Source organism: Kitasatospora sp. NPDC036993, assembly GCF_055607525.1.
The window spans coordinates 57,518-159,735 of the sequence record NZ_JBVJRP010000009.1 but is presented as its reverse complement, the minus strand read 5'-3'; the positions used below and the strand labels follow the sequence as shown (position 1 = coordinate 159,735).

Here is a 102,218-nt window from a genome sequence, read left to right as displayed (position 1 = left end):
AGGTCTCGCCGGCCTGCACGGACGTCAGCGCGTCCAGGCCGCCCTCGGTCTCCTCGAGGGACTCGATGACCTCGATGATCTCCACAACGTTCTCCATGGTGACTGCTCCCTTCAGAGCCATAGGAACCAACCGATTTCGAACGAACCCCGTGCGGGTTCCCCCCCAGGTGCTCCGCCCTCTCGGCCTTGCTGATTTCAGCTTGCTCTCAGCTTGCATCCGATCGTCATCCACCTTTCATCCGCTGCCTCTGACCTGGGCGGATGCCTTTGACGAGGAAGTGCGCGAGCCGATCAGGTTCCAACGGTGCGGGTTCACTCAGGCCGGTGAGCGCCCACCAGTCCTTCGACCAGACGCTCCATGTCGGCCTCACCGGTTGAGTCGTCGTTCTGGCGGTAGACCTCCTGGGCCTTCCGGAACCACTCGGCTGCGAGGGCCCGGTCTCCGGAGCCGAGCACGGCGTGCCCGATCCGGGCGAGGGTGTCCGCCTCCGCGGTGCGGAACCCGGACCGTCGCATCAGCACTAGTCCTTCGTGCAGGTGAGTCAAGGCCTCCGCATGGTCCCGCTTACGGATGAAGACCGCTCCGATGCTGCTGAGGATCGCGGCTTCGTGGTGCCGCAGGCCATGCTCCCGAGCCAGCTCTCGTCCGGCCCGCAGCCGTTCCAGGCCGGCATCGACGTCGTCGAGGGCCAGCAGAGCGTCCGCCGTGTTATTGAGGGCGTGCACGACGAGCGTGGTGTTCTTCGCCGCCTCGGCGAACGCAAGCGCCTGCTCGTGCTCGGCCAGAGCCTCGTGATAGCGCCCCTGCAACTCGAATACGAAGCCGAGGCCAAGGCGTGAGCCAGCCGCCCCGTTCAGGTGCCCTTCCCCCTCGTAGAGTTCGGTGGCGAGTCGGAGGCGTTCGACGGCGCCGTCGTGGTCGTGGGTGACGGCGAGAGCGCCGCCTAGGGCGTGGAAGAGGTGGGCCCGGTGCAGTGGCAACTGAATCCTGTGCACCTCTTTCTCGCACTGCTTCCACGCGTCCACGTCGGCGGACGAGAAGCCGGACCGTACGAAGTAGCTGTGCAGGTGGTAGATCAACTCCACCGCTCGGTCGGTGTCATGAAGAACCGCGGCCGTGGTGACGGGTGCCAGATTCTCCTTCTCCTGATCGATGAACTTGATGGCGTCGAGATCCTTGGCGAAATTCTCGACGAAGGTCTCGATCGGCGGCTCACAGTCGGCGAAGGCGTCGCGGTCCGGCCGCAGTACGCCGCCAGCCATGGCTGCCACTCCCAGGTACCACTCCAGGAGGCGATAGACCGCCTCGGCTGGCCTGTCGTCCCGGGCATGGGCGTCGAGACGCTCCGCGGCGAACGACCTGACCAGGTCGTGCATGGTCAGGTAGTGGTCGCCCGACCGGCTGATGAGGTGCAACGCGATCAGCCGGTCGAGGCCGCGCCGTACGGCCGGTGGTGAGGTCGCAGCGATCGTCGCCACGGACTCGATACGCAGCCGCCTTCCGGGGTGGACCGCCAGCAGTCGGAAGAGCCGCGCGTCATCCGCCGACAGCGCCGCATAGGCGTTCGTCAGTACGGATCGCACGCTGCGCCCGCCACCGTCGATGGTGAACCCGTCGAGCAGTGCGCTGTCACGGGAGAGGTCGGCGGCCAGGTCCTCCGGTGTCAGGGCCGGATCCGCCATCATCCGCGCGGCGAGGATACGCAGGGCCAACGGCATCCCGTCACACAGGTCGAGCAGGAACTCCAATGAAGGGCCGGAGTTCTCCAGTAGTCCCGCCCTGGCTCTCACGAGGATGGAGCGGCTCTCAGTCCGGCTGAGTCCGCCCATGGCCAGCCCGGCTGCCGCGACATGGGTGTAAACGGCCGCGAGGTTGCTGCGGCTGGTCACGACCAGTTGTGATCCTCCGCTAGTCGGTACGGCCGGCAGAATCTGATCGATCGAGCCGGCATTGTCCAGAACGATCAGCATCTTCTTGTCGGCAATGGTCGAGCGATACAGCCCGAGCCGCTTCTCCGGATGCCCGGGGATCTTCTGCGGCGGAAGGCCCAGGCTCTCCAGAATGTGTTCAAGCACGCCGTCCACCGAGACCCTGCTTGTCGCGCTGTGCCCGCGTAGGTCGAGAAAGACGTGTCCGTCTGGGAAGGAATCCCGGACCTGGTGCGCCCACTGCACGGCGAGTGACGTCTTGCCCATGCCCGCCGCACCGGTGACCACGAGCACCTGTGTCTGTCCGCTGTGCTGCGAGAGCAGCGCCAGGTCCTCCCACCGTCCGACGAAGGAACCGTCCTGCGGCGGGAGCTGGCTCGGTACTGAGAGCGAGGGCGTGGAGACGACGGGCCGCCGGGTAGCTGGGACTGTCACCGTCCCGGTCTCGGGCGCTGTCCGAACCAGCAGAGCCGGATCGTTCCGCAGGATCTTCTCGTGGAGCTCCTGCAGGACGGGACCAGGGTCGATGCCCAGTTCGTCGCCCAGACGGTCTCGCAGTTGCTGGTAGGTCTGAAGTGCGGCCGTCTGCTGGCCCGTACGGTACAGCGCCGTCATGTAGTGGCCAGTGAGCCGCTCGTGGAAAGGGAACTCCGCGATGAGTGCGGACAGTTCGGTGACTACACGACCGTGCTGACCGACCTCCAGCTCCAACCGCATGCACTCTTCCCAGGCTGCGGGCCGCTCCTCATTGATGAGCACGGAGTTTCTCTGGATCACCTGACTCTCGACCCCAGCGAAGGCCGGGCCGCGCCACAGTTCCAGAGCTTGCCGGATTGTTCTGATCGCGCGATGCAGATCACCTGTCCGGGCGAGGCCTCCGGATTGGGTGACCAGTTTCCGGAAGACATGGAGGTCTATGCTTCCCACTTCGACGTTGAGGGAGTATCCGGCTCTGCCCGTTCGAATAATCTCGTTCGCCTCGGACACGCCGGCGGTCAGCCAGGCCTGGCGCAGCTGCGACGCCACGTTCTGAACCTGTCGCTCCGCGGACGCGGGTGGGTCACCGTCCCACAGGGCCTCGGCGAGCGCACTGATGGAAACAAGCGTGTTAGGACTCAATACCAGACGGGCGAGAAATCGTTCGTGGCGAGGGCGGATCGGGGGAAGGAGGCGTTCATGATCCCGCATCTCCACATTCCCGAGCACCTGAAATTCCATTGGTCCTGCCTTCGATGAATGAACCCGACAACGTTGTTACGTAGGAATTCACTGATCGGGTCCTGCAGTCTCCCAGCGATGGTCCCGATTCCCCACGCGCATCGAAGTCGGCGAAACGCCTACCAGCCGCGTGCCCGCCACTCGGAAAGTGACGGACGCTCGGCACCGAGCGTCGTGTCCCGGCCGTGTCCGGGGTAAATCCACGTGTCATCCGGCAGTGCATCGAAGATTTTGGTCTCGACGTCTTCGAACAGCGTGGCGAAGGCTTCGAGGTCGCCGAAGGTGTTCCCCACCCCGCCGGGGAACAGCGAGTCGCCGGTGAACAGGTGCGGATGGCCGCCGGGGTCCTTGTACAGCAGAGCCACACTCCCCGGAGTGTGGCCGGTCAGCCGGATCACCCTCAGTTCGAACGCGCCGCACGTGATGACATCGCCGTCGTGCAGCGGCACGTCGGTGGGCACGGTGATCCCCGCCACGTCGGGCGCTCCTGCATGGGTTGTGGCGCCAGTGGCGGCGACCACTGCGGGAAGTCCGTGTTCCCAGTGGTCCCAGTGCTGGTGCGTGGTGACGACGGCGGCCAGGCGGCGGTTGCAGAAATCGAGCAGAACCTCCGGTTCATTCGCCGCGTCGATCATCAATTGCTGCCCGGTCGAGCGGCACTTCAATAGATAACAGTTATTGTCTCCAGGGCCAACCGAGATCTTGCTGATGATCAGCTCGGAAAGCTCACGAACTCCAGGGGCGGTACCCGAGTATGGCGTCATCCTTTGATCATAGACGATCAAAGAGGAAAAGCCAGCTCTGCTTTTCGGTCGGGTGCGCCGCCCGGAAAGAGGAATGAATTGTCTCAAAATTTACAAAAGGTATAAATCGGCGCGTTCACATTTGCCTTTCGTGGCCATCGTCGACCGACTCACCCTCGGCGGCACCATCATCGCGACGGGCGCCGGCCACTACCGCCTGGCCAGACTGCGAGCGCGAACCGACGTGTTCAGTCTCCGCTGCCCGGCAGCGCGGTGCCGGGCGGGTTGGTCCGGGTGGCGTCAGGGAAGGTCGTTGGGACAGTCTCAGCGACGCGGGTCCACGTGCCGAAGCTCGTAGTACGCCCGCCCGACGCAGCCATTCCGGCCGAGCTCGGTCATCGGTGCCGCGCCGTCGGTCAGCTGCCCAGCATCCCAGCTGGTGACGTCCAGTAGCAGCCCGTTGAGCGGGCTACCGACCAGCTCTCAGTAGACATGGCCGAGCAGCGGGCCGGAGTCCGGGGCCTAGTGATCCGTCCCCTGCATCCGGCTCCGCAGCAGCACCTCGTCGTCTGTGTCGAGCAGCCTTTCGGCGGGCACCGATATCACGAACGCTGGCCGGAGTGCCCGAGGGCCTGCTTGGTTGCGCCGCCACGCGAGTGGGATGCCGGAATGAGCCTGCTGACAGCCAGTAGGTCGACGCTTGGTGCGGTCGGGATGGACGGGTGTGCGAGTAGCCGTCTGCCCAGATCGGTGTGGCTCGCTACTCGCGAACGGGTCTGGCCGAACGTTCGCGTCGCATGGGGTGCGAACGTTCAGCAGGTCTAAGTGCGGGGCAGAAAGTGTTGGGTAATTGATCAACTTCGTGGCGTGATGCACTGGTGGTGATCGTCGCGGGCGAGGCATCCGCGACGATCACCGCCATGTGTGTCTGTTTGTGCAAGCCGTCCTATGAATCGTCGTTGACGGATGCTCAGTGGCTGGTCATCGAGCCGTTGCTGCCGGAGCGGGATCCGCGTCGGGGTGGCCGTCCGCTGAAGTTCCCGCGCAGGCTGGTCGTGGACACCGTGTTGTACGTGCTGGTCAGCGGGTGTTCGTGGCGGCTGGTGCCGCACGATCTGGCGCCGTGGGACGTGGCCTACCGGTGGCTTCGCGCCTGGACGGCCGACGGCACGTGGAACCGGGTCCACGACGTGCTGCGTGAGCGGGTCCGGGTGGCGGACGGCCGGGATCCGCAGCCCTCGGCGGCGGTGCTGGACTCGCAGTCGGCCCGCAGCCATCAGGGCGGCGAGGCGATCGGCTACGACGCGGGCAAGCGTGTGCGGGGCCGCAAGCGCCACCTGCTCGTGGACACCTGCGGGCTGGTCTTGCGGGCGGTGGTGCACTCGGCCTCGGTGCAGGACCGGGCGGGCGCGAAGCTCGTCCTGTCCGGCATCCGTGAGCTGTTCCCGCAGGTCGGGCTCGTCTGGGTCGACGGCGGCTACGTCAACATCGTCGATGCGGGCCTGGTCGGCTGGGCGGCGGAGCACGAGAATCTGGAGATCGTCGCGGTGCCGCGCAACGCTGATGTGAAAGGCTTCCAGGTGCTGCCCCGCAGGTGGGTGGTCGAGCGGACATTCTCCTGGCTGGGACGGTGCAGACGGTTGGCACGGGACTACGAGCGCAAGACCGCGCATGCCGAAGCGATGATCAAGGTTGCCATGATCCGGCTCATGGCCGCCCGCCTCGCCGGCGAGGAGGTCGAACCGCGCGGCCCCATCGAGACCGAAGCCGCCCGCCGCCTCGCCGACGACCTCAAGAACGAGTGATCACCCGATTACCCAACACTTTCTCAGCCGCGTCGGTGCAGCATCGCCTTGGCAAGTGCCGTGCGACGGGCCAGGACAAGTGGGCTGTCCGCGGGCTCGGAGCGGCGCAGCGCGGTACGGCTGATGATGGTGAACGCGCACACCACCGTGAGGAGCACGAGGGCCCCGGCGATGCAGGTGGTGAGGACGAGGGAGTTGCTGGCCATGATCGTGGTAGCGGTGCGGGCAGGCCGCTACACCGCGTCCCTTTAGTAGACGTAACTGTGTGATGGAATTCTCTGGAACATTCCCTGATATTTCGGGGTGAAATGTCTACATTCAATCGAATCGCATTAATTTAGCGAAATATGCGGCTTTTGGTGTTCTGTAGTTTTTGAAGTCTCAGAATTTGTTCAGGCAATTTATGCAAGGTGTTGTTGTGGCGCAGCTCGGTGCGATGATGAGGACCGCGATCCTCCGCGTGGGCAGTGTCCGGGCGGTGATCACCCTGAAGTGGCCCGAAACCATCACCATCACCATCGCCAGCACCGGCGGCCGTCCCGTCTGCCCGTAGCCGAGTGGGACGTCCACCGCCGGGAACCACAGATCGCACTGCGCGAGCTCGCCCGGCTGATAGACCGTCCGCGACACCGGGCCGGCCGTAACTCCCGCACCCGTTCCCGCAGGACGGTCAGCCCGCGCTTCCAACCGATCCGCTCGGCGATCACCGTGACCGGCATCGTCGGCGTTTGCTTCAACAGCTCCCGGACCACAGGCTCGACCGCGTCTACCGCCGAGCCCTTCCCCGGGAAACTCCAAGCTCACGGGCCGCCGCCCGCGCCGACAACCCCTCGCTCCGATATAACCGTCGAATCTCGGCCCAGTCCTCCACGCGGATCACCCTCGCTTCCTCCCGGCTCCAGCACCGCTGAACCCAGGACGATCACGAGACCGCCCACCGGCCCTCTTTTGATCCGCTGTCCGTGGCCCTCATTTCACCCGTTGCCGACAGGGCGTCCATGATTAGCTGACTAGTAGTCTGCGGTCATGCCTGATCCCGTCCCCTTCGCCATGCCCATCCGTTTCGACGGAGCCCGAGATCGTGTCGCAGTTGTCGTTCCAGGTGTCGGATACTCGCCTGCCAGGCCCCTGCTGCACTTCGCCCGGGGTGTCCTGCTCCAGCATGGCTGGACGGTCCAGGAACTGTGGTGGCAGATCCCCAGTGACTTCGCGCAGTTCACGCTGGACGACCGGATCGCATGGGTGGAGCGTCAGGTCACCGAGGCCATCGAAGCCGAGGCGGGGGCTTGTCGGCTCGTCGTCGGCAAGTCCCTGGGTTCCCTCGCCTGCGGCATCACAGCTGACAGGAACATCCCGGCAGCCTGGCTCACCCCGGTCTTGACCATCGACCACGTTGCCGCGGCTCTCCGGCGAGCCATGGAGCCGACCCTCCTCATTGGCGGAAGTGCCGACAGGGTCTGGGATTCACGAGTTGCTGCGTCCCTGTGGCACGATGTCCTGGAGGTGCCCTCGGCGGACCATGGCCTGGAGCTTGCGGACGATGCCGCAGGATCGGTTGAGGTCCTGCGGCAAGTCGTCTCTCGCCTGGACCGCTTCATCGGCTCACTCTGCCACTGAGGGCTAACAAAGTCGGCTGGCCTTCTCTGGGTGGCTCTTCGTTCATCCAAGCTCAGGGCCGGTGGTGACCAACTCTGGGAATGGCTGCTCATCGGGTTGTCGGTCCAGCGCCTGCTGGCTGTGGTAGCCACCCACCGTGCCGCTGGGAAAGGATGCCATGAAGGGTTCATCTGGACTGGTGCCGACGTGCGGTCAGAGGCTGCAGAGCACGGCGACGACGCGTCCCAGGGTGGTCGCCTGATCGGCTGGCCAGGGTTCGCAGGCCGAATTGGCGGACCTCCGTGAGTAGCAGCCACAAGGCGCGGTGAGTGACAGGAATGGTCGCGTCCGAGAGCAGTTTGTCGAACCGCCCGAGGGTGATGGTGTCGATGTGCAAGGTCAGCTTCTTGGTCACGTTCCGTGGAAGTTGGGGTGGGCGAGGAGGCGCTTCCGCCCGCAGGTTCGCAGTGATCTCCAGCCCGTTCGGTGCCCGCGAGGGAGCGGTGGGCCTGCGATACTTGGAGGGCCGTTGAGCGGCCGAGCAGCGAGGCAGTCGGCGGCGGTGGGAAGACCGGCGGACCACTTCAAGGCACGGAATCGGCACACATGAGGCCGAGAAACGCGGAGAGGTCGCGAGAGCCCCAGAGAGGCATCTTCGCAGGTCAGCGGCCAGGTGGCCGACGTTTCAGCAGGTCAGAGGCTTGCCTGGGGAAAACTTACAAAGCAGATGTCGGCGGTTCGAAACCGTCCGCGCCCACCAGCACCGAGGGCCCCTAGTCGATCTTGGCTGGGGGCCCTCGGCATGCCTGGCTGACATCAGTGGCGCCGCTTGAGCAGCCGGTCCATGTTGCCGATGGCCTCCCGCTGGGTGTCCTGGGTGACGTGGGTGTAGACGTTCATCGTCAGCCCGATCTGGCTGTGGCCGAGGATCTCCATCACCACCCGCGGCGGCACCCCGCACGCGACGAGCAGCGTCGCGCACCCGGATGGCCGGGACCTCGGCGGCCTTGGACACCCGGACGAACGAGCGGTAGAGGTTGGTCGGCTCGATCGGCCGGCCGGACCGGGTGGTGAAGATGTACCCGGTCTCCTCCCACTTCTCCCCGGCCGCGCGCCGGGCCTCGTCCTGCCGCATACGGTGCCAGCGCAGCGCCGCCACGCAGATCCGAGGGAGCGGCATCGGCCGGCGCTTCCCGCTCTTCGTGGTGTCCGCGTACAGCTCGCCCCGGACGCGCTGCACCTGCTCGCGGACGACCAGGACCCGGTGGTCGAGGTCGACCTCAGAGCAGCGGAGCCCGACGATCTCACCGCGCCGCATGCCGAGCGTCCACGGCTTGATCTCACGGCTCGTCACCCGGGGCGGCGGGACCAGCATCGCGACGTTCCGCACGATCAGCTCGTCCCGGCACGCGGCGCTCAGCGCCGAGTGGAGCACCCGGTGCGACTCCTTCGCGGTCGCGGCGCTGGACTGCTTGGTGACCTTCGCCAGGAACGTCCGCACGTCGCGCGGGCTCAGCGACTCCAGCCCCTTGGAACCGAGCAGCGGGACCGGGTAGCGGCGCACGTGCGTCTCGTACTTGGCTGTGTGGTCTTCTTCCGGTCGGCGGCGATGAATTGCTCCAGCCAGTACGGCAGTCACTCAGCGAGCTTCGCCGACCGGGTCGGGGTTGCGATGCCCGGCTTGGCACGCTCCACCAACTCCTTGCGCTGGCCGTTGCACTCGTCCCACGTCTTCCCATAGACGAACTTGCAGGCTGACGTGCCGTCCGGCTGCGGGACGTAGACGGCGGCCTGGCAGCGGCCGTCCATCGGTGACGCTGCCCGCGACCGTCGAGGCCGAGGAAGCTGCCGGCACCCCGACGATTGGCTACGCAAACAAGCCCGGAAAGGGCGCCAGACTGGCCGCCGTTGGCGCTGTGCTGATCGTGGAGTCGATGGAGCTCATTGCAAACGCCATGACCTAGCGCGTGCCTGATACTCCTTGGAGTACCAGGTGTAGACCGATTGATTCCCTGTGGCCTAAGTCACTTTTAGCATGAGTATCGAATGACCCTCGGCAGTTGTGCAGCCGAGGGCCATTCGGCGGGGTCGACTAGTTTTGGGCTCAGTGGGCCTGAATGAGGCCTGTTTCGCAGAGTCGTTGCCATGCAACGTCGATGTGGTCACCTGTGAATAGGTTCTTTTTTCGCGTATTCCATGCCTGAATGCAGGATGTTACGCTCTCTAGATTTGCAGGCGGATTGACGAGGTCCTCGGCGGCGTACAGCACGGTTGCAAGTAGCTCCATGCCAAATGGGTCTTCGAAGCCGGATGCCAGGCTTTCGAATCTTTGAATCGCCCTCTGGTAGTCAGGGGCGTTCTGGAGTCTTTCCTCGGCTTCGTGGGCAGCATCCTTGTTAATCTCAAGGATGGCCTGCGCGCCACTGGTGCCGTCTCCGTAGCCCAAGATGAAGTGGCCCTCCATGGCGGAGACCGCTCGATCCAGTGGCTGCGAGTATGGCCCATATAGACCCTTCTCAAATCTAAGCCCAAGGTCTAGGTCAAGCTTTTGCAGGAAATACATCACCTTATGGGCTTCAAGGAGAGAAACGCGCGGTTCGAATGCAAGGCCTCGTGCGATGCTTCCTTGGATGTATCGATTCAGCGCGGCAAGAAAAATGCCGCGCTCCCGAGTGATCGGCGGCGGTGGCGTACTCACCGGCATTGACGATGGGGCGGGTGCGCCCGTGGGGGACCAGACTCTCACTTCAACGCCCGGAATTGTCCCGAGAGCTTGGTTGATCATGGGTTCGACGTCTCTCCAGGAGAGTCCGCCATTGCCACAGCCGAGCGGTGGAATTGCAACGGACTTAATTCCTCGATGAACGATCTCATCCCGAAGCGCAACGAGGCCGGATGCGATGTCCTCGATGCGCGAAGGTGAGCGCCAGTGGCGCTTCGTTGGAAAGTTGATGATGAAGCGCGCGCCCCCGACCTGAGAGACCTCATGAACATGCATCTGGCCGACGCGGACTTCTCCGCGCTCGCATGCTTCCCTGTAATCCTCGTAATTATCGGGATAGGCGCGCTTGAACTGGAGGGCGATGCCTTTGCCCATGATGCCCACGGTGTTCACCGTGTTAACAAGGGCATCGACATCTGCAACGAGCAGGTTGCCGGTGCCGCGCGTGATCATGTCAGTCCTTCCGTTGCTCTCTAGCCAGTGTGCACCCGTCAGAAGTACCAGTCACGTCTGACAGTTACGCTGAGGTCGATGCCGCTCGCCTGTAGTAGTTGCTCAACCGCGCGCTTTCGAGCTTGATCGTAGGTGCCGATCTCCTGGATGGTTCCGATGGGTAGGAACTCGTGTACCAGGAACTCGGCCATCCGCCGACGCATGCGGTCGCCATCTGCCGCGGTGTTGGCCCAGGTGCGGGCCTCGATCACCGACCAGTCGACTCGTCTGTCCAGGTCGTCAAGATCACTAAAGTGCTTGGTGATCGCGCTCGCGCAGTTGCCGTCACTGAAGACGAACGGCCGGCCCGAGTGGCGAACGCTGTCGATCGAGGTGATCAGGTAGACGAGGGGCTGTTGGCCATCCTGGTACGTGGGCACGCCGCCTTTGTTGATCTTGTAGAGCATGGGCGATCGCGGGGCGAAATAGAAGGGGACGTAGTCCGCCGGGACACCTTTTGGCGCAGTAGTGATCGGTCTCGTGCGCCGCTCCGACTTGATGGCAGTGTCACCGCACTCGACGAGTACGCCCCCACGGCCCTGCATCGTGGTGTCGGAGACGAGCCGCCCCTCGTTGAAGATGCTGGGCAGGTTCCTCATGTGCGTGAAGTGGAACAGCTGCCGTCCCCCTGCGATTGTCACACGTAGTGAGTATCACACGACCCAATGGTGTCGCCAGGTTCGGCCAGGCAGCGCAGGCGGTTGAGCCGCAAGGCTGTTGGCGACGGGGGTCTGCCCTCGTATGTCGTTCCATCCTTGGACGTTGGCTTCACATTGGACCTACGCAGGATGGTCTGCTCGGCTGAGTGCTTCAGGGCTGGGGCGGGTGTTGTCATCAGCGGGTGACATCAACACAGGCGGACGCCCGGAGAGGGGTGACGCATGCTCGTGGACGACGCTGTGCCGGCGCTAGTGTGTTGCTGGAGCTCGGGTGGTCAAAAGAACTTACAAAGCAGATGTCGGCGGTTCGAAACCGTCCGCGCCCACCCTTCGAATGGCAAGAACCGAGGCTGCGGCCCAGGTCGGGAGCATGATCCCGACCTGGGCCGCGGTCGTTCCGGCAGGCCTGCCGCAGCCTCGGACGGCCTCGCCGCGGCCTTGGTGCGTGGCAGGGCCGCCTGAATTTCGCCCAAATGATCATGTGATTGAGCCGGGCATCGGTGCCGGCTGTGCCCCGTCCGTCGGGTGCCGTGGGCCCGGTGGTAGGCAAGGGGGGTGGTGACCGGGGCGTTCGATGCGGTGCTGTGCGATGTGGACGGGGTGATCCGGTTCTTCGACGAGGGCCGGGTGGCGGAGCTGGAGCGGGCGGCGGGGGTGGCGGAGGGGAGTACGGCGGCGGTCGGGTTCGCGCCGGAGAACGATCTGCCGCTGCTGCTCGGGCGGATCGGGAGGGCGCAGTGGGCGGACTCGATCGCGCGGAGGCTGGCCGGGCTGGTGCCGGAGGCCGAGGCGCGGGCGCTGGCGGAGGCGTTCGCGAACGCGCCGTTCCGGGCGGACGGGGACGTGGTGGGGCTGCTGCGGCGGGTGCGGGAGCGCTGCCGGGTGGTGTTGGTGACCAATGCGCCGGCTGCTGGGGCTGACGGACCTGGCGGACGAGGTGGTGAACAGCTCCCTGGTGGGCAGCGCCAAGCCGGACCGGCGGATCTACGAGATCGCCGCCGAGCGGGCCGGGGCGGCGCCCGAGCGGTGCCTGTTCGTGGACGACCGGCAGGAGAACGTGGAAGCGGCGGTGGCGCTGGGCATGACCGGGGTGCGCTACCGGGGGCCGGAGGATCTGCGGCGGGCGCTGGCCGCCGTGCTGGGATAGCCGGTCAGCGGGTGCCGTGGGGGCCGCCGTTGAGCCGAGGCGCCGGGTGCGGGGGGACGTGGGTGGCGGGGCCGCGGGTGGCGGGCGAGGATCGGGGGGACCGGTCGGACCCCTGAGGGCGGTGGGCGGATGACTGAGCAGGTCGGGGAGACGCGGGCGGAGCTCTCCTCGCGCCTGAACTGGCTGCGCGCCGCCGTGCTGGGGGCCAACGACGGCGTGGTGTCGACGGCCGGCCTGGTGACCGGGGTGGCGGGCGCGGAGGGCTCCCGGACGGCGCTGCTCGCGGCCGGGGTGGCCGGGCTGCTGGCCGGGGCGATGTCGATGGCGGCCGGGGAGTACGTCTCGGTCAGCACCCAACGGGACACCGAGCAGGCCGCGTTGGCGCAGGAGCGGCGGGAGCTCGCGGAGGACCCGGAGGGTGAGCTCGACGAGCTGACCGACTACTACCGGGGCAGCGGGCTGGAGGACGGCCTGGCGAGGGAGGTGGCGGTGGCGCTCACCGAGCAGGACGCGCTGGCCGCCCACGCGCAGACCGAACTCGGCATCGACCCCGACGTGTTGACCAATCCGTGGGAGGCGGCGCTGGCCAGCGCCGCGGCGTTCACGCTGGGCGCGCTGGTGCCGCTGCTGGCGGTGCTGCTGCCGCCGGAGTCGTGGCGGCTGCTGGTGACGGTGGGGTCGGTGGTGCTCGCGCTCACCCTGTCGGGCTGGACGAGCGCCCGGCTGGGGGGTGCCGGCCCCGGCCGGGCGGTGATGCGCAACGTCGCGGGCGGGCTGCTGGCGATGGCGGTGACGTACAGCGGCGGTGTGCTGCTGGATCAGGTCACCGGGTGACCGGGTGACCGGGTGACCGCGGGGCCTCGGGCCGCGGACGGCTCCGGCCACGCCGGGTGACGGCCCCGGCCGGCTCGACAGGCGCGGCGGTGCGGCCTGTGTTTGTGTGGCTGCAAACCGCTTGGGAGAGGTGAACTGCCGTGACCATGCCCCCGTTCGGATCGAACGATCCGTTCTCCGACCTGCTCAGCCGGTTCTTCGGGATGAGCCCGCTGGCCTCCCCGCCCGCCGTGCAGCGGGTGCCGATCGGGCGGCTGCTCAGCGAGTCCTCGCAGGAACTGCTCGCGCTGGCCGCGCAGCGGGCGGCCGAGGACGGCTCCAGCGACCTCGACACCGCGCACCTGGCCTGGGCGGCCACCCGGGTGGACCCCTCGCGCCGGATGCTGGAGCGGGCGGGCATCGACCCGGACCGGCTCTCCGGTGACCTGGAGCACGCCCTGCCGTCCGGCAACCCCGACGCGGTGGACGGGCAGCCCGCGCTCACCCCCTCGGCCAAGCGCGCGCTGCTCGCCGCGCACGCCCGCTCGCAGGCGGTCGGCGCCTCGTACATCGGCCCGGAGCACATCCTCGGCGCGCTGCTGGACCAGGAGCGCTCGGGCGCCGGCGTGGCGCTGCGCAACGCGGCGCCCTCGCAGGAGGCGCTGAAGTCCGTGATGGAGGGCCGCGGTACGGGCGGCGAGCGCAGCAGCACGGGCACGCACCCGAGCGAGACGCCGACGCTGGACGAGTACGGGCGCGACCTCACCGAGGCGGCGCGCTCGGGCCGGCTGGACCCGGTGGTCGGGCGGGCCGAGGAGATCGAGCAGACCGTCGAGATCCTCTCCCGGCGGACCAAGAACAACCCGGTGCTGATCGGCGAGCCCGGTGTCGGCAAGACCGCGATCGTCGAGGGGCTGGCCCAGCGGATCGTCTCCGGGGACGTGCCGCAGAGCCTCAGGGGGAAGCGGGTGGTCACCCTCGACCTGACCGCGCTGGTGGCCGGCTCCAAGTACCGGGGCGAGTTCGAGGAGCGGCTCAAGAACGTGATCGACGAGGTCACCGCGGCCGAGAAGAGCGTGATCCTCTTCCTGGACGAGCTGCACACCGTGGTCGGCGCGGGTGGCGGCGAGGGCTCGATGGACGCCGGCAACATCCTCAAACCGGCGCTCGCCCGCGGCGAGTTGAGCGTGGTCGGCGCGACCACGCTGGACGAGTACCGCAAGCACGTGGAGAAGGACGCCGCGTTGGAGCGCCGCTTCCAGCCGGTACTGGTGCCCGAGCCGAGCGTCGAGGAGACGATCGGGATCCTCCAGGGGCTGCGCGACGCCTACGAGGCGCACCACCAGGTGCGGTTCACCGACGAGGCGCTGGACGCGGCGGCCACGCTCTCCGACCGGTACGTCAGCGACCGCTTCCTCCCCGACAAGGCGATCGACCTGCTGGACCAGGCCGGAGCGCGGGTCCGGCTGCGCAGCCTGAGCGGGTCCACCGAGGCGACCGGGGTGCAGGACCGGATCACCAAGCTGAAGCGGGAGCTGGACGAGGCCGTCGCGGACGAGGAGTTCGTCCGGGCCGCCAACCTGAAGACCGAGCTGCGGCAGACCGAGGACGAGCTGGCGGCGATCGCCGAGTCGCGCGAGGAGGTCGTCGACGTGACGGCCGACGACATCGCGCAGGTGCTCTCCTCCCGCACCGGCATCCCGGTCGCGGAGCTGAACGCGACCGAGCGGGAGCGGCTGCTCAAGCTGGAGGAGCACCTGCACGAGCGGGTGATCGGCCAGGACGAGGCGGTCACCGCGGTCGCCCAGGCGGTGCGCCGCGGCCGGGCCGGGATGGGCGACCCGGAGCGGCCGACCGGCTCCTTCCTCTTCCTCGGGCCGACCGGCGTCGGCAAGACCGAGCTGGCGAAGGCGCTGGCGGCGCTGCTGTTCGGCGACCCGGACCGGATGATCCGCTTCGACATGAGCGAGTTCCAGGAGAAGCACACCGTCTCCCGGCTGGTCGGCTCCCCGCCCGGGTACGTCGGCTACGAGGAGGCCGGCCAGCTGACCGAGGCGGTGCGCCGCAAGCCGTACAGCGTGCTGCTCTTCGACGAGGTGGAGAAGGCCCACCCGGACGTCTTCAACCTGCTGCTCCAGGTGCTGGACGACGGCCGGCTGACCGACTCCCAGGGGCGTACGGTCGACTTCCGCAACACCGTGCTGATCATGACCAGCAACATCGGCTCGCAGCGGATCCTCGACCACGCGGGGAACGTGGACGAGATCCGCGACGACCTGTTGCGGGACCTGCGCGGGCAGTTCCGGCCGGAGTTCCTCAACCGGATCGACGAGGTGATCGTCTTCCACGCGCTCACCCGGAAGGACCTGCTGTCGGTGGTGGACCTGCTGCTGGAGCGCAGCCGGCGCCGGCTGCGGGCCCAGGACGTCGGGCTGGACGTCACCGAGGCGGCCAAGGAATACCTGGTCAACCGGGGGTACCAGCCGGAGTTCGGGGCCCGGCCGCTGCGCCGGACGATCCAGTCGGAGCTGGACAACCGGGTCTCCAACCTGCTGCTGGACGGGACGGTGCGGGAGGGGGACACGCTGATCGCGGACGTGAGCGACGGGGAACTGGTGGTCACGCTGGCGCGGCCGGAGGCGTCGGCGACCTTCGAGGAGGCGGAGGCAGCCGCCGCTGCCGCGGAGGGCTGACGGCGACCGGGTCCTGCCGGCGGCAACCGCGATCCGCTGAAGGCGACCGCGTTCGGGCGTACTCCAGCGGGAGTACGCCCGAACGCCACTGGCGGAGGACGCGGGAGGGCGGGCCGCGGGTCTAGCTTGTGGGCATGATGCCGCCCATGTCCCCGCCGACCGAGCCGCCAGCGCCGTGGCATCCGCCGTGGGTGCGCGCGGCCAAGGCGGGGTACCCGCTGGGGCTGGCCGCGGCGGCCGCGGTGGTCCAGGTGGTCGGTTCGACCTTCGCCGCGCACAACCAGCACGGGCGGGCCCCGCTGGACGCCGTCGGCTACCTCCTGCTGCTGCTCGGACCGGCCCTGCTGGTGCTGCGGGTCCGCCGGCCGGTCGCGGTGGTGGCCGGCACCTCGGCGGTCACCGCCGGGTACCTGGCCGCCGGGTACCCGTACGGGCCGGCCTTCCTGAGCTGGCTGATCGCCTGCTGCGTGGCGATCGGCACCGGGCACCGCCGGGCGGCCTGGGCCGGGGTGGCCGGGGTCTACCTGGTGCACCTGCTGGTCACCTTCGTGCTGCCGGCGGGCTGGCAGCGCGCGGCGCCGCCGTCCGGCAGCATCTGGCCGGGGGAACTCGTGCTGTCGGCCTGGCTGCTGCTGGTGATGGCGGGGGGCGAGCTGGTCCGGTTCAGACACGAGCGGATCGCCGCCCACCGGGCCTACCGGCAGCAGCTGGAGGAACGCCGGGCCAACGAGGAACGGCTCAAGATGGCCCGGGAGTTGCACGACATCCTGGCGCACAGCCTGTCGCTGATCAACGTCCAGGCGGGGGCCGCGCTCGCGCTGTTCGACCGGCGGCCCGAGGAGGCCCGCAGCGCGCTGGTCACCATCAAGTCGACCAGCAAGGAGGCGCTCGGCGAGGTCCGCCAGGTGCTCGCGACGCTGCGCGGGCCCGGAGAGGCGCCGCGCGGGCCGGCCCCCGGGCTGGACCGGCTGGACGAACTCACCGAGCAGGCGGACCGGGTGGGCCTGGACACCGAGGTGTACGAGCGCGGCGAGCGGCGCGCCCTGTCCGCCACCGTCGACCTCACCGCCTTCCGGATCGTCCAGGAGGCGCTCACCAACGTCGTCCGGCACTCGGCGGCCCGGGAGGCGGTCGTGGTGCTGGACTGGACGGACCCGGCCGTGCTGGTGGTCCGGGTGGAGGACCCGGGGCCCGCGGTGCCCGGTGACGCGGGCGGTTCCGGCAGCGGGCTGGTCGGGATGCGGGAACGCGCGGCGGCCTCCGGTGGCACCATCACCGCGGGGCCGCTGCCGGACGGCAGCTTCCGGGTCCGGGCGGAGCTGCCGACACCGAAGGTGGAGAGCGATTGATTCGGGTACTGCTGGCGGATGACCAACTGCTGGTCCGGGCGGGCTTCCGGGCCCTGCTGGACCTCCAGGACGACCTCACGGTGGTCGGCGAGGCGGACGACGGCGAGGCCGCGCTGCGGCTCGCCCGTGAACTCGTGCCGGACGTCGTGCTGATGGACATCCGGATGCCGCGGATGGACGGGCTGGAGGCGACCAGGAGGATCGCCGAGGACCCGGCGCTGTCCTCCGTGCGGGTGGTCGTGCTGACCACCTTCGAACTGGACGAGTACGTCTTCGAGGCGCTGCGCTCGGGAGCGGCGGGCTTCCTGGTCAAGGACACCGAGCCGGCCGACCTGCTGCGGGCGATCCGGGTCGCCGTCGCGGGTGACGCGCTGCTCTCGCCGGGGGTCACCAGACGGCTGATCGGCGAGTTCGCCGCCCGGTCCAAGGGGCCGGAGGCCGTGCCGGAGGGGCTCTCGGACATCTCGATGCTGACCGAGCGGGAGCGCGAGGTGCTGGCGCTGGTCGGGATGGGGCTGTCCAACGAGGAGATCGCCCGGCGTCTGGTGGTCAGCCCGCTGACGGCGAAGACGCACGTCAGCCGGGCGATGCTGAAGCTCGGGGCCCGGGACCGGGCGCAACTGGTGGTGCTGGCCTACGAGTCGGGGCTGGTGCGGCCGGGCTGGCTGGGCTGAGCCGCCCCTCCGCGGTGGGGCCGGTTCTGTGCGGCGGGTCCGGCGTGCGGCCGGTTCGGAGGCGTGCGGCCGGGCACGAGTGGTGGCCGGCCCGGATCGGCGCCGAGCTACTCCAGGACCGGCGTGTCGCCGGAGGTCCGTACTCTCCCGGGAGTACCCCGACTGCCGCTGCTGGTAGGACGCGCGATGAGGCCCCTCGGCGGGAGGCTCTGGACATCTCGGGAACCCCCCGAGGTCCTGGAATCCCTCCACCGAGGAGTTGAACCACCATGTACACGCAGTTGGCCGACTGGCACGGCCCCGGCCCGTGGATCCTGCTGGTCCCACTGGTCTGGATCGCCGTGGTGGTCCTGGTGATCACGGTGCTGCGCCGCACGGTCTGGCGGCGGCACGGCTGCGGGTTCGGCGCCGGTTACGGAGCCGGTGCCGGAGCCGTGACGGAGCACCCGTTGGCCGTCCTGGGCCGCCGCTACGCCGAGGGCGACATCGACGCCGAGGAGTACCGCGCCAAGCGGGCCGTGCTCAGTGAGTCGCCGAGGGGCGACGCCAAGGGCGGTGGCGCCAGGTGACCACCCTGGACGTCGTACGGGACGCGGCCGCCCGGGTCGCCGACGCCGTGAAGATCCACGGCGTCGGCGGCACCGAGGTCCGGGCGCTGGACCACGTGACGGTGGAGTTCCCGGCCGGGCGGTTCACCGCGATCATGGGCCCGTCCGGATCGGGCAAGTCCACCCTGATGCACTGCGCGGCCGGGCTGGACACGCTCACCGCGGGCAGTGCCTGGATCGGTGACACCGAGCTGGGCCGGCTCGACGACCGGCGGCTCACGCTGCTGCGCCGGAAGCGGATCGGCTTCGTGTTCCAGGCCTTCAACCTGGTGCCCACGCTCACCGTCCTGGAGAACATCACCCTTCCGCTCGACCTGGCCGGGGCGGCCCCCGACGAAGCCTGGCTGGCGGCGCTGATCGAGGTCGTCGGCCTCGGTGACCGGCTCCGGCACCGTCCGAGCGAGCTCTCCGGAGGTCAGCAGCAGCGGGTCGCGGTGGCCCGGGCACTGGCCGGGCGGCCCCAGGTGGTCTTCGCCGACGAGCCGACCGGCAACCTCGACTCCCGCAGCGGCGGCGAGGTGCTCGGCCTGCTGCGCCGGGCGGTGGACGAGACGGGCCAGGCCGTGGTCATGGTCACCCATGACCCGACGGCGGCCGGCTGGGCCGACGAGGTGCTCTTCCTCGCCGACGGACGGCTGGTGGACCGGATGCGACAGCCCACCTCCGCCCAGGTGCTGGACCGGATGAAGGCCTTCGAACGGGGGCGGTCGTGAGTGCGGGGAGGGCCGGGCGCGGCACGAGGGCCATGCGCGTGAACACGGTTCCCCTCCGGCTCAGCCTGCGCTCGCTGAGCGCCCACCGGCGACGGCTGGCCGGCACCCTGCTGTCCGTCCTGCTCGGGGTGAGTTTCCTGACCGGCACGATGGTGCTCGGCGACACCCTGCGGGCCAACTTCGACACCCTCTTCGCCGACGCCAACGCCGGCACCGACGCCGTGGTCCGCAGCGCCGACGTGCTGGACTCGGCCGGCACGGTCGGCGGGGTGCGGGCACCGGTGGCGGCGGCGCTCGCCGACCGCCTGCGCACGGTGCCGGGGGTGGCGGCCGCCGAGCCTTCCGTCCAGGGCGCGGGCCAGCTCATCGGCGCCGACGGCAAGCCGATCGGCGGTCAGGGCCCGCCCACCCTGGCGGGCAACTGGCTGACCGACGGCCGGCTCAACCCGTACCGGCTGGCCGAGGGCCGGGCGCCGGCCGCCCCGGGCGAGGTCGTGGTGAACCGGGGCGCGGCCGAGGCGGGCGGGCTGCACCTCGGTTCGACCACCGTGCTGCGCACGCCCGATCCGGTGCCGGTCACCGTCGTCGGCATCGCCACCTTCGGGGCGAGCGCGGACGGCATGGGGCCGAGCACCTTCACCGCGATGACCTTCGCGGACGCCGAGCGGTACCTCACGCCCAAGGGGGAGGGGCAGGCCGGTTCGATCCAGGTCCGCGCGGTGGACGGGGTCTCCCAGCGCGAGCTGGTCGACCGGATCACCCCGCAGCTGCCCGCCGGCGTCCAGGCGATCACCGGCGCGGCGGCCACCCAGGAGTCCACCCAGCTGGTGTCCGGGCGGTTCCTGACCATGTTCACCACGCTGCTGCTGGTCTTCGCCGGGATCGCGCTGCTGGTGGCGACGTTCACCATCCACAACACCTTCGCCATCGTGGTCGCCCAGCGGACCAGGGAGAACGCGCTGCTGCGGGCGCTCGGCGCGGGGCGCGGCCAGGTGCTCGGGGCGACGCTGGCGGAGGCGCTGGCGGTCGGCCTGCTGGCTTCGCTGGGCGGGCTGCTGGGCGGCATCGGGGTGGCCGCCGGGCTCAAGTCGCTGTTCTCGGCGCTCGGTTTCGCCCTGCCGACCGGCGGCATGGTGATCAGCACGGCCGCCGTCCTGCTGCCGCTGCTGGTCGGCACGCTGGTCGCGGTCGGCTCCGCGTTGCTTCCGGCCGTCCGGGCCGGGCGGACTGCCCCGCTGGCGGCCCTGCGGGAGACCGGTGTCGACCGGGCGGCGCAGGGGCGCTCGGGCACCGTCCGGGTGGTGCTCGGCGGGCTGCTGTCGGCCGGGGGCGTGTCGGTGGCGGTGCTCGGCGCCACCGACGGCCCGTCCGTGCTGCTGACGGCGGGCGGGGCGCTGGCGGTGTCGGCCGGCACGGTGGTGCTCGGCCCGGTCGCCGCGGCCCTCGCGGTGCGCGCCCTGGGCGCGCCGCTGCCCAGGCTGCGCGGGGTCTCCGGGGTGCTGGCCCGGCGCAACGCGGCCCGCAACCCGCGCCGGACGGCGGCCACCGCGAGCGCGCTGATGATCGGGGTCGCGGTGGTCACGCTGTTCACCGTCTTCGGCGCCTCGATCAAGGCCACCCTGGACGACACGGTGGACAAGTCCTTCGCGGGCGATCTCGCCGTCACCACGGCCTCGTTCGGGGCCGGTGGCAGCGGGATCAGCCCCGCGGTGGCGGACACCCTGGCCGTCCTGCCCGAGGTGCGGCAGACGGTCGGGCTCGGCCGGGGCGTGGCCCGGATCGACGGGCACGGCAGGACGCTGGACGTCACCGACCCGGCCCGGCTGGCCGGGATCGTCGACCTCGGCCGGGTCGACGGCTCGCTGGCCGCCCTCGGTACGGACGGGCTGGCGGTCTCCCGCAGCGAGGCGGGGCAGCGCGGCTGGCGGCTCGGGCAGTCCGTCACGGTGGCCTTCACCGACGGCGCGAGCGGCCCGTTCACCGTCCGCGCGCTGTACGAGGGCGGCGGACTGGCCGGTGACTACCTGATGACCCGGCAGGCCTGGGCCCCGCACCGGGGGCAGGACGCCGACACCATGGTCGCGGTCGGGCTGCGCGACGGCGTCCCGGTGGCGACGGGCAGGGCGGCGGTGGAACGGGCGCTGGTCCGGTACGGCAGTCCGCAGGTGCAGGACCGCGCCGAGTACGCGAAGAGCGCGGCCTCCGGCGTCGACACGATGCTGTCGGTGGTCTACGCGCTGCTGGCACTGGCGGTGCTGATCGCGCTGCTGGGGATAGCCAACACCCTGACGCTGGCGGTGCACGAGCGGACCAGGGAGCTGGGGCTGCTGCGGGCGGTCGGCCAGACGAGGGCTCAGTTGCGCGGCATGGTGCGCTGGGAGTCGGTGCTGGTGGCGGCCTTCGGGACGGTCGGCGGGCTGGGGCTCGGCGCCTTCCTCGGCTGGGCGCTGGTACGGGCCTCGGACAGTGCGGGGACGGGATCGTTCGCGATGCCGCCGGGGCAGTTGGCCGTGGTCCTGGCGGCCGGGCTGCTGGCGGGCGCGGTGGCCGGACTCCGCCCGGCGGGCCGGGCGGCGCGGCTGGACGTCCTGCGGGCGATCGCGGCGGAGTAGTGGAGTAAGTGGAGTAGCGGACTGGCAAAGCGGCGGAGTGGTGGATTGACGGAGCGGGCGACCGGAACGAGCGGTCGGGCCTTCGCGGAGTTGCTCCTGGGAGAAGGAGAGAGGAGAGAAGCACGCATGGGACAGCCGAAGGGGGCAGCCGTCCGGTGGCGGCGGGTCCTACCGGGCTTCGACGGGGGCCGCGGGCTGACGGAGCCCCGTGCGCGCACGGCGAGCAGGGCGATCAGCAGGGTCGGTGCGAGCAGCAGTCCGAAGGCGGCGCCGTAGCCGACGAGTTCGGACGCGCCGAGCCCCAGGACGGTGTTGAGCACGGCGGAGAACAGCGCCATGACGGTGATCTGGCCGAGGTTCTGGTTGGTCTGCATCGCGCTGCTCGCGTAGCCCTGGCGTCCGGCCGGGCTGTGCGAGAGCGACAGCACGGTGAGGCACGGGTCCAACAGGCCCATGCCGACGGCCGCGAGGGGCATGGCCGCCGCGGCGGCGAGCGCCGGCACCCCGCGCAGGGCCCCGGCCGCGGCGAGCACGACCGACGCCGCCATGATCCCCGCGCCGACGGAGACCAGCCGGTGCCGGGGCACGTCCTGGAGCAGTCGCCCCTGGACCCAGGAAGCGCCCGCCCACACCACGGCGGAGAGCGTGAACGCCACGCCGACCACCACGGCGGCGGTGTGCCGCTCGGTGATCAGCATCAGCGGCAGGAAGGCCTCGACGGTGAAGTACGTGCCGGAGGCCAGACCGCGCAGCAGCACCGTGGCCGGCAGGCCACGGGCGGCCCGCCAGGTGCCCACGGGCAGCAGCCGCGGCGCGAGGAGCACCAGCAGGACCAACCCGGCGGCCACGAACAGCAGATGGCGGATGTCCCAGCCCGAGACGCCGTACTGCCCGAGCGCCGCGCCGAGGCTGAGCGCCGCCGCGACCAGCAGCGGCGGGCGCGACGGGTGGTCGCCCGACGGCGCGGGCGCCTCCGCCGGGGAGCGGCCGCGCAGCACGACCACCAGCGCGAGCGCCGGCAGCAGGGACAGCGCGGCCAGGCCGTAGAACACCACCCGCCAGGACCACCACTCGGACACCAGTCCGGCCAGCGGGGGGCCCACCAGGGACGGGATGATCCAGCTCGTGCTCATCAGGGCCAGCATCCGGGGGCGCAGGTGCTCCGGATACGCCTGGCCGATGGCGGTGTTGACGGACACCGCGACCATGCCGGCCGCGAGCCCGTCCACGAACCGGCCCGCGGCGAGCTGCCCTATGGAGGTGCTGGTGGCGGAGACCAGCAGGGTGACCACCGACAGCACCATGCCGGCCGCCAGTGGCCGGCGGGCCCCGGAGCGGTCGGCCCAGTGGCCGCCCAGCACTCCGCCCAGCAGGCTGGCCGCCACGAAGCAGCCGGCCACCACCGGGAACAGGGAGACCCCGTCCAGGGCCCGGGCCGCCGTCGGCAGGGTGGGGACCACCGCCAGGGCGGCGAACCCGGTCAGGAACATCACCGCGGTGAAGGTGGTCGTGGCGGCCGCGTACTTCCGGGAGAACATCCCGTCCTCGGAGTCCGCGGGCCGTTCCAGGGTCTGCTCGGGCATCGCTTCCCAACTGTGGAAGACCGGTGCTGCGGAAGACCGGTGATCGCGTCATGGGTGTCACAGCCGAGCCGAGCCGAGCCGGACCGAGCCGAGCCGGACCGAGCCTGCCTGGGCCACGGTGCGAGGGCGTGCGGGCACTCGGCCGCCCTTCGGTTCGGCGTCCGTCCGGCGTTCGTCCGGCGTCCGTCCGGCGTTCGTCCGGCGCCGGTTCCGGCGGGCGGTGCGCCCGGAGGTCAGCCCGTCGCCTGCGGGAAGACCTCCCGCAGCAGCGGGTCCGGCAGCCCGCGCTTGCGCCACTCGCGCGGGTAGCCGAGCGAGACCTCGGTGAACGGGACGCCGTCGTAGGCGGTCCGGCGCGGGATGTGGAGGTGGCCGTAGATCATCGCCGCGGTGTTGAACCGGGTGTGCCAGTCGGCGGTCAGCTCGGTCCCGCACCACTGGGCGAACTCGGGGTACCAGAGGATCTCGGTGGGCTGCCGGACCAGGGGGTAGTGGTTGACCAGGACGAGCGGGACGTCCGGCTCGCAGGACGCCAGCCGCTTCTCGGTCAGCCGGACGCGCTCGCGGCACCAGGAGTCGCGGTCGGGGAACGGGTCCGGGTGCAGCATCCGCTCGTCCGCGCAGACGATGCCGCTCTCGTAGGCGGCCGCCAGGGAGGCCTCCTTGGTGGTCGTGCCCGGCGCGCGGAAGGAGTAGTCGTAGAGGAGGAAGAGCGGGGCGATGCGGACCGGTCCGCCGGCGCCCTCCCAGAGCGGGTACGGGTCCTCCGGGGTCACCACGCCGAGCCGGCGGCAGCGCTCCACCAGGTGCTCGTAGCGGGCCACCCCGCGCAGCTGCACCGGGTCCTCGGGGTGGGTCCACAGCTCGTGGTTGCCGGGCACCCACACCACGCGGGCGAAGCGCTCGGCGAGCAGGCCGAGGGCCCACTCGATGCTGGTGGTGAGCTCGGCGACGTCGCCGGCGACGAGCAGCCAGTCACCGGGGTGGGAGGGCTGGAGCTTCTCCACCAGGTCGCGGTTCTCCTGGTAGGAGATGTGCAGATCGCTCACGGCGAGCAGCCGTCCGCCCGTCGGGGCGGTCCGTTCCGGCTGTGCGTCGCTGCGGTTCTCCGTCGTCACTCCTGCCCCCTGAGGTCGCCCGGCCGATGGGGCCCACCCTACGTGGCGGGGCCAGGGTGTGGGGAGGGTTGGCGGGATCAGTCGTTCGAGCCGTCGGCGCGGCGGCCAGGGGCTCCGGGCGGAAGCGGGTGCGACGTCAGGAACCGGGCTCGGCGGGAGAGTTGGACCAGGCTCAGGAACGGAGGTCGATGAGCACCCCGTGCGAGGTGGCGGTGGTGACGGCGAGGATCGCCAGTGAGGCGATGCCGAGGGCCAGGCCGAGGACGGCGCGGCCGCGTCGGCTGGTGCCGCGGAGCAGGGCCAGGGTGGCCAGGGTGATGGCGATCGGTCCGAGGACGATGTTGAACAGCAGCAGGCCGGGGAGGCCGAGGAGGAAGGAGGCGACGGCGAGGCCGTCGGCCTCGGCGATGTCCTGACGGTCGGCGCCCCGGCGGTCGGTGCTCTGACGGTCGGCGCCCCGGCGGTCGGTGCTCCGGTGGCTGATGGCCTGACGGGCGGTGACGGTGCTCATGGTGGTGCGGGTCCTCTCTGTGGAGTGGCCGCGGGTGCGGTCCGGGCAGTGGCAAGTCAGTGGTGCCGGAGGTGGGCGATGCCTTCGCGGGCGCCGAAGGCGAGCAGCCAGGCGGTGATGCCGGCGGAGGCGGCGAGGAAGACCGGGAACGAGGTGTGGGCGGCGGTGCCGATCAGGACGCCCATGGCGACCAGGGCGGAGAACAGGATCACGGCTTGCTCCTTCGGCTGTGGGCTGGAACCGCGGGCTGGAACCGCGACTGAGGCTGAGGCTGCGCCGATTTCGGTTGACAAGTGTTCACTGACTTCGACTCACCTTACGCCCGGCTGGCCAAGTTCGGCAAACAACTGTTTACTGAATGGCGTGAGTCACACCGTTGGGGTCAGACAGGCCCAGAAGCAGCAGAGCCGGCGGGCGCTGCTGGACGCCGGGCTGCACCTGTTGGCCGATCAGAACCTGGCGAGCCTGGGTGTCCGCGAGGTCACCCGCGAGGCCGGGCTCTCCCCGGCCGCCTTCTACCGGCACTTCCCGGACCTCGCCGCCCTCGGTGTGGCACTGGTCGAGGAGTCGCTGGCCAGCCTGCACGTCATGATCAGCTCGGTGCTCGCCGAGGCCGGCGACGCCGAGGAGCTGATCGACCGCGCGGTGGAGGTGATCGAGCGGCACGTCCGTGAACACCGTGCGCACGTCCGCTTCCTGGCCCGCGAACGGCACGGCGGGGTCCGGCAGGTGCGTGAGGCGATCGCCGCCGAACTCGGGCGCTTCGCCGCCGAGGTGGGAACGGCGCTGGAGCCGCAGCCGGGATCGCGGGGGTGGAGCGAGCAGGACCTGCGGATGCTCGCCGAGCTGTACGTCGACCACATGGTCTCCACGGCCGCCGCCTTCCTGGAGGCACTGGAGACCGACCCGGGCCGCGAGCGGCGGATCGCCGCCACCGCGCGCCTCCAGCTGCGGCTGATCAGCCTGGGCCGGGCGCACTGGCAGGGGAGCTGACGCGTCGGGGGCCTGACCGCATCGGCGCCTGGCTGCACAGGCGGGCTGACCGCATCGGAGGGCTGACCGCATCGGAGGGGGTCCGGCGCCCCCGGTGCGAGGGGCGGTCGGTCCTCGGTGCCGCCGGCGGCGGTAACCGGCCAATGCGTCCTGGACGGTTTCTTGGTGATGCTTTGACTCTTGACAGTGGGTCATGTCCGCGACAGCTTTGGTGGACCCCCACCCGTGGACCCCCACACCGAGAGGTCTCTCATGAAGAAGCCGCTCATAGGCACGGCCGCAACGCTCCTGGTCACCGGGGCTACCGCCCTGGTCGGAGCCATTCCGGCCCAGGCCGCAGCCCCCGCCGCCGAGTCCGCTGCCAAGCCCGTCGCCGCCGTCACCTTCGCCGGGACGGTAGCGCTCAGCAACTGTTCCGGCTCGCTGGTGCGGATGCCCGGTTCGGCCGCGAGCGACCCGGCCCTCATCCTCTCCAACGGCCACTGCCTGGAGACCGGCATGCCGGGCCCGGGCGAGGTGGTCCTCAACCAGGCCTCCAGCCGGACCTTCACGCTGCTCAACTCCACCGGCGGCGGCGTCGCCACGCTGCGCGCGACCAAGGTGGTCTACGGCGCGATGACCGACACCGACGTGTCGATCTACCAGCTGAACACCAGCTACGCCTCGATCCAGTCCCGGTACGGGATAGCCCCGTTGACCGTCGCCGCCACCCACCCGGTCCAGGGCAGCTCGATCCGGGTCGTCTCCGGCTACTGGAAGAAGATCTACTCCTGCTCGGCCGACGGCTTCGCCTACCGGCTGAAGGAAGGCGACTGGACCTTCAAGGACTCGCTCCGCTACACCTCGACCTGCAACGTGATCGGCGGGACCTCCGGCTCGCCGGTGGTCGACGCCTCGACCAACCAGGTGGTCGCGGTCAACAACACGATCAACGAGAACGGCGAGCGCTGCACCCTGAACAACCCCTGCGAGGTCGACCAGAGCGGCAACGTGACGGTCCGCCGGGGCATCGGCTACGCCCAGGAGACCTACGGGATCCCGGCCTGCTTCGCCGCCGGCAACCGCTTCGACCTCACCCTCCCCGGCTGCACCCTGCCCCGCCCGTAGCCGGACGGCCGCAGGCCGGGACCGCAGGCCGGACCGTCGACCCGGAGCACCCGACCGGACCGTCGACCCGGAGCACCCGACCGGACCGTCGACCCGGAGCACCCGACCGGACCGTCGACCCGGAGCACCCGACCGGACCGCAGGCCCGGAGCACCCGGCCGGCAGCCACCCCAGAGCGAGCAGGGCGACCCCGCTGACCAGCACTTTTCTCCCGATGGGCCATCCGCGAACCGCGGGTGGCCCATTCGGCCGTCCATCGGACGGCCGCCGAACCACCCGCGCCGCCCGGTCGCACCGACCGGCGGCAGCCATATCCCGTGAAGAGATGGAGAGTCGATGACCACCACCGTGAGAAGGCTGCTGGCTTCCACACTGCTGATACCGCTGCTCACGCTCGGCGGCCTGGTGAGCCCGGCCGCAGCCGACCAGGGAGCCCAGGGCGCTCAGGGTGCTCAGGGCGCGCAAGGGGACCAGGGCGCGCAGGGGGACCAGGGCAGCGGGTCCCGCCACGGCCGGAGCCCCGCCGACGACCCGAACGCCGACATCAAGGACCGCCTGGCGGCGATCCCCGGCGTGACGATCACCGAGGAGAAGCCGACCACCACCGGTCACCGCTACTTCGTCGCCACCTACACCCAGCCGGTCGACCACAACCGCCCCTGGCTGGGCACCTTCCAGCAGCGCTTCACCCTGCTGCACCGCGGCTACGACCACCCGACCGTCTTCTACACCAGCGGCTACAACGTGGGCACCAACCCGTCCCGCACCGAGCCGACCCGGCTGGTGGACGGCAACCAGGTGTCCATCGAGTACCGGTTCTTCACCCCCTCCCGCCCGGCCCCGGCGGACTGGTCCAAGGCCGGCATCCGCCAGGGTGCCGCGGACTCGCACCGGCTGGTGACCGCGCTCAAGCGGATCTACCAGCAGGAGTGGCTGTCCACCGGCGCCAGCAAGGGCGGCATGTCCTCCACCTACTACCGCCGCTTCTACCCGGACGACGTGGCCGGCACGATCGCCTACGTCGCGCCGAACAACACGGACGTCAACGACTACGCGGCCTACAGCGAGTTCTTCCGCACCGTCGGCACCCCCGAGTGCCGGGCCCGGCTGAACGCGGCCCAGCGTGAGCTGCTGGTGCGCCGCGACCGGCTGGAGGCCCGCTACGTCGCCGACAACCAGGCGGCCGGCTCCACCTTCAACACCCTCGGCACCCCGGACCGCGCGTACGAGGCCGGCGTGCTGGACGTCATCTGGGGGTTCTGGCAGTACAGCCTGGCGTCCGACTGCGCCAAGGTCCCGGTGGCCGCCACCGCGACCGACGACGAGCTGTACGCCTGGTTCGACGCGCAGGCCGGCATCACCGGCAACAGTGACCAGTCGCTGGCGAAGTACACCGCGTACTACTACCAGGCCGCCACCGAGCTGGGCGCGCCGTTCTTCGACGTCTCGCACCTGAACGGTGTGCTGCACTACGACTACAAGGAGACCTACTCGGTCCGCAGCTTCGTGCCGAAGGAGATCCCGACCACCTTCAACCGCAACGCGATGCCCGACATCGACCGCTGGGTGAAGCGCGAGGGCGAGCGGATCATGTACGTCTACGGCGGCAACGACCCGTGGGGCGCCAAGCCGTTCCACCTCGGCCGGGGCAGCGAGGACAGCTACGTCTACACGGTGCCCGGGGGCAACCACGGCTCCAACATCGGGCAGCTGCCCGCCGCGCAGTCGGCGGAGGCCACCGCCAAGGTGCAGGAGTGGGCCGGTCTGGGCCAGCCGGACGCCGCCCGCTCGCTCGCCGCGTCGCCGCGGTCGATCCCGGAGTTCGGCCCGCTGGACGTCGAGGGCCGCCGGCTGGAGCAGGAGCGCCGCCCGCTGTAGCAGCCGCTCCGCACCGCGAGCACCGCAGACACCGCGAGGGCCACAGACACCACAGGCACCACAGGCACCACGAGCAGGCCGAGGAGGCCGCCCCGCGTTCCGGGGCGGCCTCCTCACGCGTTCCGCACGGCAGGACCGGCCGCCGCCACCCCTCCCCGAAGCAGTGAATCAGTGCTTCAATGCTTCCATGGCCTACCGACGCACCCCCGCCGTACAAGCCCGCCTCGACGCCCAGCGCGAAGCGGTGCTCCAGGCGGCGGTCGGCCTGCTCGCCGAGCGCGGCTACGGCGGCTGCACGATGGCCGCCGTGGCGGACCGCGCCGGGATCGCCACCGGCAGCCTCTACCAGCACTTCGCCAACAAGGCCGAGCTGTCGGTGCAGCTGTTCCGCAGGGTGGTCACCGGTGAGATCGAGGCGGTCAACGCCGCCGTCGCCCTCCGGGACACCCCGCGGCAGCGGATCGCCGCCGTGGTCGAGACCTTCGCCGCCCGCGCCCTGCGCGCGCCCCGGCTGGCGTACGCGCTGCTGGTCGAGCCGGCCGACACGGTCGTGGACGGCGAGCGCCTGGTCTTCCGGCGGGCGTTCCGGGACGTGATCGCCACCGAGATCGCCGCGGCCGTGGCGAGCGGCGAACTGCCGGGCCAGGACCCGGTGCTGACCGCGGCCGCCCTGGTCGGCGCGGTCGGCGAGGCGCTGGCGGGGCCGCTCGCCGCCCTACCCGAAAGCCTTGGGGTCACCGACCCCCGGGAGGCCACCGTCGAGGTGGTCCCCGCCCTGGTCTCCTTCACCCTGCGTGCCCTGGGAGGACGCGATGACAGCGACGCATGAGGTCACCAACCAGGTGCCCCTGCCGTACGGACACGACACCGCCGCCGACCCCACCCTGCTCGACGCCCTGCGGCGGGCCGACGCCGGCTGGGCCGAGCCCGAGCTGCGCGAGCTGGGCCGGCTGGCCGGCTCCGAGCAGGCCGCCGAGTGGGGGCGGCTGGCCAACGAGAACCCGCCGGTGCTGCGCACCCACGACCGCTTCGGCCACCGGATCGACGAGGTCGAGTTCCACCCGTCCTGGCACGAGCTGATGCGCACCGCCGTCTCGTACGGCCTGCACGCCGCGCCCTGGCGCGACGAACGGCCCGGCGCCCACTCCGCCCGCGCCGCCGGGTTCTTCGTCTGGGGCCAGGTCGAGGCCGGCCACACCTGCCCGGTCTCGATGACCTACGCCGCCGTCCCCGCGCTGCGCGCCGACCCCGCCCTGGCCGTCGAGCTGGAGCCGCTGCTGGCCGCGCGCGAGTACGACTACGGGCTGCGCGAGCCGGGCACCAAGCGCGGGCTGATCGCCGGCATGTCGATGACCGAGAAGCAGGGCGGCTCGGACGTCCGCACCAACACCACCACCGCGACCCCGCAGCCGGACGGCACCTACCGGCTCACCGGCCACAAGTGGTTCACCTCGGCGCCGATGTCCGACCTCTTCCTGACGCTCGCCCAGGCCCCCGGCGGTCTCAGCTGCTTCGTGCTGCCGCGCGTCCTGCCGGACGGCGAGCGCAACCGCCTGCACCTGATGCGGCTCAAGGACAAGCTCGGCAACAAGTCCAACGCCTCCGCCGAGCTGGAGTACGACGGCGCGGTCGGCCGGCTGGTCGGCGAGGAGGGCCGGGGCGTCCCGACCATCATCGAGATGGTCAACATGACCCGCCTGGACTGCACCGTCGGCGCCGCCTCCGGCATGCGGTACGGCGCCACCCGCGCGGTCCACCACGCCCTGCACCGGCGGGCGTTCGGCAAGGCGCTGGTCGACCAGCCGCTGATGCGCAACGTGCTCGCCGACCTGGTGGTGGAGTCCGAGGCCGCCACGATCGTGGCCATGAGGCTCGCCCGGGCCACCGACCTGACCCTGGCCGGGGACGGGAACGAGGCGCTGGTACGGCGGCTGGGCCTGGCGGTGGCCAAGTACTGGGTGTGCAAGCGCGGTCCCGCGCACTCCGCCGAGGCGTTGGAGTGCCTGGGCGGCAACGGTTACGTGGAGGAGTCGGGGATGCCCCGGCTCTACCGAGAGGCGCCGCTGGTGTCGATCTGGGAGGGCTCGGGCAACGTCGCCGCGTTGGACGCGCTGCGCGCGATGGCCAGGAGCCCGGAGAGTGTCGAGGCCTTCTTCGGCGAACTCGACGCCGCGGCGGGCGCGGACCGCCGGCTGGACGCGGCCGTCGCCGCGCTGCGCAAGGAACTGGCCGACCAGGGCGACCTGGAGTACCGCACCCGCCGGCTGGTCGAGTCGATGGCGCTGGCCTTCCAGGGCTCACTGCTGGTCCGGTACGGCAGCCCGGCGGTGGCCGACGCGTTCTGCGCGAGCAGGCTGGGCGGCGACCGCGGCGCTGCCTTCGGCACCCTGCCGGTCGGCGCCGACACCGCGGCGATCATCGACCGGGCCCGCCCGGTGACCGCATGAGCGGTCAGGAGGAGGACGGCGTAAGGAAGTTCTGGCAGGACCTCGGCCTGCCGGGGCTGATCGACGTGCACACCCACTTCATGCCGAAGAACGTCCTCGACAAGGTGTGGGCCTACTTCGACGCGGCCGGCCCGCTGGTGAACCGCCCCTGGCCGATCACCTACCGCGAGGCCGAGGAGCAGCGCGTCCGGCGGCTGCGGGACTTCGGCGTCCTGGCGTTCACGTCCATGCTCTACCCGCACAAGCCCGGCATGGCCGGCTGGCTGAACGGCTGGGCCGCCGACTTCGCCGCCCGCACCCCGGAGTGCCTGCACACCGGGACCTTCTTCCCCGAGCCCGAGGCGCCCGGCTATGTGGCCCGCGCGATCGAGGACGGCGCCCGGGTGTTCAAGGCGCACCTCCAGGTCGGCGGTTACGACCCGGCGGACCCGCTGCTGGACGAGGTCTGGGGGCTGCTCGCCGACACCGGCACCCCGGTGGTCGCCCACTGCGGGTCGGGGCCGGTGCCGGGCAAGTTCACCGGCTCCGGCCCGATCGGCGCGGTGCTGGAGCGGCACCCGGGCCTGGTCCTGGTGGTCGCCCACCTCGGGATGCCCGAGTACCGCGACTTCCTCGACCTGGCCGAGCGCCACCCGGCCGTCCGGCTGGACACCACCATCGCGTTCACCGACTTCGCGGAGGCCGACACCCCGTTCCCGCGCGAGGAACTGCCGCGCCTGCGCGGGCTCGGGGACCGCGTCCTGCTCGGCAGCGACTTCCCCAACATCCCCTACCGGTACGTCCACCAGCTGGAGGCGCTGGCCGGGCTGGGGCTGGGGGAGGAGTGGCTGCGGGCGGTGTGCCACGACAACGCGGCCGCCCTCTTCGGACTGCCCGCCGGGGCGGCCGGCTGACCAGGGCGGCCGTCGTCGGCCGTCGGCCCCCGGGCTGCGAGCCGACCGCCGACCGCCGTCAGCCGCCGGCCACGGTCAGCCGACCGTCCGCAGCACCTCCAGCGCCCGGCCGTGCAGCCCGGGCGCGGCGGCGAGGAAGCCGTCGGAACCGGCCGTCCAGGCCGATCCGGCGGCGTCCGTCACCGCCGCGCCCGCCTCGCTCGCGATCAGCGCGCCGGGGAGCAGGTTGCCCGCGTCCGGGCCGTACTCCCAGAACAGCGCCAGGTGCCCGGAGCCGACCTGGGCCACCTGGAGCGCGGTCGGGCCGAGGTTGCGCACGGCCAGGACGGCGCCCGCCATCGCGGACAGCGACTCGCCGGCCCGGCGCAGTGCCACCGGGTCGGCGGCCACCCGCGGCGGCTGGCTGGTGGCGGCGACCGTGGCCGCCAACTCCCGCTCCAGCGGCGCGATCGGCCGCCCGTCCAGCTCGGCCCCGCCGCCGAGCACCGCCCGGTAGGTGCGGCCGTCCTGCTCCGGGGCGTGCACCACGGCCAGCACCGCGGCGCCGTCCCGCACCAGCGTCGCGGTCACCGCCCAGTGCGGCTGCCCCAGCAGGTACTGCACCGCGCCGTCGGTCGCGTCGCACAGCCACCACTCGCCCTCGGCGGGCACCGGGCCTTCCAGGTCCTCCGGTGCCCAGCCGGCCCGCGGGCGCAGCGCGGTCAGCCGCTCCCGCAGCAGCGCGGCCGCCGGGCCGTCCAGTTCGGCGAAGCGGGCCGCCGCCTCCTCGACCGTCCGGGCCGCGACCGGGTCGGCGGACCGGCGTGCCGCCAGCCCCGCCCCGACCTCGCGCACCGCGGCCGTCACGCCTTCCGCCAGCGTCCACAGCTCGTTCGTCACGGTGGTCCCTCCTCGCTCGGGGCCGGGTCCGCGCCGGCCGGCCGGGACAAGGAGTACCGTCAGGGCTGCCGAACAGGACGCTCCAGCCGCCGGAAGTGACGGAGATCGGACACCGTGGACCTCTCGACCGCCGATCCGGACGCCGTACTGGACACCCTCGACCGCCGCCTGGTCTGCGCCCTCCAGCTGGACGGACGGGCCGAGCCGGGCCGGATCGCCGAGGTGCTGGGCGTCTCCGCCCGGACGGTCACCCGCCGGCTGGCCCGGATGCGGCAGGCCGGGGTGCTGCGGGTGGTCCGGCTGCCCGATGTCGAGGACGCCGCCGTGGGCGCGCTGCTGCTGCGGGTCCGGGTGCTGAGCGGCCGGGTGGACGCCGTCGCGCAGGCCCTCGCGGACCGTCCCGACGTCCCGTTCGTCGACGTGATGCTCGGCGGCCACGAGGTCGGTGCCGTGATGCTCACCGACGCCGCCTCCAGGGACCGGTTGCTGTACGGGCAGTTGCCCGCGACCGGCGCCGTCACCGAGACCACCACCCACGCCGTGCTGCACGCCTTCGCCGACGCCGGGCAGTGGCGGGCCGGGTACCTGACGGAGCAGGAGGCCGCCGCGCTCGCCGGGCTCGCAGCCCCGCGTCCCTCCGCCCCGGGCCCCTCCGCCCCGCGGCATTCCCTCTCGCGGCCCGCCGCCGCCCCGCGCCCCGCCGGGCAGCCGCCGCTGGACGGCCTGGACCGTGCGCTGCTGGAGCGGCTGGGCGAGGACGCCCGGCAGTCCCACGCCGCCCTGGCCGCGGCCGTCGGCGCGCCCGAGTCCACCGTGCGCCGCCGGCTGCACCGGCTCGACGGAGCCGGGCTGCTGCGCACCCACGCCACCGTGGATCCGCGGCTGCTGGGCATGGCGGTGGACGCCAACCTCTGGCTGGACCTGCCGCCCGGCCGGCTCGCCGAGGTCGGCACGGCGCTGGCCCGTCACCCGCAGGTGCACGGGGTGTTCGCCACCAGCGGCCCGACCAACCTGCTGGCCACGGTGTTCTGCGCGGACCACACCGAGCTGTACCGCTTCCTCACCGACACCCTCGGCCCGCTCGGCGCCGCCAGGGTCGAGACCACCATCACCGCCCGCGCGGTGAAGCGCGCGGGCGTCCTGCTCCGGCAGCCGCCCCGGCGGCCGTAGCGGGTCGGCCGGGATCCGGGGCGCGGGCCCTTACCCGCGGGGTAATCGACGCCCGCCGCCCCACCGGGCAGGGTGGAGGCACCCGGTGAGGCCGTCGAGGCCCCGGGCTCCCACCCCCGACAGGAGGCGATCCGTCATGTCCGCCCACGCGAACACCCTCACGCCCGCCCGGCCCGGGTCCGTCCTCTCACCGTGGACGGTGCGCGGCGCCCTCGCCCTGGACGCCCTGGTCACCGGCGGCAACGGCCTGGCCTACCTGGCCTTCTCCGGCCCGCTCGGCGAGCTGCTCGGCGCCGGCCGCGCCACCCTGGTCGACGTCGGGCTCCTCCTCCTCGGCTACGCGCTCGCGGTCGGCGCGCTGGCCGTCCGCCGGCGGCCCCCGGTGGCCGGGGTGCGGGCCGTGATCGACGTCAACCTGGCCTGGGTGGTGCTCAGCCTGGTCGCGATGGGGCTGTGGCTGGAGCCGACCACCGCCGGGTTCGTCTGGATCCCGGCGCAGGCCGCGGCGGTGGCCCTGTTCGCCGGCCTCCAGTTCACCGCCCTGCGGCGGGAGGGCCGGGAGCGGGGCACGCCGTAGGGTCGACGCACCCTAGCGTTCGGGACCGACCACGGACTGCAGGAACCGCACCGTCTCCGCGTCGGCCGGCAGGAAGGCCTCCAGGGCCAGCTCGGAGACGGTGACGTCCAGCGGCGTGTTGAAGGTCGCGATGGTGGAGAGGAAGGAGAGCACCCGCCCCTCGTGCCGGATCCGCATCGGCAGCGCGAACGGGAAGCCGTCCGCGGCCGGCGGGTCCCCGTCCGGCCCGTCCGCCGGGTCCCCGGCGGGCTCGGGGTAGCCGCGGACCTCCTCGTACAGCCGCCGCAGCGGCTCGGCGCGGACCAGCTCCAGCTGCTGCTCCATCCGCTCCAGCAGGTGCCGCCGCCACTGCCGCAGGTTGACGATGCGCGGCGCCAGCCCGTCCGGGTGCAGGGTGACCCGGATCGCGTTGAACGGCGGCTCCAGCAGGTGCGGGGCGACGCCGTCCACGAGGAGCCCGAGCGCGCGGTTGGCCGCCAGCACCCGGAAGGACCCGTCGACCACGACCGCCGGGTACGGGTCGTGGGCGGCCAGCAGCCGCTCCAGCCCGCCGCGCAGCGCGGCCATCGACGGGTCGTCCAGCGGCGTCTCGGGGTAGTGCGGGGCGTAACCGGCCGCCAGCAGCAGGGTGTTGCGCTCGCGTACCGGGACGTCCAGCTGCTCGGCCAAGCGCAGCACCAGCTCCCGGCTCGGGCGGGAGCGGCCGTTCTCGACGAAGCTGAGGTGGCGGGCCGAGGAGTCCGCCCGCAGTGCCAGTTGCAGCTGGCTGAGCTGCCGTCGTTCCCGCCAGCCGCGCAGCAGCGGGCCGACGCCGGTTCCCGTCGGGCTGCCCATGCCCGCCATGATCGTCATGGCCCAGGACGGTACTCGAACGGGACGGGTCGGCGGGAGGGGGCGCGGGCGGTGGGAGGGGCGCGGGAGGGGAGGACCGGGGGATCAGACCCCGGTGCTCGACCCCGGGCGGATGACCATGAGCACCACGACCACGGCCCACAGCAGGTTGAACACCCCGGCGGTCATCGGCAGCAGCTTCAGGCCGCCGACGGCCTTGGTGTGCCGTTCGTCCGACGGGTCGAGTCCGAGCGCGTCCACGGCGGCCTGCTGGCCGGGCAGGACGAAGAGCAGCAGGGAGAGCGCGGCGAGCGCGGTCAGGACCATCGAGACGATGATCCAGGACTGCCCGAGCACGTCCATCACCTGGGCCAGGCCGATGCCCAGCAGCGGCACCGCGACCCCGAGCAGTGCGTAGACCTGGGTGATCCGGTGCAGCACGCGCAGCACCCCGGCGTCCGAGGCCTGGTCGGGACCGCCGGCCAGGGCGGCCTTCGCCCGGCGGGGGAACATGCTGACGGCCACCGCGACCGGGCCTATGAACAGGACCGACACGAGGACGTGCAGGCTCAGCAGGAACTTGGCCATGGCGGGGCACCCTCTGGATCCGGTGGGCAGCTGGGGAGTCGGCGGGCACGCGTGTCGGCGTGCCCACGACCAGGCACGCTAACACCGCTTATCCGGCGGACCACCGCGCGGGTGGGCCGCCGGAGCCCGCTCCTCCCAGGTGCTCAGCCCGCCGTCGTGAGCTCCACGACCCGGGGCGGGGCGGTGCTGACGGCCGCGACGGCGGCGGAGTGCTCCGGGGCGGTCCAGTCGAGCAGGTGCAGGTCCTCGTAGCGGCTGCGCAGCGGGGCGCCCGGCGGGACGGTCAGCGGCAGGGCGGAGAGGTCGACCCTGCGGAGGGTCTCCAGGGAGGCCCGCCCGATCTTGATCAGTGACTCCTTGCGCACCCACAGCCGCAGGAACGCCCGCTCCGGCTCCGGGTCGGCCTCGACCAGGGCGAGCTCGGCGGGGGCGAGCACCCGGCGGGCGACCGCGCGCAGCGAGCCGCTCCTGGCGGACAGCTCGACGTCCACCCCGACCGGCTGGAACCCGGCGCCGGCCGCGACCACGCCCTGGGTGTGCGACAGGCTGACGTGCACTCCGGGGTGGTCCGGCAGGTACGGCTTGCCGTGGTCGGCGAGCCCGCAGTCGGGGCACCGCTGGGCGAGCACCAGGCCGGCCACGGGAACGCCGAGCAGCCGGGCGGCGCAGAGCCGGACCAGCAGGTGCCCGGCGGTGAACTCGGTCCGCCCGGACTCGTGCCGGAAGCGCGCGGCGCGCTCCCGCTCCAGGGCGGTCAGCAGGTGCTCGCCCACCTCGGGGTGGCGCAGTACGGCGTCGACGGACGTGACGGCGACGAGCGGCGCGCTCTGGTCCTGGGCCTCGGTGGTCATGTCTCCAACCTAGGCCCTGGGTCGTGGCCCGCGAACCCCTGTCCGACCCGTTCGGCCGTGCCCGCCTGGCAATCGACTGCTCCGTTCGAATGAATTTCGGATTCGATCTGAGGCTCTGTAGGGTGCGAATAGTCCGTTTTGGGGTTGGATATCCCAGATCTGTGGGGTCGCCAGCAGATATCACGGAACGTGACAGGTCGTCCAGACCTGCACTCATTCTCATGCGCGGAGGATTGTCGATGGGTCAGGCCACCGGTTCGCCGGATCACAGAACGACCACCGTGAGAACGCCCGCCACCCGCGGACGCCGGGCCGTCAGGGTCGCCGTGGCGACGGCCCTCACGGCGCTGCCGCTGGCCGCGGTGCTGACGGTCGGTTCGGCCGCTCCGCTGGCCCCGCCGCTGGGCGCCTGCTCGGGGCCGGACTGCCCCGCCACCTGGCCGCCGCCGAACAACGGCGACTTCCCCGGCCGCGATGCCAGCATCAACGTCTTCACCGGTGGCAACTACACCGTGAACGGCCGCGCCGCCGAGGCCGAGGGCAAGATCGTCGCCCTGGGGAACCTGACCGTCGACAAGAACGGCGGCGGCATCTACAACATGGGCGTCGTCGGCGTCGGCTCGCGCGTGGTGCCGCCGAACGGCAGCGACTTCGTGACCACCGGCGGCAACGTCGACGTCGTGGCCGGCAACAGCATCCTGATCGGCGGCAGCGACTCGACCGGCCCGGCCTTCGGCAACCTGCGCCACGCGGGCACCGTCACCGGCACCGTGAACATCGACCCGACCGGGGAGTCGATCCAGGACCCGAACGCCGCCGCGCCCTACCAGACGGTGCTGACCCAGATCGAGGAGATCTCCGACTGCGTCGGCCGGGCCACCGCGACCGGCACCGTCGCCGTCACCGCCAGCGAGGCCACCTTCACCGGCGACGGGACCAGCGCGAAGCAGGTCTTCAACGTCACCCAGAACCTCGCCTCGCCGACCGGCGGGCAGATCGGCCTGGTCTTCAACAACATCCCGGCCGGCGCCACCGTCGTGGTGAACATGCTCGGGGACAGCCCGGTCATCAACACCTACACCGGCACCGGCCTGGCCGGGGACCAGACCACCGAGATGCGCTCGAAGCTGATGTACAACTTCCCGACCGCGACCTCGGCGCAGATCCTCGGCAGCGCCCAGTTCCAGGGCTCGGTCATGGCCGGCAACCCGGGCGGCACCACGACGATCGCCCAGCCGGGCATGAACGGCCGGGTGTACCTCGCGGGCAACCTGATCCACACCGGCACCGGCGGGTACGAGATCCACAGCTATCCGTTCGACGGTGACCTGCCGGACTGCGCCGTGACGCCCAGCCCGTCGCCGACCTCGCCGACGCCGTCCCCGACGCCGACGTCGCCGAGCCCGACCTCGACCTCGCCGGCGCCGACATCTCCCGCTCCGACCTCTCCCACGCCGACCTCGCCGGCTCCGACGTCTCCCGCCCCGACGTCCCCGGCGCCGACCTCTCCCGCGCCGACCTCGCCGTCGGCCGGCGCGACGACATCGAGCGCCGGTCCGGCCCCGACCAGCCACCACCCGACCAAGGAGCCGACCAGCCACCACCCCGGCGGTGAGCTGCCCTCCACCGGCGCGGGCAACACACCGGTGATCTTCGGCCTGGCGGGCGTGGGCCTGCTCGGTCTCGGCGGTCTGGCCGTGCTGGCCGCCCGTCGCCGCGGTCGCCACAGCTGACGGTCCGTACGGGCCGGAAGGCCGCGGACGCGATGAGCTGACCAGCCGAACAGCGGCGCAGGCCGCCCGAGTCGATCCGACCGGGCGGCCTGCGCCGTTTCCGTCACCGGCCTCCGCGCCCGGGCGCCCGGTCTTCGGCCGGGTAGCGGGCGAGGCCGGAGGCGAGCAGGCCGAAGGCCCGGTCCACCGCCGCCTCGGCCCGGGCCCGTACGGCCTCGGTGGGCTCCCCGGCCACCACGGCCCGGCGGACCTCGCCGAGCACGGCCCGGTGGGCCCCCGCGACGGCGCCGGCCACGATCCGGGGGAGCGGGTCCTCCGGGGCGGCCCCCGACTCCTCGGCCAGGGCGGCCGCCAGCGAGGCCTCGGCCCGCTCGCCGAGCTCCAGCAGCCGCGCCCGCAGTGCGGCGCTGCCCTCGACGATCCGCCAGAACGCCGTCATCCCCGGGTTCAGCCCGACCGTCGGCTCCCCGCTCGCGAAGGCCGCCAGCAGGTCGGCCCGGACGGCGTCCACGGCGGAACCGCCCGCGGGGCGGTGCCGGACCACCTCGGCCAGGTGGGCGACCACCTCCTCCTGCCGGTCGAAGAACAGGTCCTCCTTGGTCGGGAAGTAGTTGAAGACCGTGTTCGGCGAGACCCCGGCGGCCCTGGCGACCTCGACCACCGTGACCCGGTCGAACCCGCGCTCGGCGAACAGGCCCATGGCGGTGTCGGAGAGCAGCTCCCGGGTCTGCTGCTTCTTGAGTTCGCGAAGTCCCATGGCCGGATCCTACCCATGGAGCATGGTGTGACTCCAAATTTGCGGTGACACCAAAAATATCGGCTACCGTGACGGCATGACCTTCACCTTCGGCATCTACCCCGGCGGACCGGTCGGTGACGACACCGGCGTCATCGCTCCGGTCCGCCCCGACGACCCCGCCAGGATCACCGCCGCCCTGCGCGAACTCCAGGGCGGCGCCACCGAGTTCCTGGTCCGTGCCTACCGCTCGTACCCGGGCGGCGAGCACGCCCCCGAGCGGCCCGGGCAGTACGCGGCCGAGGGGCGCAGGCTCGACCTGGTGCTCCAGTACCGGGAGCGCGGCGGGAAGACGGCGGGCTGGCTGGACTTCGTCCGGCGGACGGTCAGGGCCGAGGGGCACCGGCTCGCCCTGCTCCAGATCTGCGAGGAGCCCAACCTCGACCTCCCGCCCGTGGACGGCAGCATCCCGAACGTCCGCCGGGCGCTGGTCGAGGGCGTGGTCGCGGCCAAGGAGGAGGCCCTGGCCCACGGGTTCGACGACCTGGCCGTCGGCTTCAACGCGGTGCCCTCCTTCGACCCCGCGGACACCTTCTGGGCCGAACTCGGCCGGCTGGCCGACGAGCGCTTCCACCGTGCCCTGGACTACGTCGGCCTGGACTTCTTCCCGGACGTCTTCCGTCCCGTCCCGCCCGGGCAACTCGCCGACGCGGTAAGGGCGGTGGTCACCGGATTCCGCCGCGACCCGCTGCCCCTGGCCGGGATCGGGCCCGGCGTTCCGCTGCGGATCTGCGAGAACGGCTGGCCCACCGGCCCCGGGCGGAGCGAGGCGCGGCAGGCCGAGGTGGTGGCGGAGGTGGTCCGGACGGTCGCCGGGCTCGCCGCCGAGCTCAACGTCACCGGCTACGCCTTCTTCGCCCTGCGGGACGCGGACAGCGCGGGCGCGGGGCTGTTCCCCCACTTCGGCCTGCTACGCGACGACTACACGCCCAAGCCGGCCTTCGAGGTCTACCGCCGGCTGGTCGAGGAGCTGACGAACTGACCTGCCGCACGGGCTGGTTCGATTCGAAGAACCGTTCCACCGTGCGGCCCTGGGCGGCGACGGCGTGCACCGGCTCGCCGATCACCCGGCCGGCCAGGGCGACGGCCGGCCCGCCGACGTCCCGGCGGAGCAGGGCGGTCGCGGCGGTCAGGGTGCGGGGTGCGTGCCCGTGGCCGGCTATGTCACCTCGCCCCGGCGGGAGAAGCGCTCCGCCCGCCACTCGCCGCTCTCCAGCACCTCGGCCAGCTGCCGGGCCGCGTCCCAGACCTCGGTGTACGACAGGTAGAGCGGGGTGAAGCCGAAGCGCATCAGGTCCGGCGCGCGGAAGTCGCCGATCACCCCGCGTTCGATCAGCGCCTGCACCACCGGGTAGCCGTCGGCGTGCCGCAGCGCGACCTGGCTGCCGCGCCGGGCGTGCTCGCGCGGGGTCACCACCTCGACCCCGTCCAGGCCCTCGGTCAGCGAGACGAACAGGTCGGTCAGCGCCAGGCTCTTGGCCCGTACCGCCGCCAGGTCGGCCCGCTCCCAGACGTCCAGCGAGGCGCCGAGGGCGGCCTGGCCGAGCAGCGAGGGCGAGCTGGTCAGGAACCGGCCGATGCCCGGCTTCGGGTCGTACCCGGGCTCGAAGGCGAACGGCCGGGCGTGGCCGAACCAGCCGCTCAGCGGCTGGAGCGGGCCGGCCGCCAGGTGCCGCTCGGCGACGTACAGGAAGGCCGGCGAGCCGGGGCCGCCGTTCAGGTACTTGTAGGTGCAGCCGATCGCGAAGTCCGCTCCGGCGGCGCCGAGTCCGACCGGCAGGGCGCCCACCGAGTGGCACACGTCCCAGATCATCAGCGCGCCCGCGGCCTGTACCCGGGCGGTGATCCCCGGCATGTCCAGCAGTTCGCCGGTGCGGTAGTCCACGTGCGAGAGGACGACCGCGGCGACGTCCCCGTCCAGGTGCCGGTCCAGCTCCTCGGGGCGGATCAGCACGCTGCGCGCGCCCTCGGCCAGGCCGGTCACGCCCTCGGCGATGTACAGGTCGGTCGGGAAGGCCTCGGCGTCGCCGAGCACCGTGCCGCGGCCGGGGCGCAGCCGCAGCGCGGCCGACAGCACCTTGAACAGGTTGACCGAGGTGGTGTCGCAGACGACCACCTCCGCCGGCGTGGCCCCGACCAGTGGCGCGATCCGCCGCCCCAGCCGGTACGGCTGCTCGAACCAGCCGGCGTCGTTCCAGCTGCGGATCAGCTCCCGGCCCCACTCCTCCTCGACCACCCGGCGCACCCGCTCGGGCGTGCGCGCCGGCAGCGCGCCCAGGGAGTTGCCGTCCAGGTAGATCACCCCGTCCGGCAGGGTGAACTCCTCGCGGAACTCCGCCAGCGGGTCCACGGCGTCCAGCGCCGCGCACTCCTCGCGCGTGGTCATGCCCGTCCCTCCCTCGTCCTCGGTGTGCACCGCTCGTCCCGTCCCGCTCGTCCCGCTCGTCCTGGCCGTGCCGCTCATCCCGGTCGTGCCCGCCGGGGCCCGGCCCGTCACAGGCCGTCCCGGATCGTCCACAGCTCGGGGAACACGTCCTGCTCGGCCGACCTGCGCAGCCAGGCCAGCCCGCTGGAGCCGCCCGAGCCCGGCTTGGCGCCCATGGTCCGCTTGACCGTCGAGAGGTGGCGCTGGCGCCACCTGGTGACCCGCTCGGCCACGTCCAGCAGCGCCTCGCCGAGCGGCTGGAGCCCGGCGAACTCCGGCTCGGTGTAGACCCGCCGCCAGGCCGCCTCGATCTCCGCGGACGGCTGGTAGCGCTCCTCCGAGGGGGTCCGCCGCGGGGCCACGCCGCGCCGCGCCAGCAGCGCCAGCGCCTCGTCGTACAGGCCGGGGGAGCGCAGCGCCTCGGTCAGCTCGGCCTGCGTCCGCGGCATGCCGTCGTACATCTTCAGCAGCGCGGCGTTCCGGTTGCCGAGCAGGAACTCCAGGTGCAGGAAGGCGGAGGACTGGAAGCCGGAGGCCTCGCCGAACAGCGAGCGGAAGGAGTTGAACTCGCGCGGCGTCATGGTGGCCAGCAGGTCCCAGGACTCCACCAGCACGTCCTGGGTGTGGGTGCTCCGGCGCAGCGCGGCCAGCGCGGCGGTCAGGTCGTCCTCGCGCAGCGCCCGCAGGGCGAGCGTCCACTCGTGCCGCAGCAGGTCGAACAGCAGCTCCATCACCTGGGTGGTGACGATGAACGACAGCTCGGACGGCTCCTCGCTGAGCGGGTGCTGCAGGCCGTGCAGCTCCTCCAGGCGGGCGTACTGGGCGTACGGGGTGCCCCGGCCCGGTGCTCCGTCCCGACCGAACGACAGGTTGGGCGTCTGCGCCGTGTCGTGCCCCATCCCGATCCCTCCTGATCCCTCCGGGCCGCGTCGCCCGGTCTCCGGTGAACCAGACGGACCGCCGGGTTCCACCGGTGCCCATTGTGCGGCGGCGGTGCCTCCCGCTTGAATGGTCGACGGGTATCGCAACCGCCTTCCGAGCTGTCGTTCGCAAGGCGTTCCGCCGATTCGCCTTGTGAATGGAAATCCGTTGGTTCCGACCACCCGGGAGGCCGTCCTGGACGCCGTCGACCGTCGCCTGCTGGCCGAGCTCCAGGCCGACGCCCGGCTCTCGTACAACGAACTCTCCCGCCGGGTGAGCCTGTCCGCACCCGCGGTGGCCGAACGGGTCCGCCGGCTGGAGTCCGAGGGGGTGATCAGCGGCTACCACGCCCACGTGGACCTCACCAGGGCAGGGCTGCCGATCACCGCGCTGGTCCAGATCCAGTGCTACGGCCCGCGCTGCGTGCTGCGCGACCCCGACGTGCCGACCTGGCCGGAGGTGGTCCAGCTGCACCGGGTCACCGGCGGGGCGTGCTGCGTGCTGCTGGTCGCGGTGTCGACGATGGCCGAGTTCGAGGCGGTGTGCGACCGGCTCGGCGGCTACGGCCAGCCGTCCAGCTCGATGATCCTGTCCAGCCCGGTGCCCTGGCGCCCGGTGGTGCCGCCGCGCTGACCGCCGGTGCCGCGCCGACCGCTGCCGCGTCGTCGCCGACTGTCCTTGACGCGGACGTCAGGGAGTAGGTTCCGGGCATGCCGAACGATCGCCACATCCTGCTGCTGCCCGGAAGCCTGCGGGCCGGCTCCACCAACGAGACCGTGCTGCGCACTGCGGCCGCCGTGGCCGCGGCCACCCCGGGCCTGCGGACCACGTACTACGCCGGACTGGCCGGGCTGCCGCACTTCGACCCGGACCAGGACACCGATCCGCTGCCGGAGCCGGTGGCCGCGCTGCGGGCCGCGATCGAGGCGGCCGACGCGCTGCTGGTCTGCACCCCGGAGTACGCCGGGACGCTGCCGGGCGCGTTCAAGAACCTGCTGGACTGGACGGTCGGCGGGACCGAGATCTCGGACAAGCCCGCCGGCTGGATCAACTCCGCCGGCCCCGGCCGCGGCCTGGGCGCCGAGGCCACGCTGCGCACCGTGCTCGGCTACACCGGCGCGGCCGTGCTGGACGAGGCCTGCGTCCGGCTGCCGCTGGAGCGCGGGGCGGTCGGCGGGGACGGGCTGGTCGCCGACCCGCGGGTGCGCGAGCGGATCGGCGAGGTGCTGGCCCGTCTGGCTGCCGGCTGAGCGGCCGAGGGGCTGAACCGTCGGAATCCGGTCGCCGGGGAGCGGCTCAGTGCCCCTCCGGCAGGTGCACCCCGAGCCCGGCCAGGCCCTCCAGGAACAGCTCGACGCCGACCGCCGCCAGCAGCAGCCCGAGCAGCCGGGACAGCACCTCCAGCGAGGTGCGGTGGGTGCGCCGCATCAGCGGGGCGAGCACGGCCACGCAGAGGTAGTTGATCACCGCGACGGCGACGTACGCCCCGGCGACGGCGGCCTTCCAGCCCCAGTTGTCCTGGTTGAGCGAGGCGACCAGGACGGCCGTGATGGCGAGCGGGCTGGCGATGTACGGCAGCAGCAGTTCGCGGATGCCGTCCACCAGCGGGTTCGCCAGGTGCTCGTCGTCGTCGCCGTCCGAGCCGAGGTGGACGCCGAAGACCAGGGCGACGGCGTAGACGAAGAAGATCGCCCCGCCCGCGAGCTGGAGCGACTGGTCGCTGATGTGGAACAGGGTGGTCAGCTCGTCCGCCCCGAAGCCGAGCACCAGGCCGATCACCGCGGAGATGACCGTGCTCAGCGCCGCCAGCCGGCGCAGCTCCAGGTTGCTCCTGGTCCCGGCCAGCCGGGCGAAGGACAGCAGGGTCTTCGGCGGGCCGACCACGGCGAAGAAGGTGATGAAGGCGCTGGCCAGGTTGAAGACGAACATGGGCCAAGCATGACCGCGGGGCCCCACGCGGCCGGTCCGCCACGCCCCGCGGCCGGGCGTGGCGTGAATCTCCTCGCCCGGCGGTTCATTCCTGGTCGCGGGCGAATTCGCCCGGATGGCGGCCCCGGCTCGAAGGGGCGGGCGCCCTCGGTTCCCATGGAGGCAGGACTGCCTCCCGGCAGGACCGCTCCGCCGCGGAAACGAGGATTGCGACATGTGCCTGAACCGTAAGGACCTGGGCCTGCTGGCCCTGCGCAGCGCGGTCGGCGGGGTGCTGATCGCGCACGGCACCCAGAAGCTGTTCGGCTGGTTCGGGGGCGGCGGCCTGGAGGGCGCCACCCAGGCCATGGAGCACATGGGCTTCCACCCGGCCCGGCAGAGCGCGCTCGCGGCCGGCCTCGGCGAGGCGGGCGGCGGCGCGCTGCTGGTGGCCGGGCTGGCCACGCCGGCGGCCGGCGCGGTGGTGGCGGGGACGATGGCGGGTGCGGTGTCGGTGCACGCCCCGGCCGGCTTCTTCGCCGTGTCCGGCGGCTACGAGTACCCGGCCTTCCTCGGCGCGACCGGGCTGGCGATCGGTCTGGCCGGCGCGGGCCGGTACTCGCTGGACCACCTGACCGGCCACGTCCTCGACCGCCCGTGGGTCGGGCTGGCGGCCTTCGTGGCGAGCGCCGCCGGGGCGTACGGCGTGGTCGCGCGGCGCCGGCACGTGGTGCGGCTGCGCGAGGAGCGGGCCGCGGTGGAGACGGACACCCAGGAGGGCTCGGGGCTCTCGTAGGGCTGCCCCAGGGCCCGTTCTCGCACGGCCTGCCGTCCTGCGCCCCGGCGGCCGCTTCACCCGGAGGCAGCAGCCCTGCTGGCGGCGGTCCACCGCCCCTCGGAGGGTGGGCGGGGAGGCGTGCCGGGAGGCCCGGCGCCGACCGGAAACGAGGGACCGCATGGACCGCCAGCCGCTCACCCGCGCCAGCTCCCCGACCCCGCCGAGGGCCACCGCGCAGGACCTGGACGCACCGCCGGTGCGCAGCCGACGACGGGTGGCGGCGGGGGTGGTGGCGCTGGCGGTGCTCGGCGCCGCGGTGCTGGCCGGCTGCTCGTCCGGCAAGAGCGCGAGCACCGTGGCCTCCGAGGCGGCGGCCGCGGTGGAGAAGGGCGCGAGCGCCGCCGCCTCCGCCGCCTCGGCGCTGGCCACGGCGGCCGGCGGGGCGGGCGCGGCGATCGCCTCGGCGGAGGCGAAGGCCTCGGCGGCGGTGTCGGCGGCCTCCTCGGCCGTCGCCGGGATCAAGGGCGGGCTGGACGCCAAGGGGGACGTCACGGCCGGGGCGGCGACCACCGGTTCGGACGGCAAGGCGGAGGTGCCGCTGACCGTCACCAACCACGGCCAGCAGTCGTACCGGTACGTGATCCAGCTGAACTTCACCGACGAGTCCGGCAAGGTGCTGGACGCGACCGCGGTGACCGTCCAGGACGTGGCCGCCGGGCAGAGCGCCCAGGCCACCGCGCACGGCAACCGGGAGCTCACCGGCACGGTGAAGGCCGAGGTGGCCAACGCCGTCCGCTACTGACTCAAGCCGAAACCGCCCAGCTCAGCAGGGGGTTGGAACCTTAAGCGGGGCTCAAGGCCCAACAGGACCCCTTGACGGGGCAGTTGGTCTAGTCCATTTTTATTGCCCAGGTGCAGGGAGCCCCTGAACCGGCGTCAGCAGCCTTGTGCTGCTGACGCCGGTTTGGCACATCCCGGTAGTCCGTCATGGTCTGAAACCGCTCGATTCCCCACCCATGCCTGTCATGTCCCGGTCGTCCGGCCCCACCCCGGACGCGTGCCCCCGGGGCGACGGGACCCCCCACAACCAGGAGTCACGCACCCATGCTGCGCTCACGCATTGAAAGGGCCGGGACCCCGGCTCCGCAGGAGGGCCGGCGCCGCCGTCCCAAGAGCCTGGCCGCCATCGCGGCCGGCACCACCGCCTCCCTGCTGCTCGGCGCCGGCCTGGCGCTGTCCGGCGGCGCCGCGGCCAACGCCGCGACCACCAACTCCACCGGTGCGGCCGCGAGCAGCGGTGGCATCAAGGTCGCCTACTTCGACCAGTGGTCGATCTACGCGAACGCGTACTACCCCAAGACGATCCAGGACACCGGCGTCGCCAAGAACCTGGACTACCTGATCTACGACTTCGCCAACATCCACCCGACCGACCTCGGGTGTTTCCAGGCGACCAAGGCCGCCGACACGAACGACAACAACCCCAACGCGGGTGACGGCGCGGCCGACGCGTTCGCCGACTACCAGAAGAGCTTCGGCGCGGACATCTCGGTCGACGGCGTCGGCGACGTCTGGAACCAGCCGATCGCGGGCAACTTCAACCAGCTGAAGAAGCTGAAGGCGAAGAACCCGAACCTCAAGGTCCTGCTCTCCATCGGTGGTTGGACCTACTCCAAGTACTTCTCGCCGGCCTCCGCCACGGACGCCTCGCGCAAGCACCTGGTGTCGTCCTGCCTCGACATGTTCATCAAGGGCAACCTCCCGCAGGAGGGTGGCTTCGGCGGACCGGGCACGGGTGCCGGCGTCTTCGACGGCATCGACATCGACTGGGAGTACCCGGGCGGCGGCGGCCACACCGGCAACATCTCCAGCCCGGCCGACAAGCAGAACTTCACGGCCCTGCTGAAGGAGTTCCGCACCCAGCTGGACGCCCAGGGCAAGACGGACGGCAAGACCTACGCCCTGGCGGCGGCGGTCGGCGCCGGCCAGGACAAGATCATGAACGTCGAGACCGACAAGATCGGTCAGTACCTGACCTTCCTCGACGTCATGACCTACGACATGCACGGTGGCTGGGACCCGCAGGGTCCGACCAACCACCAGGCCGCGCTCTACTCCGGCCCGAACGACCCGTCGGGTCCGGCCAAGCCGGGCAACGGCAAGTACTCCATCGACAACGCCATCAAGGCGTGGACCGTCGGTGACAAGGAGTACGGGATCCCCGGGGGCTTCCCCGCCAACAAGATCAACATGGGTGTGCCGTTCTACTACCGCGGCTGGACCGGGGTGAAGGACAACGGCAAGCACGGGCTCTTCCAGCCCGCCACCGCCCCCGCGGGCGGCGCCGCGAACTCGGGCAACGTCCCCGGCATCCAGATGTACAAGGAGCTCGCGGGCTTCGTCGACAACCCGGCCAAGACCTTCTGGGACGACGAGGCGAAGGCCACGTACTTCTACGACGGCAACACCTTCTGGAGCGGTGAGGACGCCAAGTCGATCCAGGCCAAGCTCGACTACGCGCACTGCAACGGCCTCGGCGGCGCCTTCGTCTTCTCGCTGTACGACCTGGGCACCAAGACCGCGCTGTGGGACAAGGTCGTGAGCGCCACCAACGGCTCCGCCACCGGCTGCCCGGCCCCGCCGACCGGCACGCCGACCCCGACCCCGACCGACACCCCCACCGGGACGCCGACCGGCACCCCGACCGGCACCCCCACGGGCACGCCGACCGGCACCCCGACCGGCACCCCGACCGGGCCGGCCTGCCAGGCCGCGCCGAGCTGGGACACCAACACCACCTACGCGACCTCGACCAAGGTCTCCTGGAAGGGCCACTACTACACCAACAAGTGGTGGACCAAGGGCGACGACCCGAGCCAGAGCGGCCAGTGGGGCGTCTGGACCGACAACGGTCCCTGCTGACGGTCGACGGACCGCCGAGGGCCTGACGGACCCTCGCAGCACCTGACGTGACGAGTCCGGCCTGCCGGGAGGTTCATCCTCCCGGCAGGCCGGACTCATGCGTTCTCCCCGGCTGTGCGCCCCGGATGTTCTCCGGGCTCCCGGGTCGCTCCCAGGGCGGCTCCCCGTGTCGCTTCCGGGGCCGCCTCCCGCGGGCTACGCCGGGTCCGAGGCGCGTCCGGGCGCGTCCGGGCGGCTCTCCTCGATCCGCCGCAGCATCCGCTCCAGCATCGAGGAGAGCACGGTCCTGTCCTCGGCCGGGACGTCCTGGAGCAGCTCCTCCTCGAACACCGCCGCCATCCGCATCGACTCCAGCCACTTGTCGCGGCCGGTCTCGGTCAGCTCGATGATCACCCGCACCCGGTTGCTCTCGTCCCGCTCCCGGGTGACCAGGCCGTCGGCCAGCATCCGGTCGATCCGGTGCGTCATCGCCGCCGGGGTGAGCCCGAGCCGCTTGGCCAGCTCGCCGGGGCCGAGCCGGTACGGGCTGCCGGAGACCACCAGCGCCTTGAGCACCTCCCACTCGGCGGAGGTGATTCCGAGCACAGTCAGCTGCCGGTCGTACGCCACGCCCATCCGCCGGGAGACCCGGTTGAGGGTCTGCACGATCGTCTCCACCTGGGGGTCGACGGTGGGGAACTCCCGCTGGTAGAGGGCCACCTGCTCGGCGATGCCGAACTCCAGGGGGGTGGCCGGGGCGGGCTTGCCGGTGGCCGGCCGCGGCTTGTCCGTAGTCATGCGGACCAGTGTCGCACGAGCGTGCACTCCTTAAGCCTTTGACTCCACACTCTTCCGGTGCTAAGACTTTATCTCGTCAAACTTTAGCTCTGAACTCTTCTGGATCTAAGAGTATCCAGTCGAAGCCAGGAAGGGATGTGCACGGTGACCGGCACGGTGAAGCAGCAGAGGCAGCAGCGGCGTGGAGCGGGCGGCCCGCTGCGCCGCGTCCAGATCGGCAACGCGCTCAGCGCGTTCGGCAGCGGCTTCACGATGCCGTACATGTTCGTGTACGTGGACCAGGTGCGCGGGCTGGGCTCGCTGGCGGCCGGGATGGTGTTCACCGTCTTCGCGCTGGCGGCCCTCGCCGTGCTCCCGTTCATCGGCCGCGGCATCGACAGGTACGGCCCCCGCCCGGTGCTGCTGGCCGGGACGGCGCTCGCCGCCACCGGCGCGTTCGCCTTCGGCCACGCCACCGGCACCCCGGCCCTGCTGGTCTCCTCCTTCCTGTTCGGCGCGGGTGTCACCACCTGCCAGCCGGCGCTCGCCACGATGATCGTCCGCTGCTCCACCGCGGCCACCCGCTCGCACGCCTTCGCGCTCCAGTTCACCCTGGTCAACCTGGGCATGGGCATCGGTGCGCTGGTCGGCGGGCAGATCGTGAACGTGTCGGACCCGGCCAGCCTCACCCGGCTGTTCACCATCGAGGCGGCCACCTTCCTCGGCCTCGCCCTGGTCACCGGCACCGCCCGGATGCCCAAGCTCCAGCTGAGCGTCGTCCAGGAGAAGACCGAGGGCCCGACCGGCCTGCGCGCCCTGGTCGCCGACAAGGCGATGCTGCGGCTCTGCCTGCTCGCCGGGCTGATCTTCTTCACCTGCTACGGCCAGTTCGAGTCCGGTGTCGCGGCCTTCGCCACCGACACCGTCGGCACCGCGCCCTCCACCCTGGGCTTCGCGATCGGCGCCAACGCGCTGACCATCGTGGTGCTCCAGATGTTCATGGTGCGGATCACCGCGCGGCGCCGCCGCACCACCGCGATGGCCGCGGCCGGCGTGGTCTGGCTCGGCGCCTGGGCGATGGCCCTGGTGGCCGGTCTGATCAGGACCGAGACCATGGCCGCCACGGTCGCCATCGTCTCGATCTACGCCCTCTTCGGGGTCGGCGAGTCGCTGCTCGCGCCCACCATGGGCCCGATCGTCGCGGACCTCGCCCCGGCCCGGATGCTCGGCACCTACAACGCCGGGTACGCCCTGGTGAAGCAGATCGCGATCGCGGTCGGTCCGGCCGTCGGCGTGCTGCTGGTCGGCTCCGGCACCTGGCCGCTCTACCTGGCGGCCATGGCGGGCTCCACGGTGCTGATCGTCGTCATGGCGATGCGGCTGCGTCCGTACCTCACGCCGGAGCAGGACAACGCGGCCCCGGCCGTGGTCCACACGGTCCCGGTCCGGGAGCTCCAGACCGCCGCCTAGCGGAACGGCCCCGAGGGGCGTCCACGACGGGCGCCGACCAGGTCACCTGGTCGGCGCCCGTCGCGCTTGGCTTCGCGAGCACCGCCACATAGTGTCAGTGGCTGTTGACCGCCGACCCGGCCCCGGCCGGCGCGGCAGGCCCCCGGGGCGAGCCAAGCGCCGGGCAGAGCCAGGACACAGGCAGAGCAGACAGGCGAATCGGCGAGGCTATGACGCAAGCGGCGCTCACGCACCCACCGGCGGCCCCGGCCCCCGCCGCCCCGGCACCGGCCCCGCGCGGGGGCCTGGTCCGCTGGGCGGCCGACCGCTCCGGCTGGCTCGGACCGATCGGCGTCGCGCTCTTCGCCGGCCTGCTGCGGTTCTGGAACCTCGGCTATCCCCGTGCCTTCGTCTTCGACGAGACGTACTACCCCAAGGACTCCTGGTCGCTGCTCCGGCAGGGCTACGAGGGCACCTGGCCCGACCATGCCAACGCCGACATCCTGAGCCACCCGCAGTCGATCCCGCTGAGCTCCGCGCCCGAGTTCGTCGCGCACCCGCCGCTCGGCAAGTGGGTGATGGCGATCGGCGAGCAGCTGTTCGGACTGACCCCCTTCGGCTGGCGGTTCATGACCGCCCTGCTCGGCACCGTCACCGTGCTGATGCTGGCCCGGATCGGCCGCCGGCTCCTCGGCTCCACCCTGCTCGGCTGCACCGCCGCACTGCTGATGTCGGTGGACGGCCTCCAGCTGGTGATGAGCCGGGTCGGCCTGCTCGACGGCATCCAGATGTTCTTCGTGCTCGCCTCCTTCGGCAGCCTGCTGATCGACCGCGACCACGTCCGCGCCCGGCTGGCCGCGGTTGTCGACGGCGACACGGTCCGGCTCGGGTGGCGCCCCTGGCGGATCGCCGCCGGGGTGTTCGTCGGCGCGGCCTGCGCGGTCAAGTGGAACGGCGCGATGATCCTCGCCGCCTTCGGCATCCTGACCGTCCTGTGGGACCAGTCCGGCCGCCGCGGGGCAGGGGCCCGCCGCCCCTGGCGCTCCATGCTGCGCCGGGACGCCGTCCCCGCCTTCCTCGCCATGGTCGGGTCCGCCTTCGTGGTGTACGTCGGCTCCTGGAGCGGCTGGCTGGCCACCGGCGGCACCGGCGCCGACGGCGGGGGCGGCTACGACCGGCACTGGGCCGACGGGCGCGCCGGCCTCTCCCCGGACAGCGTCCTCGGCGTCCCGCTGCCGCAGGTCCCCATGAGCTGGGTGCCCGCGCCGCTGCGCAGCCTGTGGCACTACCACGCGCAGATGTACGACTTCAACACCGGCCTGAGCACCCCGCACACCTACCAGTCCAACCCGTTCTCCTGGCTGGTCGACGGCCGCCCGGTCTCGATGTACTGGGAGCAGATCCCGGACGGGCAGCGCGGCTGCACCTCCTCGGGCGGCTGCGCGGCCCAGATCCTCGGCCTCGGCACGCCGTTCCTGTGGTGGACGGCCTGCTTCGCGCTGGTCTACCTGCTGTGGCGCTGGTTCTTCCGGCGGGACTGGCGCTCGGGCGCGGTGCTGTGCGCGGTGGCCGGGATCTACCTGCCCTGGTTCCAGTACCAGGAGCGGACGATCTTCTCCTTCTACATGGTCGTGCTGGTGCCGTTCCTGTGCCTGGCCGTCGCCCAGATGCTCGGGGCGATGCTCGGCCCGGCCGGATGCAGCCCGGAGCGCCGCCGGATCGGGGCGATCGGGGCCGGGGCGATCGTGCTCGCCATCGTCGGCTGCTTCGCCTTCTTCTACCCGCTCTACACGGCGGAGGTGATCCCGATGTCGTCCTGGCAGGACCGGATGTGGTTCACCAGCTGGATCTGACGGGCCTGGCCGATGGGCTGGATACGTGACGTGACGGGCCGGAACTGATGGGCCCGGTGGGCCTGGCGGCGGCCGGGGGCCAGCTGCTGCCGGTCACCCCGGTGCTCGGGGTGGTCACCGCGGTGCTGTTGCTGGCCGCCGTCGCGGTGGCCGGATGGTGCCTGCTCGGCCACGGGCACGCGGTGCTGCGGGCCGGGCTGCGCGCGGTGGTGCAGCTGGCCGCGGTCGCCGCGGTGATCACCTGGGTGGTCGGTTCGCTCTGGTGGTCGGCGTTGTTCGTGGTGCTGATGTTCACCGTCGCGGTGCACACCGCGGGGCGTCGGATGACCCCGGGGCCGGACTGGGTCCGGGCGGCCGCCCCGATCGGTGCCGGGGTACTGCCGGTGCTCGCCCTGCTGCTGGGCGTCGGGCTGCTGCCGCCCCGGGGCCTGTCCGTCATCCCGGTCGCGGGCATCCTGATCGGCGGCGCGCTCAGCGCGACCTCGCTGGCCGGCCGGCGGGCGCTGGACGAGCTGCGGCTGCGGCACGGCGAGGTGGAGGCCGCGCTGGCGCTCGGCTTCGAGGAACGCGATGCCCGGCTGGAGATCTGCCGGACGGCGGCGGCGACCTCACTGGTCCCGGCGCTGGACCAGACCCGGACGGTCGGCCTGGTCACCCTGCCCGGGGCGTTCGTCGGGATGCTGCTGGGCGGGGCCTCGCCGGTCCAGGCGGGGGCGGTGCAGCTGTTCGTCCTGATCGGGTTGCTGGCGGTGGAGTCGGTGGCCATCGTGGTGGTGCTGGAATTGGTCGCTCGCGGGCTGATCGCGGTCGAGCCGGGCGGGGGCGGCCGGTAGGCGGAGCAGCCTCCGGGGACCGGCTGGGTTCCCGGGGCGGGGCGGTCTCCCCTGGCCGGCAGGGTTTCCGGAGAGGCGGTTGACGCCGTCCGGTACGCTTGGGCCCGTTGAAGGGGAGTAGCCCTCCACCGGACCGTCGACATACTGGCCCCCAGGGGCCCGGCGCCCGGGGCACCGTCCGAAGGGCGGCGCCGGCGAGACCTTCGGCCGCAGTGCTGTGACCATGACCAGTGCTGTCGGGCCGGAGCGTCCCCTGACGGAGCCGCGGTGGCCGGGCAGCCCGACCGAGGAAACTTCTGATGAGTCTCACCGTTGCCGCGTTGACCTTCGGCATCATCTTCCTGGCCGAACTGCCGGACAAGACCGCGCTGGCCAGCCTGGTGCTCGGCACCAAGTACCGCGCGAGTTACGTCTTCGCGGGCATCGCCGCCGCCTTCGCCCTCCAGGTGGGCCTAGCGCTCGTCGCCGGGCACCTGCTCACGTTGCTGCCGCACCGCTGGGTGGAGGGCGTCACCGGCGCGCTGTTCCTGGTCGGCGCGGCGATGCTGCTGTTCCACGGAGGTGGCGACGAGGACGAGCACGCGGCCAAGGAGCCGTCCTCGAACAGCTTCTGGAAGGTGTCAGGGGCGAGCTTCGTGGTGGTCGCGATCGCCGAGTTCGGCGACCTGACCCAGATCATGACCGCCAACCTGGCCGCCAAGTACGCCGACCCGCTGGCCGTCGGCATCGGCTCCTGGCTGGCGCTGTGCGCGGTCGGCGGGATCGCCATCGTGGGTGGGCAGAAGCTGCTCAAGCACGTGCCGATGAAGCTGATCATCCGGGTGGCGGCGACGATCATGGTGGTGCTGGCGGGCATCAGCATCTTCGGGGCGATCACCGGCTGACGCGGGCGGTCACCGGCTGACGGGGGCATCACCGGCTGACGGCCCGCGGTCAGCAGCTGTTGCGCTTGTCCAGGGCGGCACGGGTGTTGGGGCCGAAGACGCCCCGCTTGTCGCCCTTGATGTCCCAGATCCACTGGACGTAGCCGACGGTGTTCACGGTGGTGTCGTCGTACTGGCCGGTCACCGGCACCGTCGCCCAGCAGACGACCTTGGCGAGCTTCTGCTGGAGCGCGGTGACATCGGGGCCGCTCATCCCGTACTCCAACACCCGGGGGGCCGGGTCCACAGGAGAGGTCGGGGCGGCGGTGGGCGTCTGGGCCGGGGCCGGGGTGGGCGTCGGGGTGGGGGTCGGCGTGGGCACCTGGACCGGGGGCGGGGGCGCGGAGGGGGCCTCGGCGGTCGGCGGGGGTGTCGGCGTCGGGGCGGCCGTCCTCGTCGGGCTCGGCTTGCGGGTGGGTGTCGGCGTCGGGCTGGGTGCCTCGCTGGTCGGCGGCGGCGTGCTCGGGGTGGACGTCGCCAGGGCGGGCGGGTCCACCGGAGCGGGCGCCAGGGTGGTCGTCGGCAGTGGCTGCGCCTGCTTGGCCGACGGCTCGTCGGAGGGCGTCACCGCGTACGCGATGCCGATGGTGAGCGCCACCAGGGCGGCGCCGACTCCGGCGAGCAGCCCCTTGCGCCGGGCGAGCGGGTGCTCTTCGGCCTGCTCGGCCGCCCGTCTGGCGGCCCGGCCGCCGCCGGCCTCCGGCGCGGGCGCGTCCGGGCCCTGTCCGAACGGGAAGAGGCCGATCTCGTTCCCGTCCGGCGTCGGAGACGGCGTCCGCGGCTGCGTCCGTGTCTGCTGCTGTGCCTGTGGCCGCATCCGGGCCCGCGCGGCCGCCGGGTACCCGGGGGCCCCGCCCGGCCCGGCGGGCGGGACCGGCGGCAGCACGGTGGTGGCGTACGCGTCCGGGTGGTCGCCGGTGCCGGGCCCGAACGGGGCCTGGTCCGGGCCGACGGGCGGGAAGACGGTGGTGGCGTACGCGTCCGCGTCCGGGCCGAGCGGGGGAGAGGCCGGCGGACCGGGCAGCCCCGGGGGGACCGGCGGCAGCATCGTGGTCGCGAAGGGGTCCACCACCGGGGCGCCAGGGTGGGCCTCGTCGGCCACCTGTCCGGCGGTCTGCGGAACGTACGGGCGGACCAGCGGCGGGCCCTCGATGTGGGGCAGGACGGCGGTCTCGGTGAGGCTCGGGTCCGGGACGCAGCCGCACCCGGTGGAGCGTGCGGTGCCGCACGTCGGGCAGTGCTGGTCCGGCATCGGCCGGTCCTCCTCGGTTTCGCGTCGATTCCGCGGGCGGGTGTTTCGGTCGTTCGGCGTACGTTCCGAGCGGGCCGGGCGCACGATCGCGCCTGATTATGCAGGACTGTCCGGAGGGTGGACAGGGGCGTCCGTCCCTCGGCGGGGATGTTGTGCCGGTTGGTGCCGGTTGGCTCCTCCGAGAACGCCCGGGGCGCGGCGGTTGTCCCCGGCGCTTACGCTCGGCTCAACCCGATGGAACATATCGGGACGAACCGACCAGCGCGGTGAGCTGGGAGTGATCATCCGCACGGCCCGGCCGACGGGCCCGCGACCCCATGGAGACGCCATGACGGATCCGCGCGCCGCGTCCGGGAGTCCCGCGGGCGGCAGCGCCGCGGGCGGGAACGGCCCGCCGGCGGTCACCGTCCCCAACCTCTGGGTGCCGATAGGGGCCCTGCTGCTGGCGATGCTGCTCGCGGCCCTCGACCAGACCATCGTCTCCACCGCGCTGCCGACCATCGTCAGCGACCTCGGCGGCCTCGACCACCTCTCCTGGGTGGTCACCGCCTACCTGCTGGCCTCCACCGCCGCCACCCCGCTGTGGGGCAAGCTCGGCGACATGTACGGCCGGAAGCGCTTCTTCCAGGCCTCCATCGTGATCTTCCTGCTCGGCTCGGTGCTCTGCGGGATCGCCCAGAACATGGGCGAGCTGATCGCCTTCCGCGCCCTCCAGGGCCTGGGCGGCGGCGGGCTGATGGTGCTCTCCCAGGCGATCGTCGGCGACCTCGTCGCCCCCCGGGACCGCGGCCGTTACCAGGGCCTCTTCGGCGCCGTGTTCGGCGTCACCAGCGTGCTCGGACCGCTGCTCGGCGGGGTGTTCGTCGACCACCTCAGCTGGCGCTGGGTCTTCTACATCAACCTGCCGATCGGCATCGTCGCCCTGGTGGTGATCGCGGCGGTGCTGCACGGGACGGAGGTCCGGCGCGAGCACCGGATCGACTACCCGGGCACCGCCCTGATCGCCGCCGTCGCCACCTGCCTGGTGCTGATGACCTCGCTCGGCGGGACCACCTGGGCCTGGAGTTCCTGGCAGATCGTCGGCCTCGGCGTGCTCGGGCTGGTACTGCTGCTCGCCTTCGTCCTGGTCGAACGGACCGCGGTGGAGCCGGTGCTGCCGCTGCGGCTGTTCCGCTCGCGGACGTTCAGCCTGGTCGCGGTGATCTCCTTCGTGATCGGCTTCGCGATGTTCGGCGCGCTGACCTACCTGCCGACCTTCCTCCAGGTGGTCCAGCAGGTCTCGCCCACCATGTCCGGCATCCACATGCTGCCGATGGTGCTCGGGATGCTGCTCACCTCGATCGGCTCGGGACAGATCGTCGCCCGCACCGGCCGCTACCGGGCCTTCCCGATCGCCGGGACGGCCGTGACCACCGTCGGGCTGCTGCTGCTCTCCCGGCTGGACGAGCACAGCAGCACCGCCGAGATGAGCCTCTACTTCCTGGTCTTCGGCCTCGGCCTCGGCCTGGTGATGCAGGTGCTGGTGCTGATCGTGCAGAACTCGGTCGGCTACGAGGACCTCGGCGTGGCCACCGCGGGCGCCACCTTCTTCCGCTCCATCGGGGCGTCCTTCGGCGTCTCCGTCTTCGGGACGATCTTCGCGAGCGGACTGCGCAGCCGGCTCGCCGACGCCCTGGCGGGAGTGCCGCTGCCGCCCGGGTTCCGGCCGGAGGTCATCACCTCCGACCCGCGGGTCATTCCCCAGCTGCCGGCCGCCGTCCAGCCAGGTGTCTACCACGCGTACGCCGAGTCGATCACCCGGGTGTTCCTGTACGCGGTGCCGATCGCGGTGGTCGCCTTCGTGCTGTCGCTGTTCCTGCGCGAACAGAAGCTGCGCTCCACCGTCACCGCGCCGGACCTGAGCGAGTCCATCGGGGTCAACCCGGTGGAGCGTAGCTCGCTGGACGAGATCGCCCGCGCGCTCGCCGTGCTGAACAGCCGTGAGGCCCGGCGCGACCTCTTCCGGCGGATCACCGAGGCCGCCGGGCTGGACCTGCTGCCCGCCTCCAGCTGGCTGCTCCTCCAGATGCACCAGCACGGCTCGGTCGAACCGGCCGAACTGGCCGAGCGGCGGGTCGTACCGGTCTCCGTCATCGAGGAGGCAGTCCGGGAGGTGGAGGGCCGGGGGCTGGCGGCGCGGGCCGGCCGGCTGCCGCTGCGGCTCACCGAAGCGGGCGAGGAGGCGGCCCTGCGGCTGGTCGCCGCCCGGCGCACCCAGCTCGCCGAACTGCTGGGGGACTGGGACGAGCAGCGGTACGCCGAGCTCGCCGGGCTGCTGAACCGGCTCAGCTCCTCGCTCTGCGCGGACCGGCGCGACCGGCCGGACCCGGCGGGGCCGGAGGCGCCGTACCGTGGGGAGGGGCGGTCGTTCTGACGGCCCCCTCGCCGTGTCGGGGAAGGATGGTGCGGCCATGCCGCTCGAAATCGAGCGCAAGTTCCTGCTGGGTGCCTTCGAGCCGCCGGAGACGGCGGTGCGGCAGCACATCGAGCAGGGCTACATCGCGATCAAGGACGACGGGACGGAGGTGCGGCTGCGGCGGATCGGCGGCAGCCGCGTCCTCGGCGTCAAGCGGAAGGCCTCCTCGGCCGGCGCACCGGTCCGGATCGAGGTGGAACGCGAGCTGGAGGAGCGGGAGTTCACCGAACTCTGGCCGGCCACCGAGGGCGCCCGCCTGGTCAAGGACCGCTACACCTTCGACGTGTCCGGCGTCACCGTCTACGCGGACGTCTACCAGGGCGAGTTGGCCGGGCTGCGCACCGTCGAGGTCGAGTTCGGCTCGGAGGCGGAGGCGGCGGTGTTCTCGGCGCCGGAGTGGTTCGGCGCCGAGGTCACCGGTGTGAAGGCGTACAAGAACCAGACCCTCGCGACCCGCGGACTGCCCGACTCCTGACGCCGGCGCGGGGCTTACGGCGTGCCGAACCAGCGCGGGGTGTCGAGGCGGAACGGGTCCCCGGGGGCGAGCCGGCGACGCCCGCACCCCCGAGGGCGCCTGCGGCCTCGCCCCGCGCGACGACCAGCGCGTCCTCCCGCCGTGGATCGCCTGAGCCACGGCTTGTGAGGTGTAGCAGACTGCTCCCCGTAAGCAGTCACCGGAGCAGAAGGAGTGTGCGCCCATGTCCGTCGTCAAGATCAACGTCCTGACGGTGCCGGCCGAACAGCGCGAGGTGCTGGAGCAGCGCTTCGCCTCCCGGGCCGGCGCGGTGGAGAACTCGGACGGCTTCGAGTGGTTCGAACTCCTCCGCCCCGTCGAGGGCACCGACCAGTACCTGGTCTACACCCGCTGGCGCAGCGAGGAGGACTTCAAGGCCTGGATGGAGGGCCCGATGAAGTCCGCCCACCAGAACGGCGCCTCCGGCGAGGCCCCCAAGCGCCCCGCCGCCTCCGGCTCGACCCTCTGGTCCTTCGAGGTCGTCCAGTCCGCGGGCCCCAAGGCCTGACGCCGCGCGGTTCGACGGTCCGCCGCCGGCCGCCCGTGGGGTGGCCGGCGGCGGATTCGTGCCTAGCGGGTCAGTGGGCTGGTGGGGGACGGGAGCCGGGGGTTCGGGAGGGAGCGGGCCACCAGGCGGCGGAGGTGCGGGGTGAGCGGCTTCTCGACGAAGCGGTAGAGCAGCCAGGCGCCGAGGAGCATCGCCGTGGTGACGGAGACCAGCGTCGTCCAGGCGCCGAGGCGCTCGTTCCAGCGCCAGATCAGTCGCACGCCGACCGACTGGTGGATGAGGTAGAGCGGGTAGGAGATCGCCCCGGCGACGGGGAGCCAGCGCCACTGGATCCTGTCCAGCTTGCCCAGCGCCACGAGGAACATCAGGCCGTACATGGCGGTGATGACGGTCAGGCAGGCCTTCCAGTCGATGCCGTGTCCCTCGGCGGCCATGACCGCGGGCAGGTGTTGCTGGACCAGCAACCAGGACAGGACCAGGATGCCGAGCGTCTCGCCCGTGATCCGGCCCTCCTTGCGGAGCAGGAAGAAGGCCACGCCCGCGATGAAGAACGGCGCCCAGTCGGGGAAGAGGAGCGTGTCGAGCAGTGGAATGCCGGCCTTCGGCACGAACACGCCGGCCAGTGCCCAGCACCAGCAGAAGGTGGAGACCCGGCGGACGTTGGTGCCCAGCAGGACGACGACGGAGAAGATGATGTAGAAGCGCAGCTCGATCCAGAGCGTCCAGGAGACGGTGTCCACGTGCCGTACCCCCAGCGGTTCGTGGAGCATCGTCAGGTTGGTCAGCATCTGGCTGAGCGTGATCCGTTGTTCGCCCGGGGGGTGGGGGCCGTAGCGGTTGGCGAGCGTGCCGATCACGACCGCGGCCCAGTAGAGCGGGAACAGCCTCAGGACCCGGCTCTGCCAGAACTTCTGCAGCGACTTGCCCCAGCTGGACATGCAGATGACGAAGCCGCTGATCATGAAGAAGAACACCACGCCGAGCCAGCCGAACCCGGCGAGGCGGTGGAGCCGGGGGAAGAGCTCCGTCGAGGTCCGCTGCCAGGGGACGGTCTCCGCCCCGGCCAGGTAGTGGAAGCCGAGCACCGACACGGCGGCGACGAGGCGCAGCCCGTCGAGCACCAGGATGCGCGGCGGGCGTGCGGCCTTCGGTGCGAGGCCCGGTGCGCCGGCGGCCGAGGCCGGGTGGTCCTGGCGAAGGGGGAGGACGGTCGTGCCGCCCGGTGGTGCGGGCGCCAGGGGGAGTCCCCCGACGGGTGTGAGCTCTTCGGTCATCGTGTTCTCTGGAATTTATGCGGCGCCCACGGCGCCGATGGTCTTTCGGTGAGGGTCGAACCTCGTGATCCTAGAGGAACGGGGCCGATCCTGGCATGGCCGCGACCGCGGCATCGCGCAGGCTCGGGAGGGGTTCGTGGTCGGTGCGCCAGAGGAGGCGGAGGTGGAGGGGCGGGGGGTCGAGGGGGAGGCGGGTGAGGGTGCCGGCGGTGAGGTGGTCGTGGACGGCGGAGGCGGGGAGGAGGGCGACGCCGAGGCCCTGTTCGGCGCAGGCGCGGGTGACGGGGACGGCGCCGGTGTGGAGGCGTCGGACGTGGTGGCCGAGGAGGTGTTCGCCGGCGAGGTGGTAGGAGCAGGCGGGGGAGTCGACGAGGAGGCGGTGGCCGCGGAGGTTCTCGCGGGTGAGGGTGGTGGCGCGGGCGAGGGGGTGGGTGGGGGCGGCGACCAGGGCGAGGGGGACGTGCTGGAGGTCGCGGTGGTCGAGCGGGGCGGGCGGCAGGGGAAAGCCGAGGGCACCGAGCGGCCCGGGGAGGTCGAGGATGAGGGCCGCCTCCAGGGCTCCGGCGGCGACGCCGGCGAGGAGGGCGTCCCTGGAGGGCTCGGTGTGGAGGGATATGTCCAGGCCGGGCCGTCGGTCGGTGAGGCGGGCCAGGGCCGCGGGGAGGTGGGTGGCGGCGATGGCCGCCAGGACGCCGAGGCGGAGGCGGGCCCGGGTGACGACGACTTCGCGGCGTGCCTGTTCGGCCTGGTCGAGCAGGCGCCGGGACCACGGCAGCAGCCGTTCCCCGGCCGAGGTGAGGGTCATGTCGCGCCTGGCCCGGTCGAACAGGTCGGTGCCGAGGCTGAGTTCGAGGGTGCGGACCTGTTCGGAGACGGAGGACGGGGCGAGCCCGAGCGCCACGGCCGCGCCGGTGACCGTGCGGTGGGTGACGACGGCCTCGAAGACGCGCAACTGACGTAGTTCCACTGGCTCCCCCGAACGCCTTCGTTCCCGGTGCTGCGGGACAGCGTACGGGGACGCGCCCCGTCCTACCCGGCCGCCGCCTCCGCCAGGGCCCTGCCGGTGAGCGAGTCCGTCCGGCGGGCCAGTTCGGCCGGCGGGCCGGTGAAGAGCAGGCGGCCGCCGTCCGAACCGGCGCCGGGACCGATGTCGATCACGTGGTCGGCCTGGGCGACGACGCGGAGGTTGTGCTCGACGACGACCAGGGTCGCGCCCGCGTCCACCAGCTCGGCGAAGAGCCCGTCCAGGCGTTCCACGTCGCCGGGGTGCAGGCCGGTCGTCGGTTCGTCGAGGACGATCCGCTCCTCGGCGAAACCGGCGGAGGCACTGAGGTGCCGGGCGAGCAGGAGGCGCTGCTTCTCGCCGCCGGAGAGGGTGTCGAGCGACTGCCCGACGGCGGTGTAGCCGAGCCCGACGCGCTCCAGCCACCTCATCGGCTCCGCGATGTCCGGGCGGCCGGAGAAGAGGCCGGCCACGGAGCCCGCCGTCATCCGCAGGACGTCCGCGATCGTGTGGCCGTCGAGCTTCGCCTTCAGGGCCGTGGAGTTGAAGCGTTCGCCCCCGCAGGCGTCGCAGGGGGTGGCGACGTCGTCCAGGAAGGCGAGTTCGGTGGTGATGTGGCCCTTGCCCCGGCAGGCGGGGCAGGCCCCCTTGGAGTTGAAGCTGAACCAGGCCGGTTCGAGCCCGGACGCGGCGCCGAACGCCTCGCGCACTCCGTCGGCGACGCCGAGGACGCTCAGCGACATCGACCGTACGCCGCCGCGCAGCGGATCCTGTCCGACCACCGTGAACTCGCGGTGCTGGCGCGGGAGTTCATTGGTGGCGAGGGAGCTCTTGCCGGAGCCCGCGACGCCCGTGACGGCGGTGAGGACACCGATCGGGATGTCGACGTCGAAGCCGGTGAGGTTGTGCGCCGAGGCGCGGACGACCCGGACGCGGTCGCGCGGCTCGCGGACCGTGCGACGCACCTCCAGCGGGGTGGAGAGCAGCCGCCCGGTGACGGTGTCGCTGGTGCGCAGTTCCTCCGGCGTCCCCTCGAACCGTACGAGGCCGCCGTCCGCCCCCGCGCCCGGCCCCATGTCGACCACGTGGTCGGCGACGCGGACCACCTGGGGGTGGTGCTCCACGACGAGGACGGTGTTGCCCGCGTCGCGCAGCCTCAACAGGAGCTGGTTGAGTCGCCGCACGTCGGCGGGGTGGAGGCCGGTCGAGGGCTCGTCGAAGACGTAGGTGATGTCGGTGAGGGCGCTGCCGAGGTGCCGGACGATCTTCACCCGCTGGGCCTCGCCGCCGGAGAGGGTCGACGACTCGCGGTCGAGCGAGAGGTAGCCGAGCCCGACCGAGAGCAGCGCGTCCAGCGTGTGCCGGATGCCGGCCAGGGCCGGTGCCACGCGCGGATCGTCCACCGCGTCCAGGAGTTCGCGCAGGTCGGCGACCGACATGGCCGACCAGTCCACGATCGAACGCCCGTCGACGAGGCTGGCGCGGGCGGCGGCGTTCAGCCGGGCGCCGTCGCACCCGGGGCAGACCCGACGGGTGGTGAGGCGTTCCAGTTCCTCGTGCACCTGCGGGGACATCTTGGTCGGGCGGTTCTTCACGTAGACGTCGCGCATCCGGGTGATGACGCCGTCGAAGCGGGCGGTCTTGGGGAATTGCGGATCGGGGTTCGGCAGTTTGTACCGGTCCGCGTAGAGGAAGAGCCGCATCTCCTCGTCCGTGTAATCCCGCAGCGGCTTCTTCCGGTCGAACAGTCCGCAGTGGGCGAAGCGTTTCCAGCGGTAGACGCCGGGCCGGAACTGGCTGAACCGCACGGGCCCTTCGTCGATGTTCAGGTCCGGGTCGATCAGCTCCTCGACGTCGATGTCGACGACGGTGCCGAGGCCCTCGCAGTCGGGGCACATGCCCGCCGGGTCGTTGAAGGAGTACGCGGGAGAGTACCCGGCGGAGGGCTCACCGATCCGCGAGAACACGAGCCTGAGCAGCGGGGCGATGTCGGAGGCGGTGGAGACGGTCGACCGGGAGTTCCCGGTGAAGCGGCGCTGGTCGATGATCGCGGTGAAGGTGAGGCCGCTCATCGACTGCACCTCGGGCGCCGGCATGTGCGGCAGCCGGTTCCGTACGAAGGAGGCGTACGTGTCGTTCACGAGGCGCTGCGCCTCGGCGGCGACGGTGTCGAGCACGAGTGAGGACTTGCCGGATCCGGAAATTCCCGTGACGACGGTCAGGGCTTTCTTCGGCAGGTCCAGGCTGACGTTTCTGAGGTTGTTGACGGCCGCTCCCACGACACGGATGACGGATTCGCCGGTGGAATGCTGAACGCCCATGTCCGCCATCATAGATTTGATCGGCGATTTGCCCGGTGATTTGCTCGGCTGTTTGTTCGGCCGGGATCAGCCGGCGAGCGTGGCGTCCGGGTACGCCCGCACCGACGGGAACACGGGGTGCGGTGCGGTGTCGACGCCATCTTGACCCCGGGCCGGGGCCCCGGTCGGCAGGGCTCCACCGGCCGCGTGTCGCAGCGGGTGCGGGCTACCGGTGCGCCGGGCCGTAGAGCGCGGACGGCGCGCCGGTGGCCAGCGCCCAGTAGCGGTCCCCGTACGACCAGTGCCACCACTCGGTGGGGTAGTTGACGAGCCCGGCGCCGGTCAGGACGTCACTGAGCAGCCGCCGGTTGGCGCGGGCCCGGGCGCCGATGTTCTCGGCGTGGGTGTAGCAGGCTCCGGCGCTCTCCTCCGGGCTGGCGTTGACCCTGGTGCCGAGGTCGAGTTCGCGGCCGTCGGCGTCGACCAGGGTGAGGTCGACGGCGGCCCCGGCGCTGTGCGGCGCGATCTCCGGCGGCGAGACGTAGCGGCTGGCCGCCGACCTGATCCGCCCGTCCGGCCAGCCGGGGTTCGCGGCCCGCAACTCGGCGGCGTACTCGTCGAAGTAGCGGCTCTGGAGCGCCGGCGGCCGGTAGCCCTCGACGAACAGGAGCCGCAGGCCGTCCGGCAGCGCCGCCTGCGCGTCGAGCAGCCGGTCGAGCACGCCGGCCCGCAGGTGCGCGAAGGCCCCGGTGCCGTCCTGCTTGCGTTCGTCGACCGGCAGCACGGCGCCGCTCCGGACGTCCAGGAGCCGATCGCCGCAGTCCTCGACGGGTATCGCGGCGACCTTCGGGTCGGACATGAGGACGATCTCGCTCAACACGCCTCCTGGGGAAGGGAACCGGCGCTGTGCGAGGGGCGCGCTCCCGTGCGGGTGATGGGCGCTCAGCCTACCCGCAGGCGTTCCAGGAACTCCGGGACGCCGTCGACCCGGCGGTAGCGCTTGAACGCCGGTGCGAGTTCGCGGACCAGGGCCGCGCAGCGGGGTGCGCCGATGCGGGTGGCCAGGTCGAGCGACTCGCCGGTGACGGCCAGGGCCTGCTCCACGTCCCCGGCCTTCAGGCAGCTCCTGGCCTGGTACGTCAGGAAGATGCCGCGGGTCTTGTCCCTGGCGCGGGGCAGCAGGGCCACCCCTTCCGCGATCCTGGCACGGGCGTCGCCCGCCCGGCCGAGGTCCAGAAGGCACCGGCCGGAGTCCACGGCGAGGTCGGCCGGGCTCATCCACGCGCACCACCCGGGCGCGGGGTCGGCGGCTTCGACGGTGAGGGTGGATTCGGCGTCGGACAGGTCCCGGTAGCAGGCGGAGCGGTCGCCGAGTACCGCGTGGGCCCGGGCCCGGCGGAGGAGGAGCAGGGACCGGGCGGTGGGGTGCGAGACGCCGTGCAGCGCGTGTCCGAGCTGCTCGACGGAGACCTTCGGCTCCCCGAGCCAGGTGGCCTGGTAGGCGAAGTCGGACAGGACTCCGGCGCCGTGGTCGCGGTCGCCCGCGGCGTGCGCGGATTGCAGGGCGGCCTCCCAGAACTTTCCGGCCGCCCAGTGCCGGCCCTGGTCGAAGCGGTGCCAGCCGCAGGTGGTGGCGAGCGAGGCGGCCAGCCGGTGGAGGCGACGTCCCGTCGTCTCGTTGTACCGGCCCTCCGCGATCAGGTCCGTGACGGTGGCCAGGTGGGCGTCCATCAGGCGGATGGTGTGCTGGCGCTGTTCGGTGGGCAGGGCGGCCAGCTTCCCGCTGGCGTCCTCCAGCCAGTCCACGAGTTCGCCGTCCACGCGCTTGCCGGTCAGGGCCGAGGTGAGGTGTTCGGGCCGGGCGGCGGCCCACTGGGCGGCCAGGCCGGTCAGGGAGATCGCGCTGAAGGTCATGAAGCTGCGGCGGTCCATGGCAGCCCTCCGGGTGTCGTGGAGTGCGTGAACGGTGTGGGCGGCCCCCAGCGGCAGCGGTTCGTCGCGCCCGGGCAGCCAGTGGGGCCAGCCGTACGCCTCCAGGTCCGAGGCCGGGACGTCGAAGGCTTCGGCGATGAGGAGTTGGGAGTCGGCGTTCGGCGTCTTGCGCCGGTGCTCCCAGCGGCTGATGGCCGTCTTGTCGGCACCGGAGAGGAGCCCGTGACGGCGGGCGGCCTTGTCCAGCTCCGCGACGAGGTCTCCCTGCGACCAGCGGCGCAGTTCGCGGGCGTAGGCGAGGGGGTGTCGGATCGGGTCGTGCACGGGGTCAATCCCATCATCGACAGTGACCGGAAGCTTACTGTGGGCGAGGATGGGACAACCCCGGGACTACCGGCAATGCCTGTTCGGTGACGGCTCCTTGGGCTGTACTCGACTCGGGCCGGCCGGGCTCCTTCGCAGACAGGGTCGGCTGCCCGGCCGTCTTCCGTCTTCAGCCTTGAGAGGAGCACGCCCATGTCCTGGCCCGAGCCGAAACCGCCCCCGCCCAAGCCGATGGGCCCGCGCACGCCCCGTCCACCGGACCGGCGGAGCGGTGGACCGACGACCACGATCTTCAGCACGTTCGAGAGGAGCAGGACATGGGCAAGCACGGCGGAGGGCCCGGCACCGACGGGCCCGGCCAGGCGGGTGGGGGCAAGGGCGGCAGCCACTCCGGGAAGCCGGACACCGCTTCGCAGGACGGCAAGCGGGACGCGCCGCCGACCAACCTGCCCAAGCCGTCCAAGCCTTGAGGAGTGACGACCGCATGAGGTGGAGCGCGCTCGCCGATGCCCTCCGGGAGTCCGGGGCGCTGTCGGCCGACTGGGAGCCGGCGTTCCGGGCCGTGCCCCGTGGGCTGTTCGTTCCGGACCGGATCCGCCGCGGGGGTGGGTGGATCGACCGGGCGGAGCAGCCCGCCGAATGGGGGGAGGCGGTCGCCTCGGACATCCCGCTCGTGACCCGGCTGGACGAGGACGGCAGCACGCCGTCCTCGTCCAGCTCGATGCCGACCGTCGTGGCCCGGATGCTCTGGCACCTCCAAGTCGCCGACGGCATGCGGGCGCTGGACATCGGCACCGGTTCGGGCTGGACGGCCGCGTTGCTGGCCCGCCGGCTCGGGGCGGAGAACGTCACCACGGTGGAGCTGGACCCCGAACTGTCCGCTGCCGCGCGGTGCCGGCTGGTGGCGAACCGCCTGCCGGTCGGGACCGTGGTCGGCGACGGCATGCTCGGCCACCCGGCGGGTGGGCCGTACGACCGGGTCCACGTCACCGCCGCCGTGCAACGCGTCCCCGGGATGCTGATCGAGCAGACGGTGCCCGGCGGCGTCATCGTCGTCCCGTACGGCACGGCGTTCTGCAACGGCGGGCTGCTGAGGCTCACCGTCGCCGACGACGGCCGTTCCGCGAGCGGGCCGTTCGTCGAGGACGTCGCCTTCATGTGGGTGCGGGACCAGCGGCCAGGGAGCGGCGAGTTCGAGATCGAGGACGTCCGGTACGGCCCGTCCGCGCTCGACCCCGCCGCCGTGGCCGAGCACACCGACGCGGCCTTCGCGATCGGGCTGCGGCTGCCGGGCCTGTTCCGGCAGGAGGTGTGGGCGGGCTACGACCGGTTCGGTACGGGCCGGTTGGAGGTGTGGGACGGGGTCTCGTACGCCCACTGCCGCCTCGCCGACCGGGACGGCCGGCACGCCGTCTCGCAGTCCGGCCCCCGCAACCTGTGGGACGAGGTGACCGCCGCCCACGCCTGGTGGCAGCGCCAGGGCGAGCCGGGCCTCGACCGCTTCGGCCTGACCGTCACCGCCGCGGGCGAGCACCGGGTGTGGCTGGACCAGCCGGAGCGCGTGATCGGTTGACCGCTGGATCGCGAGGCGCGCCCACGGCTCACGCGCCGGGGGCGCGCCTGGCTGTGCGCGTTTGCGCCGCCTAAATGAGTGATGTGGGAGGGAGTTTGATGGGGCGTTACAGCATTACGGTGAAGATTGCGATGCCGGGTGCTCGGAAGGGGCGCTCGGCGATCGGGCAAGAGTTACCCCGGCGGTGCGCCAACACCCCGGGGTTCGACACCAGGAGAGAGAGCCTCCACGATGCAGATTCATCGTATCCCCAAGCATGCTCCCGGGTACACGATCCTCGACAACGGCCACGTCGTCCGTAAGCACGCGCTGAGTTGGGCCGCGCGCGGGCTGCTGAGCTACCTGCTCAGCCTGCCGGACGGGGCGCGTGAGGACGTCCGGACGCTCGCCGCCAAGAGCGTCGAAGGGCGGACGACCGTCGCGAGGGCGCTCAGGGAGCTGGAGGCGGCCGGGCACTATGTGCGGCGGACGCAGCGCGATCCGCTGCCGGGCAGGTGCGGACGGTCGTCTCCGTTCACGAGGTGCCGGTGACGTCGGGGAAGGCTGCGCGTACGGTGCCGCCGCCTCCCGTACCTCCGGCCGCCGGTGCCCCAGCTCCAGGCGGGCCAGGCGGCGGGAAGGCGGGAAGCCCGTCCAAGGAACCGGAAACGAAGGATGTGGAAGAACCTTCCGTCCGTCCTTCCGGGAAGTTGACGGCGGGCATGGCGCTGCTGCTCGAACTCGGCCGCCGGGAGCCGAGGATGGCCCTGGCGGGCAAGCCGCTCAGCGACCAGGCCGCGCGGGTGGAGGGGCTGCTCGCGGGCGGGTGGACGCGAGACGCGCTGGCGGGGATCATCGCGGCGCCGCTGCCGGACAGGGTCACGCACAGCGTCGGCGCCATCGTGGCGGCGCGGATCGCCAAGGTGCCGATCGTTCCGGCACCCAGGCACGAAGGCGGCGGGCCGCGCCGGCACGAGTGCCCCGGGCGGGGCGGGATGTGCGGGCGGCCCGTCGCCGGGGCCGGGCAGGTGTGCGGGGCGTGCCGTTAGGGCTCCGGCGGGCGGAAGGTGACCGGGGCGTCGAAGGCGGCGCGGCGGGTGGTGCGGCGCAGGGCGCGCAGGACGGGGGTGCCCAGGGTGAGGCACAGGACGACCGTGAGGACGGCCCGGGGCAGGTCCCAGCCCAGCGACGTGGTCAGGCAGTACACCGCGAAGCGGACCAGGTTGGCGGGCAGCGGGTCGCCGGGGACGAAGGAGACGGAGCCGGCCAGGCCGCCGATGTACGGCCAGCCCTGGAGGTTCATGATCGTGCCGTACAGCAGGGACGCGACCGCTCCGTACCCGGCGAGCAGCAGGAGTTCGCGGCGGCCGCGCAGGGAGGAGGGCCCCGGCAGCAGCCCGGCGCCGAGGCAGACCCACCCCATGGCGAGCATCTGGAACGGCAGCCACGGCCCGACCCCGCCGGTCAGCAGCGCGGAGGCGAACATCGACAGCGAGCCGAGCACGAAGCCGAAGCCCGGGCCGAGCACCCGCCCGGACAGCACCATCAGGAAGAACATCGGCTCCAGCCCCGCCGTCCCCGCGCCGAGCGGACGCAGCGCCGCGCCCGCCGCCGCCAGCACGCCCAGCAGGGCCACCGACTTGGCGTCCAGGCCGGGAGCCCCGCCGCCCGCCGAGCGGCCCTCCGAGATCTGGGCGATGACGACGGCGAGCAGGAGCGGCAGCAGCAGGGCGAACAGCCACGGCGCGTCCGCCGAGTGGCCGACCAGCGCCGATCCGGTGGAGGCGAGCAGCGGCCAGCCGAAGGCGGCGACGCCGACCAGGGAGACCGACAGCAGTGCCGCGACGGACCGGCGTCCCAGCGGGACGGGACGAGTACTCATGCGCCCGGTGCCTCCGTACCCGGCGCCCCCGTGCCCAGTGCCTCCGCGACCTGCCGGACGGTGAGCCACGGCCCCGGCGCCAGCACCTTGGCGACCTGCGGGGCGAAGGCGGGCGAGGAGACCACCACCTCCGCGGTCGGGCCGTCCGCGACGATCTCGCCCTCGGCCAGGATCACCGTGCGGTGGGCGAGTTCGGCGGCCAGCTCGACGTCGTGGGTGGCCAGCAGCACGGCGTGGCCCTCGGCGGCCAACGAGCGCAGGATCTCCACCAGCCGGGCCTTGGCGGCGTAGTCGAGGCCGCGGGTCGGCTCGTCCAGGAGCAGCAGCGGGGGCCGGGCGGTGAGTACGACGGAGAGGGCGAGGGTGAGCCGCTGGCCCTCGGAGAGGTCGCGCGGGTGGGTGTCGTCGGCGATGCCGGGCAGCAGGCGTTCGACCAGGGCGCGACAGGTGCCGGCGGCGGCGCCCGCGTCGGTGTCGGCGGCGGCGCACTCGGCGGCGACCGACTCGCCGTACAGCAGGTCGCGCGGGTCCTGCGGGACGAGGCCGACCTCGCGGATCAGGTCGGCGGGGCGGGTGCGGTGCGGGGTGCGCCCGCCGACCCGGACGCTGCCGGAGGCGGGGGAGTGCAGGCCGACCAGGCTGCCCAGCAGGGTGGACTTGCCGGCGCCGTTGCGGCCCATCAGGGCGGTGATCTCGCCGGGGCGCAGTGCGAGGTCCACGCCGCGCAGCGCCGGGACGGGGCCGCGCCGGACGGCGAGGCGGCCGGCGGTGGCGATCGGCTCGCCGGACGCGACGGCGGCGGCGGCCGGTGCCCGGCCGTCCAGTTCGGCACGCAGCGGTGCGGCCCTGCGGCGTGCGTCGCGGACGGAGAGCGGCAGCGGCCGCCAGCCCGCGAGCCGGCCGAGGCCGACCACCGGCGGGTGCACCGGGGAGTGGGTCATCACCTCGGCGGGCTCGCCGAGGACGGGCGGGGCGCCGGGGGTGAGCAGCAGCACCTGGTCGGCGTACTGGACGACCCGCTCCAGCCGGTGCTCGGCCATCAGCACGGTGGTGCCGAGGTCGTGCACGAGGCGTTGGAGGACGGCCAGCACCTCTTCCGCCGCACCCGGGTCGAGTGCCGAGGTGGGCTCGTCCAGCACCAGGACGCGCGGGTGCACGGTGAGCACCGAGCCGATCGCGACGCGCTGCTGCTGGCCGCCGGAGAGGGAGCTCAGCGAGCGGTCGCGCAGGTCGGCGAGGCCGAGCAGGTCGAGGGTCTCCTCGACGCGGCGGCGCATCACGTCGCCGGGCAGGCCCAGCGACTCCATGCCGTAGGCGAGTTCGTCCTCCACCGTGTCGGTGACGAAGTGCGCCAGCGGGTCCTGCCCCACCGTGCCGACCAGGTCGGCGAGTTCGCGCGGCCGGTGTTCGCGGGTGTCCCGGCCGCCGACGGTGACCCGGCCGTGCAGCACGCCGCCGGTGAAGTGCGGCACCAGCCCGCTGACCGTGCCCAGCAGGGTGGACTTGCCGGAGCCGGACGGGCCCACCAGCAGGCAGAGTTCGCCCTCGGGGACGGTGAGGTCGACGTCGCTGAGCGCGGGCGCGGCGGAGTCCGCGTACCGGACGGAGACCTGCTCGAAGGTGATCACGATGCCCTCCGGGGCGGGGTCGGGGCGGCGAACGCCGGTACCAGGCCGAGCAGGACGGTCAGCACGGCGGCCAGCGGCAGCGCGGGGACGGTCGGCGGGACGACGGTGGGGGCGAAGGCGGCCGGGTCCTGGGCGGCCAGGTAGGTGGTGAGGGCCGCCACGGCCGCCCCCGAGCCGGCGGTCAGCAACTCCGGCAGGGCCCAGGGGTCGGGCCGGTAGCGGCTCCTGACGGATCGTCGGCTGCCGAGCAGCAGTCCGGCGAAGGCGGCGGCCAGGCCGGTCAGCAGGACCGGCAGTGCCCAGCCGGCGCCGCCGGCCGTCAGCAGCCCGTACGCGGCGAGGCAGACCCCGAGCAGCCCCGCCAGGGTGAGCGCGGCGGTCGCCCTGGCGAGCCGGCGCGGGACGTCGGCGGTGCGGCCGAAGCCCCGGGTGTCCATCGCCGCGGCCAGTGCGATGGACCGCTCCAACGCGCCTTCCAGCACCGGGAGTCCGACGCTCAGCACGGCCGCGACGCCCTTGTCGGTGCGGCCGCGCAGGCGCCGGGCGGCGCGCAGCCGGCGGACGTCGGCGACCAGGTTCGGCGCGAAGGTCATCGCCACCACCACCGCCACGCCGGCCTCGTAGAGCGCGCCGGGCAGGGCGCGCAGCAGGCGGGCCGGGCTGGCCAGGGAGTTGGCGGCGCCGACGCAGATCAGCAGGGTGGCCAGCCGCAGCCCGTCGTACAGCGCCGCGAGCAGCCCCTCGACGGTGACCCGGCCGCCGATCCGGACGCCCTGCGCCCAGGCGGGCAGCGGGATTTCGGGCAGCGTGAACAGCACGTGGGTGCCGGGGACCGGTGAGCCGAGGAAGACCGCGAACACCATCCGGATGCCGAGCACCAGCAGGCCCAGCCGCAGGAACGCCCCGTACGAGCGGGACCAGGGCGCGTCGCCGCGCCGGGCCGCGACCACGTATCCGGCGACGGCGGCGAGTAGCAGCAGGATCGCCGGGTTGGTGGTCCTGGTCGCCGCCGCGCCCAGCCCGAGTGCCCACAACCACCAGGCCCCGGGGTGCAGTTGACGGGGGCCGGTGGGCGGCCTGGTGCTACGGACGGCGGTGCTGCTCACGGTGTTTCCTGGGTGGGGGCTACGGGGGGCACGAGGGGCCAACGGGGCGGGGGCTAGGAGTGACGGCGGCGGCGCGCCTGCCAGACCGCGCCGCCGGCGAGGACGGCGACCAGCGCGCCACCGGCGATCAGGCCGACGTCCGGGCCGCTGCCGCCGTGGTCGGTGGACCCGGCGTCGGTCCCGGCCGCGCCGGCCGCGCCGATCTGGTCGCCGCAGCCCGCCTTCGGGTACCCGGCGATGGCGCACAGCAGCCCGTTGGTGTCGTAGCGCAGCGGCGGGGCGACGGCGGCCAGCACCTCGGCCGAGGTGGCGCGGGGCGTGACGGCGGCGCAGGCGGTCCGCTGCCCGGGCTCGGGGGCGGCGGACGAACCGGCGTCCTCGGCGGTCCCGAAGTCCAGCACGACGGCCACCCGCTTGTGCCCGTCCTGCGCGGGCGTGTCCGCGCAGATCTCCGCGAAGCTCCCGGCCGTGCGCGGCTTGGCGGCGTCCTGCCCGCCGTCCGGGCTCAGCGCGAACCGCCAGCCGTCCACCGAGCCGTCCGGCGGCACCGCGACGGCGGGGCCCTGCTGCTGGTACGTCCAGGCTCCGCCCTCGGCGCCGCGCCAGAACGACCAGTAGCGGTACCCGGCGGCCTGCGCGGGGGCGGCGGAGGCGAGCACCAGCACCGCCCCGAGGAGGGGCGGGAGCAGCCGGGCGACGGTCCGCCCGGGCCTGCCGGGCCGGGTGCCGCCCGGGGCCGGATGGGGTGCGGGCCGCATCAGAGGTGCGGGTTGCGCTTGCGCTGGAGGCTCAGCAGGAGGCCGCCGCCGACGCCGACGAGGAGCCCGACGCCGATCAGCCAGTACTGGCCGATGCCCCCGTCCTTCTTCTTCGCCGGGGTGGCCGTCGCCGAGGCGGCGGCTCCGGCGGCCTTGGGGGCCGGGCCGAGGGCGGTGAGTTCGCCGGTCAGGGCGGCGGTGTCGCGGTGGGCGGCCTGGGAGACCAGCAGGAGGGTGGCGGTGGCGCCGGCGTCGGTTCCGCCCTTGGTCCAGCCGGCGCCCTCCTTGGCGAGCCAGTCGACGGCGCCGGCCGCCTGCTGGGGGTGGCCGCTCTGGACGAGGGAGAGGGCGGCCCAGGCGGTGGCGGTGTAGTCGGGGGTGGGGGCGGCGCCCGGGGTGGTGAGGCTGAGGTGGTCGCCGTTCGCCGCGAGCTGGGCGGTGAGGTAGGCGCCGACGGCCTCGCCGGAGTCCGCGTGCGCAACCGGGGCCCCGGCGGCCGTGGCGTCGGAGGCGCAGGTGAGGGCCTTGGGGGCGGCGTCGGAGCGCACCGAGCCGGAGACCGGCAGGTGGCCGCCGCCGGCGGCGAGCGCGGCCTGGCCGCTGGCCAGGGCGTTCGGGGCGGGGGCGCCGCCGACCCCGTCGGGCTGGTAGGCGAAGGCGCCGCGCTGGTCGGCGGGGGCCGCGCAGCCGAGCTGGAACAGGGCGAGCCCGTCGAAGGCGGACCTGCCGGCCTTGGCGACGCCGGCCGGGTCGGTCTTCGCGGCGAACAGCGCGTTGACGGCGAGCCCGGTGGAGTTGGCGTCGCCGGGGTTGCCCGGGTTGTAGGCCCAGCTGCCGTCGGCGTTCTGGTTGGCCTTGAGCCAGGCGACGCCCTTGTCGACGGCGTCCTGGTGGCCGCCGAGGGCGATCAGGGCCTGGACGGCGACGGCGGTGGCGTTGCTGTCCTCGAACTTGGTGTCGCAGGCCGCGCCGGCGGCCCGGTAGGAGGGCCAGCCGCCGTCCTCGCACTGCTGTCCGGTGAGCCAGCCGACCGCCGAGTCGGCCGGGGTGACCTTGGCCGCCGTCAGGGCGGTGAGCGCCAGCGACTGCCGCCAGACGCCGTCGTACGTCGGGTCGCTCTTGCCGTACAGGCCGTCCGGGACGGTGGGGGCGGGGACGTCGGCGAGGGCCGGTCCTGCGGCGAGGCCGGTGAGCAGCGCGGCGGACAGGGCGGCGGCGCCCAGACGGGCGGCGGTCAGCATGGTGCGGGTGTGCCTTTCGGTGAGCGGTGGTGGCCCGGGCGGGCCGTTCCGTAGACCTCGACGGTGCCGGGCGCGTGCGCCTGGTCCGGCCGCTCGCCCCTCCCCGGGTGCTCCGACTCGTCCGGGCGGCCGGGGCACGGCGCCGGACTCACGGCTGCGGGTCAGCGCCGGATTCGCACCGGCTTTCCCCGGGAGAGGAACGGGATGGAGTTGTCCTGCCCGTCGACTGTAGCCGCCGGAGCGCACCGGCGGCCCGGGCCGTGGCAGGAACACGTTCCAGTCGGGAAGGACTCACGGCGGGATCCGGGAAGGGCTCAGGGAAGGGCTCAGGGCAGGGTGAGCAGCCGGGCCGCGGTGTGCAGGTCGGCCCGTACCTCGGCGATCGAGGCGCGCCCGGAGAGCCAGGCGACCAGTGCCGAGTGCCAGGTGTGCTCGATCACCCGGACGGCCGCGCGCTGGCTCTCGGTGGGGGGCCCGGACTGGCCGATGGCGTCCAGGATGAGCTGTCCGGTGGCCGCGCTGACCCGGTCCACCTCGGCCCCGACCGAGCGGTCCGCGAAGGACAGTGCCCGGACCATCGCCTCGGCCAGCAGCGGTTCGCGTTGCAGCGCGTGGAAGGCCCGGGTGAGGGTGTCGGCGACCCGGGGCGCCGCTTCGGCGTCGGTCGGCGGGTGCCGCCGGATGTGCTCGTGGAGGCCCTGCAACTGCTCCAGCATCACCGCCACCAGCAGGTGCACCTTGGACGGGAAGTACCGGTAGAGCGTGCCGAGGGCGACCTGCGCGCCCTCCGCGACCTCCCGCATCTGCACCGCCTCGTACCCGCCCCGCACCGCCAGCGCGGTGGCGGCCCGCAGGATGCGCCGGCGCCGCTCGGCCTGGCGTGCGGTCAGCGGCGGCTCGCCCGGGGGCGGGACCGGCGGCAGGGGCGAAGGAGAGGGCGGCGACAAGGGTGCTCCCGGGCGGGCGAGAGTGGCGGCGTGCTCCACATGGTCGGCAGGATTCGGCGTGGCGGGAATCACCAGCCCTGGCTCCTGAGGGAAAGCTACGGGCCGGTATCTTCGAGGTCTCTCGTTGTTCACGTGGTCGATGACGAGTTCCGCAGCCACTGAAACCTGATCTACTTTAGCGACCGGAAGACACGACCGGCAGCACCGATAGCAGCTAGAGAAGAGGGCCCAGGATGACCGCGCAGCCGCTGCGGATTGCCCTGTTGTCGTACCGCGGGGACCCCTTCTGCGGCGGTCAGGGCGTGTACGTACGGCACCTCTCGCGCGAGCTGGCCGGGCTCGGCCACCACGTGGACGTGATCGGCGCCCAGCCCTACCCGGTGCTGGACGAGGTCGAGGGCCCCGGCTCGGTGCGGCTGGTCGAGCTGCCCAGCCTGGACCTCTACCGCGCCGACGACCCCTTCCGCACCCCCGCCCGCGACGAGTTCCGCGGCCCGGTGGACGTGCTGGAGTTCGCCACCATGCGCACCGGCGGCTTCCCCGAGCCGCTCACCTTCTCGCTGCGCGCCCGTCGCTACCTGGCCGCCCACAAAGGCCGCTACGACGTGGTGCACGACAACCAGACCCTCGGCTACGGCCTGCTGGGCCTGGCCAGGCACGGCTTCCCGCTGGTCACCACGATCCACCACCCGATCACCGTGGACCGGCAGCTGGAGCTGGACGCCGCCACCACCCGGGTCAAGCGGCTCTCGCTGCGCCGCTGGTACGCCTTCACCCGGATGCAGCGCCGGGTCGCCGCAAGGCTGGACCGGGTGATCACCGTCTCCGGCACCTCGCAGCGCGAGATCGCCGGGCACCTGGGCGTCGCGCCGGGCGCGATCTCGGTGGTGCCGATCGGCGCCGACACCCGGCTCTGGTCGCCCTCGGCGGAGGTCGCGCGGGTGCCCGGCCGGATCGTCACCACCTCCAGCGCGGACGTCCCGCTGAAGGGCCTGGTCTTCCTGGTCGAGGCGCTCGCCAAGGTCCGCACCGAACGGGACGCGCACCTGGTGGTGGTCGGCAAGCCGCAGAAGGAGGACGGGCCGGTGGCCGAGGCGGTGCGCCGCTTCGGGCTGGCGGAGCACATCGAGTTCCGCAGCGGGCTGACCGACCGGGAGCTGGTCGACCTCTACCGCTCGGCCGAGGCGGCCTGCGTCCCCTCGCTGTACGAGGGCTTCTCGCTGCCCGCCGCCGAGGCGATGGCCACCGGCACCCCGCTGGTCGCCACCACCGGCGGGGCGATCCCCGAGGTGGCCGGTCCCGACGGGGAGTCCTGCCTGGCGGTGCCGCCGGGGGACGCGGACGCGCTGGCCGCCGCGCTCGGCCGGCTGCTGGACGACCCTGAGCTGCGGGCCGGCCTGGGCGCCGCCGGACGGGAGCGGGTGCTGGCCCGGTTCACCTGGGAGCGGGCCGCCGAGCTGACCGCCGAGGCCTACCGCGCGGCGATCGCCACCGGCGCCGGCGCCCGGGCCCGCTCGGGGCCCGGCTGGCGGTACGTGGCCTAGCCGCCCGGGACGGCGGGCCGAGTCTCCCCGGCGAGGCGGGGTGAGACGAGGCCCGTCGTGGCGGACAGAAAGCGTGACGAAGCGTCAAGGACGCTTGGTAGCAATAGGAATGGGAGTCCAGCAGTGCTGACCGTCGATTTCTCGCGCTTCCCGCTCGCCCCCGGCGACCGGGTGCTCGACCTGGGCTGCGGCGGGGGCCGGCACGCGTTCGAGTGCTACCGCCGCGGTGCCAACGTGATCGCCCTCGACCAGAACACCGAGGAGATCGCCGAGGTCAGGAAGTGGTTCGCGGCGATGGAGCAGGCCGGTGAGGCCCCCGGGGGCGCGTCGGCGGTCGCGATCGAGGGAAACGCGCTGGCGCTCCCGTTCGAGGACGACCACTTCGACAAGATCATCATCTCCGAGGTGATGGAGCACATCCCGGACGACAAGGGCGTGCTCGACGAGATGTTCCGGGTCCTCAAGCCGGGCGGCCTGCTCGCCGTCACCGTGCCGCGCTGGCTCCCGGAGAAGATCTGCTGGGCGCTGTCCGACGAGTACCACGCGAACGAGGGCGGCCACATCCGGATCTACCGGGGCGACGAGCTGCTCGACAAGCTCAGGGACGCGGGCCTGGAGCCGTACGGCACCCACCACGCGCACGCGCTGCACTCGCCGTACTGGTGGATCAAGTGCGCGGTCGGCGTCGGCAACGACAAGGCGCTGCCGGTCAAGGCCTACCACCAGCTGCTGGTCTGGGACATCGTCGGCACCCCGGTGATCAGCACCCTCACCAAGGCCGCCGAGCGGGCGCTCAACCCGGTGATCGGCAAGAGCTTCGTCGCGTACGCCTCCAAGCCCAACCGCGCGCCGGGCGGGGCGGCATGACCGCCGCCGTCCCCGAGGCGCTGCTGCTCGACGGGGTGCTCGACGCCGAGCAGGCCGCCGACACCGTGCGCAGCATCCTGGCCGAGCAGCGCCCCGACGGCGCCATACCGTGGTTCGCCGGCCACCACCTCGACCCGTGGGACCACACCGAGGCCGCGATGGCCCTGGACACGGCCGGCCAGCACGCCGCCGCCGAGGCCGCCTACCGCTGGCTCGCCGCCGCCCAGAACCCGGACGGCTCCTGGTACGCCGCCTACACCGACGGCGTGGTCACCGACCGGGCCAAGGAGAGCAACTTCTGCGCGTACGTCGCGGTCGGGGTCTGGCACCACCACCTCAGCACCGGCGACGACACCTTCCTGGACTGGATCTGGCCGACGGTCCGGCGCGCCCTGGACTTCATCGTCGGGCTGCGGCTGCCCGGCGGCCCGATCGCCTGGCGGGTCGACGAGGACGGCACCGCCACCGACGAGGCGCTGCTCACCGGTTCGTCCAGCATCCTGCACGCGCTGCGCTGCGGCCTGGCCGTCGCCGACTACCTGGAGGAGCCGCAGCCCGACTGGGAGCTCGCGGCCGGACGGCTGGGGCACGCCGTCTCCCGCCACCCGGAGCGGTTCCTGGACAAGGGCCGCTACTCGATGGACTGGTACTACCCGGTGCTCGGCACCGGCCTGCGCGGCGACGCGGCGGTGGCCAGGATCGAGCGGGACTGGGAGCGCTTCGTCGTGCCCGGCCTCGGCGTGCGCTGCGTCAGCGACCGCCCGTGGGTGACCGGCGGGGAGAGCGCCGAGCTGGCGCTCGCGCTCTGGGCGATCGGCCAGTCCGACCGCGCGGTGGACATCCTGCGCTGGTTCCAGAAGCACCTGCGGCACGAGGACGGCTCGTACTGGACCGGGTACGTCTTCGAGGACGACGCGATCTGGCCCGAGGAGCGCACCACCTGGACGGCCGGGGCGCTGCTGCTCGCGGTGGCCGCGCTCGGCGGCGACCCGGCGACCGTCGCGGTCTTCGGCGGGGAGCAACTGCCCGCCGGGCTGGTGGTCCAGGACTGCTGCTGAGCGCGGACGCCGCGAAGGGCCGCGGACGCTGCGAAGCGGCACGGCCACGGCGAGTGGCCGCGGACACGGCGAAGGGGCGGGACCGGAGAACCGGTCCCGCCCCTTCCGCGTGTGCGCCCGGGGGCGTCAGCCGCGCTGGATGCCCGTGGTGTCGGCCAGCACGCCCTGGCTGCCGTCCGGCAGCTGCGCGACCAGCGCGGCACCGCGCTGCTCGACGGCCAGGTACCAGGTGCCGGGAACGACCTCGCCGACCGGGGCGCCGGCCGGGTTGTCCTTCGGGGCCAGCTGGCGCGGGGCCGGGACGGCGAACCAGAAGGGCTGGAAGTCCGCCGCCGGGGCCGCCTGCTGCTGCGCGACCGGGGCCGCCGGCTGCGGGGCCGGGGTGCCGGCGTCCTGCGGCTGGGCGGGCGGGACCGGCTGGCCGGGCTGCGTCTGACCGGCCGGGTAGCCGTAGCCGGCCTGGGCGGCCTGGGCGCCGAACGCCGGGTCGTGGCCCTGGGCCGGGTAGCCGTACTGGCCGGGCGCACCCGGGTGGCCGGGCTGGCCCGGGTAGCCGTACTGGCCGGGCTGGCCGGGGACGGCGGCCGGGCGGTCGGTGACCAGCGGGGCCTTCAGCGCGGGCACCACGGGTGCGGCCGCGGCCGCACCGGCGAGCGCGAGCAGCGCGATGAAGCCGAGCCAGGCGCCGAAGCCGTGGCTGACGACGGAGCTGGAGGTGCCGCCGCCGAGCGCCCAGACCGACGTCCACAGCGCCGAGACGGAGAAGCCGATGCCCCACTGGTCCAGGCGCAGGCCGAGCACCTGGCGGTTGGCCGCGGCCGCACCCTGGAAGCGCTGCACCAGGATCAGCACCGCGGCGGCGATGCCGAGGAGGTAGATCGAGGGCAGGATGGGGAACAAGTCCGTGCTCCACGCGTTCTGCGACGAGGGGCAGTACCGGCTGCCACCGCAGTCCACGGTCCAGTAGGGCAGGAAGGAGGCGATGAAGAGCAGGACGGCCGCGCCTGCGACGGCGGCGTCTCCCCTGGTGAGAGCGCGCAGATTCACTAACGTTCCCCTCGTTGACGTGTCGTGGACGGTGGTTCGCGCGGTCGGGTCGACCGGCCGAAACTCCCGAACGGATCAGAAGCCTAGGCCCAACCCTCCTGCCGGTGCACGGCGGGACCGGGAATGGGGCGAAGTCGTTGCAAACCGTGCGGTCCGGGCGGACCGTCGCCCCCCGGGGGGCACGCGGTTCAACTCCCGTGTCGCTCTTCGGTCTTCTCTTGGGTCGTCAGGAACGCGGTCAGTGCGTCGGCGATCCCCTGGGCCGCCTGCTGGCGCCACTGAGGGTCCGTCATCCGCTTCGCGTCCGTCGAGTTGCGCATGTTACCGCACTCGATGAACACCTTGGGGACGGTGGAGAGGTTGAGCCCGCCCAGGTCGGAGCGGGTGTCCAGGCCCTCCTCGGCGGTGTAGTCCGCGTACGGTTCGCCGGTCGCGGCGTGGAACCGGTCACGCAGCAGGAGGCCGAGCCGGCGCGAGGGGGCGACGATCGCCGCGTTGTCCGCCTTCCCCGCCACCACCCTGGCGGGCATGATCACGTGGAACCCACGGCCGGCGGCCGGGCCGCCGTCCCCGTGCACCGAGAGCGCGACGTCGGCGTGCGCGTCGGCGCCCGCGCGGGCGCGTTCGTCGATGCACGGGCCCCAGGGGCGGTCGCCGTCCTGGACCAGCACCACCTTCGCGCCCCTGGCGGTCAGGATGGCGCGGGCCCGCCGGGAGACGTCCAGGGTGTACTCGGCCTCGGTGTAGCCGGCGTTGGTCTCCGTCCCGGTGGTGTCGCACTCCTTGCGGGTGTTGCCGATGTCCACCTGGCGGTTGATCTCGGCGGTGTGGGCGGAGTTGCCGGGGTTGTGGCCGGGGTCGAGCAGGACCGTGCGGCCGGTCAGGTCCGTCGCCGCGGTGGGCGTGGCCGGGGGCGGGGTCGTGGCGGGTGCCTCGGCCGGGGCGCTGCCGGTGGGCGGCGGTGCGACCGGAGGGGTGAGCGGTGTGCCGGTGGCGGTGTCGGCGGTGCCGGGATCGGCCGGGGGCGGTGCGGCCGGAGGCGTCGTGGCCGAGGCGGCGGACGCTGCCGCCGTGGCCGGGGCCGCCGTGCTGCCGGCCGGGCCGGCGTGGTCGAGGGCCCGCCAGCCGAACCAGCCCGCCGTACAGAGCGGAACGGCCACCGCCGCCGCCGTGGCGGTGCGCAGCAGGGCGGAACGACGGGGCGGTCGAGGGGCGGAACCGGTCACGGGTCGGTCAGATCCTGTCCTGGGTGCGCGGAGTCAGACCGTAGTTCTTCGCGATCGGGTTCCACTTGTTCATGAAGTCCGTCTTCGCCTGGGTGGCCTGCGGGTTGAGCTCGTCCGCGCGCTTCTTGTCCTGGTTGGCCGGGGCCCTGCCGGTGCAGCCCTGGGCGGCGACGGCGCGCGCCCAGCTCGCGTACGCCTTGTCGATGTCGGCGGACAGCTGCCAGGCGGACTTCAGCGAGTTCACCGCGTCCGCGCCGCCCGGCACGTCCGTGACGCTCAGCTGGGAGAGCTTGGTCAGCAGGGCGGCCCGCTGGCTCGCGCCGCTGTCGAAGACCTGGGCGGCGCTCTCGATGTCGGCCTTCGGCGGGCAGCTGGTCACCTTGGCGACGGCGCTGCCGATCGGGGCCTTGGCGCTCTCGCCCTCGCTGAGCAGGCCGTCCAGCGCCTGGGCCTGCGCCTGGGCGCCGGGGCCGGGGCCGGTCGCGGTCGGGGACGGCGTCCCGGTGGGCGCGCCGGACGCGCTCGCGGAGGCGCTCGCCGCGGCGTCCGTCCCGGTGGGCGCGGGGGTGGGCGGCAGGTTGTCCGAGCCGGTCGGCGGGGCGGTGACGGGCGGGGGCGCGGCCTGCTCGCCCTTGTCGCCGCCGCCCCGGGCGGCGAACAGCAGACCGCCGCCGATCGCCAGCACCAGGAGCAGGGCGAAGCCGATCAGCAGCGGGGTCCTGCGGTCGGCCGGCCGGTCCTCGTCGTCCCCGGGGCCGGTCGGGTAGTCGGGCCGGGCGCCGTACGGGGGCGGCGGTGGCGGGGCGACGGGCGGTTGCAGGTGGTAGTCGTGGCCGGCGGTCTCGTACGGCGGGGCCGGGGTCCGCGGGTCCGCGTGGGAGGGGAACGGCGCGGCCGCGGGCGGTGCGGCCGGGGGCGGCGGGGTGGGGCCGGGGAACAGCCGGGCGGTCGGCGGGTCGTAGCCGGGTGAGCCGGGCCGCGGCGCTCCGGGGGCGGGGGCGACGGGCGCTCCGGGGGCGGGCTGCGGGTCGGCCGGGCGCTGCGGGCCGCGCACCCAGCCGCCGGCCCCGCCGCGCGCGGTGGGGTCCCAGACCGCCGGAGCGCTGTTCTGCTGGTCCGTCATGTCGCTGCTGGCCCCCACCGTCCGCCGATGCCCTGCCTGGTGCTGCGCGGCCACCGTACCGTTCGAACCCCCGACCGACAGCCCCGGCACGACGTTAGAGCATCGGTGCCGGGCCGTGGGGCTGCTCGGCGGATCGACCGGTCCGGAGGTCCGGCGGCAGGTGGGGACGGACGGGTGAGGGAGCGTCAGCGGGCGGCGCGGCGCAGGACGCGCAGCGAGCCCGTCACCGAGACCTCCTCGAAGCCCTCGGCGAGCGCCCGCAGGTACACCCGGTACGGGGCCTGGCCGCCGTCCGCCGGGTCGGGGAAGACGTCGTGCACCACCAGCAGGCCCTCCGGCGCCAGGTGCGGCACCCAGCCCTCGTAGTCGCCGGTCGCGTGCTCGTCGGTGTGCCCGCCGTCGATGAACACCAGGCCCAGCGGGCGGCCCCACAGCGCGGCGATCCTCGGCGAGCGGCCGACCAGTGCCACCACGTGCTCCTCCAGCCCGGCGGCGTGCAGGGCGCGGCGGAAGCGGGGCAGGGTGTCCATCAGGCCGACCTCGGGGTCGACCAGGGTCGGGTCGTGGTACTCCCAGCCGGGCTGCTGCTCCTCCGAGCCGCGGTGGTGGTCGACGGTCAGCGCGACCGTCCCGGCCTCCCGGGCCGCCGCCGCGAGCAGGATCGCCGAGCGGCCGCAGTAGGTGCCGATCTCCAGCACCGGCTGCCCGGTGCTCCGGGCCGCCGCCACCGCCGCCGCGTACAGCGCGAGGCCCTCGTCCGCCGGCATGAACCCGGTGGCCGCCTCGAACGCCGCCAGCACCTCGGGCGCCGGTTCGGCGCTCAGCAGCAGGTCGGACATGAGGTGCTCCTCGGGGTCGGGCGTGGGCGGACGTGCACGGACCCTACTCGACGGTAGCGGGGGAGCCGTGGCCGGGCCGGTCGGGGCCGGGGCGTCCGCGGTGGTGCCGACCCGTGGAGGTGTCGGCCCGACCGGATCGCGGAGCGGCCCGGCGGCGGACGGACGGCGGGTTCCCACAGCTCCGCGGGCCGGTTCTCTGTGGAACGCGTTCTAGTCCGGCCGCTCCGCCCGTGCCAGAATCGGCGCGACCGTCGATCCGAGGCACCCCGGGAGCAGCACCATGCGCGCAGCCGTCCTGCACGAGACCGGCCAGGAGACCCTCGACGTCCGCGACGACGTGACGGCCGTCGGATTCGGTCCCGGCACCGTACGGGTGCGGATGCGCGCCGCCAGCCTCTGCCACTCGGACCTCTCCGCGATGAGCGGCGTGCTGCCGCAGCCCGCGCCGTTCGTCCCCGGGCACGAGGGCGCCGGGGACGTGGTGGAGGTCGGCGAGGGCGTCACCGGCCTCGCCGTCGGCGAGCGCGTGGTGCTCTGCTGGATGGCCCCGTGCGGCCACTGCGACCACTGCCTGCGGGACCGCGGCCACCTGTGCGTCGCCAGCCTGCGCGGCCTCGGCGCCCCGGGCTTCCTGATCGCCGAGGGCGGGCTGAGCGCCTCCGGCTTCTACGGCACCGGGGCCTTCGCGGAGGAGGTCGTGGTCGCCGCGAACGCCGTCATCAAGGTGCCGGCCGACCTCCCGTACGAGGCCGCCGCGCTGATCGGCTGCGGGGTGACCACGGGCGTCGGCGCCGCGGTGCACACCGCCCGGGTCGAGCCCGGCGCCTCCGTCGCGGTGATCGGGGCGGGCGGGGTCGGCGTGGCCACCGTGCAGGGCGCCCGGGTCTGCGGCGCCGGCCGGATCACCGTCGTCGACCCGGTGGCCTCGCGCCGCGAGCGCGCCCTGACCTTCGGCGCCACCGAGGCGATCGCGCCCGAGGAGCTGAAGGCGGCGGCCAGGAAGCTGCCCGGCGGCGGCTTCGACCACGTCTTCGAGGCGGTCGGCCGCGCGGCCACCGTCCGGGCCGGCTACGAGGCCGCCCGACGCGGCGGCGCGGTGGTGGTCATCGGCGCGGGCGCGCAGGACGACCTCGCGCAGTTCACCATGGGCGAGCTGTTCTTCAACGAGAAGCGCCTGCTGCCCTCGCTCTACGGCGGGGCCACGGTGGCGCGCACCATCGGGCTGGTCGTGGACCTCTGGCGGGCCGGGCGGATCGACCTCGACGGCATGGTCACCCACCGGGTGGGGCTCGCTGAGGTCAACGAGGCGATCGCGCAGATGCGCAGCGGCGAGGCGCTGCGGACGGTCGTGACGATGGACGCGTGACGCCGGGTCCGTTGCGGCGGGCTCGTCCCGACGGGCTTGTGCCGACGGGCTTGTGCCGAGGGCCCGCCGGGGGAGTCCGTGCTCTCCCGGCGGGCCCTCGTGCGGGTGCCGCTGTGTCCTGCCGGTGGGGTCAGCCCCAGGCCCCGGCCGCGCGGTGGCGGCCGTGCGGGTCGGTCTCCGGGCTGTCTTCGGCGGCGGAGCGGCCGCGGTGGCGGCCGTGCGACGCGAAGTCCGCGGCCGTCTTCTCGTCGGCGTCGGTCCCGGCAACCGCGGGTCCGGTGGTGTCGGTGAGGGTGTCGGACATTGAGAATCGTCTTCCGTGCGGAGGGTGCAGGTCATCGGCGCCCGGCCGGCGCCGGTGGCGCACGGTCGGGTCCCCGATCGGGCGCTCCGTACGCGCCCGTAGCCGGTGATCGCGGCCCGTGCCCCGGCCACCATAACGGCCGGGACTGACGAGATCCTATCGACATCATGACGCGCGTCCGGTGCTGCTCCGGGGGTGCGGAAGCGGGCCGGGACCACGACCCGGGGCGGGGGCGGGTTGGTCCGGACCAACCCGGGCAACCGGAGCCCACCTGCGGAGAGTTCACCCGGATCGCCCAGCGTGGTGCGGGGCCGGTGTCGGGGCGCGCCCCGGGCAGTTGCCCCGGGGCCTCGGTGGGCCGGTCCTGCGGATCAGCCAGGACGGCCGGTCCGCAGGAACGTGCCCAGCAGCTCGTGCAGCACGGCGGCGCCTTCCTCGGCGAGCACCTCGTGCCCGGAGCCGGCCGCCTCGACGTACCGGAAGTCCTCGCCCTCGACCCGGCCGATCCGCAGCAACTCGTGCCGCAGCGAACGGGACTGGCTCACCGGCACGACCTCGTCGCGGTTGCCGTGCACCACCAGCAGCGGCGCGCTCAGCCGGTGCGCCAGTTGCAGCACGTCGCGCGGTCCGCGGGCGTCGGCGATCGGCTCGCCGCCGCCCAGCCGGGTGGTCAACGCCCGTACGGGGGGCGCCGCTTCGGCCAGAAGCCGGCCGCCGGACAGGAACGGCGCGACCACCGCGCAGCGGGAGACCTGCCCGGCCGGCGCGTGCGCCGCCGCCAGCAGGGCCAGGAACGCGCCGTAGCTGACCCCGAACAGGGCGGGCGGCTCCAGGCCGAGCGCGGCGCGCTGGCCCGCGATGCCGTCCAGCAGGTAGAGGACGTCGTCCAGGTCGGGCCCGCCCCAGGAACCCCGGATGGCCAGCGCGTGCGTCACGCCGTAGCCGGTGGAGCCGCGCTGGTTCGGCGCGACCACCGCCAGGCCCTCGGCGGCCATCCGTTGCAGCGCCGGGTCGAACTCCAGCCGCCAGGCGTCCGCCGGCCCACCGTGCAGCGCCAGCACCAGGTGCGGGCTGCTCAGCCAGGCGTCCCCGCCGTACACCACGGCTTCCAACGGGCCTGCCGGGCCCGCGAGTTCGAGGCTCTGCGCCGGGTGCCAGCGGCCGCCGTCGCCGGGCGGGGTGCTGCCGTCCAGCCGCCAGCCGGCCGGCGCGGTCCGCACCGGGCGCACCCCGCCGGGCTGCCACGGCAGGACGGTGTCCCGCCACGGACCGGGCAACCCGGAGGCCAGCGGGGCGAGTTGCAGGGGCAGCGGCATCGGCCCCGAGGCGGCCGGCAGCGGGCCGTGCGCCAGCAGCGCGTCCACGTCCAGGGTGGCCAGCGCCGTCGGATGGTCCGGTGAGGAGTACGGCAGCCGCAGCCCCGCCTCGCCCCAGTGCCCGACGGAGCCGAGCCGCCCGGGCGGGATCGGCAGCGGGTCCAGCCGCCCGGCCGAGGGTCGCCACAGCGCGAGCGCCGAACCCGCGCCGTGGTCGATCTGCACCGCGACCCGGGGGCCGTCCGCCGCCACCCGCAGCGCGACCGGCCGCAGGAACATGCCCGCGACGTGCAGGCACTCGGGGAACCGCACCGGCTCCCCGGCACCGAGGACGCCCCAGCCGAGCCGGTCGGTGCCGGGCGCGTCGCTGCGCACCATCGCGAACCGGCTGTCCGGGTCGAACAGCACCAGCCGGTCGTTGCTGTGCGGGCCGATCTCCAGCAGCGGGGTGGCGCCGCCGCTGCGCAGGTCGAGCACCACGCTGCGGACCATGCCCGCGTTCACCCGGTCCAGCGCGAGCAGCGAGCCCGTACGGTCCAGCCAGGTGCCGCCGCCGTGCAGCCCCGGGATCTCGGCGACCCGTTCGGGCTCGCTCCCGTCCGTCCGCAGCAGCCAGGCGGTGGTCGCCGGGCGGGTGTCGCTGCCGAGAGCGAGCGCCACCGGCGTGCGCGGGCCGGCCCCGGCCGGCCGCGGGAGCGGCAGCACCCGCAGCCCGGTCATCCGCAGTGAGCCCGACTGCTCTTCCACGGTGGTGTTCCCGCCGGCCGAGAGGCGGACCAGGTCGTGCCGTTCGCCGTCGTGCCGGCAGACCAGCACCGAGCCGTCGGGCAGCGCGACCAGCTGCGAGCGCAGGCTCTCCGAGCGGTTGCCGGACAGCGGCAGCGCGGTGGGGGTGGCCGGTCCGCCGTCGGGCGGCAGCCGCCAGCTCTCCGCGTACCAGCCGCTGTCGGCGGAGGAGGCCAGGCAGGCCGCGTGGCTGCCGTCGGCGGCGAACGTGAAGCTCAGCCGGCGCAGGGCCTGGGTCATGGTCCGGATGGCCACGTTCATGCTCCGCTCACCCCTGTGGTGCTGGACGGGCTGGTGATGCCGGCCGGGCCCGTGGTGCCGGCCGGGAGTCGGTGTGCGGGCGGCGCGGCACCCGGGGGCGTCCGGGCGGTGACCCGGTCCGTCGGGGCCGCACCCTGACCGGGCGGGGCGTGCCGGGGCGGCGGGACGGCGGCGGACCGTACGGCACCCGCGCCCGGGCCGTCCTCGCGCAGCGCCGCCCGTACCCGGGCCACCCCCCACCGCTGCCCCGGCTCCTCGGCCCGCAGCCCGAGGATCACCGGCGCCAGCCGTCGCGCGGTCCCGCCGGTGCGCGCCGCGAGGGCGAGCCAGCGGCCGAGCCGTTCGGCGACCGGGCGGGCCCGCGGGAGGTCCTCCGGCAGCAGCGGCTCGTACCCGGTGGCCAGCAGGAAGAGCAGCCCGCCGAGGGCGTACAGGTCGACGGCCGGGTCGGCGACGCGGCGGTGCGCGGGGGCGAGCCGGCCGGGTCCGTGCTCGGGGGCGCGGTAGCCGGGGGAGCCGGCCGGGCCCGCGAGCCGTCCGGTCTCGGCGGTGAGTCCGAGGTCGACCAGCCGCAGCGTGCCGTCCGGGCGGACCACCACGTTGCCGGGGGAGAGGCCGCGCAGCACCAGCCCCTGGGCGTGCACCCGCTCGACCAGGTCCAGCAGACCGTGCACCACCGTCCTGGCCTCGGCCCAGTCGACGTCGGGGCTGCTGTCGCGCCGCAGCCTGGCGGCCACCCAGTCGCCCAGCGGCTGTCCGGCGATTCGTTCCTGCACCAGGAGGACGGAGCCGTCCCCCTCGATCAGTTCGAGGGCGCGCGGCACCAGCCCCCGTCCCTCCAGCCGGACGAGCAGCGCGGCCTCGCGGCGCAGTGCGTCGCGGGCGTCGGGGCCGGCCCGGTGCTCCTCTCCCTCTCCGCGCGCGCGGGCCTGCTTGACCACGACCTCGGCGCCGCTCGACGCCTCCCGCCCGAGGAACACCCCGCCCCGCGCGCCCTGCCGGACGGCGGTGGTCACCGTGTACCGGCCGGCCGCCCGGACCCCGTCTCCGCCCCCGCCCCGGCGCCGGCCGGAAGCCGCCCGCGGGGCACCCGCCCCCGGGCCGTCGAACGGGTCCGGCCGCCACCCCGGCGCCCGGTGCGCCTCCTCGGTCCGCTCCCCGGCAGGTCCGCGCGGCGCCGAGCGGCACCCCCCGTCGTCGCCCGGCTCCGCCGCCGGCGCGAACGCCCCGTACCGGTAGTGCACCAGGCTCCCCGGCCGGTACGGCCGGGCGGAGCGCAGCACCGGCCCCGGCAGCCCGGCGGTGGCCCGGTCCAGCTCTGCCGCCAGCCGCCGGAACTGCGCGTCGTCGGCCGGGTAGACGGTGATGAACGTGCCCGCCGGGCCGCGGTCGCGGTCACGGTCGCGGTCACGGTCGCGGTCACGGTCGCGGGAGTCGAGTCCGTCCGGCCGTTCCCGCGCGGCGGCGAAGGTGAAGCCGCACGGGTCTGCGGCGAGCACCCGGACCACCGCCGAGAGCACCGCCTCGCCCGCCACCGCGGCCGCACTCACCTGGAGCTTCCACCCCCGCTCCGGCAGCGGTACGGCCGTGGGCGGCCTGGCCGTGCACCAGGAACCACCGACGGTGACGTCCCAGTCGCCGCGGCCTCCCCGCCCTCCGGCGCCGGCCAGTACCGCCCGCGTCGCCTCCGGCCACGGACCCGCCGCACCGGCTCCGCACCCCGGCGATCCCCCGTCCCCGGCCGTACGCGGCGATCTGCCCGCCTCCATTCGCCACCCCATCCCTTCGCCCCGGCCGCCGCCACCGGGTGCCCACTGCTCGCGGCGCCCGGGGCAACTCCCGTTCGCAGGACTGAAGTTAGTTTCGAGAAAACCGGCAGCTCAACGCAGAGCCGGTCACTTCACTCTTAAGGGTGATCCGGCGACGGTTTCGAATTCGTACGAGCCCACTGATGTGAGCAGTGGGACCCCGGCGCACCGGCGTGCACGGCCCGCGCGGGGCCGTCCGCGTGCCCTCCGCCGCAGGCCGGCTCAGGTCCGGCCACGGGTTGACGCGCATCCGTACGCCCTCGGCACCCCCGTCCGAACGTCGCCGGCGCCCCGGTCCGGCCCACCGGTGGCCCACTGGCGATCCGGCCGCGAGGAAGGGAGACGAGCAAGGGGGAGGGGCAGCGGGCGCGGAGCAGGAGGCGGGCAGGCCACGGACGGATCGGACGCCGCCCGGCCGGGGCGCACCCCGCGGCCCGGCCCGGCCCCGAACGGCCGAGGCCCGACCGCCCCCGCGCGCACGGTAGTCTCGACAGGTGCCGAAACTGTCCGACGTCATCACCGCGCTCGAAGAGGTCTACCCGCCGCAGTGGGCGGAGTCCTGGGACGCCGTCGGCCTGGTCTGCGGAGACCCTCAGGCCGAGGTCGACCGCGTGCTGTTCGCCGTCGACCCCGTCCAGGCGGTCGTCGACGAGGCCGTGGAGTGGGGCGCCGACCTCGTGGTCACCCACCACCCCCTCTACCTGCGCGGCACCACCAGCGTCGCCGCCACCACCTTCAAGGGCCGGGTGGTGCACTCGCTGATCGGCAACGGCATCGCCCTGCACGTCGCCCACACCAACGCCGACCACGCCGACCCGGGCGTCTCGGACGCGCTCGCCGAAGCGGTCGGCCTGCGGGTGACCGGTCCGCTGGTGCCGGACCCGACCGACCCGCTCGGCCGCCGCGGCACCGGCCGGATCGGCCTGCTGGAGCCCCCGCTGACCCTCTCCGCCTTCGCCGCCCGGGTCGCCGGGGGCCTGCCCGCCACCGCCGCCGGCGTCCGAGTCTCCGGCGACCCGAACCGGCTGGTCAGCCGGGTCGCGGTGTGCGGCGGCTCGGGCGACAGCCTCTTCGCCGAGGTCAGGGCGGCCGGCGTGGACGCCTACCTGACCGCCGACCTGCGTCACCACCCGGCCTCCGAGGCCACCGAGGCGGCGCCCGTCGCGCTGATCGACGCCGCCCACTGGGCCACCGAGTGGCCCTGGCTCACCCTGGCCGAGCGGGCCCTGCTGGCCGCCGCGGACAAGCGCGGCTGGGCCGTGGAGACCAAGGTCTCCCACCGGGTCACCGACCCGTGGACCGCGCACGCCCCCATGTCCTTCACCGCCTGACCCGATTCACAGGAGCTCTCCGCTTGAACGCCGCGCCCGCCGACCAGATCCGCCTGCTCGACCTCCAGGCCATCGACTCGAAGCTCGACCAGCTGGCCCACCGGCGCCGGAGCCTGCCCGAGCACGCCGAGATCGAGAAGGCCACCGCCGACCACACCGCGCTCAAGGACCTCGTCGTCGCCGCCGAGGCCCAGAAGGGCGACACCGCCCGCGAGCTGACCAAGGCCGAGCAGGACGTCGAGCAGGTCCGGGCCCGTGCCGCCCGCAACCAGCAGCGCCTCGACTCCGGCGCGATCACCTCGCCGAAGGACCTGGAGAACCTCCAGCACGAGATCGGCTCGCTCGCCAAGCGCCAGGGCGACCTGGAGGACGTCGTGCTGGGGATCATGGAGCGCCAGGAGAGCGCCGTCACCCGGGTCGAGGAGCTGTCCGCCCGCCTGGAGCACTCCACCATCGTCCTCACCGAGGCCGAGGGCCGCCGCGACGCCTCCTTCGCCGAGATCGACGCGGAGGCCGACAAGGTCAAGCGCGACCGCGAGGCCGTCTCCGCCGTGATCCCGGCCGACCTGATCAAGGTCTACACCAAGCTGCGCGAGACCCAGGGCGGCGTCGGCGCGGCCCGCCTCTACCAGCGCCGCTGCGAGGGCTGCCGCACCGAGTTCTCGATCACCGAGCTGAACGCCATCAAGGCCGAGCCGGCCGACAAGGTCGTCCGCTGCGAGAACTGCTCGCGGATCCTGGTCCGCACCGCCGAATCGGGCGTCTGAGCCGGTGGCGGCCCGCTTCATCGTCGAGGCTGACGGCGGGTCCCGGGGCAACCCGGGGCCGGCCGGCTACGGCGCGGTGGTCCGTGACGGGGACACCGGGCAGATCGTCGCCGAGGCCGCCGAGTTCATCGGCCACGCCACCAACAACGTGGCCGAGTACAAGGGTCTGATCGCCGGGCTCAGGGCGGCCCGCGAGCTGGACCCGGACGCCTCCGTCGACGTCCGGATGGACTCCAAGCTGGTCGTCGAGCAGATGTCGGGGCGCTGGAAGATCAAGCACCCCGACATGCGGCCGCTCGCCGCCGAGGCGCGCACCGTCTTCCCGCGCGCCCAGGTGGCGTACACCTGGATCCCGCGCGAGCGGAACAAGGACGCCGACCGGCTGGCCAACGAGGCGATGGACGCGGGCAAGGCGGGGCGCCAGTGGGAGCCCAGGCCGAAGGCCCCGGCCGGCACCGCCGACGAGCCGCCACCGGAGACCGCCGCCCCCAAGGCCGGCTGGGCCGCCCCCGCCGACCTCGGCACGCCCACCACCTTCGTCCTGCTGCGCCACGGCGAGACTCCGCTCACCCCGGAGAAGCGTTTCTCCGGCAGCGGCGGCAGCGACCCGGAGCTCTCCGACAAGGGCCGCTGGCAGGCCGAGCGGGCCGCCGAGGCGCTGGCCGCGCGCGGCAGCGTCCAGGCGGTCGTCGCTTCCCCGATGCGCCGCACCCGGCAGACCGCCGAGACCGTCGCCGCCCGGCTCGGCCTGGAGGTCCGGTACGAGGACGGGCTGCGCGAGGTCGACTTCGGCGACTGGGAGGGCCTGACCTTCGCCGAGGTGCGGGAGCGGTACCCGGACGACCTGACCGCCTGGCTCGGCTCCGCCAAGGCCAAGCCGACCGGCGGCGGTGAGAGCTTCACCACGCTCACCCACCGGGCGGGTGTCGCCCGCGACAAGATCCTGGCCAGGTACGCGGGGAGGACCGTGCTGGTGGTCTCGCACGTCAGCCCGATCAAGACCCTGGTCCGGCTGGCGCTCGGCGCCCCGCCGGACTCGATGTACCGGATGGAGCTGTCCGCCGCCTCGATCTGCGCCGTCCAGTACTACGCGGACGGCAACGCCTCGCTGCGGCTGCTCAACGACACCTCGCACCTGCGCTGAGCCCGGTACGCCGGGCCCGGCGCACCAGGCCCGGCCGCCCGGCTCAGTGCACGTCAGTGCACCTCGGTGACCACCACGTCCAGCTGCCACGGCTTGCGCGCCGTGCCCTCCGCCGCCGTCTCCACCCGGTGGCCCAGCTCCAGCAGGGCGTCCCGCAGCTCGCCGGGGGTCTTCGGCTCGGCCCCGGCGACCAGCAGGTCCCGGACGATCCGTCCCTTGGTCGCCTTGTTGAAGTGGCTGACCACGGTGCGCCTGCCGTCCCGCTCCTGGAGCACCCGGACGGTCGCGGTCCTGGAGACCACCTCTCCGGCCGGCTTCCAGGCCGCCGCGTACGCGGAGCTGCGCAGGTCCAGCACCAGCCCGTCCGCGACCTCGGGGAGCACGGGGGCCATCGCGCTCCGCCAGTACGCCCCGAGCGCCCCCAGCTCCGGGAGCCTGACGCCCATCGAGCAGCGGTAGGACGGGATCCGGTCGGAGATCCGCACGGCGCCCCAGAGGCCGGAGAACACCAGCAGCGAGCGCTCGGCCCGGTCGTACGCGGCGGCGTCCAGGGTGGCCAGGCCGAGGTTGTCGAACAGCACCCCGGTGTACACCTCGCCCGCGGGACGGGCACCGGCCGTCGGCAGCCCGGCGTTCTTGGCGATCTCGCCGCGCAGGCCGGGGGAGAGCCCGAGCACGTCGGCGGCGGTGTCCTCGTCGCCCCGGCACAGGCCTGCCAGCGCGTCCAGCACCGCGCCGCGCGCCGCCGTCAGCCCGGGCAGCGACAGCCGGTCCAGTGCCACCGGCCCGCCGTCCCCGGACCCGGCCTTGCCCTCCGAGGGCGGCAACAGCACCAGCACAGCGGACTCCTCGACGATCTGTGGCGGACGAACCCAGCCACCCTACTGCGCCCGCCGCACGGCCCCCGCCCGCGCGACCGCCGCGGCCCCCGCCCCCAGCGCGACGCACAGCGGCGAGTAGTACCGGGCGTTCAGCCGCCGGAACCGCTCCGAGCGCTCGTCCACCCGCCCGAACAGCACCGGACCGGCCACCCCGCGCGCCAGCAGCACCCCCGCCACCGTCCGCACCCCGGCCCGCCGCAGCCGCCGCGGCCCGACCGCCGGCAGCACCCCGGCCTCCGACCCCACCAGGTACGCCCCGGCCCCGAGCGCCCCCGCCACCGCCAGACACGCGGCCGCCGGGGGCACGCCGTCGCCCTGTCCGACCACGCTGTCCGCGAACTCCTCCGCGGAGCCGAACGGCCACGGCGTCACCGCCCACACCGCGTGCAGCACCCCGGTCGCCGCCAGCGCCGCGGCCACCACACCCCCGGTCGCCCTCGTCGCACCCATCGCCCGAACCCCCTTCGCAGCCGGTCAGTCGATCCCACCGTACGAGTGCTTACACCGCCGCCGGCCCGCCGGTCCGCAACCACCCCCTGGTCGACCGCAACAAGCGCACCGCGTTCGAGGCGATGCTGCTGTTCCTCGACTACAACGGCGAGCCGTACACCGACCCGCACCCGGACGAGGCCGTGGCGTTCGTGCTCCGCCTCGCGACCGGCGGCTACGACGACGCGATCGCCCTGGCGGCGAAGGACCTGAAGTCGCTGTCGGGACGCTGAGCCTCCGTCCGGAACCACCCGGTCCCGCTCTACCCTGGCGGGCATGCCTCGCCGAAAACTGCGCGTCAAGGCCGTCGACTCCGCCCGGATCAACACCGAGCTGACCGAGCTCCGCACCCGCCTGGAGATCCACACCGAGTGGCCGCGGGCCGTGCTCGCCGAGGCGGAGGAGGCGGCCGAGCGGCCCCGGCTGCCCGAGTACGACGCCACCGACCTGCCGCTGTTCACCGTCGACCCGCCCGGCTCGCGCGACCTCGACCAGGCCATGCACCTCACCCACCGCCCAGGCGGCGGCTACCGGGTGCACTACGCGATCGCCGACGTCGCCGCCTTCGTCCGCCCCGGCGGCGCGATCGACACCGAGGCCCGCCGCCGGGTCGAGACCCTCTACTTCCCGGACCACCGCGTCCCGCTGCATCCCACCCGGCTCTCCGAGGACGCCGCCAGCCTGCTGCCCGGCGAGCCCCGCCCCGCCCTGCTCTGGCAGCTCGACCTGGACGCCGACGGCGCCGTCGTCCTCGCCGACCTGCGCCGCGCCGTGGTCCGCTCGCACCGCCGCCTGGACTACGCCGCCGTCGAGCGCGCGGTCGGACTCGGCGGCGCCGACGAGCAGCTCGCCCTGCTCGCCACCGTCGGCGGGCTGCGCGAGGAGCAGGAGCGCGCCCGGGGCGGGATCAACCTGCCGGTGCCCGAGCAGGAGGTCGAGGAGACCCTGCACGGCTACGTCCTCGGCTACCGCGCCCCCGGCCCCGCCGACGGCTGGAACGCCCAGATCTCCCTGCTCACCGGCATGGCCGCGGCCGAGCTGATGCTGGACGCCGGCGTAGGCCTGCTGCGCACCCTGCCCGCCGCGCCCGCCGCCGGGTACGAGCGGCTGCGCCGGATCGCCGCCGCGCTGGACGTGGACTGGCCGCAGTCGGTGCCGTACCCCGAGCTGATCCGCTCCCTGGACCCGGACGCCCCGCTCGACGCCGCCTTCCTGACCGCCTGCACGGGCCTGCTGCGCGGCGCCGGCTACCACGCCTTCGACGAGTCCCGCGGCCTGCCCGTGCCCGCCGAGCCCGACCACGCCGCGCTCGCCGCCCCGTACGCGCACTGCACCGCGCCGCTGCGCCGGCTCGGCGACCGCTTCGCCCAGGAGGTGTGCGCGGCGGTGGCCGCGGGGGAGGACGTGCCGGACTGGGCGCGCGAGGCGCTGCCGGCCGTCCCGGCGCTGATGGCGGGCGGGGACCGCCGCGCCGGCGAGGTCGAACGGGCCTGCGTGGACCTGGTGGAGGCGGAGCTGCTGGCGGGCCGGGAGGGCGAGGCCTTCGCCGCGGTGGTCGTCGACGTGGACGAGAGGCGGCCGGGCTCCGGCACCGTCCAGCTGCGCGACCCGGCCGTCCGGGCCCGCTGTGACGGAGCCGGGGCCGGGGCTGGAGCCGGGGCCGGGCTGCCGCTCGGCCGGGTGATCGACGTCCGGCTGACGACGGCCGACCCGGCCACCGGGACCGTCCGCTTCACGGCGGTGTAGCCGCCCGCCACCACTGTCCGGGCCCGCCGCCGCTGTCCGGACACGCCACCCGGACGCGCCGCCCACCCGCCCCGGCCCGTCCCGCGGTGGGAGGATCGGTCCGTGCCCGCCCCCCAGCCCCGCGCCGCCGCTCCCGCGCCCGCCCCCGGGTCCGAGCCCGGGGCCCGCCGCCGTCTGCTCGTCCTGGCGGTCTGCTGCCTGAGCCTGTTCATCGTCGGCCTCGACAACACCGTGGTGAACATCGCCCTGCCGGTGATCCAGCGGGACCTCGGCGCCCCGGCGTCCGGGCTCCAGTGGATCATCGACGCCTACACCCTGGTGCTGGCCTCGCTGCTGATGCTGTTCGGCTCGGTGGCCGACCGCTTCGGCCGCCGCCGGGTGTTCCAGACCGGCCTGGTCTGCTTCGCGCTCGGTTCCCTGCTGTGCAGTCAGGCGCCGAGCCTGGGCTGGCTGGTGGCGTTCCGGGCGCTCCAGGCGGTGGGCGGCTCGATGCTCAACCCGGTGGCGATGTCGATCATCACCAACACCTTCACGGACCCGAGGGAACGGGCCAGGGCGATCGGCGTCTGGGGCGGCGTGGTCGGCATCTCGATGGCGCTCGGCCCACTGCTCGGCGGCTTCCTGGTGGACGGTGCCGGCTGGCCGTCGATCTTCCTGGTCAACGTCCCGGTGGCGCTCGCCGCCATCGCGCTGACCGCCCGCTACGTCCCGGAGTCCCGCGCGCCCCGGCCGCGCCGGCTGGACCCGGTGGGGCAGCTGCTGATGATCGTGCTGCTCGGCTGCGGCACCGCCGCGATCATCGAGGGCCCGGGCCACGGCTGGACCTCCCCGCTGATCCTGGCCCTGGCCGGGACCGCGGTGGCCGCGCTGATCGCGTTCCCGCTCTGGGAACGGCGGGTGGCCGAGCCGCTGGTGGACCCGCGGTTCTTCGCGAGCGCGCCGTTCGCCGGGGCCACCGTCACCGCGGTCTGCGCCTTCGCCGCACTCGGCGGCTTCCTCTTCCTCAACACCCTCTACCTCCAGGACGTCCGGCACTACGGCCCGGTCGAGGCCGGCCTGTGGACGCTGCCGATGGCCGGGATGATGCTGGTCTGCGCGCCGCTGTCCGGGCGGATCGTCGGCAGCCGGGGCCCGCGCCTGCCGCTGGTCGCGGCCGGGCTCGGCCTCGCCGCGAGCGGGCTGCTGCTCACCAGGCTCGCCGCCGACTCCCCGCCGGCCCTGCTGCTGGTCGCGTACGCGCTGTTCGGCTTCGGCTTCGGCATGGTGAACGCGCCGATCACCAACGCCGCGGTCGCCGGCATGCCGCGCGCCCAGGCGGGGGTGGCGGCCGCGGTCGCCTCGACCAGCCGTCAGGTCGGCCAGTCGCTGGGCGTGGCGGTGATCGGCACGGTCGTCACCTCGGCGGTGGCCGGCCCGGTCGCGACCGGCTTCGCCCCGGCCAGCCACGCCGGCTGGTGGATCCTGGTCGGTCTCGGCGGCGCCGTCCTCGCCCTGGGCCTGGTCACCACCACCGCCTGGGCGAGCGCCACGGCCGCCCGGGTGGCCGCCCGGCTCGGCGCCGAGCCGCCCGCCGTCCGGTCCCGGGTTCGGGAGGCGCCGCCCGAGCGGCTACCATGACCACTACGGCGGAAGAGTCGGCCGGGCGGTCGCGACGGGTCCCAGACCCGCCGAGGAACGTCCGGGCTCCACAGAGCATGGTGGTGGGTAACGCCCACCCGGGGTGACCCGCGGGACAGTGCCACAGAAAACAGACCGCCCACCGCTTCTCGCGGTGGGTAAGGGTGAAACGGTGGTGTAAGAGACCACCAGCGACCGGGGTGACCCGGACGGCTAGGTAAACCCCACCTGGAGCAAGGTCAAGATCGGTGCCCTCGGGCACCGTGCGCGGACGTTCGAAGGCTGCTCGCCCGAGTCCGCGGGTGGACCGCACGAGGCTGTCGGCAACGGCAGCCCTAGATGGATGGCCGCCTCCCCGGGCCGCGCAAGCAACCCGGGAGACAGAACCCGGCGTACAGGCCGACTCTTCCGCCGCCTGGCTTGAGTGAGGCCCCTGATCTGCAACTTCGCAGATCAGGGGCCTTTTCATGTCTCGAAGATCTGTAATCGCTTGCCGACTCTTCGCGCCTACTGCAACCTGTTTCTGGGTGTGCGGTGGCGATCGTGTGGCGGTGAGAACGGTCGAAGCAGCGTCCAAGAGCCCCCGGTAGCCTCGTTGCAGCTAGCCGGCCAGCGCCTCTCCGAGCAGCGCGTACGGCCGACCGGTGAGCCGGCGATGCAGCGTCTCGGTGCGGGATCGGATCAGGCCCTCACGGTAGGCGGCCGGCAGCCGCTCCCACACTCCGGACGCCATCTCGGCCGCACCGGTCGGGTCGCCGTCGACGCGGAGGCATGCGGCGGTGTCCACTGCCAGCAGGGCGCGCGCCATGACCGACGGAGAGTCTGTGAGCGCCAAGGCGTCCTCCTGCGCCTGGTAGGCGCTGCCCGTGTCGCCCAGCAGTGTGTACGCCTGCGACAGGTGCACGTGGTGCTTCTGCTCGGGGTAGCCGAACCAGGTGTCGGCCGCCTCGGCGCCGTTCAGGCGCTCCGCCAGATTCCGCGCGTCGTCCACCGCTCGCCGGGCGCCTTCGAGGTCGCCGGAGGCTGCCAGAGCACGCGCTGTGACGGCCGCAGCGAGCGCTGCGGCCGCCGTCGGGCTGCTCCCCGCCTCCCGCCGGGCCTGCTCGGCGACCCGAGCGGCCGCCCCGGGAGCGCCGTAGTTGAGCGGGACCATGGCGTGCCGGGCCAGCACCCACGCGATCATCCGCTGATCACCGGACTCCCGCGCGGCCTGCTCGGCGGTGGCGAACCAGCGGTAGGCGTCGCGCTGGTCACCGCGGTCGTGCTGGACGATGGCCACCAAGCCCGCGATGCCTGCCGCCGTCCGGGCGAGGTCCGCACGGGTACGCGCCGGGTGAGGTCGGTTCAGCACCTCTCCCAGCAGATCGAGATCACCCATCATCTTGGCCAGCACCGCCCCCGGTGCCCGGCCGCGGTAGCCGCCCCGGTGCTGCTCGAACGCCGACTCCAGGTAGGCGAGATCACCCTCTCCGGATGGCCTGAGCGCTGCGGTGATCCCCTCGTGGGCCTGTGCGATGCCGGGCAGCGCGACGAGGCCGGCGGCTGCTCCTATACCTGCTCCGATGAACTTCCGCCTGTCCACGCTGTTGCCCTTCGTGCTGCGCCCACTCCGGTACCGCCGGGAGGCGGCGGCGGCCTCGGACACCTGGCCCACGGTCAGACCGTAGGCGTCGGCGATCCCCTGGTACGAGGGTTTCTGCGGAATTCGCCTCTCGGTTTCCCACCGCTTGATGGTCTCCCAGTCGCACCACTCGCCACTTGCGGCGGCGACCAACTCTGCCTGCTCGGCGCGCGTCTTCTTCGGATGCGCCTCGCGGATCTCCCGCAACAGTCGGCCGATCCCGTCCAGGCTGACACCGCTCACCTGCGGCCCCCTAGCTCATAGTTGACAGGGCATCAATTCTGGCCTCCCGGTGGTCTCCTGGTGGAAAACGCACCCCTTCGTGGCCCCTCTCCTACGGCATGCCCGCGCCGTTCAATGACTAACAGCCACCCGGTGCGAGGAATGACCGATCCTCTTCGGTCCCGTGGACGAGCGCCGGGCAGCCCCTGACTACCGGAGGCCGCCCTGACGGCCATGACGACGCTGCTGCTCACCGAGCGCGGCCCGATCCATGCCGACACCGACGAGGCAGAACCGCTCGGCGAAGGAGGGGAACACGTGCACGACCTGATCGCCAGTCCGTTCCTGGACGAATACCTGTTGGTGCGCCCTGGTGGCCGGGGCGGTCTCCGGCTCCCGCAGGCCAACTACGAGGAGCTGCGTGCCCACGACCCCGCCCGGACAGCTCCCTCGTGGCTGGCGGATGCCGTGCGCGCCCAGTGGGCCGACCTGGACGTGACCGGCCGTCCTGCGGGTGACGTCCTGCTGGTCCGGCAGCCCTCCACGTGGGGCTACTCGCGAGCCAGCTGGGAGATCAACCTCGGCTGCAACTACACGTGCAAGCACTGCTATCTCGGGCTCAAGGTCAACTCGGGTATGCCGCTCGCGGACAAACTCACCTGCCTGGGCATCATGGCCGAGGCCGGCGTTCTCTGGATCCAGATCACCGGGGGCGAGCCCACCGTGGACCGGGACTTCATGCCCTCGTATCGCCGCGCGTTCGAGCTGGGCATGATGATCACCGTCTCCACCAACGCCTCGTTGCTGTGGCGGGAGAACCTGCTGGAGATGTTCCGCGAGCGCCCGCCCTACCGGGTCACGGTGTCGATGTACGGGGCGACCAAGGCCGGCTACGACGAGCTGACCCAGCGGCAGGGCGCCTGGGACCTGTTCATCCAGGGCATGAACGCCGGCCGCAGGGCCAAGCTGCCGCTGCGGATGAGCATCATCGTCACCGAGGACAACGCCACCGAGGAACAGGCGATGATCGCCCTGTGCGAAGGCTGGGGGCTGGAGTACAACGTCTTCACCAACATGACTCCGACGATCTACGGCGGGGCGGAGTCGCTGACCGCGCAGTCCAAGGAGCACCTGCGGATGCGCAAGCCGTTCGGCGGCTGCAACGCCGGACACACCTTCTTCCACACCGACCCACACGGGCTGGTGTCCATCTGCAAGATCGGCCGTGACGACCAAATCAGCCTCCCCACCGAGGGGATCGACGGCCTCGCCCGGCTCGGCGCCATCGCCGACCGCCTCATGCTTCGCACCGGTGGATGCTCCGGCTGCCGGCTCTCCGGCGCGTGCACCGTGTGCCGGCCGCTGGCCAAGCACTACCAGGAGGCGAAGGCACCACTCGCAAGTTACTGCCAGCACGGGATCAAGAAAGCAGGGTGACATGACTGCTGTAGCTGTCGAACTCTCTCCGAGGCGTCCGCTCCAGGACGACGGTCCGGCCCAGCGCCTGCCGTACCTCACGCGGCCGATCGCGGCCCCGACCCCGCCCGTCATCGAGATCATCGCCGTCGGCGACCTGGACGACGTCATGGACAGCGTGAAGTGCTCGTGCAACGCGGGCGACGACAACCCGCACTGAACCACCCGCTGATCGCACCTGATCAGTAACGCTCAGGCCCCGGTGCTCTCCGCGTCGGGGCCTGAGCCGTGCAGGGCCGGCGAGTAGGGTGCGGGTATGGATCTGCGCTGGGACTTGCTGCGCCCCGTGATGTGCGTCCCGTATCTTCCGACGCTCGGGCCACTCCACCCCGACGCTGTTTCCGCTGAGCTTCTGGCCGAGGTGTTCGCCGTCGCCGGCACTGGAGAATTCCTGCCGCACGACAAGGACCGGCGGTGGTCCGACCACAAGGACGAGCAAGTCCTGGTGGACGCCGTCGTTCAGGACCAGGCGCGCACGCTGATCCCCACCATCACCGGTCGCGGCATCCTGCGCGTCCATCTCTACGGCGCCTGCGAGCACCGGCAGGAGGCCGAGGAGCTGGCCGCCAAGCTCGCCGCCGGGCGCGACGCGTCTCAAGCCCGTGTGGTGTGGTTCCAGAACGCCCCCGACCCAGTGGCCGCCTCTACCCGTGTACAGCTCCGTACCTTCGACCAGGACGCACCGGCCGTCGAGGGAATCGAGGCCCTCGGCCAACAGCCGGAAGCCATCCGGACCACCTTCCCCGAGTTCGCCGAGAAGTTGGCCGGCGAGGGCTTCGTGTTCCTGCACTCCCGGATCGACAGCGTCGGCCCCGTGCTGGTCGCCGTCCGGGACGAGCACGTAGTAGGCGCGATCGGCCCCATGGAGACCATGGCCGACCCCATCGGCAGGCGACGACTCCTCCCGCAGTACTTCGGTGTTCTGCCGGAATACCGCGGTCTCGGCCTCGGGCGGCTCCTGTGGCGCGCGGCGATGCACTGGGGCAAGGAGTACGACGCCGACTACCAGCTCTTGCAGACAGCTGCCGGGGGCGCATCCGACCGGCTGTGCCGGAGCGAGGGCCTGGCCGACCTCGGATTCGTCTGCACCACCACCGTCTGACGAAGCCCTCTGAAGAAGCCGGCTGAGTGGCGGCCCCCGGAGGTGTGGCGATTGCGCGGCGACCGGACTGCCGGGGACGGCGTTTCCGCAGGTGGCTACCCTGGGGCGCTGCCCCCGGAGGGGCCTCCGACCCGCGTCGGAGGCCCCTTCCGGCCGTTCGGGGCAGGCCCGCTCGGGCGGGCCGCCGCTCCCCTCGTCCCGTCGGGTTCCCGCAGTCACGGCCCCGGGTGCGGAGAGGCCTCCGGCCCGTCCCGCTCGGACAGCAGCCGGGAGACCAGGAGGCGCTTGAGGACCTTCCCGCTGGGGCCCAGGGGCAGCGAGTCGGTGAACTCGACCCGGCGGGGGTACTTGTAGCCGGCCAGGGCCTCCCGGCTCCAGTCGATGATGTCGGCCGCCAGGTCCGGGGACCGCGCGGACTCCGGCCGGGGCACCAGGACCGCGCAGACCTCCTCGCCCAGGCGGTCGTCCGGAACGCCGATCACCGCGGCCTGGGCGACGGCGGGATGCCGCAGCAGCACCTCCTCGACCTCGCGCGGGTAGACGTTGTAGCCGCCGCGGAGGATGACGTCCTTCTTCCGGTCGACCAGCCGCAGACGGCCGTCGGCCTCCAGCACGCCCAGGTCGCCCGAGCGGAACCAGCCGTCGACGAGCACGGCGGCCGTCTCCTCGGGGAGCCCGAGGTAGCCGGACATCACGTTGTGGCCGCGGACGACGACCTCGCCCACGTCCCCCGGGGGCAGCAGCGCGACGCGGCCCTCGACGTCGGCCCGGGCGATGGCGACCTCGACACCGTCGATCGGTGTCCCGACCGTGCCCGGTCGGACGGGCGACCCCGGCATGTTGTAGGCGACGCAGGGGGAGGTCTCGGTCAACCCGTACCCTTCGTACACCGGGCAGCCGAACACCTCGTTGACCCGGTTCAGCACCGGTACCGCCAGCGCCGAACCGCCGCTGTACGCCCGCCGCAGCCGCGGCGCGGGCACCCCGTCGGCGACGGCCGCGAGCAGCGCGTGGTACATCGTCGGCACGCCCATGAACACGGTGCAGCCGTGCCGGGCCATCAGTTCGAGCGCGGGCACCGCGGTGAACCGGGGCATCAGGACGA

At 73.1% G+C, this 102,218-nt stretch carries 90 protein-coding genes, 1 other RNA gene and 4 pseudogenes (1 of these 95 cut by a window edge); 52 read left to right on the top strand and 43 right to left on the bottom strand.

Annotated elements, in window-relative coordinates; genetic code table 11:
* Positions 1 to 312: 312 nt before the first annotated feature.
* The 3 genes and pseudogenes from ACZ7C5_RS20600 to ACZ7C5_RS20590 all read right to left on the bottom strand — a co-directional run bounded on the left by ACZ7C5_RS20600 (position 313) and on the right by ACZ7C5_RS20590 (position 4,394).
* A complete protein-coding gene (locus ACZ7C5_RS20600; RefSeq protein ID WP_470323165.1) occupies positions 313 to 3,147 on the bottom strand; it encodes an AfsR/SARP family transcriptional regulator in 2,835 nt (944 codons plus the stop codon).
* A gap of 119 nt (positions 3,148 to 3,266) precedes the next feature.
* Positions 3,267 to 3,911, bottom strand: coding sequence for an MBL fold metallo-hydrolase (locus ACZ7C5_RS20595; protein WP_470323164.1), 645 nt, complete (start codon positions 3,909 to 3,911; stop codon positions 3,267 to 3,269).
* 303 nt (positions 3,912 to 4,214) lie between these two features.
* Positions 4,215 to 4,394 (bottom strand): annotated as a pseudogene (locus tag ACZ7C5_RS20590) (hypothetical protein).
* A 374-nt stretch (positions 4,395 to 4,768) separates the two neighbouring features.
* On the opposite strand from ACZ7C5_RS20590, the gene ACZ7C5_RS20585 reads away from it, so the two are divergent.
* A complete protein-coding gene (locus tag ACZ7C5_RS20585) occupies positions 4,769 to 5,695 on the top strand; it encodes an IS5 family transposase (RefSeq protein WP_470323163.1) in 927 nt (308 codons plus the stop codon).
* Positions 5,696 to 5,718: 23 nt separating this feature from the next.
* On the opposite strand, the gene ACZ7C5_RS20580 is transcribed toward ACZ7C5_RS20585, so the two are convergent.
* Positions 5,719 to 5,901, bottom strand: a complete 183-nt coding sequence (locus tag ACZ7C5_RS20580; protein ID WP_401078370.1) for a hypothetical protein — start codon at positions 5,899 to 5,901, stop codon at positions 5,719 to 5,721.
* A 212-nt stretch (positions 5,902 to 6,113) separates the two neighbouring features.
* On the opposite strand from ACZ7C5_RS20580, the gene ACZ7C5_RS20575 reads away from it, so the two are divergent.
* On the top strand, positions 6,114 to 6,248 hold the full coding sequence (locus tag ACZ7C5_RS20575) for a hypothetical protein (protein WP_470323162.1): 135 nt from the start codon (positions 6,114 to 6,116) through the stop codon (positions 6,246 to 6,248).
* Between the two features lie 473 nt (positions 6,249 to 6,721).
* The gene (locus ACZ7C5_RS20570) at positions 6,722 to 7,312 is read left to right on the top strand and encodes an alpha/beta hydrolase (protein ID WP_401078376.1); all 591 of its coding nucleotides are present in this window, start codon (positions 6,722 to 6,724) and stop codon (positions 7,310 to 7,312) included.
* 795 nt (positions 7,313 to 8,107) lie between these two features.
* Here ACZ7C5_RS20570 and ACZ7C5_RS20565 read toward each other — a convergent pair.
* Positions 8,108 to 9,100: pseudogene (locus tag ACZ7C5_RS20565) on the bottom strand (site-specific integrase).
* Positions 9,101 to 9,102: 2 nt separating this feature from the next.
* Between ACZ7C5_RS20565 and ACZ7C5_RS20560 the strand changes: the two are divergent.
* Positions 9,103 to 9,255 (top strand): hypothetical protein, encoded by a 153-nt coding sequence (locus ACZ7C5_RS20560; protein WP_470323161.1) that lies wholly within the window; start codon positions 9,103 to 9,105, stop codon positions 9,253 to 9,255.
* Between the two features lie 140 nt (positions 9,256 to 9,395).
* On the opposite strand, the gene darG is transcribed toward ACZ7C5_RS20560, so the two are convergent.
* Entirely contained in the window at positions 9,396 to 10,466 is a 1,071-nt protein-coding gene (gene darG, locus ACZ7C5_RS20555) for a type II toxin-antitoxin system antitoxin DNA ADP-ribosyl glycohydrolase DarG (RefSeq protein WP_401078384.1), read from the bottom strand.
* Between the two features lie 38 nt (positions 10,467 to 10,504).
* Positions 10,505 to 11,146, bottom strand: a complete 642-nt coding sequence (gene darT, locus ACZ7C5_RS20550) for a type II toxin-antitoxin system toxin DNA ADP-ribosyl transferase DarT (protein ID WP_401078386.1) — start codon at positions 11,144 to 11,146, stop codon at positions 10,505 to 10,507.
* 573 nt (positions 11,147 to 11,719) lie between these two features.
* On the opposite strand from darT, the pseudogene ACZ7C5_RS20545 reads away from it, so the two are divergent.
* From ACZ7C5_RS20545 to ACZ7C5_RS20510, 8 genes and pseudogenes are all read left to right on the top strand, one after another.
* Positions 11,720 to 12,311: pseudogene (locus ACZ7C5_RS20545) on the top strand (HAD-IA family hydrolase).
* A 129-nt stretch (positions 12,312 to 12,440) separates the two neighbouring features.
* The gene (locus ACZ7C5_RS20540) at positions 12,441 to 13,145 is read left to right on the top strand and encodes a VIT1/CCC1 transporter family protein (protein WP_401078389.1); all 705 of its coding nucleotides are present in this window, start codon (positions 12,441 to 12,443) and stop codon (positions 13,143 to 13,145) included.
* 146 nt (positions 13,146 to 13,291) lie between these two features.
* Entirely contained in the window at positions 13,292 to 15,817 is a 2,526-nt protein-coding gene (locus tag ACZ7C5_RS20535) for an ATP-dependent Clp protease ATP-binding subunit (RefSeq protein WP_401079760.1), read from the top strand.
* A gap of 146 nt (positions 15,818 to 15,963) precedes the next feature.
* On the top strand, positions 15,964 to 17,166 hold the full coding sequence (locus tag ACZ7C5_RS20530) for a sensor histidine kinase (RefSeq protein WP_401078391.1): 1,203 nt from the start codon (positions 15,964 to 15,966) through the stop codon (positions 17,164 to 17,166).
* Positions 17,163 to 17,840 (top strand): response regulator, encoded by a 678-nt coding sequence (locus ACZ7C5_RS20525; protein ID WP_188295108.1) that lies wholly within the window; start codon positions 17,163 to 17,165, stop codon positions 17,838 to 17,840. The genes ACZ7C5_RS20530 and ACZ7C5_RS20525 overlap by 4 nt, the downstream gene beginning before the upstream one ends.
* Before the next feature lie 269 nt (positions 17,841 to 18,109).
* Positions 18,110 to 18,409 carry an SHOCT domain-containing protein gene (locus ACZ7C5_RS20520; RefSeq protein ID WP_401078395.1) on the top strand — a complete coding sequence of 100 codons (300 nt, stop codon included), beginning with the start codon at positions 18,110 to 18,112 and terminating at the stop codon, positions 18,407 to 18,409.
* Positions 18,406 to 19,161: an ABC transporter ATP-binding protein gene (locus ACZ7C5_RS20515; protein WP_470323160.1), complete on the top strand. Its 756-nt coding sequence runs from the start codon at positions 18,406 to 18,408 to the stop codon at positions 19,159 to 19,161. Before ACZ7C5_RS20520 ends, ACZ7C5_RS20515 begins: the two co-directional genes overlap by 4 nt.
* Before the next feature lie 32 nt (positions 19,162 to 19,193).
* Positions 19,194 to 21,773, top strand: coding sequence for an FtsX-like permease family protein (locus ACZ7C5_RS20510; protein ID WP_401078400.1), 2,580 nt, complete (start codon positions 19,194 to 19,196; stop codon positions 21,771 to 21,773).
* A 203-nt stretch (positions 21,774 to 21,976) separates the two neighbouring features.
* On the opposite strand, the pseudogene ACZ7C5_RS20505 reads toward ACZ7C5_RS20510, so the two are convergent.
* The 4 genes and pseudogenes from ACZ7C5_RS20505 to ACZ7C5_RS20490 form a co-directional block, all read right to left on the bottom strand.
* Positions 21,977 to 23,356: pseudogene (locus ACZ7C5_RS20505) on the bottom strand (MFS transporter); the annotation flags it as partial.
* A 233-nt stretch (positions 23,357 to 23,589) separates the two neighbouring features.
* Complete coding sequence (locus ACZ7C5_RS20500; RefSeq protein ID WP_470323159.1) at positions 23,590 to 24,474, bottom strand: metallophosphoesterase family protein; 885 nt, start codon at positions 24,472 to 24,474, stop codon at positions 23,590 to 23,592.
* Positions 24,475 to 24,646: 172 nt separating this feature from the next.
* Positions 24,647 to 24,985, bottom strand: a complete 339-nt coding sequence (locus tag ACZ7C5_RS20495; protein ID WP_401078408.1) for a DUF4190 domain-containing protein — start codon at positions 24,983 to 24,985, stop codon at positions 24,647 to 24,649.
* Positions 24,986 to 25,041: 56 nt separating this feature from the next.
* Positions 25,042 to 25,197, bottom strand: a complete 156-nt coding sequence (locus ACZ7C5_RS20490; protein WP_470323158.1) for a hypothetical protein — start codon at positions 25,195 to 25,197, stop codon at positions 25,042 to 25,044.
* Between the two features lie 151 nt (positions 25,198 to 25,348).
* On the opposite strand from ACZ7C5_RS20490, the gene ACZ7C5_RS20485 reads away from it, so the two are divergent.
* From ACZ7C5_RS20485 to ACZ7C5_RS20460, 6 genes are all read left to right on the top strand, one after another.
* A complete protein-coding gene (locus ACZ7C5_RS20485) occupies positions 25,349 to 25,978 on the top strand; it encodes a TetR family transcriptional regulator (RefSeq protein ID WP_470323157.1) in 630 nt (209 codons plus the stop codon).
* Positions 25,979 to 26,230: 252 nt separating this feature from the next.
* Positions 26,231 to 27,085 carry a S1 family peptidase gene (locus ACZ7C5_RS20480; RefSeq protein WP_188300349.1) on the top strand — a complete coding sequence of 285 codons (855 nt, stop codon included), beginning with the start codon at positions 26,231 to 26,233 and terminating at the stop codon, positions 27,083 to 27,085.
* A gap of 336 nt (positions 27,086 to 27,421) precedes the next feature.
* On the top strand, positions 27,422 to 28,963 hold the full coding sequence (locus tag ACZ7C5_RS20475) for a S28 family serine protease (protein ID WP_401078417.1): 1,542 nt from the start codon (positions 27,422 to 27,424) through the stop codon (positions 28,961 to 28,963).
* A gap of 187 nt (positions 28,964 to 29,150) precedes the next feature.
* Positions 29,151 to 29,792 carry a TetR/AcrR family transcriptional regulator gene (locus tag ACZ7C5_RS20470; protein WP_470323156.1) on the top strand — a complete coding sequence of 214 codons (642 nt, stop codon included), beginning with the start codon at positions 29,151 to 29,153 and terminating at the stop codon, positions 29,790 to 29,792.
* Positions 29,776 to 31,410, top strand: coding sequence for an acyl-CoA dehydrogenase family protein (locus ACZ7C5_RS20465; RefSeq protein WP_470323155.1), 1,635 nt, complete (start codon positions 29,776 to 29,778; stop codon positions 31,408 to 31,410). The genes ACZ7C5_RS20470 and ACZ7C5_RS20465 overlap by 17 nt, the downstream gene beginning before the upstream one ends.
* The gene (locus ACZ7C5_RS20460; protein WP_470323154.1) at positions 31,407 to 32,303 is read left to right on the top strand and encodes an amidohydrolase family protein; all 897 of its coding nucleotides are present in this window, start codon (positions 31,407 to 31,409) and stop codon (positions 32,301 to 32,303) included. The genes ACZ7C5_RS20465 and ACZ7C5_RS20460 overlap by 4 nt, the downstream gene beginning before the upstream one ends.
* A 75-nt stretch (positions 32,304 to 32,378) precedes the next feature.
* Here ACZ7C5_RS20460 and ACZ7C5_RS20455 read toward each other — a convergent pair whose 3' ends face one another.
* On the bottom strand, positions 32,379 to 33,182 hold the full coding sequence (locus ACZ7C5_RS20455) for an inositol monophosphatase family protein (RefSeq protein ID WP_401078428.1): 804 nt from the start codon (positions 33,180 to 33,182) through the stop codon (positions 32,379 to 32,381).
* Between the two features lie 114 nt (positions 33,183 to 33,296).
* On the opposite strand from ACZ7C5_RS20455, the gene ACZ7C5_RS20450 reads away from it, so the two are divergent.
* Together ACZ7C5_RS20450 and ACZ7C5_RS20445 are read left to right on the top strand one after the other, a co-directional pair.
* On the top strand, positions 33,297 to 34,352 hold the full coding sequence (locus ACZ7C5_RS20450; protein WP_470323153.1) for an Lrp/AsnC family transcriptional regulator: 1,056 nt from the start codon (positions 33,297 to 33,299) through the stop codon (positions 34,350 to 34,352).
* A gap of 136 nt (positions 34,353 to 34,488) precedes the next feature.
* A complete protein-coding gene (locus ACZ7C5_RS20445) occupies positions 34,489 to 34,929 on the top strand; it encodes a hypothetical protein (protein WP_401078433.1) in 441 nt (146 codons plus the stop codon).
* 12 nt (positions 34,930 to 34,941) lie between these two features.
* Here the strand turns inward: ACZ7C5_RS20445 and ACZ7C5_RS20440 are convergent, their stop codons facing one another.
* The 3 genes from ACZ7C5_RS20440 to ACZ7C5_RS20430 form a co-directional block, all read right to left on the bottom strand.
* Entirely contained in the window at positions 34,942 to 35,781 is an 840-nt protein-coding gene (locus ACZ7C5_RS20440) for a helix-turn-helix domain-containing protein (RefSeq protein WP_401078436.1), read from the bottom strand.
* Between the two features lie 84 nt (positions 35,782 to 35,865).
* Complete coding sequence (locus ACZ7C5_RS20435) at positions 35,866 to 36,348, bottom strand: hypothetical protein (protein WP_401078439.1); 483 nt, start codon at positions 36,346 to 36,348, stop codon at positions 35,866 to 35,868.
* A gap of 143 nt (positions 36,349 to 36,491) precedes the next feature.
* The gene (locus ACZ7C5_RS20430) at positions 36,492 to 37,199 is read right to left on the bottom strand and encodes a 4'-phosphopantetheinyl transferase family protein (RefSeq protein ID WP_401078442.1); all 708 of its coding nucleotides are present in this window, start codon (positions 37,197 to 37,199) and stop codon (positions 36,492 to 36,494) included.
* Positions 37,200 to 37,480: 281 nt separating this feature from the next.
* Between ACZ7C5_RS20430 and ACZ7C5_RS20425 the strand changes: the two genes are divergently transcribed.
* The gene (locus ACZ7C5_RS20425; protein ID WP_470323152.1) at positions 37,481 to 38,932 is read left to right on the top strand and encodes a choice-of-anchor A family protein; all 1,452 of its coding nucleotides are present in this window, start codon (positions 37,481 to 37,483) and stop codon (positions 38,930 to 38,932) included.
* A 103-nt stretch (positions 38,933 to 39,035) separates the two neighbouring features.
* Here ACZ7C5_RS20425 and ACZ7C5_RS20420 read toward each other — a convergent pair whose 3' ends face one another.
* On the bottom strand, positions 39,036 to 39,689 hold the full coding sequence (locus tag ACZ7C5_RS20420) for a TetR/AcrR family transcriptional regulator (protein WP_401078445.1): 654 nt from the start codon (positions 39,687 to 39,689) through the stop codon (positions 39,036 to 39,038).
* A 76-nt stretch (positions 39,690 to 39,765) separates the two neighbouring features.
* Between ACZ7C5_RS20420 and ACZ7C5_RS20415 the strand changes: the two genes are divergently transcribed.
* The gene (locus tag ACZ7C5_RS20415) at positions 39,766 to 40,710 is read left to right on the top strand and encodes a hypothetical protein (protein ID WP_470323151.1); all 945 of its coding nucleotides are present in this window, start codon (positions 39,766 to 39,768) and stop codon (positions 40,708 to 40,710) included.
* Between the two features lie 177 nt (positions 40,711 to 40,887).
* On the opposite strand, the gene kynU is transcribed toward ACZ7C5_RS20415, so the two are convergent.
* Both kynU and ACZ7C5_RS20405 read right to left on the bottom strand, forming a co-directional pair.
* Positions 40,888 to 42,114 (bottom strand): kynureninase, encoded by a 1,227-nt coding sequence (gene kynU / locus ACZ7C5_RS20410; protein WP_401078450.1) that lies wholly within the window; start codon positions 42,112 to 42,114, stop codon positions 40,888 to 40,890.
* 107 nt (positions 42,115 to 42,221) lie between these two features.
* Positions 42,222 to 43,052, bottom strand: a complete 831-nt coding sequence (locus ACZ7C5_RS20405) for a tryptophan 2,3-dioxygenase (RefSeq protein ID WP_401078452.1) — start codon at positions 43,050 to 43,052, stop codon at positions 42,222 to 42,224.
* A 190-nt stretch (positions 43,053 to 43,242) separates the two neighbouring features.
* Between ACZ7C5_RS20405 and ACZ7C5_RS20400 the strand changes: the two genes are divergently transcribed.
* Both ACZ7C5_RS20400 and ACZ7C5_RS20395 read left to right on the top strand, forming a co-directional pair.
* Positions 43,243 to 43,707, top strand: a complete 465-nt coding sequence (locus ACZ7C5_RS20400; protein ID WP_223244969.1) for an Lrp/AsnC family transcriptional regulator — start codon at positions 43,243 to 43,245, stop codon at positions 43,705 to 43,707.
* 77 nt (positions 43,708 to 43,784) lie between these two features.
* Entirely contained in the window at positions 43,785 to 44,324 is a 540-nt protein-coding gene (locus ACZ7C5_RS20395; protein WP_470323150.1) for an NADPH-dependent FMN reductase, read from the top strand.
* A 46-nt stretch (positions 44,325 to 44,370) separates the two neighbouring features.
* On the opposite strand, the gene ACZ7C5_RS20390 is transcribed toward ACZ7C5_RS20395, so the two are convergent.
* On the bottom strand, positions 44,371 to 45,003 hold the full coding sequence (locus ACZ7C5_RS20390; RefSeq protein ID WP_188299409.1) for a MarC family protein: 633 nt from the start codon (positions 45,001 to 45,003) through the stop codon (positions 44,371 to 44,373).
* Positions 45,004 to 45,217: 214 nt separating this feature from the next.
* Between ACZ7C5_RS20390 and ACZ7C5_RS20385 the strand changes: the two genes are divergently transcribed.
* From ACZ7C5_RS20385 to ACZ7C5_RS20375, 3 genes are all read left to right on the top strand, one after another.
* Positions 45,218 to 45,778, top strand: coding sequence for a DoxX family protein (locus ACZ7C5_RS20385; protein ID WP_401078458.1), 561 nt, complete (start codon positions 45,218 to 45,220; stop codon positions 45,776 to 45,778).
* A 160-nt stretch (positions 45,779 to 45,938) separates the two neighbouring features.
* Positions 45,939 to 46,562 carry an FxLYD domain-containing protein gene (locus ACZ7C5_RS20380; RefSeq protein WP_401078461.1) on the top strand — a complete coding sequence of 208 codons (624 nt, stop codon included), beginning with the start codon at positions 45,939 to 45,941 and terminating at the stop codon, positions 46,560 to 46,562.
* A gap of 302 nt (positions 46,563 to 46,864) precedes the next feature.
* Positions 46,865 to 48,682: a glycosyl hydrolase family 18 protein gene (locus tag ACZ7C5_RS20375; RefSeq protein ID WP_188296343.1), complete on the top strand. Its 1,818-nt coding sequence runs from the start codon at positions 46,865 to 46,867 to the stop codon at positions 48,680 to 48,682.
* A gap of 195 nt (positions 48,683 to 48,877) precedes the next feature.
* Here ACZ7C5_RS20375 and ACZ7C5_RS20370 read toward each other — a convergent pair whose 3' ends face one another.
* Positions 48,878 to 49,459 carry a MarR family winged helix-turn-helix transcriptional regulator gene (locus ACZ7C5_RS20370; RefSeq protein ID WP_401078465.1) on the bottom strand — a complete coding sequence of 194 codons (582 nt, stop codon included), beginning with the start codon at positions 49,457 to 49,459 and terminating at the stop codon, positions 48,878 to 48,880.
* Between the two features lie 144 nt (positions 49,460 to 49,603).
* On the opposite strand from ACZ7C5_RS20370, the gene ACZ7C5_RS20365 reads away from it, so the two are divergent.
* The 4 genes from ACZ7C5_RS20365 (at position 49,604) to ACZ7C5_RS20350 (ending at position 54,457) form a co-directional block, all read left to right on the top strand.
* Complete coding sequence (locus ACZ7C5_RS20365) at positions 49,604 to 50,908, top strand: MFS transporter (RefSeq protein WP_401078467.1); 1,305 nt, start codon at positions 49,604 to 49,606, stop codon at positions 50,906 to 50,908.
* Between the two features lie 209 nt (positions 50,909 to 51,117).
* Positions 51,118 to 52,740, top strand: coding sequence for a dolichyl-phosphate-mannose--protein mannosyltransferase (locus tag ACZ7C5_RS20360; protein WP_470323149.1), 1,623 nt, complete (start codon positions 51,118 to 51,120; stop codon positions 52,738 to 52,740).
* 47 nt (positions 52,741 to 52,787) lie between these two features.
* Complete coding sequence (locus tag ACZ7C5_RS20355) at positions 52,788 to 53,573, top strand: ABC transporter permease (RefSeq protein ID WP_401078472.1); 786 nt, start codon at positions 52,788 to 52,790, stop codon at positions 53,571 to 53,573.
* A gap of 296 nt (positions 53,574 to 53,869) precedes the next feature.
* Positions 53,870 to 54,457, top strand: a complete 588-nt coding sequence (locus tag ACZ7C5_RS20350) for a TMEM165/GDT1 family protein (protein ID WP_188296349.1) — start codon at positions 53,870 to 53,872, stop codon at positions 54,455 to 54,457.
* Between the two features lie 49 nt (positions 54,458 to 54,506).
* Here the strand turns inward: ACZ7C5_RS20350 and ACZ7C5_RS20345 are convergent, their stop codons facing one another.
* The gene (locus tag ACZ7C5_RS20345) at positions 54,507 to 55,748 is read right to left on the bottom strand and encodes a peptidoglycan-binding domain-containing protein (protein WP_470323148.1); all 1,242 of its coding nucleotides are present in this window, start codon (positions 55,746 to 55,748) and stop codon (positions 54,507 to 54,509) included.
* Between the two features lie 328 nt (positions 55,749 to 56,076).
* Between ACZ7C5_RS20345 and ACZ7C5_RS20340 the strand changes: the two genes are divergently transcribed.
* The 3 genes from ACZ7C5_RS20340 to ACZ7C5_RS20330 all read left to right on the top strand — a co-directional run bounded on the left by ACZ7C5_RS20340 (position 56,077) and on the right by ACZ7C5_RS20330 (position 59,225).
* Positions 56,077 to 58,161, top strand: a complete 2,085-nt coding sequence (locus tag ACZ7C5_RS20340; protein ID WP_401078477.1) for an MFS transporter — start codon at positions 56,077 to 56,079, stop codon at positions 58,159 to 58,161.
* A gap of 37 nt (positions 58,162 to 58,198) precedes the next feature.
* On the top strand, positions 58,199 to 58,678 hold the full coding sequence (locus ACZ7C5_RS20335; protein WP_401078479.1) for a CYTH domain-containing protein: 480 nt from the start codon (positions 58,199 to 58,201) through the stop codon (positions 58,676 to 58,678).
* 223 nt (positions 58,679 to 58,901) lie between these two features.
* Positions 58,902 to 59,225, top strand: a complete 324-nt coding sequence (locus tag ACZ7C5_RS20330; RefSeq protein WP_401078481.1) for an antibiotic biosynthesis monooxygenase family protein — start codon at positions 58,902 to 58,904, stop codon at positions 59,223 to 59,225.
* Between the two features lie 62 nt (positions 59,226 to 59,287).
* Here ACZ7C5_RS20330 and ACZ7C5_RS20325 read toward each other — a convergent pair whose 3' ends face one another.
* From ACZ7C5_RS20325 to ACZ7C5_RS20305, 5 genes are all read right to left on the bottom strand, one after another.
* Positions 59,288 to 60,499 carry an acyltransferase family protein gene (locus ACZ7C5_RS20325; protein ID WP_470323147.1) on the bottom strand — a complete coding sequence of 404 codons (1,212 nt, stop codon included), beginning with the start codon at positions 60,497 to 60,499 and terminating at the stop codon, positions 59,288 to 59,290.
* Between the two features lie 70 nt (positions 60,500 to 60,569).
* Positions 60,570 to 61,466 carry a LysR family transcriptional regulator gene (locus ACZ7C5_RS20320; protein WP_470323146.1) on the bottom strand — a complete coding sequence of 299 codons (897 nt, stop codon included), beginning with the start codon at positions 61,464 to 61,466 and terminating at the stop codon, positions 60,570 to 60,572.
* 62 nt (positions 61,467 to 61,528) lie between these two features.
* On the bottom strand, positions 61,529 to 63,823 hold the full coding sequence (locus ACZ7C5_RS20315; protein WP_470323145.1) for an excinuclease ABC subunit UvrA: 2,295 nt from the start codon (positions 63,821 to 63,823) through the stop codon (positions 61,529 to 61,531).
* A gap of 205 nt (positions 63,824 to 64,028) precedes the next feature.
* Positions 64,029 to 64,679 carry a M15 family metallopeptidase gene (locus tag ACZ7C5_RS20310; RefSeq protein WP_401078492.1) on the bottom strand — a complete coding sequence of 217 codons (651 nt, stop codon included), beginning with the start codon at positions 64,677 to 64,679 and terminating at the stop codon, positions 64,029 to 64,031.
* A gap of 65 nt (positions 64,680 to 64,744) precedes the next feature.
* Positions 64,745 to 66,058, bottom strand: coding sequence for an XRE family transcriptional regulator (locus tag ACZ7C5_RS20305; RefSeq protein WP_401078495.1), 1,314 nt, complete (start codon positions 66,056 to 66,058; stop codon positions 64,745 to 64,747).
* Positions 66,059 to 66,375: 317 nt separating this feature from the next.
* Between ACZ7C5_RS20305 and ACZ7C5_RS20300 the strand changes: the two genes are divergently transcribed.
* From ACZ7C5_RS20300 to ACZ7C5_RS20285, 4 genes are all read left to right on the top strand, one after another.
* Positions 66,376 to 66,528, top strand: coding sequence for a hypothetical protein (locus tag ACZ7C5_RS20300; protein WP_470323144.1), 153 nt, complete (start codon positions 66,376 to 66,378; stop codon positions 66,526 to 66,528).
* Positions 66,529 to 66,542: 14 nt separating this feature from the next.
* Positions 66,543 to 67,631, top strand: a complete 1,089-nt coding sequence (locus ACZ7C5_RS20295) for a methyltransferase domain-containing protein (protein WP_470323143.1) — start codon at positions 66,543 to 66,545, stop codon at positions 67,629 to 67,631.
* A gap of 231 nt (positions 67,632 to 67,862) precedes the next feature.
* The gene (locus tag ACZ7C5_RS20290; RefSeq protein WP_470323142.1) at positions 67,863 to 68,162 is read left to right on the top strand and encodes a helix-turn-helix domain-containing protein; all 300 of its coding nucleotides are present in this window, start codon (positions 67,863 to 67,865) and stop codon (positions 68,160 to 68,162) included.
* 170 nt (positions 68,163 to 68,332) lie between these two features.
* Positions 68,333 to 68,659, top strand: a complete 327-nt coding sequence (locus ACZ7C5_RS20285; protein WP_401078505.1) for a hypothetical protein — start codon at positions 68,333 to 68,335, stop codon at positions 68,657 to 68,659.
* Here the strand turns inward: ACZ7C5_RS20285 and ACZ7C5_RS20280 are convergent.
* From ACZ7C5_RS20280 to ACZ7C5_RS20255, 6 genes are all read right to left on the bottom strand, one after another.
* The gene (locus ACZ7C5_RS20280; RefSeq protein WP_401078508.1) at positions 68,656 to 69,492 is read right to left on the bottom strand and encodes an ECF transporter S component; all 837 of its coding nucleotides are present in this window, start codon (positions 69,490 to 69,492) and stop codon (positions 68,656 to 68,658) included. The genes ACZ7C5_RS20285 and ACZ7C5_RS20280 overlap by 4 nt on opposite strands.
* On the bottom strand, positions 69,489 to 71,120 hold the full coding sequence (locus ACZ7C5_RS20275; RefSeq protein ID WP_401078511.1) for an ABC transporter ATP-binding protein: 1,632 nt from the start codon (positions 71,118 to 71,120) through the stop codon (positions 69,489 to 69,491). The genes ACZ7C5_RS20280 and ACZ7C5_RS20275 overlap by 4 nt, the downstream gene beginning before the upstream one ends.
* A complete protein-coding gene (locus ACZ7C5_RS20270) occupies positions 71,117 to 72,226 on the bottom strand; it encodes an energy-coupling factor transporter transmembrane component T family protein (protein WP_470323141.1) in 1,110 nt (369 codons plus the stop codon). The genes ACZ7C5_RS20275 and ACZ7C5_RS20270 overlap by 4 nt, the downstream gene beginning before the upstream one ends.
* 53 nt (positions 72,227 to 72,279) lie before the next feature.
* Positions 72,280 to 72,984 carry an SCO2322 family protein gene (locus tag ACZ7C5_RS20265; RefSeq protein WP_401078517.1) on the bottom strand — a complete coding sequence of 235 codons (705 nt, stop codon included), beginning with the start codon at positions 72,982 to 72,984 and terminating at the stop codon, positions 72,280 to 72,282.
* A complete protein-coding gene (locus tag ACZ7C5_RS20260; protein WP_401078520.1) occupies positions 72,984 to 74,225 on the bottom strand; it encodes a prenyltransferase/squalene oxidase repeat-containing protein in 1,242 nt (413 codons plus the stop codon). The genes ACZ7C5_RS20265 and ACZ7C5_RS20260 overlap by 1 nt, the downstream gene beginning before the upstream one ends.
* Before the next feature lie 326 nt (positions 74,226 to 74,551).
* Positions 74,552 to 75,172, bottom strand: coding sequence for a TetR family transcriptional regulator (locus ACZ7C5_RS20255; RefSeq protein WP_401078523.1), 621 nt, complete (start codon positions 75,170 to 75,172; stop codon positions 74,552 to 74,554).
* A gap of 233 nt (positions 75,173 to 75,405) precedes the next feature.
* Here ACZ7C5_RS20255 and ACZ7C5_RS20250 point away from each other — a divergent pair, with 233 nt between their 5' ends.
* The 3 genes from ACZ7C5_RS20250 (at position 75,406) to ACZ7C5_RS20240 (ending at position 78,641) form a co-directional block, all read left to right on the top strand.
* A complete protein-coding gene (locus tag ACZ7C5_RS20250; protein ID WP_401078526.1) occupies positions 75,406 to 76,716 on the top strand; it encodes a glycosyltransferase family 4 protein in 1,311 nt (436 codons plus the stop codon).
* A 123-nt stretch (positions 76,717 to 76,839) separates the two neighbouring features.
* Entirely contained in the window at positions 76,840 to 77,583 is a 744-nt protein-coding gene (locus tag ACZ7C5_RS20245; protein WP_401078529.1) for a class I SAM-dependent methyltransferase, read from the top strand.
* Positions 77,580 to 78,641, top strand: coding sequence for a prenyltransferase/squalene oxidase repeat-containing protein (locus tag ACZ7C5_RS20240; RefSeq protein ID WP_401078533.1), 1,062 nt, complete (start codon positions 77,580 to 77,582; stop codon positions 78,639 to 78,641). Before ACZ7C5_RS20245 ends, ACZ7C5_RS20240 begins: the two co-directional genes overlap by 4 nt.
* Positions 78,642 to 78,767: 126 nt before the next feature.
* Here the strand turns inward: ACZ7C5_RS20240 and ACZ7C5_RS20235 are convergent, their stop codons facing one another.
* The 4 genes from ACZ7C5_RS20235 to ACZ7C5_RS20220 form a co-directional block, all read right to left on the bottom strand.
* Positions 78,768 to 79,688 carry a hypothetical protein gene (locus ACZ7C5_RS20235; RefSeq protein WP_401078536.1) on the bottom strand — a complete coding sequence of 307 codons (921 nt, stop codon included), beginning with the start codon at positions 79,686 to 79,688 and terminating at the stop codon, positions 78,768 to 78,770.
* Between the two features lie 188 nt (positions 79,689 to 79,876).
* On the bottom strand, positions 79,877 to 80,914 hold the full coding sequence (locus ACZ7C5_RS20230) for an N-acetylmuramoyl-L-alanine amidase (protein WP_470323140.1): 1,038 nt from the start codon (positions 80,912 to 80,914) through the stop codon (positions 79,877 to 79,879).
* Positions 80,915 to 80,921: 7 nt separating this feature from the next.
* The gene (locus ACZ7C5_RS20225) at positions 80,922 to 82,037 is read right to left on the bottom strand and encodes a hypothetical protein (RefSeq protein ID WP_470323139.1); all 1,116 of its coding nucleotides are present in this window, start codon (positions 82,035 to 82,037) and stop codon (positions 80,922 to 80,924) included.
* A 185-nt stretch (positions 82,038 to 82,222) separates the two neighbouring features.
* Positions 82,223 to 82,876, bottom strand: coding sequence for a class I SAM-dependent methyltransferase (locus ACZ7C5_RS20220; RefSeq protein ID WP_401078545.1), 654 nt, complete (start codon positions 82,874 to 82,876; stop codon positions 82,223 to 82,225).
* Positions 82,877 to 83,156: 280 nt separating this feature from the next.
* Between ACZ7C5_RS20220 and ACZ7C5_RS20215 the strand changes: the two genes are divergently transcribed.
* Positions 83,157 to 84,242, top strand: a complete 1,086-nt coding sequence (locus ACZ7C5_RS20215; protein WP_401078548.1) for an alcohol dehydrogenase catalytic domain-containing protein — start codon at positions 83,157 to 83,159, stop codon at positions 84,240 to 84,242.
* Between the two features lie 130 nt (positions 84,243 to 84,372).
* On the opposite strand, the gene ACZ7C5_RS20210 is transcribed toward ACZ7C5_RS20215, so the two are convergent.
* The 3 genes from ACZ7C5_RS20210 to ACZ7C5_RS20200 all read right to left on the bottom strand — a co-directional run bounded on the left by ACZ7C5_RS20210 (position 84,373) and on the right by ACZ7C5_RS20200 (position 88,678).
* The gene (locus tag ACZ7C5_RS20210; RefSeq protein ID WP_401078551.1) at positions 84,373 to 84,546 is read right to left on the bottom strand and encodes a hypothetical protein; all 174 of its coding nucleotides are present in this window, start codon (positions 84,544 to 84,546) and stop codon (positions 84,373 to 84,375) included.
* A gap of 371 nt (positions 84,547 to 84,917) precedes the next feature.
* Positions 84,918 to 86,909 carry a S9 family peptidase gene (locus tag ACZ7C5_RS20205; RefSeq protein ID WP_401078553.1) on the bottom strand — a complete coding sequence of 664 codons (1,992 nt, stop codon included), beginning with the start codon at positions 86,907 to 86,909 and terminating at the stop codon, positions 84,918 to 84,920.
* Positions 86,906 to 88,678 carry a class III lanthionine synthetase LanKC N-terminal domain-containing protein gene (locus ACZ7C5_RS20200; RefSeq protein WP_470323138.1) on the bottom strand — a complete coding sequence of 591 codons (1,773 nt, stop codon included), beginning with the start codon at positions 88,676 to 88,678 and terminating at the stop codon, positions 86,906 to 86,908. Before ACZ7C5_RS20200 ends, ACZ7C5_RS20205 begins: the two co-directional genes overlap by 4 nt.
* Before the next feature lie 533 nt (positions 88,679 to 89,211).
* Between ACZ7C5_RS20200 and ACZ7C5_RS20195 the strand changes: the two genes are divergently transcribed.
* Genes ACZ7C5_RS20195 through ACZ7C5_RS20185 form a run of 3 tightly spaced genes read left to right on the top strand, consistent with a single transcriptional unit; the run spans position 89,212 to position 91,959 of the window.
* Positions 89,212 to 90,048, top strand: a complete 837-nt coding sequence (locus ACZ7C5_RS20195) for a Nif3-like dinuclear metal center hexameric protein (RefSeq protein ID WP_401078560.1) — start codon at positions 89,212 to 89,214, stop codon at positions 90,046 to 90,048.
* A 23-nt stretch (positions 90,049 to 90,071) separates the two neighbouring features.
* Positions 90,072 to 90,815: a zinc ribbon domain-containing protein gene (locus ACZ7C5_RS20190; protein ID WP_401078563.1), complete on the top strand. Its 744-nt coding sequence runs from the start codon at positions 90,072 to 90,074 to the stop codon at positions 90,813 to 90,815.
* A gap of 4 nt (positions 90,816 to 90,819) precedes the next feature.
* The gene (locus ACZ7C5_RS20185; RefSeq protein ID WP_401078566.1) at positions 90,820 to 91,959 is read left to right on the top strand and encodes a bifunctional RNase H/acid phosphatase; all 1,140 of its coding nucleotides are present in this window, start codon (positions 90,820 to 90,822) and stop codon (positions 91,957 to 91,959) included.
* A 53-nt stretch (positions 91,960 to 92,012) separates the two neighbouring features.
* Here the strand turns inward: ACZ7C5_RS20185 and yaaA are convergent, their stop codons facing one another.
* Both yaaA and ACZ7C5_RS20175 read right to left on the bottom strand, forming a co-directional pair.
* The gene (gene yaaA, locus ACZ7C5_RS20180) at positions 92,013 to 92,798 is read right to left on the bottom strand and encodes a peroxide stress protein YaaA (RefSeq protein ID WP_470323137.1); all 786 of its coding nucleotides are present in this window, start codon (positions 92,796 to 92,798) and stop codon (positions 92,013 to 92,015) included.
* A 42-nt stretch (positions 92,799 to 92,840) separates the two neighbouring features.
* A complete protein-coding gene (locus ACZ7C5_RS20175; protein ID WP_401078572.1) occupies positions 92,841 to 93,290 on the bottom strand; it encodes a DUF3995 domain-containing protein in 450 nt (149 codons plus the stop codon).
* A 122-nt stretch (positions 93,291 to 93,412) separates the two neighbouring features.
* Here ACZ7C5_RS20175 and ACZ7C5_RS20170 point away from each other — a divergent pair, with 122 nt between their 5' ends.
* From ACZ7C5_RS20170 to rnpB, 4 genes are all read left to right on the top strand, one after another.
* Positions 93,413 to 93,562, top strand: coding sequence for a hypothetical protein (locus ACZ7C5_RS20170; protein ID WP_401078575.1), 150 nt, complete (start codon positions 93,413 to 93,415; stop codon positions 93,560 to 93,562).
* A gap of 43 nt (positions 93,563 to 93,605) precedes the next feature.
* Complete coding sequence (locus ACZ7C5_RS20165; protein ID WP_470323136.1) at positions 93,606 to 95,075, top strand: RNB domain-containing ribonuclease; 1,470 nt, start codon at positions 93,606 to 93,608, stop codon at positions 95,073 to 95,075.
* A gap of 174 nt (positions 95,076 to 95,249) precedes the next feature.
* The gene (locus ACZ7C5_RS20160) at positions 95,250 to 96,692 is read left to right on the top strand and encodes a DHA2 family efflux MFS transporter permease subunit (RefSeq protein WP_401079765.1); all 1,443 of its coding nucleotides are present in this window, start codon (positions 95,250 to 95,252) and stop codon (positions 96,690 to 96,692) included.
* A gap of 13 nt (positions 96,693 to 96,705) precedes the next feature.
* An RNA gene (gene rnpB / locus ACZ7C5_RS20155) (RNase P RNA component class A) lies at positions 96,706 to 97,103 on the top strand.
* Positions 97,104 to 97,293: 190 nt separating this feature from the next.
* Here rnpB and ACZ7C5_RS20150 read toward each other — a convergent pair.
* A complete protein-coding gene (locus tag ACZ7C5_RS20150) occupies positions 97,294 to 98,556 on the bottom strand; it encodes a transcriptional regulator (RefSeq protein WP_470323135.1) in 1,263 nt (420 codons plus the stop codon).
* A gap of 297 nt (positions 98,557 to 98,853) precedes the next feature.
* On the opposite strand from ACZ7C5_RS20150, the gene ACZ7C5_RS20145 reads away from it, so the two are divergent.
* The 3 genes from ACZ7C5_RS20145 to ACZ7C5_RS20135 all read left to right on the top strand — a co-directional run bounded on the left by ACZ7C5_RS20145 (position 98,854) and on the right by ACZ7C5_RS20135 (position 101,113).
* On the top strand, positions 98,854 to 99,972 hold the full coding sequence (locus ACZ7C5_RS20145; RefSeq protein ID WP_401079767.1) for a radical SAM protein: 1,119 nt from the start codon (positions 98,854 to 98,856) through the stop codon (positions 99,970 to 99,972).
* A 1-nt stretch (position 99,973) separates the two neighbouring features.
* Positions 99,974 to 100,171, top strand: a complete 198-nt coding sequence (locus ACZ7C5_RS20140) for a hypothetical protein (protein ID WP_401078584.1) — start codon at positions 99,974 to 99,976, stop codon at positions 100,169 to 100,171.
* Between the two features lie 96 nt (positions 100,172 to 100,267).
* Positions 100,268 to 101,113, top strand: a complete 846-nt coding sequence (locus tag ACZ7C5_RS20135) for a GNAT family N-acetyltransferase (RefSeq protein ID WP_470323134.1) — start codon at positions 100,268 to 100,270, stop codon at positions 101,111 to 101,113.
* A 215-nt stretch (positions 101,114 to 101,328) separates the two neighbouring features.
* Here ACZ7C5_RS20135 and ACZ7C5_RS20130 read toward each other — a convergent pair whose 3' ends face one another.
* Positions 101,329 to 102,218, bottom strand: the 3' portion of a protein-coding gene (locus ACZ7C5_RS20130) for a long-chain-fatty-acid--CoA ligase (protein ID WP_470323133.1). Its footprint extends 679 nt past the window's final position; 890 of the gene's 1,569 nt are visible here — the last part of the coding sequence; its start codon lies beyond the right edge, outside the window; its stop codon occupies positions 101,329 to 101,331.

Bases quoted from the DNA above. Each gene is read 5' to 3' on its own strand.
- ACZ7C5_RS20600 (WP_470323165.1), bottom strand. From the start codon at position 3,147: ATGGAATTTCAGGTGCTCGGGAATGTGGAGATGCGGGATCATGAACGC.
- ACZ7C5_RS20595 (WP_470323164.1), bottom strand. From the start codon at position 3,911: ATGACGCCATACTCGGGTACCGCCCCTGGAGTTCGTGAGCTTTCCGAG.
- ACZ7C5_RS20580 (WP_401078370.1), bottom strand. From the start codon at position 5,901: ATGGCCAGCAACTCCCTCGTCCTCACCACCTGCATCGCCGGGGCCCTC.
- ACZ7C5_RS20570 (WP_401078376.1), top strand. From the start codon at position 6,722: ATGCCTGATCCCGTCCCCTTCGCCATGCCCATCCGTTTCGACGGAGCC.
- darG (WP_401078384.1), bottom strand. From the start codon at position 10,466: ATGATCACGCGCGGCACCGGCAACCTGCTCGTTGCAGATGTCGATGCC.
- ACZ7C5_RS20540 (WP_401078389.1), top strand. From the start codon at position 12,441: ATGACTGAGCAGGTCGGGGAGACGCGGGCGGAGCTCTCCTCGCGCCTG.
- ACZ7C5_RS20535 (WP_401079760.1), top strand. From the start codon at position 13,292: ATGCCCCCGTTCGGATCGAACGATCCGTTCTCCGACCTGCTCAGCCGG.
- ACZ7C5_RS20530 (WP_401078391.1), top strand. From the start codon at position 15,964: ATGTCCCCGCCGACCGAGCCGCCAGCGCCGTGGCATCCGCCGTGGGTG.
- ACZ7C5_RS20520 (WP_401078395.1), top strand. From the start codon at position 18,110: ATGTACACGCAGTTGGCCGACTGGCACGGCCCCGGCCCGTGGATCCTG.
- ACZ7C5_RS20510 (WP_401078400.1), top strand. From the start codon at position 19,194: ATGCGCGTGAACACGGTTCCCCTCCGGCTCAGCCTGCGCTCGCTGAGC.
- ACZ7C5_RS20495 (WP_401078408.1), bottom strand. From the start codon at position 24,985: ATGAGCACCGTCACCGCCCGTCAGGCCATCAGCCACCGGAGCACCGAC.
- ACZ7C5_RS20480 (WP_188300349.1), top strand. From the start codon at position 26,231: ATGAAGAAGCCGCTCATAGGCACGGCCGCAACGCTCCTGGTCACCGGG.
- ACZ7C5_RS20475 (WP_401078417.1), top strand. From the start codon at position 27,422: ATGACCACCACCGTGAGAAGGCTGCTGGCTTCCACACTGCTGATACCG.
- ACZ7C5_RS20470 (WP_470323156.1), top strand. From the start codon at position 29,151: ATGGCCTACCGACGCACCCCCGCCGTACAAGCCCGCCTCGACGCCCAG.
- ACZ7C5_RS20465 (WP_470323155.1), top strand. From the start codon at position 29,776: ATGACAGCGACGCATGAGGTCACCAACCAGGTGCCCCTGCCGTACGGA.
- ACZ7C5_RS20460 (WP_470323154.1), top strand. From the start codon at position 31,407: ATGAGCGGTCAGGAGGAGGACGGCGTAAGGAAGTTCTGGCAGGACCTC.
- ACZ7C5_RS20445 (WP_401078433.1), top strand. From the start codon at position 34,489: ATGTCCGCCCACGCGAACACCCTCACGCCCGCCCGGCCCGGGTCCGTC.
- ACZ7C5_RS20440 (WP_401078436.1), bottom strand. From the start codon at position 35,781: ATGACGATCATGGCGGGCATGGGCAGCCCGACGGGAACCGGCGTCGGC.
- ACZ7C5_RS20435 (WP_401078439.1), bottom strand. From the start codon at position 36,348: ATGGCCAAGTTCCTGCTGAGCCTGCACGTCCTCGTGTCGGTCCTGTTC.
- ACZ7C5_RS20430 (WP_401078442.1), bottom strand. From the start codon at position 37,199: ATGACCACCGAGGCCCAGGACCAGAGCGCGCCGCTCGTCGCCGTCACG.
- ACZ7C5_RS20420 (WP_401078445.1), bottom strand. From the start codon at position 39,689: ATGGGACTTCGCGAACTCAAGAAGCAGCAGACCCGGGAGCTGCTCTCC.
- ACZ7C5_RS20415 (WP_470323151.1), top strand. From the start codon at position 39,766: ATGACCTTCACCTTCGGCATCTACCCCGGCGGACCGGTCGGTGACGAC.
- kynU (WP_401078450.1), bottom strand. From the start codon at position 42,114: ATGACCACGCGCGAGGAGTGCGCGGCGCTGGACGCCGTGGACCCGCTG.
- ACZ7C5_RS20405 (WP_401078452.1), bottom strand. From the start codon at position 43,052: ATGGGGCACGACACGGCGCAGACGCCCAACCTGTCGTTCGGTCGGGAC.
- ACZ7C5_RS20395 (WP_470323150.1), top strand. From the start codon at position 43,785: ATGCCGAACGATCGCCACATCCTGCTGCTGCCCGGAAGCCTGCGGGCC.
- ACZ7C5_RS20390 (WP_188299409.1), bottom strand. From the start codon at position 45,003: ATGTTCGTCTTCAACCTGGCCAGCGCCTTCATCACCTTCTTCGCCGTG.
- ACZ7C5_RS20385 (WP_401078458.1), top strand. From the start codon at position 45,218: ATGTGCCTGAACCGTAAGGACCTGGGCCTGCTGGCCCTGCGCAGCGCG.
- ACZ7C5_RS20380 (WP_401078461.1), top strand. From the start codon at position 45,939: ATGGACCGCCAGCCGCTCACCCGCGCCAGCTCCCCGACCCCGCCGAGG.
- ACZ7C5_RS20375 (WP_188296343.1), top strand. From the start codon at position 46,865: ATGCTGCGCTCACGCATTGAAAGGGCCGGGACCCCGGCTCCGCAGGAG.
- ACZ7C5_RS20370 (WP_401078465.1), bottom strand. From the start codon at position 49,459: ATGACTACGGACAAGCCGCGGCCGGCCACCGGCAAGCCCGCCCCGGCC.
- ACZ7C5_RS20360 (WP_470323149.1), top strand. From the start codon at position 51,118: ATGACGCAAGCGGCGCTCACGCACCCACCGGCGGCCCCGGCCCCCGCC.
- ACZ7C5_RS20355 (WP_401078472.1), top strand. From the start codon at position 52,788: ATGGGCCCGGTGGGCCTGGCGGCGGCCGGGGGCCAGCTGCTGCCGGTC.
- ACZ7C5_RS20345 (WP_470323148.1), bottom strand. From the start codon at position 55,748: ATGCCGGACCAGCACTGCCCGACGTGCGGCACCGCACGCTCCACCGGG.
- ACZ7C5_RS20340 (WP_401078477.1), top strand. From the start codon at position 56,077: ATGACGGATCCGCGCGCCGCGTCCGGGAGTCCCGCGGGCGGCAGCGCC.
- ACZ7C5_RS20335 (WP_401078479.1), top strand. From the start codon at position 58,199: ATGCCGCTCGAAATCGAGCGCAAGTTCCTGCTGGGTGCCTTCGAGCCG.
- ACZ7C5_RS20330 (WP_401078481.1), top strand. From the start codon at position 58,902: ATGTCCGTCGTCAAGATCAACGTCCTGACGGTGCCGGCCGAACAGCGC.
- ACZ7C5_RS20325 (WP_470323147.1), bottom strand. From the start codon at position 60,499: ATGACCGAAGAGCTCACACCCGTCGGGGGACTCCCCCTGGCGCCCGCA.
- ACZ7C5_RS20315 (WP_470323145.1), bottom strand. From the start codon at position 63,823: ATGGGCGTTCAGCATTCCACCGGCGAATCCGTCATCCGTGTCGTGGGA.
- ACZ7C5_RS20300 (WP_470323144.1), top strand. From the start codon at position 66,376: ATGGGCAAGCACGGCGGAGGGCCCGGCACCGACGGGCCCGGCCAGGCG.
- ACZ7C5_RS20295 (WP_470323143.1), top strand. From the start codon at position 66,543: ATGAGGTGGAGCGCGCTCGCCGATGCCCTCCGGGAGTCCGGGGCGCTG.
- ACZ7C5_RS20290 (WP_470323142.1), top strand. From the start codon at position 67,863: ATGCAGATTCATCGTATCCCCAAGCATGCTCCCGGGTACACGATCCTC.
- ACZ7C5_RS20285 (WP_401078505.1), top strand. From the start codon at position 68,333: ATGGCGCTGCTGCTCGAACTCGGCCGCCGGGAGCCGAGGATGGCCCTG.
- ACZ7C5_RS20280 (WP_401078508.1), bottom strand. From the start codon at position 69,492: ATGAGTACTCGTCCCGTCCCGCTGGGACGCCGGTCCGTCGCGGCACTG.
- ACZ7C5_RS20265 (WP_401078517.1), bottom strand. From the start codon at position 72,984: ATGCGGCCCGCACCCCATCCGGCCCCGGGCGGCACCCGGCCCGGCAGG.
- ACZ7C5_RS20260 (WP_401078520.1), bottom strand. From the start codon at position 74,225: ATGCTGACCGCCGCCCGTCTGGGCGCCGCCGCCCTGTCCGCCGCGCTG.
- ACZ7C5_RS20250 (WP_401078526.1), top strand. From the start codon at position 75,406: ATGACCGCGCAGCCGCTGCGGATTGCCCTGTTGTCGTACCGCGGGGAC.
- ACZ7C5_RS20240 (WP_401078533.1), top strand. From the start codon at position 77,580: ATGACCGCCGCCGTCCCCGAGGCGCTGCTGCTCGACGGGGTGCTCGAC.
- ACZ7C5_RS20225 (WP_470323139.1), bottom strand. From the start codon at position 82,037: ATGACGGACCAGCAGAACAGCGCTCCGGCGGTCTGGGACCCCACCGCG.
- ACZ7C5_RS20220 (WP_401078545.1), bottom strand. From the start codon at position 82,876: ATGTCCGACCTGCTGCTGAGCGCCGAACCGGCGCCCGAGGTGCTGGCG.
- ACZ7C5_RS20215 (WP_401078548.1), top strand. From the start codon at position 83,157: ATGCGCGCAGCCGTCCTGCACGAGACCGGCCAGGAGACCCTCGACGTC.
- ACZ7C5_RS20210 (WP_401078551.1), bottom strand. From the start codon at position 84,546: ATGTCCGACACCCTCACCGACACCACCGGACCCGCGGTTGCCGGGACC.
- ACZ7C5_RS20205 (WP_401078553.1), bottom strand. From the start codon at position 86,909: ATGAACGTGGCCATCCGGACCATGACCCAGGCCCTGCGCCGGCTGAGC.
- ACZ7C5_RS20200 (WP_470323138.1), bottom strand. From the start codon at position 88,678: ATGGAGGCGGGCAGATCGCCGCGTACGGCCGGGGACGGGGGATCGCCG.
- ACZ7C5_RS20175 (WP_401078572.1), bottom strand. From the start codon at position 93,290: ATGGGTGCGACGAGGGCGACCGGGGGTGTGGTGGCCGCGGCGCTGGCG.
- ACZ7C5_RS20170 (WP_401078575.1), top strand. From the start codon at position 93,413: ATGCTGCTGTTCCTCGACTACAACGGCGAGCCGTACACCGACCCGCAC.
- ACZ7C5_RS20165 (WP_470323136.1), top strand. From the start codon at position 93,606: ATGCCTCGCCGAAAACTGCGCGTCAAGGCCGTCGACTCCGCCCGGATC.
- ACZ7C5_RS20140 (WP_401078584.1), top strand. From the start codon at position 99,974: ATGACTGCTGTAGCTGTCGAACTCTCTCCGAGGCGTCCGCTCCAGGAC.
- ACZ7C5_RS20135 (WP_470323134.1), top strand. From the start codon at position 100,268: ATGGATCTGCGCTGGGACTTGCTGCGCCCCGTGATGTGCGTCCCGTAT.